Source organism: Neomesorhizobium albiziae, assembly GCF_900114255.1.
GTDB lineage: Bacteria > Pseudomonadota > Alphaproteobacteria > Rhizobiales > Rhizobiaceae > Neomesorhizobium > Neomesorhizobium albiziae.
In genome coordinates, this window is sequence record NZ_FOSL01000009.1 from 1 (window position 1) to 112,581 (window position 112,581).

Consider the following 112,581-nt stretch of genomic DNA (forward strand, 5'->3'; position numbering starts at 1 on the left):
AACTTCACAAATGAGCGTCCGCCAGCGGTCGACGACATCGGCATGGTTCGTTACCGCGCTCGCAAGGCCGACTGCGATGCATGCGCCTTAAAGGCCAGATGCTGCCCGAAGGCGCCGGCCCGCAAAATCCTGCGCTCCATCCACGAAGGCGCCCGCGACATGGCCCGGAATATTGCAACGACCGACGCCTACGTCGTCTCCCGCCGACAACGTAAGAAGGTCGAGATGCTGTTTGCACACCTCAAGCGCATCTTGAGACTGGACCGCTTGCGCTTGCGCGGACCGAATGGCGCAAAAGACGAATTCCATCTCGCCGCCGCAGCCCAGAACCTCCGCAAACTCGCAAAGCTGATCCCGATGCCGGCGCTGAAACCGGCATAAGACCGGTTGCGGCTCGTTGCGCGTAAAGATCGTCAGACCCAACCCGTCACCAGAAGCCGACTTCTTCAACGGTATCCAACCAAAGCGGACATTCGACGGAGCAGCAGCGTTTTGACCGCTCGATACCCCTGGTGCTTTCATACCGCCTGTTCACGAAGCGTCCGGCATATTATCACCTGACGATCTCCAGGAATCGAACGGCAGAGGACGCCTGAATGAAACTCGGCTTCATCGGTACAGGCGCACTCGCATCGGCGATCGTCACCGGACTGAAATCCGCCCCCGGTGATCACACCCCGGTTCTGCTTTCGCCGCGCAATGAAGAGATCGCCGCCGGCCTGGCTGCCCGCTATCCGGATGTGCGCGTTGCGCCCGACAATCAGACGGTCCTCGACAATTGCGACACCGTCATGCTCGCGGTGCGGCCGCAGATCGCGCATGACGTGCTCGCGCAGTTGCGGTTTCGCCGCGACCATCACGTCGTCAGCCTGATCGCCACCCTGTCGCGCGAGGAAGTCGCCGCGCTGATCGCTCCCGTCGAGCGCGTGACGAAAGCCCTTCCGATGCCGATGGTCGCCTCCCGGCAGGGCGCGACCATCATCTGCCCGCCCGACCCTGCTATCGCTGCACTGTTCGGAAAACTCGGAAAAGTCATCGAGGTCGAAGACGCCGCCGAGTTCGACGCGCTCAGCGTCGCCACCGCGACATTCGCCACCTATTTTAAATACCTCGACACGCTCCACGCCTGGCTGAAAAACCATGGCGTCGCCGACGCAAAGGCACGCGACTATGTCGCCGCCCTCTTCAAGGCGCTGGGAAGCGCCCCGGAAACGATGCCGGATGCCGGCTTCACCCTTCTTGCGGAAGACTATGCGACGCGCGGCGGCATCAACGAGCAGGTCCTGCGCGAACTGACCGCGCGCGGCCTCTTCGATGCGTTTGCCGAAAGCCTCGACGGTGTGCATCGGCGGATTTTGGGGCGCTGAGGTCACAGGCTCCCTCGCCGCGCAACACTCGCAGATGTTGGCTCCGCCCCTCATCCGCCTGCTGGCACCTTCTCCCCGTAAACGGGGAGAAGGAAGCTATCCCCTCCAAACGCCCTCCCGCCGCAAATCCTCCATCGTGCGCGAAATGCCTTCACGCAGGATCGCCACCATGTCGTCGATCTGCTCCGTCGAAATGACCAGCGGCGGCGACATCACGCACATGTTGATCAGCGGGCGCACCAGAAGGCCGAGTTCGTGGCAATGGGCGTCGATGCGTTTTCCCACGTCCTTGTCGATCAGCAAGGGGTCGTTGCTTTCGCGGTCGGCCACGCACTCCACGCAGGCCATCAGGCCGGCGCCGCGCACCTCGCCCACCAGCGGCAGTTCCTCCAGCGTTTTCAGCTTCGCCTGGAAATACGGAGCGACCTGGCGCGCATGTTCCAGCACGCCGCCCTCCAGAAGGTCGAGGTTCCTCAGCGCCACCGCGCAGCCGACGGGATGGCTGGTGTAGGTCAGCCCATGGCCGAACATGGCGTCGGGATGGTTGGAGCGCCGCAGTTCCTCCATCAGCCGGGCCGAGATCACCACGCCGCCGAGCGGGAAATAGCCCGAGGTAACGCCCTTGGCGAAAGTGATCATATCGGGTTCGATGCCGAACACGTCGTCCGAGGCGAACACATGGCCGAGGCGGCCGAACGCGGTCACCACCTCGTCGGAGACGTAGAGTATGTCGTTCTGCCGGCAGATCTCGCGGATGCGCCTGAGATAGCCGTCCGGCGCGATCACCACGCCGCCCGAGGCCTGCACCGGTTCGCCGACGAAGGCGCCGATCCGGCCTGCGCCGATGCGGGCGACCGTTTCGGCAAACTCGTCGACCAGGAAATCGGCGAAGTCCCCGACGCTCATGCCGGCCGGGCGCCGGAACGGGTTGGGCGACGACAATTTGACGATCAGCTCGTCGGCGCCGTCCATCCAGTCGCGGTCGCGCGGACGACCGTTCAGCGAGGCCGACAGATAGGTCGAGCCGTGATAGGCGCCGCCGCGGCTGAGGATCAGCTTCTTCTCCGGGCGTCCGCGCACATTGTTGTAGAACTGCATGAAGCGCAGCGCCGTCTCCACCGCCGAGGAGCCGCCGGTGGTGAAGAACACGTGGCTGAGATCGCCCGGCGCGTGGCCGGCGATGCGTTCGGCGAGTTCGGCCGAGGGCGCGTTCATCGTGTACCACGGCGTGTTGTAGGAAAGCGCCATCGCCTGGTCGTACATCACCTCGGCCAGCTCCTTGCGGCGATGCCCGACATTGACGCACCACATGCCGGCCGGGCCGTCGATCAGCCGCTTGCCGTCGCCATCGGTGATGTAGATGCCGTCGCCCTCGCCGATCAGCGCGCGCGCCTCCGCGCCCACCGAGCCGGCGAACGGCCAGGGCTGCACGAGGTGCCGCCTGGCGGTCTCCACGGCATCCTCACTTGCCGCGATCGCCGTCGCCGTCAACGCATTCCTCCTGATTTCCCGCATTGCCGCCATCTCGGTCACCTCACATTTTTCTGATGCCGCCGGGATCGTTGAAGCGGGGCGGAACCGCAAGGGAAACAAAGCTAATACATCTCTATTTTGAATGTCCGTTCAATCAATATTACAGAAATAGCGCTTGATTTCAATCCGCGTATGCGCTCATGATGAAGAAAGTCGGCTGCCAACGGGAACTGGCGGACCGGCGCTGTCGAATGGGATTTCGCATGGCCGAAACAGCCACGCATGACATCGAGCCTGCACCTGGAGCGCTGCAATGACGGTTGCTGCGGAAGGATCGCCTCCATTGCGTGCAAAGCGCGCTGCGGCCGGCTCCCTTCTGCAATCCGAGCAGGCGCAGGGTATGGCGCTGATCAGCCCGACGCTTCTCTACGCGCTCGTCCTGCTTGCGGTTCCCGTCCTGGTGGTCATCGCCCACAGCTTCTGGACGCAGGACTACCTCACCATCGACCGCACCTTCACGCTGGAAAACTACCGCCTGGCGCTGACCGAGCCGATCTACCGCGACCTTCTCATGCGCTCGCTCTACATCTCGCTGACGGTCAGCTTCTTCACGGTGGTGCTGGCCTACCCCATCGCCTATTTCATTTCGTTCCACGGCGGCAGCCGCAAGAGCCTGTGGCTGTTCCTCATCACCATCCCGTTCTGGACGAGCTATCTCCTGCGGGTCATGTCGTGGAAGGTGATCCTCGGCTATGGCGGCGTCCTGAATTCCGGGCTGATGGGCCTCGGCATCATCGACGAGCCGTCGACCGCCTTCCTCTACAACACCACCGCCGTCATCCTCACGCTCACCCATGCCTGGGCGGCGTTCACCATCCTGCCGATCTTCGTCTCGCTGGAGAAAGTCGACCGCACGCTGCTGGAGGCCGCCACCGATCTCGGCGACGGGCCGGTCCGCCGCTTCCTGCGCATCACCCTGCCGCTGTCGATGCCGGGCGTGATCGCGGCGCTGCTGATCGTCATGATCCCCACCGTCGGCGACTACGTGACGCCGCGGCTGGTCGGCGGCAAGGATGGCGTCATGATCGCCAACGCCATCCAGGCGCAGTTCGGCAAGGCCGCCAACTGGCCGCTGGGCGCCGCACTCTCGGTCACCACCATGGCGATCGTCACCGCCATGGCCGGCGTCACCGTCTTCATCCTGCGCTGGGCGGCAAGGCGGGCGCGATGACGGCGGCGCGCAGGCTCTTGACCAACTGGCTGCCGCTCTACGCGGCGCTTTACATCGCCTTCCTCTATCTGCCGATCCTGCTCCTGCCGGTGTTTTCCTTCAACACTTCGGCGGTGCCCAAATTCCCGCTCACCGGCCTGACGCTCAAATGGTACGAGAGCCTGCCGCACACGCCCGCGCTGCTCGACGCGGCCTGGAACAGCCTCGTCGTCGGCTTCGCCGCGGCCGTGGTCAGCACGCTGCTTGGCATCTGCGCGGCGCGCGCGCTCACCCGCTACCGCTTCCCCGGCCAGCGCGCCGCAAGCAGCCTCATCATGGCGCCGCTGGTGTTGCCCGAGATCATCGTGGCGGTGTCGCTGCTGCTGGTGCTCCTGCAGCTCGGTTTGAGCCTGTCGCTGTTCACCGTCGTGCTCGGCCATGTGCTGATCTGCATCCCCTATTCCGTCACCGTGCTGACGTCCGGCTTCGAAGGGTTCGACCGCAGCCTGGAAGAGGCCTCCACCGATCTCGGCGAAACCGCCTTCGGCACCTTCCGGCGGGTGACGCTGCCGATGGTGGCGCCGGCCATCATCTCCAGCCTGCTGGTCTCCTTCACCATCTCGCTCGACGATTTCATCATGGCCTTCTTCCTCAGCGGCACCGACACCACCTTGCCCGTCTACATCTGGGGCCAGCTGCGCTTCGCAGCCAAGCTGCCCAGCGTGCTGGCGCTCGGCTCGCTTCTGCTCGTCGGCTCCTTCGTGCTTCTCACTTTCGCCGAAATCATGCGCCGCCGCGCCGAGCGCCGCACCCGCAACACAGGGGGAGCCTTTGTCTGACAGGCCGATGATCGAGATCAGCAGCGTCTCGCGCAGCTACGGGGCGTTCAAGGCGCTGGACAACGCCTCGCTCAGCATCACCAAGGGCGAGTTCTTCTCGCTGCTCGGCCCCTCCGGCTGCGGCAAGACCACGCTGTTGCGCATGATCGCCGGCTTCGACACGCCGACCAGCGGCACCATTTCCGTCGACGGCCAGCCGATGGACGGCATCCCGGCAAACCGCCGCCCCACCAACATGGTGTTCCAGAGCTACGCCATCTTCCCGCATCTCAACGTCGCACAGAATGTCGCCTACGGGCTGAAGCGGCTGCGGCTTCCTTCGGCCGAGGAAAAGCGCCGCGTCGAGGAGGCGCTGGCGCAGGTGTCGCTGTCTGGCCTCGACGCGCGCGGCGCCACCGAACTCTCCGGCGGCCAGCGCCAGCGCGTGGCGCTGGCCCGCGCGCTGGTCATGCGGCCGAAGGTGCTCTTGCTCGACGAGCCCTTGTCGGCGCTCGACAAGAAGCTGCGCGAACAGATGCAGGTCGAGCTTCGCCGCCTCCAGCAGGCGGTCGGCATAACCTTCGTGCTCGTCACCCACGACCAGTACGAGGCGCTCGGCATGTCCGACCGCATCGCGGTGATGTTCGGCGGCCGCATCGCGCAGGTGGCGGCGCCCAAGGAGATCTACCAGCGTCCGGTCAACCGCCAGGTCGCCGATTTCCTCGGCGGCATGAATTTCGTCAAGGCCGAGATCGTCGAGGAAAACGCCGCCTCCATCACCGTCGACACCACCGGCTTCGGCCGCGTCCGGACCGACAAGCCGCAGGCCTTCGTGCGCAACGGCAAGGCGGCGACGCTGGGCATCCGGCCCGAACGCCTGCGCGTGCTGTGGGACGACGCCACCAGCCCGCATGAAGTGTCGGGAAAAGTCGTCGACCGCCACTATTTCGGCGAGATCACCCACCTCATCGTCGAGGTGCCGGGGCTGGAGAAACCGCTGTCGGTTTCGGAAACCAACAATTTCGGCGCCGACGACATTCCGGTCGGCGCGCCGATCCGCCTCGCCTACGATCCCGACGCGCTGGTCGCCATGGCGGATTGAAGCGGGCGCTCTTCGTCCTTGAGGGGAGGCTGGACAACCGCTGCAAGCGGTTGGACGGGTGGGGTCCGAGCCGACAAACGCCAACCCTCTTTTTGAATCCTCACCCCCACTCCGTCTCGGCTTCGCCTCGCCACCTCTCCCCCTGCCCGGGGTAGAGGAAGAGCGGAAACCTTGGCGCCTTTCCTCTCCCCCTTCGATCGGGGGAGAGGTGGTTTGCAAAGCAAACCGGAGTGGGGGTCGAAGCGCCCCTCAATACCCCGATTTGATCTTCTCGAATTCGGCGATCATCTTCTGCTTCAGCTCGGTCGGCACCGGCGACTGGAACAGCGTCTTGTCGACGAATTTGTCGACGTCGGCATATCCCTGGTCGGCGATCACCTTGGGGTCGATCGTCGCCATCGACTTGGCGTTGGCATGGCCGTAGCCCCAGTCGGAGAGCAGGTAGCTGGCAACCGCCGGCGTATCGATCGCGTTCAGGTAGTCGTAGGCCTTTTCCTCGCTGCCCGGCGCATCCTTCAGCCTGACGTAGCCGCAGACCCAGGTCGACAGGCCTTCCGCCGTATCGCGCTTCATCTTGATCGGCGCTCCGGCGAGCACCGATTGCGCGGCAGCATCATTCCACGCCCAGGCGAGATCGACCTCGCCGCTGGTCATCGCCTGCACGATCTCGGTGTTGTCGGTCCAGTAAAGGCGGACGTTCTTGTGGACCTCGCGCAGGAAGGCGGAGGCTTCCTTGAACTGCTCGTCGGTCATCTGCGTCCAGTCCTTCACGCCGACGACCAGGCTTGCCAGCGCGTAGGCATCGTCGACGCTGTCGCCGATCGACACGCGGTCCTTGAATTTGGGATCGGCAAACGAACGCAGCGACTGGATGTCCTTCTCGTCGACCTTCTCGGCATTGTAGGTCAACAGCGTGTTGCCCCACTCCCACGGCATGAACCACGCCTTGCCGTCGGCGGTGGCCGTTGCCAGGTCCTTCATCGCCATGATCGACGGATTGAGATCCTTCCAGCCGGCGATCCTCGACGTGTCGATTGGCTGCAGCAGGCCGGCGTCGCGCCATTTCACCACGTTCTGCGAACAGGGATGCGCAAGGTCGGACTTGAAGCCAGACCGCAGCTTCTGGAAGGCTTCTTCCTCATCCCCGAAAAACGTGAAGGTCGGCCCGTCGCCATATTTGGCGATATAGTCGGGGTGGAATTCCGGTATCTCATAGCCCGACCAGTCAAAGATGGTCAGGTCGGTGTCCTGGGCCAGGGCCGCGGTGGCGGCCGACGCCGAGAGCGCCGCCGACAGCGCCGCGGCCAGCGTCACGCGCCTGCTGATTGTTCTCATCGTTCCGTCCTCTTTGTTGTTGTCGTTGAGCTCAACCGACGTCCCGCACCCTTTCTCCCTGGCGCGGATAGTGTTGCGGAAACACCGACGAGAGAAATTCCCACGCCGCCTGCAGCGCCGATTCACGGGTCACGTCCTCGGTCCCCATCATCAGCCTCAGCCACAGGCCCTCCAGCATCGCGCTCAGCGCCAACGCTGTAGCCTGTGGTTCAAACGCGTAGCCGGCGTCTTCCTTCAAGGTGCGGCAAAGATCGACGAAGATTTTCTGGTAGGCCGCATCCCTTGCGCCGCACAGCGACTGATAGGTCGGCCGCGATTTCGCCTCGCCCCAGAATGCGCACCATGCGGCGAGTTTGCGCTTGGTGCAGATGGCACGGTCGAAATCTGCGGCGACCAGCGCCCGCAGCTGCTGCGCGGGGTCGTCGCCGGCTTTCAGCAGCGCCGCCCGCCAATGCGCGGAATATTCGTCGTACATATGCTGCAAGGTCGCTATCAGCAGCTTTTCCTTGCTCTCGAAGTGGAAGTTCACGATGCCGCGCGACAGGCCGGCGCCGTCGGCGACATCGGCCATCGTGGTCTCGGCATAGCCGCGCTTGGCGAGCGAATCGATCGTCGCCTCTATCAGCTGCAGCTGCCTGACTTCCTTGGAGGCCTTGCGGCCGCGCTTCTCGTTGTCCTGGGTGGCCTCTTTCGGCGATGCCGATTTCATGAGCGTGTCCATCTTCAGCACCGCCGGTCCAGACTCATCGCCCCGGCTTTCGTCCGCGCAAATGAGTGGGACGGTGCTCGCCGCTGTCAAGAACCTTCTGCATGGCCTCCCAGGTTCTGATGTTCTTGTCGACATAGGCGCTGCCCACGGCTGCGGCCGCCGTGTCGTAAAGCGGGCCTTTCAGCCTGGCGAGCTCGGCGCGCGCGACCTCGCGATACCAGCCGTTGCGGTCGGTGACAGTCACCTCGGCGAAACCCGCCTGCTGCATCGCCCGGCGGTAGCGCTCCGGCGAGGCCATGCTGAACGACAATCCTTCGGCGGCGATGTAGTCGGCCATCTCTTGCGATGGCTCCCCGTCGTGGCCGATCAGCCAGTCGCTGGCGGCAAACACCCCGCCGGGCCTCAGCACCCGGAAAATATCGGCAAACAGCGCCTCCTTGCCGGGCACATGCAGCAGCGCATCCTTGGAGAACACCACGTCGAAGGAAGCATCGGCGAATGGCAATCGGCCGGGCGGCGCCTGCACGAAATCGGCTCGCCCTGACAATCCGCGCGCAGCCGCCCGCCGCCTTGCGCTTTCGATCACCGGGCCTTCGATGTCGAAGCCCGTCGCGTGGGCAGCGCCATGCTTCTCGATCAGATGCAGCGTGATGCCGCCGGCGCCGCAGCCGATATCGAGCACGTGCTTGCCCGCCAGCGAAAACCCGTCGAGCACCCGGTCGACCTCATCCGGGCCGCCTGGCGAGAGATACCCCTCGCCCCACAGCGCTTCCAGGAAACGGATCGCGACATCGTCATATTCCGGCACTGCACTATGGGATTCGAGCATCGGCAATTCCCAGAGCATTTTGCAGCCAGGTGGTTTCACCTGGCGTCGCACAAATGCGGCCAAAACAAGCAGCTAGAGCTGAATGCCCGGTGCGACTTCGAATGCATTCCGCTCTAGCCTGCATTTCTCCAAAACCTACTCCGAACACAGGAAAACGCAACACCATTTGTTGAACATTCATTCAATATGGCTGGACAAATGCCAATCAGCCGTGCCAGATTTGACCGGCGGAGACGCTTGATCCTCCCCTGCGCAGCGGGAAGGGTTATCGCATTAGGGTTCTGTCTTCCCCCACTCCGGAGGGAGAGGAAGGGAGCCCGGCATAGCGGCCGGCGCTTCCTCTCCCCCGTCGATCGGGGGAGAGGTGGTTTGCAAAGCAAACCGGAGTGGGGGTCGACCACTCATATGCGATAGCCCCTCCGAGCGGGAGAAGGACCATGCGAAGCATGGTGGAGGGGGCATACGCGATAGCCCCGCTCACGGGAGAGAGGCCGGGACGAAAAATGAAGACCTGGGATGCGATCGTCATTGGCGGCGGCCACAACGGCCTGGTCAACGCATGCTACCTGCAGCGGGCCGGCCTCGACGTGCTGGTCGTCGAGAAAAACGCCTGGATCGGCGGTGCCGCGACCAGCCGCGAGCTGACGCCCGGCTATCTCTATTCCAACTGCTCCTATGTCTGCTCGCTGTTTCGACCCGAGATCATGCGCGACCTTGAGCTGCCGCGTTTCGGCCTGCAGGTCATCTCCTACGAGGGCGGCGCGGTGTTCACGCGCGACGGCGATTATCTCGCCAACTACCGCGACCACGACGCCCACCGCCGCGAGTTCGCGCGCTTCTCCGCCCGCGACGCCGAAGCCTATGACCGCTATGCCCGCGACGTGACCCGGCAGTGCCGTTTCATCCAGCCGCTGTTGATGCGCACCGCGCCCGATCCGACCAGCTTTCGCCCGCGCGACATCGGCGAGCTGATGTATCTCGGCAGGAAGTTCGCCGGCCTCGGCGCCGAGGACATGGCGCAGACGCTGCGCTTCTGGACCATGTCGATCTCCGACTTCCTCGACGAATATTTCGAAACCGATGTCATCAAGGCGAACTTCGCGCTCTCCGGCATCATCGGCACGGCGCTAGGGCCCATGTCGCCCGGTACCGCCTATGTGCTTCTCCATCACTACATGGGCGAAGTCGACGGCTCGGTCGGCGCATGGGGTTATGCGCGCGGCGGCATGGGCGCGGTCACCAGGGCGCTGTCGGATTCGTTTCGCGCCTGCGGCGGCGTCATCCGCACCGATGCCGAGGTCGACCACGTGCTCGTTCAGGGCGGCAAGGCGAAGGGCGTGGTGCTTTCCGGCGGCGAGGAAATCTACGGCAAGCTCGTCGTTTCCAATGCCGACGTGAAGCGCACCTTCCTCAAGCTGGTCGAGGCGAAGGAGCTGCCGGAAATCTTCCTGCGCCGCGTGAAGAACTTCAAGATCCGCGGCTCGTCCGGCAAGGTCAACATCGCGCTGGATTCGATGCCGGAATTTCCCGCGCTGCCGAAGGATTCGCCCTGCTATCGCGGCGACCTGCACTTCACCGATTCGATGGAGCGCATGGAACGCGGCTACGACGACTGGAAAGCCGGGCGCTGGTCCGCCGACCCGACGCTCGACATGATGATCCCGACCGCGCTCGACCCCACCATGACCTCGCCCGGCACGCATTTCATGAGCTGCTTCGTACAATACGCCCCGCCCAGGATCGAGGGGCGCGACTGGACCGACGCCGACCGCGACGGTTTCGCCGAAACGGTGATCTCCCAGATCGCCGATTATTCGCCGGGCTTCCGCGACCGCATCGTCCACATGGAGGTGCGCACGCCGCGCGAGATCGAGGCCGAGGTCGGCCTCACAGAAGGCAACATTTTCCAGGGCGAACTCACCTTCGACCAGTTGCTGTTCAACCGGCCGGTGCCGGGCTACGCGCAATACCGTTCGCCGGTCGGCGGGCTCTACATGTGCGGCTCGTCCACCCATCCCGGCGGCGGCGTCATGGGCGCGCCCGGCCGCAACGCGGCCTCGGAAATCCTGCGCGACCTGAAGCAAGGCGCCAAGCACATGAGCCCGGCCCATGACGTCATATGATTGCATCGTCATCGGCGGCGGCCACAACGGCCTCGTCGCAGGCACCGTCCTTGCAAAATCGGGACGCAAGGTGCTGGTGCTCGAAGCCGCCGGCGAAATCGGCGGCGCTGCCCGCACCGAAGAATTTTTCCCCGGCTTCCGCGTCTCCTCGGTCGCCCACGTCCTCAACCGCCTGCATCCCGAGGTGGTCAAGGCGCTCGATCTGGAAAGACATGGCCTCGCCCTGGAAGGTGCCGGCATGTCCTCGGTCGTCCTGTCGCCATCCGGCAACCCGCTGGTGCTGCGCGGCGCCTATGGCGAAAGCCTTGTCGGCGCGTCCGCCAGCGAGGCCGTGGCATGGCGTGCGTTGCGCGCCCAGCTTTTCCGCTACGCCGGCATCCTGAAGCCGTTCCTTGCCCGCCGCCCGCCTGACCTTGCCGGCATGTCGCTGTCGGAAACCTCCGCGCTCGCCATGGCCGGCCTGTCGCTCAAGCGTCTCGGCAAGGAAGACATGCGCGACTTCCTGCGCATGCTCCTGATGAACGTCGCCGACGTCGTGGACGAGCAACTCGAGGACGACCGCCTGAAGGGTTTGCTCGCCTTCGACGCGGTCCTCGGCGCGCATCTCGGTCCACGTTCGCCGACCTCGCTGCTCGGTCTCTACTATCGTCTCGCCGGCGAGGTGGCGGGGGTCGACGGCGCCCAGATGCTCCCGAAAGGCGGAATGGGCGCAATCGTTGCTGCAATCGCGTCGTCCGCGGCGAAAGCCGGCGTTTCGGTGCGCTCGCAAGCCGCTGTGAACAAGATCCTCGTCGAGAAAGGCCGCGCTATTGGCGTTGTGCTTGAAAACGCTGAGGAAATTCGAGCGCGCACAATCGTCTCCGCAATCAATCCATCCACCACCTTCGATCTTGTGGGCGCCAGGGAGCTCGACACCGGATTCGTCCGAAAGGTGAGGAATATCCGTATGTTGGGCGATGCGGCCAAGCTTCACCTGGCGCTCGACCGCCCGCCGCAATTCCTTGGCGTCAGCGGCGAAGACCATCGCGGCCGGCTGGTCTTCGCGCCGTCGGCCGACCACGTCGAGCGCGCCTTCAACCCTTGTAAATATGGAGAATTTTCGCCCGAACCGGTCATGGAAATCACCTTGCCGAGCCTCGCCGACCCCTCGCTCGCGCCCGACGGCGCCTGCGTCCTGTCGGCCGTTGTGCAGTACGCGCCATACACATTGAAGGAAGGCTGGGAGAGCGGAAAGCCGAAGTTTTTCAAGGCGATAATGGCAGCGCTCGAAGCCGTGGCCCCGGGCATCGGCGCGACGGTGCGGCATGCCGAACTGCTGACGCCGCCCGACATCGAGCAGCGTTTCCGCATGCCCGGCGGCCATTGGCACCACGGCGAGTTGCAGGCCGACCAGATGCTGGTGTCGCGGCCCGTCTCGGATGCGGCCGGCTACGATACGCCGCTCGAAAACCTGTTCCTCGCCGGCGCCGGCTCGCATCCGGGCGGCGGCGTCTCCGGCGTTCCCGGCCTCAATGCGGCGCGCCGCATCATCGCGATCAAGGGCTAGGCCATGGCAATTACCGCCAGCAAAATCAAAAGCTTGAGCCTGCAGCCCCGGTTCGCCGCGCAGGATCATTTCCGCATGCTGCGCCTGCCCTCGCCCTTCCAGCCGCGCATCGATGCGCTGGCCAGGACCGAGGACTGGTACACATGGGCCGGCTACAAGGCGCCGCTTTCGCTGTGGGATGAAGAGCTCGAATATTTCGCTATCCGCAGCCAGGCCGCCGTCTTCGACATCTCGCCGATGGTGAAATACCACATCGCAGGCCCGGACGCCGAAGCGTTCTGCAACCGCCTCACATTGCGCGACGTGACCAGGCTCAAGCCCGGCCGCGTCCACTACACCGCCTGGTGCGACGATGCCGGCCATGTGCTTGATGACGGTACGCTTTTTCGTTTGTCGCCGGACCGCTTCCGCCTCTGCTGCCAGGAGCGGCATCTGCCGTGGCTGCTCGACAGCGCCATCGGGTTCAACGTGTCGGTGGAGGAAGAGACCGAGGCCGTCGCGGGCCTCGCCTTGCAGGGTCCGACTTCTTTCGCGGTATTGCGCGACGCTGGGTTCAAAGACATTGAAAAGCTTAAGGTTTTCGACATCGCCGAATTCCCGCACGAGGGCGGCAGCGTCACCATTTCACGCACCGGCTTCACTGGCGACCTCGGCTACGAACTGTTCGTGCCGGTCGGGCTGGCGCTCTCGCTGTGGGACCGTCTGTTCGAGGCCGGGCGCCTGCACGGCATCCGCGCCATCGGCTACACCGCGCTCAACCGCGCCCGCATCGAGGCCGGGCTGATCGTCGCCAACGCCGATTTCGTCACCGCCGAACATGCCATCCGCACCGACCGCCTGCGCTTGCCCGACGAGATCGGCCTCGGCTTCATGGTCGACGCGGAAAAAGGCTATTTCAACGGCCGCCGCGCCATTCTTGCCGCCCGCGCCAACCGCAGCATGAAACATGTCCTGGTCGGCCTGGAGATCGAAGGCAACATTCCGGCCGAACATGCCATCGTCTATCACAGGCAGAAGAAGGAAATCGGGCTTGTCAGCGCCGCGATCTGGTCGCCGACCGGCAAGCGCAACATCGCCATCGCCAGCCTGTCGCGGCCCTATGGCGACACGGTGGTCGACGATCTCTGGGTGGAGATCTACGCCATGCGCGAACTGAAATACGAAAGGCTGATGAAGCGCGCCAAGGTGGTGCCGCGCCCGTTCATCAAGCTCGAACGCCGCACCGCCAATCCGCCAGCGGATTTCTGAGATGGACGACGACGAAACCGCCGAACAATGGGCGCTGGTCAACACGCCGCTCGGCGAGGAATGGTCCGGCCGCACCCGTTATGCGGCGGCGATGTTTTTCTACAAGCGCGGCGAAATGAGCGCCGAAACGCTGGAAGTCTACCGCACCTGCTCGCGCCTCGACGCCGAGGATCCGCTGTCGATCATCCGCGACCACGGCGTCGGCAAGGACTGGCTGGCGCGCATGGCGGGGAAAACCCGGCCCTGATCAGGCCAGGAAATCGGCGCGGTGCGGGGTGAATGTGTCGACCAGCCGGCCAGCCTCCAGCGCCTTCACGCCGTGCACCAGGTTCGATGGCACGATGAAGCCGTCGCCGGCCGAGAGTGTTTCCACCTTGCCGTCGATGACCACTTCGAAACGGCCTTCGGCAACGTAGCTCGACTGCACATGCGGGTGCGAATGCAGGGCGCCCACGCCGCCTTTTTCGAAGCCGAACTCGACCATCATCAGTTCGTCGGTGTGCAGCAGCACCCGGCGGCGGTTGCCATCGGGCGTTGTCGTCCATTCGCCTTCGCCGGCGCGCGAGAAGAGTTTGGTTTCGGCCATCGAAGTATCCTTATCTCGCCAGCCAGCCGCCATCGACGGGCACGACTGCGCCGTGCATGTATTTGGAAGCCGGCGCCAAAAGGAACACCGCGGCATCGCCGATATCGGACGCCTCGCCCCAGCGCCCCGCCGGAATGCGCCCGAGGATCGCGGTGCTGCGGTCGGGATCGTTGCGCAGCGCCTCGGTGTTGTTGGTGACGATGTAGCCCGGCGCGATCGCGTTGACATTGATGCCCTTGGCAGCCCACTCGCAGGCCAACAGCCGGGTCACGCCGAGCACGCCATGCTTTGACGCGGTGTAGGAGGCGACGCGGATGCCGCCCTGGAAGGACAGCATCGAAGCGATGTTGACGACGCGCCCTTCCCGTCCCGCGGCGATCGCCTTTCTGGCAAGGGCCTGGGTCAGGAAGAAGAGCGATTTCAGGTTGATGTCCATGACGTCGTCCCAGTCCTCTTCGGTGAAGTCCACCGCATCGGCGCGCCTTATGATGCCGGCATTGTTGACCAGGCCATCGACTGGGCCGTGTTCGCTCCACGCCGCGTCGAGCATCGCGGCTGCCGCTTTGTGATCGCCAAGGTCGCAGGCGATGGGGATAAACGAGCCTCCCACCGCGGCGACGCTTGCCGCCGTCTCGTCCATAGACGAACGCCCGACGCCGATGACGGTCGCACCCGCCTTCGCCACCGACAAGGCGATGCCTTGCCCGATGCCGGTGTTGGCGCCGGTGACGATGATTTTCTTGCCCGAAAGGCTGAATGCGGAAAGGTCGGTCATCGCAGGTCCTCCATCGCCACCATGTCGACATCGGCGTAGTCGACATTGTCACCGGCCATTGCCCAGATGAAGGAATAGTTGGAGGTTCCCGCGCCGGAGTGGATCGACCAGCCGGGCGACAGCACCGCCTCCTCGTTTTTCATCACCACATGCCGCGTTTCGTCGGGTTCGCCCATGAAGTGGAAGACCCGCGCAGTCTCCGCCAGGTCGAAATAGAAGTAGGCCTCCATGCGCCGGTCGTGGATATGACAGGGCATGGTGTTCCAGACGGAGCCGGGAGCCAGTTGTGTCATGCCGACGACGAGCTGGCAGGTCTTTGCGCCCTCCGGATGGATGAACTGGAAGATCGACCGCTCGTTCGAGGTCTGCTGGCTGCCGAGATCGATACGCTTGGCGTCGGAAATGGCGATCCGCCTGGTCGGATGAGCCTGATGCGCCGGTGCGCTGAGCAGATAGAACTTCGCAGGCGCAGCCGCGTCGTCCGACGAGAAGGCGACGCTTTGCGTGCTCATGCCGACATAGATCATGTCGCGCGGCCCAATGGCATGGGTCTCGTCGCCGGCCTTCACGCTGCCAGCGCCGCCGACGTTGACGGCGATCAGTTCGCGCCGGTCGAGGAAATTTTTCGTACCCGTCGGCTTGATCGCTTCGAGCGCAAGCGGTTCGTCCATCGGCATGGCGCCGCCGACGATCATGCGGTCGTAATGGGTATAGGTGAGATTTATCCGTCCGGCCTGGAAAAGGTCGCCAATGTGGAAATGATGGCGCAGTTCGTCCGTGCCCATCGCGGCCGCGGCGTTGGGGTCGATGGCAAAGCGGGACGAATAGCTGGTGCTGTCTGGCATGTCGCGAGTTCTTCTTTTCGGATTTGCGGTTAGGTCGTTCTGACCCGCGGGCTGGCGGCAAGGTATTCGGCCTGCTGGCTGGTCAGACGGTTGCGATAGCGGTCCTGCGCGGCAATCAGATGGGCGCGCATGGCGTCGCGGGCCGCTTGCGCGTCGCCGGCCGAGATCGCCTTGAGGATCAACAGGTGCTCGCGCTGCAGACCAGTCAAATATTCAGTCGACAACACCTCGACCGAATACCAGGGCGAATTGCGGTCGCACGGAATGGTGCGGTCGCCGAGCGCGTCGAGGATTTCGACATAGAAGGGATTGTTGGTCGCAGAGGCGATCTCCCGGTGAAAGGCGAAATCCGCCTTGCCGGTCGGCTCGCCCAGGTTGAGCAGCCGCTCGAATTCGAAAAACGCTTCCTGGATGAGCGCTTCCTGCGCTGCGTTGCGGCGTGTCGCCGCCAGCCCCGCGCTCTCGATCTCGATGCCCATGCGCACTTCCAGCACGTTGATTGCCTGGCTGACCTTCTTGATCTCCTGGCTGAACGAACTGAACGTTGAGGCCGGGTGCTCCAGCACGAACACGCCCGCCCCTTGCCGCGACTCGACCAGTCCGTCGGCCGCCAGCGATGCGATCGCCTCCCGGATGACGGTGCGGCTTACCCCGAAAGTCTCGGTCAGCTGGCTTTCGGTCGGCAGTTTGTGGCCGGGCATGATCTCGCCGCCGATGACCTGCGAACGCAAGGCCGCGACGACATGTTCGGAGAGCTTCGGTTTGCGCTCGATGCGCTGGTCGGTCGCGATGTCGGTCATGTCGAGCCCCTATCTGAACACGCTGGGCAGCCACAGTGAGATCGCCGGGATATACGTCACCAGCCCGAGAACCACGAGCCCGGCGGCATAAAACGGCCAGATCGAGCGCATCGCTTCCCACACGCTGATCTTGCCCACCGCGCAGGCGACGAATTGCACAGCTCCGACCGGCGGCGTGTTCAGCCCGATGCCGAAATTGAGGATCATGATGACACCGAAATGCACGGGATCAATGCCATAGGCTTGCGCCACCGGCAGGAAGATCGGCGTGCAGATGATGATCGTCGGCCCCATGTCCATGAAGGTGCCGAGAAAGAGCATCAGAAGGTTGAGCAGAAGAAGCACGACCAGCGGATTGTCGGAGACGGCGTTCATCGAGGCGATCAGGGCTGCCGGCACCTTGAGGAAGGCCATCAGCCAGGAGAATGCCGCCGCCATGCCGATGATGAGAAGCACCATCGCGGTGGTGCGCACCGCGCCATGGGTGGCGTGCACGAAAGCTTCCCAGCTCATCTGCCGGTAGACGAAGACGGTGACCAGCAAGGCATAGATGACGGCAATGCAGGAGCTCTCGGTGGCGGTGAAGACGCCGGAGCGCACGCCGCCGAAAATGATGGCGATCAGCAGGAGACCGGGCACCGCGACGGCCGCCAGATGCACCACCGTCGCCAGTCCGGGGAACCGCTCCGTGGGATAGCCGCGGGAGCGCGCCACGAAATAGGCGGTCACCATGAGGGACAGGGCAAGCAGCAGGCCGGGGATGATGCCCGCCGTGAAGAGATCGGCGATGGAAATCTTGCCGCCGGCCGAGATCGAATAGATGATCATGTTGTGCGAGGGCGGCAGCAGCAGCGCGATCAGCGCCGCCATCGAGGTGACGTTCACCGCATAGTCGGCGCCGTAGCCGCGCTCCTTCATCTGCGGGATCATCAGGCCGCCGACCGCTGCAGCCTCGGCCACCGCCGAGCCGGAAATGCCGCCGAACAGCGTCGCGGTGACGATGTTCACCTGCCCCAGTCCGCCGCGCAGATGCCCGACCATCGATGCGGCAAAGGCGACGATCTTCTGTGCGATGCCTCCCCGCACCATCAGGTCGCCGGCGTAGATGAAGAAGGGGATCGCCAGCAGCGAAAACACACTCATGCCGGAGTTCAGCCGCTGGAACACGACCAGCGGCGGCAGGCCCATATAGATGACCGTGGCAAAGCTGGCGACGCCGAGGCAGAAGGCGATCGGCGTGCCGATGATCATGAGAAGCGTGAAGACGCCGAACAAGATCCAGAGTTCCATGGCGTCAGACCTTCACGTTTGCTGTATCGAGTTCGGCGGCGACTTCGGCCGGCGGCAGTTCGTCAAGAGCATCGTCGATCGGCACCCCGGCGAGACGCAGCACGATGCGTTCCAGCGTGAACAGCACCACCAGCACGCCGCCGGCGACCAGCGGCACGTAGTCCCAGCCGCCGGAAATGCCGAGCGAGGGCAGGACGGAACCCCAGGTCAGGGCAACCAGCTGGCAGCCGTACCAGATCATGCCGATGCCGAAGGCAAGCGCGACGAGATCGGAGATCATCCTCAGCCACTTCTTGCCACCTTTCGGCAGCGCATAGAGCAGCACGTCGAAGCCGAGATGATAGTTTTCACGCACCCCGACCGCAGCGCCCAGGAAGATGAACCAGCTCATCAGCATCACCGCGCCCGGCTCGGTCCAGCTCGGAGAATCGTTGAGCACGTAACGGCAGAAAACCTGCCAGGCGACGAAGATGGTCATCAGCACGAGGCCGGTGCCCGCCGCCCACAACACGAGGGTGTTGAGGCGGGACAGAACGCGGCCTGTTTTTTCCAGTGTGGCGGACATCTTGTGCTCTCGTGCCTTCGTTTCCTTGCTCGACGCTACCCCTCACCTGCCTGCCGGCACCCTCTCCCCGCAACGACGGGGAGAGGAGAGCAGCTGCAACGTTAGCGCCTCACTGCACCGCCCGCGCCGCGTCGACGAGCGCCTTGATCTTGGCGTCCTTGACGTGCTTCTCGTAGACCGGCGCCATGGCGTCGATGAAAGGCTGCTTGTCCGGCGTGGTGATCTGCGAGCCGGCAGCTTCCACCTTGGCGCGCGATTCCTTCACCTTGGCGGTCCACAGTTCGCGCTGCTTGGCAACGCTGTCCTTGGCGGCCTGCTTGAAGATCGCCTGGTCTTCCGGCGTCAGCTTGTCGAAGCTCGACTTCGCCATGACGAATGCCTCGGGCACCATCGTGTGTTCGTCGAGCAAATAAAACTTCGCCACCTCGGCGTGCTTGGCGGTGTCATAGCTCGGGAAATTGTTCTCTGCGCCGTCGATGACGCCGGTCTCGATCGCCGAATAGACTTCGCCGTAAGGCATCGGCGTCGCGTTGGCGCCGAGAGCGGCCACCATGTCGACGAAGATGTCGGACTGGATGACGCGGAACTTCATGCCCTTCATGTCTTCCAGCGTGTTGATCGGCTTTTTGGAATTGTAGAAGGAACGTGCGCCGCCGTCATAGAAGGCAAGCAGCACCAGGCCGACCTGGTCGAAGGCGGCCGCGATCTGGTTGCCGACATCGCCGTCCATGACCTTGTGCATGTGCTCTTCCGAGCGGAAGAGATAAGGCAGCGACGGCACCGTGGTCTCGGCGATGAGGCCGTTGAACGGCGCCATCGAGACGCGGTTCAAGTCGATGACGCCGGAGCGCACCTGCTCGATCGTGTCCTTTTCCTCGCCGAGCTGCGCGGAGTGATAGACTTCCACCGCATAGCGTCCGGCGGTGCGCTCCTTCACCAGCTCGCCGAAATACTTCACCGCCTCGACGGTCGGATAACCGTCCGGATGGGTGTCGGATGAACGCAGCACGGTCTGCGCCGACGCCGACCCGATCAACAGCGAAGCAGCAAGCCATGTGGCCCCCGCCAGTTTCGAAAAATGCAACATGGTTTCCTCCCGTTTGCATGGATGGCGGGGCGAGCCGCCGTTAGAGCCGGTACGCCTTTTTCGCCAGCGTATAGGCCAGTTCGTGCGCAAGCTCGTGCGCCTCGTCTTCTCTCAGGCGATGTTCCGAGACGAGGCGCGCGAGGAATGCGCAATCGACCCGGCGCGCCACATCGTGGCGGGCCGGAATGGATGGAAAGGCGCGGGTGTCGTCGTTGAAGCCGACCGTGTTGTAGAAGCCCGCGGTTTCGGTGGTCATTTCGCGGAAGCGCCGCATGCCTTCCGGGCTGTCGTGGAACCACCAGGCCGGACCGAGCCGCAGCGCCGGATAGACGCCGGCCAGCGGCGCAAGCTCGCGGGCATAGCTCGTTTCGTCCAGTGTAAAGACGATGACCGAAAGGTCCGGTTCGGTGCCGACCGCATCGAGCAACGGCTTCAGCGCGGTCACGTAGTCGGTGCGGGTCGGGATGTCGAAACCCTTGTCGCGGCCGAACCTCTTCAGCATCGAGGGCGAGTGATTTCGCCAGGAACCGGGGTGGATTTGCAAGACGAGCCCGTCGTCGAGGCTCATTTTCGCCATTTCGGTCAGCATTTGCGCGCGAAAAAGCCGCCGCTCGCGCTCGTCTTCCGAACCGGCCCAGATGCGATTGAACAATTCTTCGGCTGCCGCGGTGGAGAGATTGGCGGTCTCCGCGGTCGGATGGCCGTGGTCGGTGGACGTGGCGCCAAAAGACTTGAAGAACGCCCGGCGTGACCTGTGAGAATCCAGATAGCCCCGCCAGCTTCCGGTGTCGCAGCCGGTCATTTCACCTAGACGGTCGAGGTTCTCGCGAAACCCTTCGAAGTCCGGGTCGACCACCGAATCCGGCCGGTAGGCCGTCACCACGCGGCCCTTCCAGCCGCTGTCGCGGATCATCGCATGCCATTTGAGATCGTCGAGCGCGCCGTCGGTGGTGGCGATCGCCTCGATGTTGAAGCGCTCGAAAAGCGCCCGGGGACGGTAGCCGTCGGTCTGGAGCAGGCTGGCGATGGAGTCGTAATGCGCGTCGGCGGTTTGGACGCTCAGCGGTTCGGCGATGCCGAACAGGTCCGAAAACACATAGTCCAGCCAGATGCGGGTCGGGGTGCCGCGGAACAGGTGGTAGTTCTCGGCAAACAGCCGCCAGATCTTGCGGCCATCGGCTTCGAACGGCGAGCCATCGAGCGTCGGGACGCCGAGATCCTCCAGGCGCACGCCCTGGCTGAACAGCATGCGGAAAATGTAGTGATCGGGAACGATGAGCAGCCGCGCCGGGTCCGGAAACGGCTCGTTCAAGGCATACCACCTCGGATCGGTGTGGCCGTGCGGGCTGATCAGCGGCAGGTTTTTGACGCCGGCATAGAGGTCGCGCGCAATCGAACGGATGCGCGTTTCGGCTGGAAACAACAGATCGGGGTCGATGAGCATGCTCATGCCAGCGCTGCCGCTCCTCCTTCGGCAATCAATGGCTAGGGCCGACGACTGATAATGTCAACATACAAAAAGTGTATAGTTGTATGATGACTTTATTGCAGCCGCCGTATTTTCGATGCTAGGCTTTTAAAGTGCTTGCTTGAGGCGATATGTTGACGCTCTACGTTGCCCCCCTCTGTCCTGCCGGACATCTCCCCCTGTCCCACAGGACAGAGGGGGGCAACGTAGAGCGTCCGCCGGCAGTCGTCCTTGGATCGTGGCGATGACCTGGCGGCTTTCCAAAGCAACGCTAGAATCCCTGCCTGCATCAATTGCAGCGCCTCTTTACGATCGCGCAAAAATTGTACCCGGCATCGTGCATCTCGGCCTCGGCGCGTTCCACCGCGCGCACCAGGCAGCCTATGTCGACGAATGCCTGGCCGCCGGAGAAGCCGGCTGGGGCATCGTCGGCGCTTCGCTGCGCAGCGCCGACACGCGCGATGCGCTGGCGCCGCAGGACGGGCTCTACACGCTTGCCGTTCGCCACGGCCAGCGCGAAGATCTGCGCGTCATCGGGTCGATCGTCTCGACATTGGTCGCCCCGGAGAACCCGGAAGCACTGCTTGATGCGCTGGCCGATCCCGGTATTCGCATCGTGACACTCACTGTGACCGAGAAAGCCTATCTGCGCGACGCCGCCGGCGATCTCGACATCGCCCATCCGGATATCGCCTGGGATCTCTCGAACCCCGGCAAGCCGAAAACCTTGTACGGTTTTCTGGCCAAAGCCCTGCTTCGCCGAACAGCGGCGGGAGCACCGCTCTTCACCGTGCTTTGCTGCGACAACCTTCCGGCCAATGGCGCGACGCTGCGGCGGCTCCTCCTGCAGTTTGCCGCCAAACGCGGCGACGGGCTGGAGGGCATCGCAAGCCAGGTCGCGTTCCCGTCGAGCATGGTCGACCGCATCGTTCCGGCAACGACCGACGAGGATCGGGCACGCATCTGCGAGCAGCTCGGCGTCGATGACGCCTGGCCGGTGATGACCGAACCCTTCTGCCAATGGGTGATCGAGGACAGGTTCACCGCCGGCCGGCCGGACTGGGAACGCTTCGGCGTGACCATGGTGGAGGATGTAAGCCCATTCGAGGACATGAAGCTCAGGCTGCTCAACGGCTCGCATTCGGCGATTGCCTATCTCGGCCTGCTGCTTGGCCACGCGACCGTAGCCGAGGCCTTCGCGGATAAGGCTATCCGGCGCTTCGTCGAAGGCTTGTGGGGCGAAGCTATCCCTACCCTGCCCAAAGATGCCGAGCTCGACCCTGCCGCCTATACGAAAAAACTCACCGACCGTTACGACAACACGGCATTGCAACACCGCACCGCCCAGATAGCCATTGACGGCAGCCAGAAGCTGCCGCAGCGCATCATTGCTTCGGCGCTGCAGCGAGCTGGTGAAAACGCTGATATCAGCCACCTGATGCTGGTGGTTGCGGCCTGGATTGCCGCGTGCGAAGCGCGTGGAACGCAGCTTGACGCAGGCCTTTTCACCGACCCGCTGGACGGGCCGCTCGCGGCGATCGCCGCGGACAAACCTTCAGCGGCCGATACCGTAACCCGGGTGTTCGATGCCGCCGGGTTTGCCAAAGGCCATACACGCCGGGATCGGCTCGCAAAGGCAACGGCTAGCCACCTCCAAGCCATCCGTGGAAAGGGCGTCGCATTTGCCCTTTTAGAACTCGCGAAGAAGAAGGATTCCCCGTCTTGAAACAGACCTGGCGCTGGTTCGGGCCCGACGACCCGGTGAAGCTTTCGCATGTGCGCCAGGCGGGCGCTACAGGCATCGTTACCGCGCTGCACCACCTGAACGACGGCCGCATCTGGCCGGACGACGAAATCGCCAAGCGCAAGGCCGAGGTCGAAGCGGCAGGCCTCACCTGGTCGGTGGTCGAGAGCATTATCGTCCACGAGGACGTCAAGACGCGGACCGGCCGTTTTCGCGAACTGATCGAAAACTACAAGGCGTCGATCCAGGCCGTCGCCTCCGCGGGTATCAAGACCGTCTGCTACAATTTCATGGCGATCACCGACTGGACGCGCACCGACCTCGACTATCCGATGTGGCACGGGGGCACGGCGCTGCGCTTCGACATCGTCGAGTTCTGCGCTTACGACGTGCTGGTGCTGAGGCGCCGCAACGCCGAAAACGATCATCCCGCAGAGCGTATCGCTGCCGCCCACAAGCGCCTCGCCGCAATGAGCGAAAGCGACCTCGCGCGGCTGGAGCAGAACCTGATCGGCTGGGTGCCGGCGCGCGAATTCATCTACGACCGCGACAGCTTCCGCCGCGCGCTCGATGTCTACCGCGACCTGTCGGCCGAAGGCTTGCGGGAAAACCTGTTCGCTTTCCTGCGCGAGATCGTGCCCGCCGCGGAGGAAGCGGGCGTTCGAATGGCGATCCATCCCGACGACCCGCCCTTCCCGATCTTTGGGCTGCCGCGCGTCGTCTCAAGCGCTGCCGACGCGCGCGCGCTGCTTTCCGCGCGCCGCTCGCCATCGAACGGGCTGACACTTTGCACGGGCTCCTACGGAGCGGGAGCCCAGAACAACCTCGTCGCCATGGCAGACGAATTCGCTCCCGACATCCATTTCGCGCATCTGCGCAACGTGACCAAGGAGGAAGACGGTTCGTTCCATGAGGCCGAACACCTGGAAGGCGACACCGACATGGTGCGGGTCGTGGCGCTGCTGATGGCCGAAGAGCGCAAGCGCAAAGCCGAAGGACGCGACGACTGGGAAATCCCGATGCGGCCCGACCATGGCCACGCCATCGTCGACGACATCGGCAAGAAAGTGAATCCCGGCTATTCCTGCATCGGCCGCCTCAAGGGCCTTGCGGAACTGCGCGGCATCATGCGCACCATCGACACGTTCGGGTATTGATGATGGCAAAGACACGGCTTGCCATCATCGGGCTTGGCATGGCGGCAGCGCCGCATGCAAAAAGCCTGCGCGACCTTAGCGACCGCGTCGAGGTGGCGGCGGCGTTCAGCCCGAGTGCAGATCGCCGGCAGGCATTCGCACAAACATATGGCTTTCCCACATGCGATGATGCCGAAACTATTTTCGCTGATGCGTCGATCGGCGCGATGCTGCTGCTGACGCCACCCAACACCCATCTGGAACTCGTGCGGCGAGCCGCCTCTGCAGGCAAGCACATCCTTCTGGAAAAGCCGCTGGAAACCAGTCTCGAGCGCGCCGAAGCTTTGGTTGCGGCTGCGGATCAGGCAGGGGTCAAGCTCGGCATCGTCTTGCAGCACCGCTTCCGGCCGGTCAGCAGGGCACTCGCCGGCATCATGAATGACGGCCGCCTCGGCGCCATGGTCAGCGCCTCCGCGCGGCTCTCCAACTGGCGGCCGCAAAGCTACTACGACCAGTCGGGGCGTGGCACCAAGGCCCGCGACGGCGGTGGCGTGCTTTTGACCCAGGCGATCCACACGCTCGACCTCTTGATCTCGCTGGCCGGCCTGCCGGTCGAGGTCACCGCATATGCGACGACGAGCCCTGTTCACCGCATGGAAACCGAAGACCTGGCGATGGGCGCGATCCGCTTCGGCAATGGCGCAATCGGCACCGTCAGCGCCACCACGACAGCCTATCCCGGCCTGCCTGACGCCATCGACATCATCGGCACCGAAGGCATGGCCCGCTTGCATGGAACCGAGCTTTCGGCGCAGTTCCACGACGGCACCGAACTTTCGGCGACGGACGAGGCGGCCGGCGGCGCCGGCGCCGACCCCATGGCCTTTTCGCATCATCACCACCGCGCGGTGATCGCCGATTTCCTCGATGCCATCGAATCGGATCGCTCGCCGCTGGTGACAGGACGCGAGGCGCTAAAGGTGCACCGCCTGATCGAGGCGATCCTGCGCTCGTCGGAGACGGGCCAGAGGCAGGTGGTTTGAATCAGGCGACGGCGCGCAAATCAAAATCGGCGTGAATCACGTCGAAAGGCACCAACACCTTGCCGTCATCGTCCCGCTCGATGATTCCCCATTCGATAAGGGCTGTCACATCGTCGTGAACGCGCCTTATGTCCCGCTCCAGGGAGCGGGACAGGCCTCGGATGCTTGATGGCCCGATTCTTTGCAAATGCTCGATCAGTTCCCAACGCTTGGGGCTGATCACCGAAAACAGTTGGGTTGGCGAGCTGAACGTAAAGGTGGCGATGGGGTCGGCTGCCTTTGCGCCATTCCACGCGTCGACGAAATCCCTGCCCATGCTTTCCAGCACAGCGGAGGCATCCTGTTCGGCCCGAACCTGAATAATCGCGCGTTTCATGTCGGCATCCTTTTTCGAACTTCAGCAAGGAAATCGGCCATCAGCTCGTTCACGGAGGTGAACCGATAAGGGTATTCCTTGCCATCGAGGTGGCAGTGATCCCCCTTTCCCCGTTCATTGTCGAAACCGACGATCCGTTTTCCGTCCCGCCCGAAAAACAAACGGTACTTGTAAGGATGGCTGCTTCCAGCAACAGGACGGGGCAACCGCCAGACAACCATCTCGACAATTTCGCCACCGGGGAGGATCGATTTCGCCCTGTGGACAAGCTCGGCTTTCATGTTGTCCTTGATGTCATCATACTCGCCGTTGTCAACGATGACAACACCAGACATTCCACATTTGAAGGCGGCTGGCGTCCCTACCCCGACGACCGCCCGGCGAAGATTACATTCGCTTCGGCAAGGCTGGGCATCGACGGCGCCGTACCCGGGCGGGTCACCGAGATGCCCGCCACAGCGCAGCCGAAACGCACCGCTTCCAGCGGCGTGAAGCCACGCGCCAGCCCGACCGCGAAGCCGCCGTTGAAGGCATCGCCGGCACCGGTGGTTTCCACCACCGGGCCGACCCGGTAGACAGGCACAAGCTCGGACTGCGTTTTGGTGTGCAGGAGCGCACCCTTGTCGCCGAGCGTGATGACGGCCGCACCCGCGCCGCGCTCCATCAGCCTGGCCGCCGCCGCCCGCGCCTGATCGACGGTCTCGACCTTCATGCCGGTCAGTTCCTCCGTCTCGGTCTCGTTCGGCGTGACGTAATCGCAAAGCCCGAAAATCTCGTCGGCGAGCGGTGCAGCAGGTGCGGGATTGAGCACCGTGACGACACCCGCCGCCCGCGCCGTGCGAAGCGCCTGGAGTGCGGCCTCGACCGGCTGTTCGAGCTGCGTGACGAACACGCCGGCCGAGCGGATCAGATCGGCGTGGGCGTCGATGTCGGCCGGCGAGATCAGTGACGCCGCACCTGGCGAAACGATGATCGCGTTGTTGCCGGTGGTCTCCTCGACGAAGATGTAGGCCGCGCCCGTATAGCTCTCCGGCGTCTCGATAACGTGGGGGTTTACGCCGGCTTCCGCCCAGGTCCGCATTGCCATCTCCGCGAAGGTGTCCTTGCCGAGCCGGGTAATGAAGGAGACATCGGCTTCCAGCCGCGCCGCCGCGACCGCCTGGTTCGAGCCCTTGCCGCCCGGACCGAGCTTGAAGCCGGTGCCCAGGATCGTTTCGCCCATGCGCGGCGCTCGCGCCGCCCGGTAGGCCGTATCGGCAACGAAGATGCCGAGGATGACGATCGGCTTCGCCATCATGCTCACTTGGCGTCCGGCGGGATGACGCCCTTGCGGAAGGCGAAACAGCCATAGAAACGCCGCTCGCCGGTCTGGATGACGCAATAGGCCTGCTTGGCGCGCTCGTAGAAAGCGTAGCGTTCGACCGAAATCATCGGCCAGGACTTGCCCTCGGCCTTGTCGATCTCCTTCTGCACCTCCTGCTGCACCGCCGGCACCTCTTTTGGCGCGCCGACGATCTCCATGCGGCCCGCGGCATCGTCGACGAACGTATCCAGCGGGTAGACCGACAGGATGGCGGCTACCGCATCCGCGGCGGTGACGTTGTCGATCCTGAGAAGCTTGCCCAGGCGCGTTTGCCGGGCTATGGAATCGGAAGGGAAATTGGTGTCGGCCACGATCAGGTCGTCGCCATGGCCCATTGCCCGCAACGCCTGCAGCACCTCGGCGTTCAGAAGCGGACTGATCCCTTTCAGCATGTCTTTCTCCCCATCGCGAAATCAATAGCCGGCTAAATCCGTTGCGCGGTTTGCGCGTGAAACAGGTGAACGCGGTCCGGCCGCGGCCTGAGATGGATGGTGTCGCCGGGCTTGAAATCATGCCGCTCGCGAAACAGCGCCACCAGCTTGCTTTCGCCGGCGCGCAGGAAAACCATGGTTTCCGAGCCTGTCGGCTCGACCACCGAAATCTGCGCGGGAAACCCGTCGGAGGCCAGTTCGAGATGTTCGGGCCGGATGCCGAACAGCACCGGCTGGCCGTCGGAGACGGCATGCCTGCCGGCGACGGGCAAGGTGACGCCTTCGAGCGAAACAGCAGGCTTGTCGCCACCTGCCACCGTACCGGTCAATATGTTCATCGAAGGCGAGCCAATGAAACCCGCGACGAAGAGATTGGCCGGCCGGTCGAACAGTTCGAGCGGCGCCCCCACCTGTTCGACGCGCCCGTCCTGCATGACGACGATCTTGTCGGCCATGGTCATCGCCTCGACCTGGTCGTGGGTGACGTAGACGGTGGTGGTTTTCAGGCGCTGGTGCAGTTCCTTGATCTCGGTGCGCATCTGGACGCGCAATTTGGCGTCGAGGTTGGAAAGCGGCTCGTCGAACAGGAAGACCTGCGGGTTGCGCACGATGGCGCGGCCCATGGCGACGCGCTGCCGCTGGCCACCGGAAAGCTGGCGGGGGTAGCGCTGTAGATAAGGCTTGAGGCCAAGGATATCGGCGGCCCTGCCAACGCGTTCCTCGATTTCCCTGGGATCGGTGCGCCTGAGTTTGAGGGCGAAAGCCATGTTCTGCGCCACCGTCTTGTGCGGATAGAGCGCGTAATTCTGGAATACCATGGCGATGTCGCGTTCGGCGGGGGCCAGGTTGTTGACGACCTTGTCGCCGATCGCCACCTGCCCGCCGGTGACGCTTTCCAGCCCGGCGATCATGCGCAGCAACGTCGACTTGCCGCAGCCGGACGGCCCCACCAGCACGACGAACTCGCCATCGGCTATGTCGATCGAGACTCCGTGAATGACTTCCACGGCTTCGAACGCCTTGCGGACGTCGCGAATGGTCACCTTCGCCATCATTCCTCCCATGCGGCCGGGCGACTGGCCGTGCGAAACGATTAGCCGACCGATTGGCGAGTGTCCACCGCGCTAACAATCGATTGAAAATTCCCGGCGACTTGATCCATACTGCTTTGGCTTGGACTGGTGTTGTTTCCCGGAAGAGGAAGCATGCAGCGCGGCGGGTTTGGGAAGGAGCCTGCCGAGAGACCGTTGCACAGCGCGACCGGAAGCCACCTGCCGAAGAGTTCCAGCCACAGCGCTGGGCCGATCACTTCAGGGAGGAATGACTATGCGAAAAGAGGTCTACGACCGGCTGATGCAGTTGCAATCCAGCCGTCGAAACGTTTTGAAAGGTGCTGCGGCGGTTGGCGCGCTTGCCGCAGGATCGTCCGGTTTCATAGGTGCGCTAACCCGGCCCGCCAGCGCTCAGGACGATCTGCGCGCGCAGATCCTGCAGATCCCGGGCGTCGGCAAAGGACAGCCGACCGACGCCGATTTCCAGAAAGTCGGCGAACTGTGCCTCGCCGCCACCAAGGCCAACGTCAAGGAAGGCGAGTTCGCCGGCGTCGAACTGACCTTCATGGGTCTCAACAACCAGAACCTGCACAACGTATTGTTCCGCGGCTTCCTGAAACCGTGGGAGGCCTATACCGGCGCCAAGATCAACTGGATCGACCTGGCGCAGGCCGACTACAACGCCCGCCTGCAGCAGTCGATCGCCACCAGCACCGTCGACTTCGACATCCTGCAGATGGGGGCGCCCTTCGAGGGCGATGTCTGCGGCAAAGGCCTGACCTCCGAGATGCCGGATTGGGTCAAGGCGCAGATCGACATGCAGGACGTCGTCAGCTACCTGCAGCCGCCGGTCGGCACCTGGGACGGCAAGCAATACCGCATTACCGTCGACGGCGACGCCCACAACTTCAACTACCGCACCGACGTGTTCTCCGACGCAGCGCTTGCCGAAGCGTGGAAAGCCGATACCGGTGACAAGGCCGGCCTGGCCGAATGGGGCGTGCCAAAGACCTGGCAGCAGGTGCAGGCAACGACGAAGTTTCTCAAGGGCAAGCAGGTCGGCGGCCAGGATGTCTATGGCTATCTCGACGCGCCAAAGGCCTGGGGCGGTTTCGGCTTCTATTTCCTCGGCAGCCGCGCTTCCGCCTACGCCAAGCACCCAGACGACAAGGCCTGGCTGTTCGACCCCGACACGATGAAGCCGCGCATCAACAACCCGGCCTGGGTACGGGCGATCCAGGACGTCATCGACGCGCTGCCTTCGGAGCCGCCGGACCAGATCAACGCCGATCCCAACCAGACGGCGTTCCAGCAGTTCCTCGCCGGCACCGGCTCGATGGTGGTGTGGTGGGGCGATGTCGGCTCCAACGTCAAGACCAACGATTCCTCGGTGGTCGGCGACATCACCGGCTTCTCGATCCTGCCGGGCTCGGACGACGTCTACAACTCCAAGACCGGCCAGTGGGACAAGCTGGCGAGCGGCCCGAACTATGCGCCGAACTGCGCCTATATCGGCTGGGGCGTCTATGTGATGGCGCGCGTCGACAGCGATGAAAAGAAGAAGAAGGCGGCGTGGTCGGCGGCGGCACATCTCGGCGGCAAGGACCTGTCGCTCTGGTGCGCAGCCTATCCCTCAGGCTTCCAGCCTTACCGCAACAGCCATTTCAACATTCCGGAATGGGTGGCGGCGGGCTACGACGAGGCCTTCATCTCGTCCTATCTCAAGTCGGAAGCAGACAGCTACAACCACCCGAACGCGGCGATCGAACCCCGCATTCCCGGCATCTTCCAGTACTATTCGGTCGCGGAAGACGAACTGGCGAAAACCTTCGCCGGCCAGGGAACCGCGCAGGAGGGCGCCGACCGCATCGCGGCGGCGTGGGAGAAGATCACCGACCAGATCGGCCGCGAGAACCAGATCAAGCTCTACAAGGCTTCACTGGGCATGTGACGGCGCAACACAGGGCTGGCGGCGGACAAGGCCGCCAGCCTTTCGTTTCGCATATCGGTGCAACCCAAGGCCATCGGTGACGATGCAATGAACACTACGATCCGGAACGTGCATGGCACTTGAGGTCGTGACGGACGACATACCGGCGGCGCGGCGCAATGCCGGCAAGCTGATCATCGGGCTCGGTTCGCTGCTGCTCGTGGCGGCGTTCGCCATGCAGATTCTGTACAAATCGGGCGCCACACCGCTCGGCTATGACACGTGGCGCGTGGTGCTCTATGCCTATGTGGTTTGGGGCGCAGCGCTCGGCATCGGCCAGGTGCTGATGCGCGGCGAGGCCGGGTGGCGGGCGCTTTTCATCCTGCCGGCGGTGCTGTTCACCGTGGCGATGGTGATCTTCCCGACGCTGTTCGGCTTCTACATCGCCATGACCGACTGGAACTTGTCGAGCTTTTCCGGCCGCAAGTTCAACGGCCTCGACAATTTCTGGCAGATGCTGGCCGACCCGTACTACCGCAACGCGCTCGTCAACATGATCTATTACGTGCTGGCGGTGCTGGTCGAGTATGTCGTCGCCTTCGGGCTTGCGCTGCTGCTCAACGCGCAGATCCGCGCGCGAAAATTCTTCCGCGTCGTCTTCCTGCTGCCGCTGATGCTGTCGCCCGTCGCGGTTTCCTGGATGATCGGCAAATCGCTGATGGAATACCGCTTCGGGCCGGCGGCGAAGCTGGCGCGCTGGCTTGGCTGGGATACGCCGGCCTTCTTCGCCACGCCCGAAATCGCCCGCCTCAGCATCATGTTCCTCGACGCCTGGACGTTCATCCCCTTCATGATGATCATGCTGCTCGCCGGCCTGCAGGCGCTGCCGAAAGATGTGATGGAGGCCGCCCATGTCGACGGCGCAACGCCCTGGCAGGCCTTCTGGGGCGTCACTTTCCCGCTGATGCTGCCGGTGTCGATCACCGCGGTGATCCTGCGCATCATTTTCAAGCTGAAGCTCGCCGACATCGTCATCAACGTCACCTCGGGCGGACCGGGAGGCGCCACCGATACGGTCACCAGCTTCATCTTCCGGGAATACCGCGACCGCTCCAATGTCGGCTACGGCACCATGCTTGCGATGGTCTACCTCATCCTGATCATCATCTTCATCACCCTGCTCCTGAAATTCGTCAGCCGGTGGACCCGCGATGTCAACTGAAGTGATTTCCAGCGGCATGATCGGGGAGAGCGCGGTTACGCCGGGAATGAAGGCCCGGTTTCTCGGCAGCCGCGCGCTGATCTACGGCGCGTTGCTATTGTGGGCGTTCATTTGCCTGTTCCCGCTCTACTGGACGGTGACCACCTCCTTCAAACAGGCAGTGAACGTGACCCAGGGCCACCTTATTCCGTGGGTCGATTTCCAGCCCGACTGGAAGGGCTGGCGGTCGCTCGGCCTGTCGCCAGACACGATCGGCACGACATCGACGGTGCGCGACGAATTCGTCAAGCGTTTCACCAACAGCGTCATCACCAGCGTCTGCGCCTCTCTGCTCGCCATCGTCATCGGCAGCCTCGCGGCCTATGGGCTGACACGCTTCAAGTACCGCTTCGCATGGATGCGCAATGACGACATCTCGTTCTTCTTCCTGTCGCAGCTGATCTTGCCGCCCGTCGTCCTCGCGCTGCCCTTCCTCGTCCTCTACAAGGAACTCAACCTCCTGGATTCGCGCATCGGCCTCATCCTACTCTACGCGCTGATGGTGCTGCCCATCGTCATCTGGATCATGCGCGACCAGTTCAAGTCGATCCCGATCGAACTGGAGGAAGCAGCCCTCGTCGACGGCCTTTCGGTCTGGGGCGCATTCTTTCAAATCGTGCTTCCCATCGCGCTGCCCGGCATGGTCGCCGCCTTCGTGCTGTCGCTGGTGCTGTGCTGGAACGAATATTTCTTCGCAGCACTTCTGACCAGCACCGACGCCAAGACCCTGCCTGTGATGGTGGCCAGCCAGACCGGCTCGCAAGGCATCAACTGGTGGTCGATGGCGGCGCTCTCGACCGCTGCGATCGCGCCGCTGGTCATCATCGGCGTCGTGCTCGAACGCTATATCATCCAAGGCATGACCGCAGGCGCGGTGAAATAGTTCCGGGCTTCGCCGATGTCTTGCGCCCTACCCCTTAAGCAGCGTCCGCATGCGGGCCAGGACAAGATCGCGGCCTTTGCGGCCAAGCTCGGCGGAAGCATCCTTGGCGCTCGCCGTGTACCAGCCCTTGTTTTCGGGAAACCTGTCCATGTCCACCGCTTCCGGACACAGCGCCATCATCAGCGACGTCTCGCCGATGCCGGCATGGTCGAACGGATATTGCGCGATGATGGCCGCATCCATGAGCGGATGGATCTTGATCCAGTTGAAGGGATCGCTGCCGGTGGCATGCTGGGCGTAGTAATCCGCCATCTCGTTGTTGCCCCACCAGCCCTCGCCCCGCTGCTTTTCCAGGAACCGGAAGATCGCCTGCCGCCCGGCAAACTTGAAGGCGAGGTCGGTCGGCATGCCGGCGACAAAATTCTCCGTCTGGTGATGGATGAACCCATGGATGTTGCGGAAGCCGACCCGCAACAGCCCGAGAAACAATTCCTCGGCGAAGAGCGCAAGCTTTCCCGCGTCGGCGTGGACCGAGCCGTTGCGCTCCGGCGGCTCGACCGCATAGCTCGCCGCGCCGTAATAGAAGGGCGGCAGGACGACCATCTGCATCTCCTGCTCCAGCAGGTCCACGAGCTTGATGACCGCAATGGTGTCCATGCCGAACGCCATGTGCTCGCCATGGTATTCGAGCACGCCGAGCGGCAGCACGACCGGCCAGTTTTCGTCGATCGCCCGGCGCAGTTGATGAGGCAACATGAGTTCGTAACGCATGGGGTATATGCCGCCCTGTATCGCCCCGCACGGGGGAAAAATCGCTCGGCGAAGCTAACAACGCGCCTGTCTGCTGTCCAATGCTCAAGCGGGCTTTTGGCGTCATGGCGTTGCGCTGGTTTGCCGGCGCAAAGAGACTGGAAGGAACGTCATCAATGAAGACAAAACACTGGCAACGCGGCGGAAATGCCCGGCTGGCGTTCACCGAACTCGGCTTCGGTTCGGCCCCGCTCGGGAACCTCTACCGCGCGATTTCTGATGACGATGCCGACGCCGTTCTGGCCGAATCGTGGAATTCCGGCTGCCGCTATTTCGACAGCGCGCCGCTCTACGGCCTCGGGCTTTCCGAAACGCGCCTCAACCGGTTCCTGCGTGGCAAACCGCGCGACGAATACCTGCTCTCCACCAAGGTCGGCCGCATCCTCGAAGTGTGCGCTCCCGAAGAGCGCACCGGCATCGGCAAATTCTTCGACACGCCGACCCGGCGCGAGCGCTACGACTACAGCTACGACGGCGTCATGCGCTCCTTCGAAGCATCGCTGGAGCGGCTGGGTGTCGACCACGTCGACATCCTCTACGTTCACGATCTCGACCTTTTCACGCATGGATCGCAGGCAGCACTCGACCCGAAGCGTGAAGAATTCATGCGCTCCGGCTACAGCGCGCTCGTCTCGCTGCGTGACCAGAAGGTGATCAGCGCGTTCGGCGGCGGCCTTAACGAATCCGAGGCCAGCCAATGGCTGGCGGAACGCGGCGATTTCGATCTTTTCCTGCTGGCCGGTCGCTACACGCTGCTGGAGCAGGCGGCGCTCGAAACCTTCCTGCCGCTCTGCCAGCAACGCGGCATCGGCATCGTGCTCGGCGGCCCCTACAATTCGGGCATCCTGGCGGCCGGGCCCAAAGCCGGCGCCTTTTTCAACTATTCGGAAGCGCCGCAAACCGTGATTAAGCGCGTGGCGCGTATCGAGGCGGTGTGCCAGCGCCACGGCGTCAGGCTGATCGAGGCAGCGCTGAAGTTTCCGCTGATGCATCCTTCCGTCGTCTCGGTCATTCCGGGAGGCCAATCGGTCGCCGAAGTGCGCAGCAATCGGTCGATCCTCAACGTCGAAATTCCCACAGCACTTTGGGACGATTTGAAGGGTCAAGGCCTGATGCGGCCGGATGCGCCGACCGTGGCCGGAAAGGCAGCGGCATGACCATCCGTATCGACGCACACCAGCATTTCTGGAATCCGGCCCGCGGCGACTACGACTGGATGCCGAGGGACAATGCCGTGCTGAACCGCGTTTACCTGCCTGAAGACCTGGCGCCACGCCTTGCCGAGGCCGGCATTGCCAAAACCGTGCTGGTGCAGGCGGCGGCGAGTGTCGAAGAAACCGAATACATGCTTGGCATTGCCGACGCGACCGACACCGTCGCCGCTGTGGTCGGCTGGATCGACTTCGAGGACCGCAGCCATCTCAGGCATCTGGAACGCCTGCGCGACCATCCGAAATTCGTTGGCGTGCGACCGATGATCCAGGACATCCCCGATGTCGACTGGATGCTGCGCGACGATGTCCAATGGGCCTATTCGGCACTCGCCGATCTCGACCTGACCTTCGACGCGCTCGGCTTTTCCCGCCACCTCGGCAATTTCCTGACACTGCTGAAGCGCTACCCGAAGCTGCGCGTAGTGGTCGATCATTGTATGAAGCCACAGGTCAGGGATCACGGCACGGCGCGCGAGGAACTTGCGTTCTGGGCGAACGGCATGGCGCGGATTGCCCGCGAGACCGGAGCATACTGCAAACTTTCGGGCCTGGTGACCGAAGCAAACGACGGCTGGAACGTCGAAGACCTCCGCCCCTATGCGGCGCGCCTGCTGGCAAGCTTCGGACCGGACCGGATGATGTGGGGATCGGACTGGCCGGTCTGCCTGCTCAGCGCCAGCTATGCCGACTGGCGCCAGGCCGCGGAAGCGCTCACCGCAGGCTTGGGCGAGGCCGACCGCGATGAGATTTTCGGCGGAACCGCAGCGCGGTTTTACGGGATCAAGAACTGATCTGGCTCAGCACCACGAAACTGCTTCAGAATTCGCCCTGCCAAGTCATATGGCGTGGTTTTTCGAGAACCGGAGCGGAGCGGACATTCAGTCCGTAAGCAACGGAAGCGGAGAAAGCCACGTCAGATGGCCGGCAGGGTAGAATTATCAAGCAGTCTCGCTACATCACCGCGCCGAGCTGCCATGGCACATACTCGTTGTCGCCAAGGCCGAGCGCTTCGCTCTTGCTCTTTTCGCCGGAAGCGACCGCGACGATGCGCTCGACGATCTGCCGGCCCTTTTCCTCGATCGAAATGCCGTCGTCGATGATGTCGCCGCAGTTGAGGTCCATGTCCTCTTCCAACTGGCGGTACATCGCCGAATTGGTGGCGAGCTTGATGGTCGGCGCCGGTTTGGAGCCGAAGGCCGAGCCGCGGCCGGTGGTGAAGACGATGATCTGGGAGCCGGAAGCGATCTGCCCGGTGGCCGAGACCGGGTCGTAGCCCGGCGAATCCATGAACACGAAGCCGGGCTTCTTCACCCGCTCGGCGTAGAGCAGCACGTCGGAGAGCGCCAGGGTGCCGCCCTTGGCGGCAGCACCCAGCGATTTTTCGAGGATCGTCGTCAGCCCGCCCGCCTTGTTTCCCGGCGACGGGTTGTTGTCCATCGAGCCGCCATTCATCGCCGTGTAATTTTCCCACCAGCGGATGCGTTCGATCAGCTTGTCGCCGACCTCCTGCGAGGCGGCGCGGCGCACCAGCAATTGCTCGGCGCCGTAGATTTCCGGCGTTTCGGACAGAAGGGCGGTGCCGCCATGGCGCACCAGCATGTCTGTCGCGGCGCCAAGCGCCGGGTTGGCCGTCACACCGGAAAAGCCGTCCGAGCCGCCGCATTGCAGTCCTATCACCAGCTCGTTGACCGGGATCGGCTCGCGCCTGACCGCGTTGACGGCAGGCAGCAGCGCCTTGATGGCGGCGATGCCGGCTTCGATGGTTTTGCGCGTGCCGCCGGTTTCCTGGATGGTCAGGCCGTGGAAGCGCTCCTCGCCCTTTGAACCGAACATCGAGCGCATGCGGCCGATCTGCATGACCTCGCAGCCGAGCCCGATGAAGATGGCGGCGCCGACATTGGCATGGGTGGCGTGGCCCCAGAGCACGCGCTGCAACGTGTCGTAGCCCTCGCCGGAAGCAGCCATGCCGCAGCCGGTGCCGTGCGCAAGCGCGATGACGCCGTCGATATTGGGATAATCGTCGAGCGCGCCGGTGCGGTTGAAGTGGTCGGCGATGTGGCGCACGACAGTGGCCGAGCAGTTCACCGTGGCGCAGAGCGCAATGTAGTTGCGGGTGGCAGCGCCGCCATCGGCGCGGCGGTAGCCCTGGAAGGTCAGCCGCTCGGCTTCCGGAACATAGTCGACCGGCCGGTAATCCTCGCCGACATGGTAGCTCTGGTCATGCGCACCCATCAGGCAGTTGTGGGTGTGGATGTGCTCGCCGGCGGCGACAGCGCGGCTGGCGTAACCGATGATCTGGCCGAATTTGATGATGGGCCGGCCTTCCGCGATGTCGGTCGTGGCGATCTTGTGGCCCGACGGCACCAGCCGCTCCAGTGCTGCACCGACCCCGGCAGGGCGCTCGCCGGCGCCGAATGCCTTGGTCAGCACGACGACATTGTCCCTGGCATGCAAGCGGATCACGCCATTTAATTCGAGTGTGCTCGACATGCGAGACCTCCAGAAGCTTCCATGCTTCTGATTTGAGCATTATTTATCAGCGAAGCAAGCATTCATTACCGCAATGCGGCAGGAATTGCACGGCGGCAGCCCATCCGGCGTTTCAATCGCAAGGGGAGAGGAATTTGTTGCCGAAAAGGCGCGGCCTGCAATCCTGCTGCTTCATGCGAGGCACTCTCGGCCGCTGCGGTTGCACCAGCGGGCGGTCCTGCTCGCGGAATTGCTGATGCTGGCGCTGGAAATCGCGCATGCCCTGAACACGGTCGATCGACTGCAACGTGCCGGGCTGCCCGTTGAGGATGACGCGGTTGCGCTCCGCCCGGGTCAGCGGATCGGTAGAATAGGTCTGCGCTGACGTGGACACGACCGCAGCCATCATCGTTGCCGCTGCCAGAAAGATCGTCCAGGCAGTCCGAACCGGCAACCGCATCCGCTTCTCCTCGTACACAGGTCAATGCCCACCAACCAATATAGTGCGGAGAGGAAAACCTTTCCATCAAACTTGGGTGATACAAGCCATCGGCCGCGAAAGATGTCTCATGTCGACGTTTCAGCCAGCGGACTCTTTCCACTCTCGGCACTCTGCCGCAACAGCACCAGAGTCACGATCGCGGCCGCCAGGGCGATGGCCGCGCTGATCGCCATTGTCAGTTGCAGCGCTTGCGTGAAAGCGAGCCGGGCGGCCGCCAGCAATTGCATGCCGGGTTCTCCCGAAACCTGCACCGCCACCGCAACCGCGCCACCCAATGTGTCGCGCGCCGCATCCAACGCCTCCGGCGGCAGCCCTGCGCCTATTACAGCGCTCATATCGGCGCGATAGAGCGCGGTGACGATGCTGCCGAGCAGCGCGATGCCCAGCGCTCCGCCAAACTCCGAGCTGGTCTCGGCAATGCCCGCGGCAGCACCGGCCTTTTCCGGCGCGACGGTGCCGACAATCAGATCGGTGGTCATGGTGAAAACCGGCGCCAGGCCAATCGAGAAGACGACATAGCCGGCCACAACCACGGCGAGTTCGTTCGGCCCGCCGATCTGGGTCAGCAGCACAAATCCGATGGCTGCGATCAGCAGTCCTCCCGCTATCACATACGACGGGCGAAAATGCTGCGCGATCGCCGGCGAAAGCGTCGAACCAACGATGAACCCGATCCCCGACGGCGCGCTCCACAGGCCGGCTTCGAGTGCGCCCATGCCAAGCACCAGTTGCAAATACTGGGCGATGAGCAGAAAGGCCGAAAAGGCGATGAAGAAGGAGAGGATATTGATCGACAGCGAGGTCGTGAAGGGCAGCGATCGAAAGATACTGAGGTCGATCAGCGGCGCGGCAAGCTTCTGCTGGCGCCGCACGAAAACATACCCCACCGCCAGGCCCGCAAGGATCGCCGCGGCCGGCAGCCAGCCAGCGCCATGTTCGGCGAAGTTCTTGATGCCGTAGATCACGGCGAGCACGGAACCGATCGAAAGCACGACGCTTTGGATGTCGATCTTGCCGGCGTCCGCATCCCGATATTCCGGCAGCAGGAATGGCCCGACAGCCAGCAGCAGCACCATGACCGGAAGCGCGATCAAAAACACCGAACCCCACCAGAAATATTCGAGCAATGCGCCGCCGATCAGCGGGCCGATGGCGCCGCCGGCCGAAAAGCTGGCGATCCAGATGCCAATGGCGAAGGTCCGTTCCTTGTCATCGTGGAACATGTTGCGAAGCAGCGACAATGTCGATGGCGCGAGTGTGGCTGCGGCAATGCCGAGCAAAGCCCGCGCCGCGATTAGCATTTCGGCACTGGTCGAAAAAGCCGCGAAGATGGAGGCGAGCCCGAACGCTACGGCGCCGATTAGTAGAAGCTTGCGGCGGCCGATGCGGTCGCCCAGCGTGCCCATGGTGATCAACGATCCGGCGACCAGGAACCCGTAGATGTCGACGATCCAAAGCAGTTGCGTGCTGCTGGGCTGCAGGTCGGCCACCAGATGAGGCACCGCAAGGTTAAGCACCGTCAGGTCCATGGAATAGAGCAGGCAAGGAAGCGCGAGCACCGCCAGGCCGACCCATTCACGGCGGCCTGCCTTGGGCGCAACTGCGGGCGCGGTCATCGTAGCGGTCCTTTCTGTCCCTGCGAACTGGAGCGGGCAAACTAGTCTCCGCCTGCTGACAGCCTTCCGTCAGCAGCATCCCGGGCATTCCGGTGGCGTGGCGGACCTATCCGTTCACCACCGCATGGATGTTGCCGTCGGGATCCTTGAACCATGCCGCCTTGATGGCGCCGGTCACGTGCACGTCGCCTTCCATCGTCGTGTCGGGAAAATCGTAGCGTTCGAAGGCAACGCCGTTCGCTTTCAGATCCTTGACGATCCCGGCAATGCCGTCGCCGACGACCCAGGTGGCGGCGGTGGCCTTGTTGGTGCCGGCATGCTGCGATTCATAGATGAACAGCGTCGACCGACCGGTGGCGTAGGTGATGACCCCCGGCTCTTCGCCGTCAAGCGGCTGCAGGCCGAGCTTACCTTCGTAGAACATCCTTGCCGTTTTGAGGTCGCTGACCGCAACCGTGGCGACGGCATCGTTGTTTCGAAGCATAGCGTTCTCCTCTTCAGCTCGGGCGGGTTAGCGGCCTTGCGCAGCTCCGGCGCAACATGAATCCATTGCACCTTCCTGCCGCGCTGACGCCTTGTTCTCGTATTTGTCGTGGTGCTTCACCCAGTCGGTGAGATCGCCGTTCGGTCCGGTCTCGTCGCGCCCCTTGGGCGTCAGGTCGAGATAATTGTAGGCGCCGATGAGCAATTCGTCGCCACGGCCGAACGACGAGAACACATGGAAAATATCGCCGGCTTCGTCCTTGTAGAAGGTGCTGACGCCGGGCAGCTCGGAGCTGGAATTCTCGATCAGGCGGTAATTGTAATAGACCTCGCCCCGCGCCAGCTCTTCCGGCCGGAAAGAGACGTGGAAGTCGAAATTGAAATCGCTGTCGAAGGACGAGACCCAGTTGAAGTGCCAATCCATGCGGCGCTTGTAGGCTTCGATCTTGTCGACGGGCGCGCGCGAGATGGCGACGAACGACACGTCGCGATGCTCGAAATGCTGGCGGGCGGCATCGACATGGTCGGCCTGGAAGGAACAGCCGACGCAGCCCTCCTGCCAGTCGGGGCCGAACATGAAATGCTGCACGATCAGCTGGCTGCGCCCTTCGAACAGGTCGGCGAGCGTCTTCTCGCCATCGATGCTGTCGAAGACATAGCGCTTGTCGACCTTGACCCATGGCAACGCGCGCCGCTCCGCGCTCAACTCGTCGCGAAAGCGGGTCAGCTCCTTTTCACGCACGAGGTGCGCCTTCTGCGCGGCGACCCATTCATCACGGCTTACGACGTTCGGGTGTGTCATTCCTGCCTCCTGTTGGTTCGAATTGCGGTTGCGTGTCATTCGTCCCAGATCACGATCGGCCGCACCTCGACGGTGCCGAGACGCGCCAGCGGGATCTTCGATGCGACGCCGATCGCGTCGTCCTTGTCCCTGGCTTCGATCATGATGAAGCCCAGCAGCTGTTCCTTGGTCTCGGCGAAAGGCCCGTCCAGGATGTCGACCTGCTCGTCCCGCACCCGGACGGTCGTGGCGTTCCGAACCGATTGCAGCGCTTCGGCGACGATGAGATGGCCGCTCTTTTCGAGCTCCTTGTCATAGCCCATCGAATCCGCGTCGAGACGCTTCATCTCGGCTTTGGACATGGCTTCGAGCTTCTGCTCTTCCCCGTAGACAAGGCACAAATATTTCATCGTTTTCTCCAAGGCCGGGTTGCGCACCAGAGCATTTTGCAGCCAAATGGAATCATTTGGCGTCCGCATAAATGCGGCAAAAACAAATAGTTGGAGCGAGTTATCGGTTCTGAGAGAACCGGAACCGCTCCGGGTTCAACCAAGGACGTGCGAGAACCGCCGAATCCGACAGCTTCATCAGATTTTTTTTATTTTTTTCGCGGGCCTGCAGCGCGAGTGCTACATCAAGCGGCCGAGGCCTTGCCCCGCTTCGGCAACTGCTCGATCTGCATCTTGATGTGATCGGCCTCTGCCGCAGTGTTGGCGAGCGCCAGCGCCCTGTCGAAAGCCTCGCGGGCGTCGTCCACCCGGCCAAGCTGCTTCAGCAGCGCACCCTTGACGCCATAAAAATGAAAATAGGTGGTGAGCTGTTCGCCGAGCGGCTCGATCATCGCCAGCGCGGCATCGGGGCCATGGAGCTTCGCCACCGCGACGGCGCGGTTGAGCGAGACCACCGGCGACGGCTGAAGCCCTTGCAGGACGGCGTAGAGCTGGTCGATCTCGGCCCAGTCGGTATCCTCGGCCCGGGCCGCATCGGCATGCACGGCGGCGATCGCCGCCTGCACCTGGTAGGGGCCGGGCTGGCGGGCGGCCAGCGCCTTCTTCACCAGCTCGATCCCCTCGGCGATCATGTCCTTGTTCCAGAGGCTGCGATCCTGGTCCTGAAGCAGCACGATGGCATTGTTGGCGTCGAGCCGCGCCGGCGTCCGCGCATGCTGCAGCAAAACCAGCGCGGTCAATCCCATGATTTCGCGCTCGGCAGGGAAAAGCGCCAGGAGCAGGCGCGCCAGGCGGATCGCTTCCTCGCACAAGGGCACCCGAACGTGCACGGTGCCGCCGCTCGCCGAATAACCTTCGTTGAACAGCAGGTAGATCATGGCGGCAACCGTGGTGAGGCGCTGGGTGCGCTCCCTGGCGTCCGGCGCCTCGTAGGGGACGTTGGCTTCGGCGATGCGCTTCTTGGCCCTGGTGATGCGCTGCTCCATCGCCGTTTCGGTGATAAGGAAGGCGCGGGCGATCTCCTTCACCGAAAGTCCCGAGACGATGCGCAGCGCCAGCGCAATCTGCTGGTTGGCCGGCAGTTCGGGATGGCAGCAGATGAACAGCAGCCGCAGCACGTCGTCGCGGTATTGCCCGCTGTCCATGCCCTCGGCGATCGCCGTCTCGGCATCCTCGAGGTCGGAAATCAGATCGTCGGAGGGCAACGCCTGCTGCTTGCTGCGGCGGCGGGCGTCGTCCAATGCGGCGTTGCGCCCAACAAAAATCAGCCAGGCGGCGGGGTCACGCGGCAGGCCCTTTTCCGGCCAGTTCTTCAAGGCGCGCAGGCAGGCTTCCTGGAAAGCCTCTTCAGCGGTGTCGAGATTGCGGAAATAGCGCAGCAGCGCGCCCACAGCCTGCGGACGCGCGGCAGTCAGCGCGGCGTCGATCCACGCCGCATCCTTCATGTCAGCGCGGCGTTCGGCTTGAACATCATCAACGGTCGGATCTCGTAAGTACCCGTACCGTGCGTTCCGGCCTTGGCGAGTTCGCTCGCCACGCCAACCGCCTCCTCCTGCGTCTCGCAGTCGACGACATAAAAGCCGAGAAGCTGTTCCTTGGTTTCGGCGAACGGTCCGTCCAGAACCAGCGTCTGCGGCCCCTTGCGCAATGTGGAGGCGGTGTTGGTTGGCATGAGCCGCGCAACCGGACCCAGCTTGCCGCGCTTGGCGAGCTTTTCCTGAACGGCCAAAAGCCTGTCCATCAACGCGCCATCTTCTTCGGCGCTCATTGCGGTGGTCACCGCCTCGGAATCGTAACAGAGGATCGCGTAGAGCATTGGACTTTCTCTATTCCTTGGAGACCGCTTGAAAATACGTCAGGGCGTGGCGAAAATGATTATTTCGAGAGCCGGAGCGCAGCGTACATTTGGGTACGTGAGCACCGGAAGCGCAGAAATTGCCATTTGCAGCCCGCCATCACGAATTTTCAAACGGTCTCTTACCATCCAGCTTCGAAGCGGCGGGAGTATGCCCACCAGCACGGCCAACCACAAGCTCCCGTCTTGCTGCGTGATTTCACCTGTTTTCGACACTTTAGCGGCCAGAGCTCGTTCCATTCCGATTGAATCGGAATGGGGCTCTATCTCTTTGTTGGAGCATGATCTTTTCCGAAAACCGGCTTCCACTTTTCGGGATCATGCTCTGGATCCGCGCTATGCGAGCGGTGGTTCGGCCTACTCGCCGCCTGCTGCCTGCCTTGCCCCCTGCACCAGCGACGCATGCGGACGGCAGGAACTGCGCACCATGAGGCGTCCCTGCAGCACGAGGCGCCGCGGCCCGCCTTCGCTGCCGCCACCCAGCCGGTCGAGCATCAGTTGGGCTGCCTGCTCGCCGATGGCGCGCACCGGTTGTGCCACCGTAGTCAGTTGCGGCCGAAACACGTCCGCCCATGGAAAATCGTCGAAACAGGCGACCGAAATATCCTCCGGGCAGGAAAGGCCGATGTCGCGGATCGCCTTCATGACACCGATGACCATCAGATTGTTGGCGGAGAAGATCGCCGTCGGCCGTTCCGACAGCGTCAGAAGCTGCATCGCCGCCTTGTATGCTTCGGCTTCGCGGAAATTGCCGAACCTGACCAACTGGTCCTCGAAGGCGATGCCGGCGGCTTCCAGCGCGCCGCGATAGCCGGCCAGCCGGTCGCGGCCGGTCGACGTGTCGAGCGGGCCGGAAATGTAGCCGACGCGCCTATGTCCGAGATGCAGCAGGTAGGTTGCGGCGTCGAACACCGCACGCTGGTTGTCGAGGGTCACGGCATCGGTCTCGACACCGTCGCAGGCGCGGTCGATCAGCACGACCGGAACGTTGGTGCCCTGAAGAATGCGCTCCAGATTGGCGTCGTCGCCGGCGGGCGCGATGATCAGGCCATCCACCATGCGGTCGAGCAGCAACTGGACCTGTTCGTCCTGTGTCTCGATGTTCTCGTCATTGCAGCACAGCATGACCGCATAGCCGGCGCGATGCAGCACTTCCTGGATGACCGCCACGACATCGGTGAAGAATGGATTGGTGATGTCGGCGACCGTCAGCCCGATGGTGCGCGTCTTGCCAAGCTTCAGGCTGCGGGCGATCGCGTTGCGCTTGTAGCCGATCTCCTTGATCGCGGCCTCGATCCTGGCTGTCAGCGCCGGGCTTACAGCCGCGGTGCCATTGACCACCGCCGAAACAGTCGCCACCGACACGCGCGCTGCCGCGGCCACGTGTAGCATCGTCGGGGCCGTCGATCTGCGCGCCCGTTTACGCTGGCTTTTGCTCATCCATCAGACGCCGGTTAGACATGTGGCGACAATCGCGTACTTTTGCGCCTCGCACAACGGCTGCGGGAAATAGCGGTCTATCAGTTCCGGGCCGGCCGGTTTCTGATCTCCACCAGGAAGAGCGATGCGGCCATGTCGGCGCGCAGCCGGATTTCAGCCGGGCCTTTCAGGATGGCTGTATCCAGCGGGCCAAGTTCCTCAGTCAAACCATCGGCCGACAGGCTCGCCGAGTCGCGATGGCAGAACAGGATCACGATATCCGCCCTGGAGGCAATGTCGGTCTGGCCGGCGACTTCCAGCCGCCGCACCGTATGCGCGTGGCTTGTCCGCCGTGTCATGACGTTGAGGTCGGTCACCGCTGCGCCAAGCAGGGTTGAGCCCGTCTTCTCGTCGGCGGGAAAGGCGAAAGGCTGGGCGTCGCGGTCGAGCGTGACCGCCGGACGGCCGGCGATCTCCAGCCGCAACCCCTCGCCTTCCAGAATGCTCAGCGTGCGGTCGACGCCGGAAAAAGTCGAAAACGGCCCGTCGCCTTCCACCCGCGCCATGGAGATGCGCCAGGCGAAATCGTCGAGGCCCGCCCCTTCGGGCGACACCGCGATTTCGGTAGTCTCGCCGCCGCCGTTTTTCCACGGCATGCGGCGGTAGCTGCTGGCGCGCAGGATGCGCATAGTGCTCAGCCCAGGATGCCGGGCAGGTCGAGACCGTGTTTCTTCGCGCAGTCGACGGCGATGTCGTAGCCGGCATCGGCGTGGCGCATGACGCCGGTGGCCGGATCGTTCCACAACACGCGCTCGAGGCGGCGCGCCGCGTCGTCCGTGCCATCGGCGCAGATGACCATGCCGGAATGCTGCGAGAAGCCCATGCCGACGCCGCCGCCATGGTGCAGCGACACCCAGGTGGCGCCCGACGCGGTGTTGAGCAACGCGTTGAGCAGCGGCCAGTCGGACACGGCGTCCGATCCGTCCATCATGGCTTCCGTCTCGCGGTTGGGCGAAGCGACAGAGCCCGAGTCCAGGTGATCGCGGCCGATGACAACAGGCGCCTTGAGTTCGCCCTTGGCGACCATTTCGTTGAAGGCGAGGCCGAGGCGATGGCGATCGCCGAGGCCGACCCAGCAGATGCGCGCCGGCAGCCCCTGGAAGTGGATGCGCTTGGCCGCCATGTCGAGCCAGTTGTGCAGGTGCTTGTTACCGGGCGTCAGCTCCTTCACCTTGGCGTCGGTCTTAAAAATGTCCTCCGGGTCGCCGGAGAGCGCTGCCCAGCGGAACGGGCCGATGCCGCGGCAGAACAGCGGGCGGATATAGGCCGGCACGAAGCCGGGGAAATCGAAGGCGTTCTCGACACCTTCCTCCAGCGCCATCTGGCGGATGTTGTTGCCGTAGTCGACGGTCGGCACGCCCATCTTGTGGAAATCGAGCATGGCGCGCACATGCACTGCCATAGAGGTACGCGCGGCCTTCTCGACAGCCTTGGGATCGCGCTCACGCTTCTCCTCCCACTGGGCGACCGTCCAGCCCTGCGGCAGGTAGCCGTTGACGGGATCGTGCGCCGAGGTCTGGTCGGTGACGGCATCGGGGCGGACGCCGCGTTTCACCAGTTCGGGGAAGATGTCGGCGGCGTTGCCGAGCAGCGCCACCGAAATCGCTTTTTTGTCCTTGCCGGCCTTGGCGATGATGGCCAGCGCGTCGTCCAGATCCTTGGCCTGCACGTCGACATAGCCGGTCTTCAGCCGCATCTCGATGCGGCTTGCCTGGCATTCGACGGCAAGGCAGGAGGCGCCGGCCATGGTTGCGGCGAGCGGCTGCGCGCCACCCATGCCGCCCAGGCCAGCCGTCAGGATCCAGCGGCCGGAAAGGTCGCCGCCGTAATGCTGGCGGCCCATTTCCACGAAGGTCTCGTAGGTGCCCTGAACGATGCCTTGCGAACCGATGTAAATCCAGGAGCCGGCGGTCATCTGGCCGTACATCATCAGGCCCTTCTTATCGAGGGCGTTGAAATGGTCCCAGTTGGCCCAATGCGGCACCAGATTGGAATTGGCGAGCAAAACGCGCGGCGCGTCGGCATGGGTCCTGAAGACGCCGACCGGCTTGCCCGACTGCACCAGCAGCGTCTGGTCGTTCTCCAGCGTCTTCAGCGCGCCGACGATGCGGTCGAAGCTTTCCCAGTCGCGCGCGGCGCGGCCGATGCCGCCGTAGACGACCAGTTCGCCGGGCCTTTCGGCAACCATCGGGTCGAGGTTGTTCATCAGCATGCGCATCGGCGCTTCCGTCAGCCAGCTCTTGGCGGTGAGTTCGGTGCCGGTGGCGGCGCGGATGACGCGGGCATTGTCGATGCGGGTGTGTTGGGTCATGTGGGTGCTCCCTCTGATCTCAGGCGAGGAGCATTACGTCGCCCCCCTCTGTCCTGCCGGACATCTCCCCCACAAGGGGGGAGATTGGCGGCGTTGATGATGATGCTCGTCTTGCGACGGCGACGATTGACTGTACGTAAGATGACGGCCGATCTCCCCCCTTGTGGGGGAGATGTCCGGCAGGACAGAGGGGGGCGCGAAAGAGCGCAGCCTCTCATTGTCCCCTCGCCCAACTCAATGCGGTTCCCAAAATCTTCGTCAGTGTGGCCCGCATCGGCGCGGCAAATTCGGCGTCGTAGGGAACCGGCCAGTTTTCCGGCCCGACAGGGCCGATCGGCTCGCGCATGTAGCCACGATTGGACAGTTCCATCTGCAGCGCATGCACGCCGTTTGCTGGTTCGCCATAGTGGCGGGTGATCCAGCCGCCCTTGAAGCGGCCGTTGACCACTTGCGGCTGGCCGCTCTCGGCCATGATCTGCGCGACCTTTCCTTGCAAAGCCGGATCGGCGCTCCTGCCGTCATTGGTGCCGAGGTTAAACACCGGCAGCGTCCCGTCGAACAACCGCGGGATGACCGACCGGATCGAATGGCAGTCATAGAGCACAACGTTGGGATGCAGCATGCGCAGACGATCGAGCTCGGTCTTCAGTGCTGCGTGGTAGGGCTCGAAATAGGCTTTGCGCCGCCGGTCGATTTCCTCCGGCCCCGGCTCTTCGCCCGCGCGGTAGAGCGGATCGCCGTCGAAAGTTTCGGTCGGGCACAGGCCGGTGGTTGCCTGGCCGGGATAGAGCGACGCACCCGACGGGTCGCGGTTGACGTCGATGACGGTGCGCGAGATCGCCGTGTGCACGACGGTGGCGCCGAGACCGTCGGCGAAATCATAGAGCTTGTCGATCCACCAGTCGCAATCGCGCTGGCCGAGCCAGCGCGACGCCAACCTCGGCTCGAACTCGGCGAGATCGATGCCGGTGTGCGGCAGGCTCACCAGCAACGGCGCATCGCCGCGAGTGACCGTGAGCCAGGAGGGCGTGCTCATGCCGTGTCCCCCGAAATCGCCGGAAGCCCGATGGCGCCTGCCGCAGCAACAATCGCGCCGCTACGCACCAGTGCGATGGCCTTTTCCATGTCGGGATGGAAATGCCGGTCGTTGTCGAGATGCGGCACTTCGGCCCGTATCTTGCCGCGCACCGCTTCCAGCGCCTCGCTGGATTGCAGCGGCTGGTGGAAGTCGCAGCCCTGGGCGGCGGCCAGCAGTTCGATGCCGATGACGGCCGTCGCGTTCTCGACCATGCCGACCAAGCGGCGTGCGCCGTGCGCGGCCATCGACACATGGTCTTCCTGATTGGCCGAGGTCGGGATGGAATCGACGCTCGCCGGGTAGGCCTTCTGCTTGTTTTCTGAAACGAGCGCTGCGGCCGTGACCTGCGGGATCATGAAGCCCGAATTCAGGCCGGGCTTCGGCGTCAGGAAGGCCGGCAGGCCCGACAGGGCCGGATCAACCAGCATGGCGATGCGCCGTTCGGCGATGCTGCCGATCTCGCAAACCGCCAGCGCGATCATGTCGGCGGCGAACGCCACCGGCTCGGCGTGGAAATTGCCGCCCGAAAGCGCGGTGTCATCCTCGGCAAAGATCAGCGGGTTGTCGGAAACGCCGTTGGCTTCCGTTTCGAGCGTAGCGGCCGCCTGGCGCAGCACGTCGAGGGCCGCCCCCATCACCTGCGGCTGGCAGCGCAGGCAGTACGGGTCCTGCACGCGCTCGTCGCCGATGCGGTGCGACTCTCGGATGGCGCTGCCGGCCATCAGGTTGCGCAGCGCGTCGGCCGTCTCGATCTGGCCGCGATGCTTTCTCAGCGCATGGATGCGCGGGTCGAACGGCGCATCGGAGCCCCTGGCGGCGTCGGTCGACAGCGCGCCGACGACCAGCGCCGAGCGATAGAGCACTTCAGCCTCGAACAGGCCGGCCAATGCATAAGCGGTGGAGAACTGGGTGCCGTTGAGCAACGCCAGCCCTTCCTTCGGCCCGAGCGTCACCGGCTCCAGCCCATGCGACACGAACGCGACCTTGGCCGGGAAGATGCCGTGCGGCGTGTAACAATCGCCTACCCCGATCATCGCCGCCGTCATGTGGGAGAGCGGCGCGAGATCGCCGGAAGCACCGACCGAGCCTTGCGCCGGCACCACCGGGATGACCTCGGCGGCGATCATCGCCTCCAGCAATTCCAGCGTCTTCGGCTGCACGCCGGAAGCGCCCTGCGCCAGGCTCGCGAGCTTCAGCGCCATCATCAGGCGCGCCACCTTTTCCGGCATAGGTTCGCCGACGCCGGCGGCGTGCGACAGCACGATGTTCTTCTGCAAGGTGGCAAGGTCGGCCGCATCTATGCGCACGCTGGCCAGTTTGCCGAAGCCGGTGTTGATGCCGTAGACCGGCTCGCCCTTGGCGACGATGCGGGCGACCGCCTCGGCGCTTGCCTTGACGCGCGGCTTGCAGCTCTCGTCGAGTTTCGGCACCGCGCCGCGATAGATGGCGCGCCAGTCGGCCAGCGTCGCGCTGCCGGGTTTCAATGTCAGCTCTGTCATTTTCCTCTCCACACCCGCCGATGCAGCGGATTGTAACCAATGCGATAGACAAGCTCGGCCGGCCGCTCGATGTCCCAGACCGCGAGGTCGGCCCATTTGCCGGCCTCCAGCGTACCGGTTTCGCCAAGCAATCCGAGCGCACGGGCCGCCTCGCGCGTCGTGCCGGCGATGCATTCGTCGACCGTCATGCCGAACAGGGTCGCCGCCATGTTCATGGTGAGCAGCAGCGACGTCAGCGGCGAGGTGCCGGGATTGTTGTCGGTGGCGACCGCCATCTTCACTCCGTGCTGACGAAACAGCGCCACCGGCGGCTTCTTGGTCTCGCGGATGAAATAATAGGCGCCGGGCAGGATCACCGCGACGGTGCCGGCCCCGGCCATCGCCGCGGCACCCTTGTCGTCGGTGTATTCGAGATGATCGGCCGACAGCGCGTCGAAGCCGGCGGCTAGTTCGGCGCCATGCAGGTTGGAAAGCTGGTCGGCATGCAGCTTCACCGGCAGGCCGAGCGCCTTGGCGGCGGCAAAGACGCGGGCAATCTCGTCGGTCGAGAAAGCAATGCCTTCGCAGAACCCGTCGACGGCGTCGGCAAGGCCGGCTGCCGCGATCGCCGGCAGCATCTCACTGATGACCTTCGCGATATAGGCGGCCTTGTCGCCATTGGCTTCGGGCGGAAGCGCATGCGCGCCGAGGAAGGTGGTGCGCACCGTCACTGGGCGCTCTTTCCCGATCCTGCGCGCCGCACGCAGCGACTTGGCTTCGTTTTCGAGATCGAGCCCGTAGCCGGACTTCACCTCGACCGTGGTGACGCCCTCGGCAATCAGCGCATCGAGGCGCGGCAAGGTCTGCCTGACCAGTTCGTCCTCGCTCGCGGCGCGAAGCGCCTTGACCGACGAGACGATGCCGCCGCCGGCCCTTGCCACCTCTTCATAAGTGGCGCCGGCGAGGCGCATCTCGAATTCGTTGGCGCGATTACCCGCATGCACGAGATGGGTGTGGCAATCGATGAGGCCCGGCGTGATCCAGCGGCCTTCGCAATCGATCTGTTCGGCGGAGGATTTCAAGGCGGCCGGAAGTTCGGCCTCCGGACCGGCATAGACGATGCGGTCGTCGCGGACCGCGACCGCGCCCTTTTCGACGATACCCAGACCCGGCGCGCCTTCGGCAAGCGTCGCCAGTCGCGCATTGCGCCAAATCCGGACCGGACCCTGCATGGCTTCTCCCGACGGCATTATCCTCTCCAATTTCTATATGTATATACATATTAGTCGAAGCTGCCAACCCCTGTGCGAGAAAAAATGCAAAACTTGACAACTGACCAAATTTTGTCGGCTATGCATATTTCGATAACACTTATAGTTGAACATGGCCGGACAGGCGTATCAGAGGAGGTGTCCATGGTTTTTGACTATGTGATCGTCGGTGGCGGTTCCGGCGGCGCGACCCTTGCGGCAAGACTGAGCGAAGACCCCACCGTCAGCGTATGCCTTCTGGAAGCGGGCGGGAGCGGCAAAGATCTGTTGATCCGCGTGCCGGCCGCCGTGGTGGCGATGCTTCCCGGCAGACCGAAAATCAACAACTGGGCATTCGAGACGACGCCGCAAGCCGGCCTCAACGGCCGCAAGGGTTTCCAGCCGCGCGGCAAGACGCTGGGTGGATCCAGCGCCATCAACGCTATGCTTTACATTCGCGGTCATCGCAGCGATTACGATCATTGGGCCGAACTCGGCTGCGAAGGCTGGTCCTTCGACGAGGTTCTGCCCTACTTCAAGCGCTCGGAAAGCAATGAGCGCGGCCCCGACGCTCTGCACGGCGGCGACGGGCCGCTGCAGGTTTCAGAGCAGCAAACGCCACGGCCGGTCAGCCATGCCTTCGTCGACGCATGCGCCGAGAGCCAGGTTCGCCGCAACGACGACTTCAACGGCCCCGAACAGGAGGGCGCCGGCCATTTTCAAGTCACCCAGTTCAGGAACAAGGCGCGCAATGGCGAGCGCTGCTCGGCGGTGGCCGCCTATCTGCATCCGGTCATGGACCGCAAGAATCTGACGGTCATTACCGGCGCTCACGCCACCGCGATCAAATTCGCACGCAAGCGCGCCACCGGTGTTTCCTACCGGCGGAAGGGCGCGGACCACACCATAGCGGCAAGGCGCGAGGTGATCCTGTGCGGCGGCGCCTTCAACTCTCCGCAACTGCTGATGCTGTCCGGCGTCGGCCCGGCCGACGAACTGGCTCGGCACAAGATTCCCCTCGTTCACGACCTGCCGGGGGTCGGCCGCAATCTGCAGGACCATCTCGACTTCATCTTGAACTGGAAGTCGAAAGACCCCGACATGTTCGGCTTAGGGGTGCGTGGCGCCATCAATATCGTGAAGGGCATCCTGCAATGGCGCAAGAACGGCACCGGCCTCATCGCCACGCCCTATGCCGAGAGCGGTGCTTTCCTGAAATCCGACCCGTCGCTCGACAGACCGGACCTGCAATTGCACTTCATCATCGCCGTGGTGGACGATCACGGCCGCAAGCTGCATATGGGCTACGGATACTCATGCCATGTCTGCGTGCTGCGTCCATATTCTCGCGGCGAAGTCGGCCTCTACGACGCCAATCCTTTGTCACCGCCGCGCATCGATCCGAACTATCTCGCTGATGAACGCGACGCCGCACTGATGCTCAAGGGCGTGAAGATGGTGCGGCGGATTCTCGAAGCACCGGCATTGGCAAAGTATAGGGACAAGGAATTCTACATGGCAGGCGTTACCAGCGACGCCGATATCATGCAGCATATCCGCAACCGGGCCGACACGATCTATCATCCGGTCGGCACCTGCAAGATGGGCATCGATGACATGGCGGTGGTCGATCCGCAATTGCGCGTGCGCGGCATCAACGGCCTGCGCGTGGTCGACGCCTCGGTGATGCCCACGCTGGTCGGCGGCAACACCAATGCGCCGACAATTATGATCGCGGAGAAAGCGGCGGACATGATCAAAGCTGCCGTCTAAAGTTCATCGCTCTTTCCCTTTCCAAGCGGCGCATATATGTATATACATATAAGCACCGTTTGATTTTGATTGGGATTCTGCAAATGACCGACATCTTTGCTGTAGCCGCACTTTTGCCTGAAGGCTGGCGATCGAATGTCCGCATTTCTGTCCGTAATGGAGCTATTTCAGCCGTCGAGCCGGACCAATCCGCCCAGGCCGACGACGAGCGCCACGCCATCCTGCTGCCCGGCATGCCCAACCTGCACAGTCACGCATTCCAGCGCGGCATGGCGGGGCTGGCCGAACTGCGCGGAGCGTCGGCCGACAGTTTCTGGTCATGGCGCGAGGTAATGTACCGTTTCGCGCTGGCGATGACGCCGGACCAGGTCGAGGCGGTCGCCGCCCAGCTTTATGTCGAGATGCTCGAGGCCGGTTTTTCGCGCGTCGGCGAATTCCACTATTTGCACCACGACCGCGACGGCAAACCCTATGCCGACATCGCCGAGATGGGCCAGCGCATCGCCGCGGCCGCCACCGAAACTGGCATCGGGCTCACGCTGCTGCCAGTGTTTTACGCGCACTCCACTTTCGGCGGCGCCGCGCCCAATGACGGCCAGCGCCGCTTCATCAACGACGTCGATGGTTTTGCCCGCCTTCTCGAAGGCTGCCGCGCGGCCGCATCGCGGGTCGACGGTTCAGTGGTCGGGGTGGCCCCGCACAGCCTGCGCGCGGCAACGCCGCAAGAGCTGGCCGCGGTGGTAAAAATGGCCGGCGATGCGCCGGTCCATATCCACGTCGCCGAACAAACCAAGGAAGTCGACGATTGCGTCGCCTGGTCCGGGCAGCGCCCGGTCGAATGGCTGCTCTCGCATGCCGAGGTGAATAGCCGCTGGTGCCTGATCCATGCCACCCACATGAATGAAGCCGAGACACGAGAGATGGCGAAAAGCAGCGCCATTGCCGGGCTTTGCCCGATCACCGAGGCCAATCTGGGTGACGGCACGTTTCCGGCCCCCGCCTTCGTCGGGCATGGCGGCCGCTTCGGCGTCGGTTCGGATTCCAATGTGCTGATCGGCCTGCCGGACGAACTGCGCCAGCTCGAATATTCGCAGCGCCTCGCCCACCGCGCCCGCAACGTGCTGGCGGTCGCCGGCGGCTCGACCGGCCGGGCGCTATTCGATGCAGCTCTTGCGGGCGGAGTGCAGGCATTGGGTAGCGGCACGTCGCAACTTGAAGCCGGCGCTTCGGCCGATTTCGTTTCGCTCGACGCCACCAGTCCTTCGCTTGCCGGCAAATTCGGCGACGCCATCCTCGACGCATGGATCTTCGCCAACGGCTGCGGCATCGACTGCGCCTGGGTGCGCGGTCAAAAACTGGTGGAAGGCGGGCGCCATCGCAAGCGCGACGCCATCGCCGCGAAATTCCGCAAGACAATGCTGGAACTCGTGGCATAGGCTAAACCCTGCACCGACTCTTTGCCGGGTTTTGGAAGATCGACAATGAGCGACATGGACACGTTTCGGGAGGAAGGAACGGCTAGCGAACCCGTCTCGCTTTACCAGCGCATTCTGGGCGACATCCGCGACCGCATCCTGTCCGGCGAATGGCCGCCAGGATACCGCATCCCTTTCGAGCACGAACTGACCACCCAGTACGGCTGCTCGCGGATGACGGTGAACAAGGCCCTGTCGCAGCTGGCGCGTGCCGGGCTGATCGAGCGGCGGCGGCGCTCCGGCAGCTTTGTGCGCCAACCGCAACTGCAGTCGGCCATTCTCGAGATCCACGATATCAAGGCCGAGGTCGACGCGCTCGGCCTGCCCTACCGCTACGAGCTTGCCTTGCGGAACCGGCGCAAAGCGACGAAAACCGACCTCATCCGCCTGGATGTCCTGCCGGGGAGCCCGGTTCTGGAACTGTCGTGCCGGCATTTTGCCGGCAGACCGGTGTTCTGCATCGAGGACCGGCTGATCAGCCTGGAGGCGGTGCCGGAAGCGGCGGAAGAAAGTTTTGCCGAGACGGCGCCAGGATCGTGGCTGGTGGACCGGGTGCCATGGAGCGCCGCCGAAAACACGATCCGGGCAACCGGGGCGGATGCCGCCACCGCCGGCGCAATGGGCATCGCGCCGGGCACGGCATGCCTGGTGATCGAGCGCAAGACCTGGAGCGCCGACCAGCCGGTCACGCATGTGCGGCTGACCTATGCAGGCGACAGCCATGCGCTGGTGGCGCGCTTTACGCCGCCACAGGGATAGCGCTCTTCTCCCCGTTCCGGCAGGGCTATTACATATATGAGAGGTCGACCCCCACTCCGGTTTGCTTTGCAAACCACCTCTCCCCCGTTCGACGGGGGAGAGGAAGTTGCCGCTATGCCGGGCTCCCTTCCTCTCCCTCCGGAGGGGGGAGAGGTGGCCCGAAGGGCCGGAGTGGGCGAAGACAGAACCTATGTACGATTACCTTGCCCTTGCTGGGTAGGGTCGACCAGTCACATTCGATTCCCGGGAGAAGGGAAAATCAGATCGCCGCGGTGATGATGATCTCGACCTTGTATTCCGGCGTCGCCAGCTTCGCTTCGCCGGTGGCGCGGGCCGGTGCGTTCGGGCCGTCGACCCACTTGTCCCAGACCGAGTTCATCTCGGCGAAATCGGCCATGTCGGCCAGCCAGATGATCGCCTGCAGGATCTTCGACTTGTCGGAGCCAGCTTCCTTCAGCAGGCGGTCGATCGTCGCCAGGATATCGCTGGTCTGCTCGGCGACGCTCTTGCCGGGAGTTCCGACCTGGCCGGCGAGATAGACCGTGTTGCCATGGATGACGGCCTGGCTCATGCGGGGGCCGGCTTCGATGCGACGGATGCTCATGGATATTTCCTTCTGCTTGGGGTTTTCGGGCCGCGCCTGCGTTCAGCTGCGGAAACGGTCCGGCGACAGCGCCGGAACCAGTGCCTCAAGATCGCCGGGCAGGCTCGCGCGCCTTATCAACTGTCCGGCAAGATGTGACAAGGCCGGCGCGGTCTGGATTCCGTAACCGCCCTGCCCGGCCAGCCAGAAAAAGTTCGCCGCGGCGGCATCGAAACCGGCCACCGGCGTGCGGTCGGGCGCGAAGGTGCGCAGGCCCGCCCAACTGCGTTCGACCCGGGTCACCGGCACGTCGACGGCCTGTTCGAACCGGTAGAGCCCTTCGGCCAGCACCATGTCGTCGACATAGGCGTCATGCGGTTCGACCGGAATTTCCTCGGCCGGCGAAACAAAGAGCTTTCCGGCTTCCGGCTTGAAGTACCAGCCTTCTGCGGCGTCCGCGACCAGTGGCCAGCGGCCGATGTCCAGTCCCGCCGGCGCCGCGATAACAGCCATGGAGCGCCGCATCGGCGTCATTCCGAGCGTTGCCACGCCGCACCGCTCCGCCACTTTATCGGCCCAGGCGCCGGCGGCGTTGACCAGGATCTTTGCCGTAATGCGGCCTGCCGGCGTTTCGATCCGCCAGTTGCCGCCCTCATGCGCGGCGCTGAGCAATGGCGCGGCGGTCAGCACTTCGGCGCCGGCTGCCCGCGCCTTGCGCAGCCAGCCTTCGTGAAGTGCCGCCACATCGATGTCTTGCGCATCCTCCTCATAGGCGGCTGCCGCGATCGCCTCCCGACGCAGCACCGGCACTTTCTCAACCGCCTCGCCGGCGTCGATCTCGCGCAGACCGTCTGCCGACGCCATCAATTCCCGGTGTTTGTCCAGGCCATCCGCGCCGGCGACATAAAGCAGGCCGCGCTGGGTAAGCAGCGGCTGCGGGAATAACGTCCTGTCGGCGCCTTCGAACAAGGGCGCGCTGGCGTTGCTCAGCGCGCGGATCGTGGCGTTGCCGTAGTTGCGGATGAAGATCGCGGCCGAGCGGCCGGTCGAATGATACCCCGCGCGGTCCTCCTGCTCGACCAGCACCACCTTGAAGTCGCCGGCAAGCTCTGCGGCGACGCCGGCGCCTGCAATGCCGGCTCCGATGATCGCGATGTCGGCATCGATGGTGCGCATGTCAAAGCCGCTTCCAGGGAATGCTTCCCCCTTAGGGGTGTCGAGATTCAGGTCAGGCCGAGCCGCCATTTGCAGGCCAGGATCACCTGAGTTTCGACACTCCTAGCGGCTCCGTCGCACTTTTCCCATTGGTCCAGAGCGACGGAAGCTTTCAGGCAGAACAGGTAAGTCTTGTTGGCCGCCGTCATCCTGCGGACGCCAGCCTGGCATTGCGCCGCATCACCTGCGGCGGCTGTCCGAAGGCGCGCAGGAACGCCCGCCGCATCCGCTCGCGGTCGGCAAATCCGGTCTCGTTGGCGACGACATCGATCGGGTGCCGCCCTTGTTCCATCATCAGCCGGGCCGCCTCGACACGTAGGTTCTCGACGGCCTTGGCCGGCGACTGGCCGGTCTCGGCGCGAAAGGCGCGGCTGAACTGGCGGGGGCTGAGATGCGCTGCCTCGGCCAACTGCTCGACGGAGAGCGGCGTGCGGAGATTTTGCTTGGCGTAATCGAGGGCGCTCTGGATGCGGTCCGACTTGGGGTCGAGTTCGAGCAAGGCCGAAAACTGCGACTGGCCGCCGGCGCGCCGGTGGTAGACGACCAACTTCTTTGCCACCAGGCGCGCTATGTCCGCGCCCAGATCCTTTTCCACCATGCCCAGCGCCAGATCGATGCCGGCCGTCATGCCGGCCGATGTCCACACCGTTCCGTCGATGATGAAAATGCGATCGTCCTCCACCTTCACCGCCGGAAACCGTTTCTGAAGCTCGCGCGCGTATGCCCAATGGGTCGTTGCCCGGCGGCCGTCGAGAAGACCGGCTTCGGCCAGAGCGAACGCCCCGGTACAGATACCTGCGACTCGCCGCGCCTCCCGGAACTTCTGTCGAAGGAAAGCGGCAAGAGCCGGCGTGGTCGGCATGGGGCCGACGGCGCCGCCAACCAGGATTGTGTCGTAGCGGCCATCGTTGAATGCTTCGGTCTCGACGCTCATTTTCAACGAACTGCTCACCGACCCGCCCGTCTCGGACAGGATGTGGACCTCATAGAATTTCTCGCCGGCGGTCAGGTTGGCGAATTCAAAAGCCGAGATCGCAGCGAAACCCATCACTTGGAAATCGGGAGCGACAAGATAGCCAAGACGATGCATGGTCACCTCCTGTGATGTCCTAAAAGGTGGTATATACGACATTTAAGTCACGCGCCAGTGGTAGTACAACCCTTTTGAAACCGGCGAACGGCCGGCAGGTAAAGGAGATACCCACATGACACTTTCTTCTGGCCGCGGAACTGCCCTGATTACCGGCGCGTCTTCGGGCATCGGCGCGATTTATGCCGACCGGCTCGCCCGGCGCGGCCACGACCTCATCCTCGTCGCCCGCAACGGCGACCGGCTGCGGGCGCTGGCAAAACGCATCACCGACGACACCGGTCGGTCGGTCCAGACGATCATCGCCGACCTGACGAATGCCGCGGATCTCGCCGGCATCGAAAAGGTGCTGCGCACCGACGCTTCCATCGCCATGCTGGTCAACAACGCGGGCGTGGGCGCGGCCGCGCCTCTGCTTCAGTCGGACATCGGCAAGATGGCTGACATGATCACGCTGAATGTCGGCGTCTTGACCCGGCTCACCTACGCAGCCGTGCCGGGTTTCGTCGCACGTGGAACCGGCACGATCGTCAACATCGCCTCGGTCGTCGCCATCGCCCCCGAACGGCTCAACGGCGTCTATGGCGGCAGCAAGGCCTTCGTGCTCGCGTTCAGCCAGTCGCTCCGGCACGAACTTGCCGACAAGGGCATCCGCGTCCAGGCGGTGCTGCCCGGCGCGACAGCGACTGAATTCTGGGAGATCGCCGGGAATCCGGTCGAGAACCTGCCGCAGGCGATCGTGATGTCGGCGGACGACTTGGTCGACGCCGCTTTGGCCGGGCTCGACCAGGGCGAATTCGTCACCATCCCGTCGCTGCCCGACATCGCCGACTGGAACGCCTTCGAGACAGCCCGCCAGAAGCTGATGCCGAACCTGTCGCGCGCCGCGCCGGCAGCCCGATACGGAATCGGCCGCGAAAAGGCCGCCTGAACACCCACACGGCGCTCATGCCGCGCCTTCGACGCAACAACAGAACCCTTGGAGAATTTCCATGAAACCGCTTCAAATCTTCGCCGCCGCCAGCCTTGCCCTCTTTGCCGCCTATCCGGCAAACGCCGGCGGGCTTGAACCGATCCACGCTCAGAGCATCGTGCTCAGCGGCATATCGGGAACCGCCTATTACACCGTCGAGGAAAACGGCTTCAATGTCGTCAGCACATTCGCCCATCAAGGCAGCGACGCCGCCCCCATCCGGGTCCAGGCCGTGCTTGCCTCGGGTGAGTGCGTATCGTTTTCGACGCCTGGTGCCGTGAACACGGCAGCCGATACCGTCGAGGTCTGCCGGCAAGGCGACGAGGTTTTCTTCCAGAAGGATCAGAGTTTGAATTAAGCCTGCCCGCCAGCGCTGCGGACCCGCACGGTCCGCGGCGCCAGGCGGCTTTCACACGGCAGCAGGTTGTTCGCGGCGATCCCGCCGCTTCTGCCAGCTACGCGCAATTGGCGCAGTTGCCGCGGATCTCGATCGTCGTCTTGGCGGCGCGAAATCCGCTCTTCCCGGCCCAGTCCTTCAAGCGCCCTTCGACGATCTCATCGGAAAACTCCGAAACCTGGCCGCATTTCTCGCAGATCGCGAAGGCGGTCAGCCCATGCGCGTGGTCATGGTCGTGGGCGCAGGCGACGAAGGCGTTGAGGCTTTCCAGCCGGTGGACGAGGCCGCGCTCCAGCAGCTTTTCCAGCGCCCGGTAGACCTGCAGCGGGGCGCGGAACCCCTCGGCGCGCAACTGGTCGAGGATGGTATAGGCGCTGAGCGGGCCGCTTGCGCGCGACAGCGTGTTCAACACCAGCGTCTGGTTCTTGGTCAGGTCAACGGTGATCAATGGCTTGACTCCAAGGGCTCGGCCGCATGCTTAGACCATTTTTGCGGCCAAGTGTAATTACATGGCGTCGCACCAATAGCGGTCAAGCCGACAGCAGCACCTCGTTAACATAATAACATAACGTTTTCGATTGACATATGTAATAACGTTACATATCCATTGCCACCGGGCGCCGCAGTGCCCCAAATTTTCCGGACAGCCCATGACCGAAGCCAGCCTGACCTTCCGCGACCTGACGCTGGGCTATTTCAGCCATCCCGCCGTCCATCATCTCAACGGCAGCGTCGCGCGCGGCTCGCTGACCGCGATCGTCGGCCCCAACGGTTCCGGCAAGTCGACGCTGATGAAGGGCATCGTCGGCGTCCTGGAACCGATGTCTGGCGAAGTCCAGCACAATGACGGCGCCCGCGTCGCCTACCTGCCGCAGCAGTCGGAGATCGACCGCTCCTTCCCCGCCCGCGTCGTCGACCTCGTCTCGCTCGGCCTGTGGCCGAAGCGTGGCCTGCTTGGCCGTTTCACCGCCGAAGACAGGGCCAGCGTGAGCAAAGCGCTGATGGCTGTCGGCATGGAAGGGTTCGAGGGCCGGCCGATAGACACGCTGTCCGGCGGCCAGTTGCAGCGGGCGCTTTTTGCCCGGGTGCTGGTGCAGGACGCCGACCTCATCCTGCTCGACGAGCCCTTCAACGCGGTCGACGCCAAGACCGTCGGCGACCTCATCGCGCTCATCAAGCGCTGGCACGGTGAGAGCCGCACCGTGATGGTTGTCGTGCATGATCTCGACCTGGTGCGCACGCATTTTCCCGAAACGCTGCTCCTGGCGCGCCAGCCCGTCGCCTGGGGCGAGACAAGGGAAACCCTGCGGCCGGAAAACCTCTTGAAGGCCCGTCGATTCAACGAAGCCTGGAGCGACGACGCGCCCTGGTGCGAGGCGCCGGAGACGGCAGCCCACGCCCACCCGCACCGCCATGACGGCCGCGATCACCACGATCATGACCACCACGACCATCATCACCATGACGGGCCTGCCGAGCATCTCCACGCCGGCAGCGGCAAGGCTTGATCCATGTATGATTTCCTGATCGCCCCTTTCGCCGATTTCGCTTTCATGCGCAGCGCCCTCTATGGCTCGCTGGCGCTGGCGCTGAGCTCGTGCCCGGTCGGCGTGTTCCTGATGCTGCGCCGCATGAGCCTGACCGGCGACGCCATGGCGCACGCCATCCTGCCGGGTGCGGCCACCGGCTTCCTCCTGTTCGGCCTGCAGATCGTGCCGATGACCATCGGTGGCCTTATTGCCGGCGTCGTCGTGGCGCTCGGCGCGGGTGCGGTGTCCCGCTTCACCATCCAGAAGGAGGACGCCTCGATGGCGGCGTTCTACCTGATCTCGCTGGCGCTCGGCGTGCTGATGGTGTCGGTGCGCGGCTCCAGCGTCGACCTGATGCATGTTTTGTTCGGCACCGTGCTCGCCCTCAACAACGACGCACTGACGCTGATCGGCGTGATAACGGCCATCACGCTCTTCACGCTGGCCATCTTCTGGCGCGCGCTGGTGGCCGAGTGCCTCGATCCCTTGTTCCTGAGGTCGGTCAGCCGTTTCGGCACGCCGGTGCATTTCATCTTCCTGGCGCTGGTGGTGCTCAACCTCGTCGGCGGTTTCCAGGCACTCGGCACCCTGCTTTCGGTAGGGCTGATGATGCTGCCGGCTGCCGCCGCCCGCTTCTGGACGGTGCGGCTTGAGCCGATGATCGCGCTGGCCATCCTTATTGGCGCCGTCTCATGTGTCGCCGGCCTGCTCATCTCCTACCATTTCTCGCTGCCGTCCGGCCCGGCGATCATTCTCTCGGCTGGCGTCATCTACCTCGCCTCGATCGTCGCTGGCACGCGCGGCATCCTGAATTCCCGCGTCCGCCACCACCGGCACCGCACCGCCTGATTTTTCCAGCCAGGAGATTTTTTTATGCGCAAGACACTCCGGACCATGATGCTGTTCGGCGCGGCAACGCTTCTATCCGCGCCCGCTCTTCCGGCTGCGGCCGCCGACCTCAAAGTCGTCGCCAGCTTCTCCATCATCGGCGACTTCGCCAAGAATGTCGGCGGCGATCGCATCGAACTCACCACGCTGGTCGGCCCCGATGGCGACGCGCATGTCTATGAGCCGAAACCCACCGACGCGGTCGCCATGGCCGGCGCCGATGTCGTGCTGGTCAACGGCCTGCAATTCGAAGGTTTCCTGCAGCGCCTTGTCGAAGCCAGCGCCACCAAGGCCGCGATCGTCGAGCTGACCAAAGGGGTAGAGACCATCAAGATGGCGGAAGGCGAACACCATGATGGCGAGGAGCCGGCTTCGGTTGAAGACCACCATAACCATGGCGACATCGACCCGCACGCCTTCCAGTCGGTGCCCAATGCCGAGATCTATGTGAAGAATATCGCCGACGCCTTCTGCGCCGCCGATGCAAGCGGCTGCCAGACCTACCAGGCCAACGCCATGGCCTACACTGTCAAGCTGAAGGCCCTCGATGACGAGGTGAAGGCGGCGATTGCGTCGATCCCCGACGACAAGCGCACGATCATCACCTCGCACGACGCTTTCGGCTATTTCGACCACCAGTACGGCATCACCTTCCTGGCGCCCGAAGGTATCTCGACCGCAGCGGAAGCCTCGGCCGCCGACGTGGCTGCTCTGATCACGCAGGTTCGGGAAGACAAGGCGTCGGCGATCTTTCTCGAAAACATCACCAATCCGCGCCTGATCGAACAGATCGCAGCCGAGACCGGCCTCAAGGTGGGTGGCGTGCTGTTCTCGGACGCCCTGTCTTCCGAAGGCAAGGCGGCCACGTACATCGACATGATGCGCAGCAACGTCGCTACGATCCGCGGCGCCATACTTGGCAGCTGAGCGGCCATTCCATGAAGGGCGGGGTCGGACTCCGCCTTTTCTTTGATCATTGATTGTTATGTCATAACATTACAAACGGAGAGAAAAATGCACGATTTCCGCAAGACACTGTCCGCGCTCACCATCATCATGGCATGCGTACCCGTGCCATCGTTAGCCGACGAAAAATCGGCATGGCGGCTGTTCGTGTCGGATCATGGCGCGCCGGTCGTCCACGTCCTCGACGCGGCCGGCGGCAAAAAGATCGGCACGTTCAGCCTGAAGAGCCCTGCCAGTCTCTATGCCAGCGACAGCGGCCGCACCGTCTTTGCCGTGCAGCGCGACGGCAATCTCGTCTCGGCCATCGCCACCGGCATCTCCGTCGATGACCATGGCGACCACGGCGACATCGAGATCGAGGCGCCGCAACGGTTGGATGCCGATATCGCCGGCAAGAAGCCGGTGCACTTCGTCGACCATCACGGCGACATCGCGCTGTTCTTCGACGATGAGGGCGTGGCGCGCATCGCGTCGGAAAAGACAGTGCTCGACGGCCTGCCGCATATCCGCGAGGTCAGGACCGCTTCGCCGCACCACGGCGTCGCCATCGCCTTTGGCGAGCATATGCTGGTGACCGAACCGCATCCCGAAAAGCCTGTCGAGGAACTGCCGGTCGGCATTCGCGTGCTAGACCGCTCCGGCGCGCGCGTTGGCAATCTGCATGAATGCCCGGACCTGCATGGGGAAGCCACTTCCGGCCGACTCACTGCGATTGCCTGTGCCAAGGGGCTGCTGGTAGCGAAATCCGGCAAGGACAGCCCGCAGACCGACTTCCTCGCCTATCCCGACAACCTGCCCAATGGCAAATCGACGACGCTGGCCGGCGGCCGTGGCCTGCAATATTTCCTTGGCAATTACGGGTCGAGCGCCGTCGTGCTGATCGATCCGGAAACGGAAGACGCCTTCCGCCTGATCGAACTGCCGGCACGCCGCGTGCATTTCGCTGTCGACCCGGTGCGGCCGAAATTCGCTTACGTCTTCACCGAGGACGGCAGGCTGCACCAGATCGACGTACTGGCCGGTTCCATCACCAAGTCGCTCGCCCTCACGGAGCCTTACAGCATGGACGGCCACTGGAGCGATCCGCGGCCGCGCATCGCGGTTGCCGGAGACAACATTTTGGTCACCGATCCGCTGAAAAGCACTATCCGCGTGGTCGAGGCGGCGAGCTTTGCCAAGACCGGGGATATCCCGCTCGATGGCAAGCCGTTCAACATCGTCGCCGTCGGGGGCTCCGGCGAAACGCATTGAGGCGGAAGGCGACACGGCGCAGGCGCCGTGTCGCCTTCTCGCAAGCAGGTCATACAGCCGCCAGCGCCTGCACGGCCTCCGGATTGTCGGATTGCAGGCGACCGGCCCAGCCAGCATTTTCCAGCGGATATTCGTTGACGAAGATCATGATCTCGTCGGTGTTGGCCAAGCCTCGAAAGGCATCGGCAATCGCCGCGTCGAGCCTTTCTATCATCCTGCGCTTGCTGCCGATGTTGCGCAGTTGCGGCGCCTCGAGAAAACATACCGGACGCACTTCCGTGGCGAGTTTGCCGTCCTGGCCGACGTTCTCCAGCGGATATTCGCGAATGAATACGCGGAAATCGTCGAGCGGATAGGCTTCCTGCAGGGCAACGTGACTATCCCTGATGAGTTTCTTCTTGCCATCGATATTGAGACCTTGCGGGGCCTCGATGAAACACATGGGCATGCTCGTCTCCTGGTTTTTCCATTCTGGCCTGGCGAATGCCGGCCATGACGGGAAGACGCTCGAAGGCCATCGAAGGATTCGAACAAAATTCTGGAACCCACCGAATCCTTCGCCGTGCGGCGGTCGTCTTAGCCAAAGACAGGCAGCGCGCGCGGTCCCACGCAGGATGGCTTCGCAAACGCCGCAGAGGAGAAAGAACATGAAAAAGACGCTGGTACGCTACAAGACCAGACCCGAAGATGCCGGCGACAACCAGCGCCTCATCGAAGGCGTGTTCGGCGAGCTGCATGCCGGCCCGCCAAGAGATTATCGCTATCTCGTCTTGCGGCTCGAAGATGGTACATTCGTCCATATCAAGATGGATGATGCGCAAGACGCCGATCCCATCCACGAACTGGACGCCTTCAGGAAATTCCAGGACGGACTGAGGCACCGCTGCGTGGAGTTGCCCAAGGCCAGCGCGGCGACGGTCGTCGGCAACTACCGGATGTTCGAAGAATGAGGCGCACCGGCGCCGCGGAGGTTTTGATGAATGCGACGCTGGCGGGCCTTGCCGCCACGCCTCAGCCGCTCGACGCGCTGCTGAAATCCCTGCGCCCGCGCCTGCACCGCTATTGCGCTCGCATGACGGGTTCGGCCGTCGACGGCGAGGATGTGCTGCAGGATGCGCTGCTCAAGGCGGTGTCGGCGTTTCCGGACGCCGGCCCCGTCGCCAATGTCGAGGCCTGGCTGTTTCGCATCGCCCACAATGCCGCGCTCGATTTCCTGCGCCGCCGGGCACGCCAGGAAAACAACCGATCGGATGAGGACATGGGGCTGATCGCGGACGCTTCCGCCTCTGCGGACAGCCGCCACGTCGCGGCGGCGAGCTTGCGCACCTTCATGCGCCTGCCGGTGACCCAACGCAGCTGCGTCATCCTGATGGACGTGCTCGGCCATTCGCTCGAAGAAGTCGTTGCGGTGACGGGCATGACCCTGCCCGCGGTCAAGGCAGCGCTGCATCGCGGCCGGGCCCGGTTGCGCGAGATAGCCGACGAACCCGACGACCGCCCGTTACCGGTTCTTGCCGAGCCCGAACGCTCGTTGCTTGCCGCATATATCGACCGCTTCAACGCCCGCGATTTCGACGCCTTGCGCAACATGCTTGGCGAGAATGTGCGGCTGGAACTGGTCAGCCATCTCCGCTTGAACGGCCGCAAGGAGGTTTCCAGCTATTTCGGCAACTACGCGAGCATCAGCGACTGGCGCCTGGTCGCTGGACTGGCAGACGGGCGACCGGCGATCCTGGTATGCGACCCAGGCAACCTTTCCGCGCCGCCGGCCTATTTCATACTGCTACGTTGGGCGGACGGTACCGTTACCGGCATCCGCGATTTCCGTTATGCCCGCTATATCATCGAATCCGCGGACATCGTGGTTGACCACGATACCGCCTGACGCAGCACGAAAAGCCGCCGCCTCCGATTGACCCCGCCTGCCATTTTCAACATACTCGGTAGTATGTTCCTGGGAGGAGGTTCAGCGTGGCGTTCCTGCGCGTGAATGGCGTTGTCCTGCATCACGAATTCCGCGGCGCGGCCGGCAAGCCCATGCTGGTTTTCGCCAATTCGCTCGGGACCGATTTCCGCATCTGGAACGATGTCGCGGCGCGTCTTGGCGGGCGCTACCGCGTGCTTCTCTACGACAAGCGTGGCCACGGCCTTTCCGAAGCGACGCCGGCGCCTTACGCGATGTCGGATCATGTCAAGGATCTTGCCGCGCTGCTCGACCACCACCGCATCGAAAAGGCGGCGGTTGTGGGCCTTTCCGTCGGCGGGCTGATCGCGCAGGGACTGGCGGCACTTCGCCCCGATCTCGTTGCCGGCCTGGTGCTCTGCGACACCGCGCACAAGATCGGCACGGAGGAATCCTGGAACACGCGCATCGATACCGTGCTCGAAAAGGGCATCGCTTCGATCGCCGACGGCATCATGAAGCTCTGGTTCACGCCGGCATACCGGTCGCCCGACAACGCCGATTTCGTCGGCTATCTCACGATGCTCACGCGATCCCCTGTCCAGGGCTATGTCGGCACATGTGCTGCAATTCGCGACGCCGACCTTACCGAATCCACGCGTGCGCTGAAAATGCCGGTGCTCTGCATGGTCGGCGACCAGGACGGCTCGACCCCTCCCGACCTGGTCCGCTCGACGGCACAGCTGATCCGCGGATCCGAATTCCGCATCGTCGCGGGCGCCGGCCATATACCTTGCGTCGAGCAGCCCGAAGCCGTCGCCAGCCTGATCGACACATTCCTGCGGGACGCTGGATACGTTAAATCAAGCCAGGCAGCGCAATCCGTCTGAAGGAGTTTCCATGAGCCAATCCGTTGCAGTTTCCCGTGACGGCGCCGTCGCCATCATCACCATCGACAACCCGCCGGTGAACGCGCTCTCCTTCCATGTGCGCGAGCCGCTGATGAAGGCGTTCGAGACCCTGCGCGACGATGCCACGGTGGAGGCTATCGTGCTGGCCTGTGCCGGCCGCACCTTCGTGGCCGGCGCCGATATCACCGAGTTCGGCAAGCCGATGCAGCGGCCCGACCTGCGCGACCTGATCGCGACCCTGGAAAAGATCGAAAAGCCGACGGTCGCCGCGATCCATGGCACAGCACTTGGCGGCGGCCTCGAACTGGCGCTCGGCTGTCATTCCCGCGTCGCCGACAAGGCGGCGAAACTCGGTCTGCCCGAGGTCAAGCTCGGCCTGTTGCCCGGAGCCGGCGGCACCATCCGCCTGCCCTACCTGATCGGTCCGCAGAAGGCGCTGAAGATCATCGTTTCCGGCACCCCGATCACGGCTGGCGAAGCATTGGAGGGCGGGCTTGTCGATGCGATCGCCGAGAACGATCTGGTCGCCGTCGCCGTTGAATTCGCGCGCGCCAGAGCCGCGGAGGGTAAAAAATTCAGCGCCGTGCGCGACCGCCGCGAAAAAATCGAAAAGGCCGACCTCGAAGCCTTCGACAGGCAAGCCGCCGAACTCGCAAAAAAGGCGCGCGGTCTCGAAGCGCCGGTCGCCTGCGCCCAGTCTGTGCGCAACGCCATCACTTTGCCGTTCGACGAGGCGCTCGCCAGCGAGCGCGACTTTTTCGTCAAACTCGTCTCCGGCGACCAGTCGCGGGCGCAGCGCCACCTGTTCTTCGCCGAGCGCGAAGCGGCCAAGGTTGCCGGCGTCGGCAAGGATATCGCGCCGCGTGAAATCCGCCGCGCCGGCGTCATCGGCGCCGGCACCATGGGCGGCGGCATCGCCATGTCCTTCGCCAATGGCGGCATTCCGGTCACCCTTCTGGAAATGAACCGCGAAGCGCTCGACCGCGGGATCGCCACTATTGAGAAAAACTATGCCATTTCGGTCTCGCGTGGCTCCATGACCGAGGAGGCGAAAGCCAGGCGCATGGCGCTGTTTTCCACCACCACCGACTATGCCGACCTCGCCGATTGCGACATCGTCGTGGAGGCCGTGTTCGAGGACATGTCCGTCAAGCAGGATGTCTTCGGCAAACTCGACGCCGCAGCCAAACCGGGCACCATCCTCGCCTCCAACACCTCCTATCTCGACGTCGACCAGATCGCGGCCTTCACCGGCCGCCCGCAGGATGTCGTCGGCACGCATTTCTTCTCGCCGGCCAATGTGATGAAGCTGCTTGAGATCGTGCGCGGCAGGAAGACGGCGCCGGATGTGCTCGCCACGCTGCTTTCCCTCTCCAAGAGGATCGGCAAGGTGCCGGTGGTGGTCGGCGTCTGTCCCGGCTTCGTCGGCAACCGCATGCTTGGCGCACGCTCCGACGAGACGGAAAACCTCCTGCTTGAAGGCGCGGCGCCAAACCAGGTCGACAAGGCATTCACCGATTTCGGCTGGCCGATGGGGCCGTTCCAGATGTACGACCTGGCCGGCCTCGACATCGGTTGGCGCAACCGCAAGGCGACCGGCAAGGCGGCCGTCATCTCCGACCCGCTGTGCGAGCAGGGCCGCTTCGGCCAGAAGACCGGCAGGGGCTTCTATCTCTACGAAAACGGCTCGCGCACGCCGACCCCCGACCCGGACGTCGAAAGACTGATCGCCGACAAGGCGCGCGAACGCGGCATCGAGCGGCGCGACATTTCAGCGGAAGAAATCACCGAACGCACGCTTTATCCCATGATCAACGAGGGCGCGAAAATCCTCGAGGAAGGCATCGCGGCGCGCGCCTCCGACATCGATATCGTCTGGGTGAACGGCTACGGCTTCCCCATCGGCAAGGGCGGGCCGATGTTTTTCGCCGAGCTCGAAGGCATCAAGAAGATCGTCGAGCGGCTGGAATACTGGCATGGCCGCACCGGTAAGGACGCATTCAAGCCGGCGGCCCTCTTGAAGAAACTCGCCGCATCCGGCGGTTCCTTCTCGGAAAAGACCGCCCAGGCCGCCTGACACAAACCAAGGGGAGACAACAATGGTCGATGCCGTCATCGTATCCACAGCCCGCACGCCGATCGGCAAGGCCTATCGCGGCGCTCTCAACGACACCACCGGCGCGACGCTCGGCGCGCACGCCATCCGCGCCGCACTTGAGCGCGCCGGCGTGGACGGCGAAGAGATCGAGGACGTGATCATGGGCTGCGCCATGCAGGAGGGCACCACCGGCCTCAATGTGGCGCGCCGCGCCCTGCTGGCCGCCGGGTTGCCCGTCACCACCGCCGGCACGACGATCGACCGCCAGTGTTCATCCGGTCTGCAGTCGATGGCGGTTCTGGCCAACGCGATCCGCAACGACGGCGTTCCCGTCGGCATCGCCGGCGGGCTGGAATCCATCAGCCTGGTGCAGAACGACCACCGCAACCTGTTCCGCATGAAGGACGACCTCCTGATGCAGATCAAGCCGGACGTCTATATGCCGATGATCGATACGGCGGAAGTGGTCGCCAAGCGCTACAACATCGCCCGCGAGCGCCAGGACGAATATGCGCTGGAGAGCCAGCGCCGGGTCGCCGCCGCACGCGAGGCTGGCCGCTTCGCTGCCGAGATCGTGCCGGTCAGGACCAGCATGGCCGTGGTCGACAAGGAGACCAAGGAGGTCAGCCACCAGCCGGTGGAACTTGAGCACGACGAGGGACCCCGCGCCGACACCACGCTTGGGGGGCTGGCTGGGTTGAAGCCGGTGCGCGGCGAAGGTTTCACGATCACCGCCGGTAACGCCAGCCAGCTTTCCGACGGCGCCTGCGCCTGCGTGATGATGAGTGACACGGAAGCCTCGCGTCGTGGCCTGACACCGCTCGGCGTTTTTCGCGGCTTCGCCGTTGCCGGCTGCGAGCCCGACGAAATGGGCATCGGCCCGGTCTTCGCGGTGCCGCGCCTGCTCGAACGCCACGGCCTCGGTGTCGACGACATCGGCCTCTGGGAACTCAATGAGGCTTTCGCCGTTCAGGTGATCTATTGCCGGGACCGGCTTGGCATCGACCCGGCGAAACTCAATGTCGATGGCGGCGCGATCGCTGTCGGACACCCCTATGGCATGAGCGGCGCGCGCCTTGCCGGACACGCGCTTATCGAAGGCAAACGGCGTGGCGTCCGATATGCGGTCGTCACCATGTGCGTAGGCGGCGGCATGGGTGCGGCCGGATTGCTGGAAATCAATTGAGATGAAGCACCCCCAACTCCGCCTCGCTTTGCTCGGCACCTCTCCCCCTGCCCGGGGGAGAGGAAGTGCGCCTCATGTAGCAGGTGTTTCCTCTCCCCCGTCGATCGGGGGAGAGGTGCCGAGCAAAACGAGGCGGAGTGGGGGTCGAAGCGGTATGGAGAAATAACCATGGACCTTCGTTTCACGCCCGAGGAAACCGCCTTCCGCGAGGAGGTGCGCGCTTTTTTTCGCGATCACCTGCCTGCCGAGACGCGGCGCAAGCTGGTCGACGGCGACCACATGGACCGCGACGACCTCGTGCAGTGGACGCGCACGCTCAATGACAAGGGCTGGGCGGTGGCTCACTGGCCGAAGGAATATGGCGGCACCGGGTGGGACCCGATGCGTCAGTATATCTTCCTTGAGGAGTTGCAGAAATTCCCGGCGCCGCAGCCATTGCCGTTTGGCGTCAACATGGTCGGCCCGGTCATCTACACCTTCGGCAGCGACGCGCAGAAGCAGCACTATCTGCCGCGCATCGCCAATCTCGACGACTGGTGGTGCCAGGGTTTCTCCGAGCCCGGCGCCGGCTCCGACCTTGCCTCGCTGAAGACCCGCGCCATCCGCGACGGCGACCACTATATCGTCAACGGCCAGAAGACGTGGACGACCCTCGCGCAATATGCCGACTGGATTTTCTGCCTCGTCCGCACCGATCCGAAAGCCAAGAAACAGGAAGGCATTTCGTTCCTTCTGATCGACATGAAGACGCCCGGCATCGAGGTTCGCCCGATCGTCACCATGGATGGCGGCCGCGAGATCAATGAAGTGTTCCTGACCGATGTGAAGGTGCCGGTCGAAAACCTGGTCGGCGAGGAGAACAAGGGCTGGGACTACGCCAAATTCCTGCTCGGCAACGAGCGCGTCAACATTGCGCGCGTCGGCATGTCAAAGCAGCGCATCGCGCGCATCCGCGAACTCGCGGCAAAGGAGCTTTCGGGTGGACGGCCACTGCTCGACGACCCGCGTTTCCGCGAAAAGCTCGCTTCGGTGGAGATCGACTTGAAGGCGCTGGAACTGACCCAGCTTCGGGTCGTGGCCGCCGACGCCAGGCGCGGCAACACCGGCAAGCCCGATCCCGCCTCGTCCTACCTCAAGATCAAGGGATCGGAGATCCAGCAGGCGACCACGCATCTCTTGATGGACGTGATGGGCCCGCATGCAATGCCCTACCAGGGCGAGCCAGACGAAGGCTCCAACGAGCCGCCGATCGAGCCGGCCTATGCCGGCTCCGCCGCGCCCACCTATTTCAACTTCCGCAAGGTCTCGATCTACGGCGGGTCGAACGAAATCCAGAAGAACATCATCGCCAAGGCGGTGCTGGGGCTGTGAGGGCTCCCTTCTCCCCGCCTGCGGGGAGAAGGCGCGGCGCCGGAGCCGCTCTCCTCTCCCCGTCCTTACGGGGAGAGGATGCCGGCAGGCAGGTGAGGGGCGGCGTGATTTTCGAAATGCGAGGAGCGTAAATGGACTTTGATCTCTCCGAAGAACAGTCGATCCTGAAGGATGCTGTCGAACGCCTGCTCGCCGACAGATACGGCTTCGAGGAGCGCAAGCGGCATATGGCTTCGCCGGAGGGCTGGAGCGCCGATATGTGGGACCGTTATGCCGAAATGGGCCTGATGGCGCTGCCATTCGCCGAGGACGATGGCGGCATCGGCGGCGGCCCGGTCGAAACGATGATCGTCATGGAAGCGCTGGGCAAGGCGCTGGCGCTTGAGCCCTATTTCGCCACGGTAGTGCTCGGCGGCGGCTTTCTCCGCCTCGGCGGCAGCGCCGAGCAGAAAGCGGAACTGATCCCGCAGGTTGCCGACGGTTCGCTGAAACTCGCGTTCGCGCAGGTGGAACGCAACTCCCGCTTCGATCTCCATCATGTCGAGACAGCGGCAAGGAAGGATGGCGGCGACTATCTCATCACCGGCGCAAAAAGCGTCGTGCTGCATGGCGACAGCGCCGGCAAGATTTTCGTCACGGCCCGCACAGCCGGCGATATGAGGGACAAAACGGGCATCGGCGTCTTCCTTGTCGATGTCAATGCGCCTGGCGTCAGCCGGCGCGGTTATGTCATGCAGGACGGCCAGCGCGCCGCCGAGATTTCGTTCGACAATGTCCGGGTCCCGGCAAGCGCTGCATTCGGTGACCCGGCAAACAGCTTGCCGCTGGTGCGCCGTGTCGTCGACCAGGCGATCGCTGCCTTGTCGGCGGAAGCGGTGGGCGTCATGTCGGCAATGCATGGGCTGACGCTCGACTATCTGAAAGTGCGAAAGCAGTTCGGCGTGCCGATCGGCGCCTTTCAGGTGCTGCAGCACAAGGCGGTCGACATGTATGTCGCGCTGGAGCAGGCGCGTTCGATCACGCTCTACGCCACCATGATGGCCGACAGCGACGAAGACACCGAGAGGGCTCGGGCCGTGCATGCAGCCAAGACCGAGATCGGCCGCGGCGGCCGGCTGGTCGGCGAAAACGCCATCCAGCTGCATGGCGGCGTGGGCATGACCATGGAATATGCCGTCGGCCACTATTTCAAGCGCATGACGATGATCGACCTTACCTTCGGCGACCATGATTTCCACCTCCGTGCACTGGCGGACGCCGGCGGGCTGATGGCCGTGTAGCGACTGTTGCCCCTTGGCGGTTGGCGGCGATCGTGGCGCCGGCGCTATCTTCCCCCCTTGATGATGAAAAGCCCCCTCTCCGTCTCGGCTTCGCCTCGACACCTCTCCCCCGCTTCGCAGGGGCGAGGAACCCAAGCTGGAGAAGCGCTGGCATCGCGGCAGCGGTTCCTCGCCCCTGCGAAGCGGGGGGAGAGGTGGTTTGCGCAGCAAACCGGAGAGGGGGAATTTCAAACCAAGGCAGCGCATCTCCCGCGAACGAATGAACCCCTTCCCCTTTGCCGTGGTGGCCGGCGGGATTATCATGCCCCATATGATCAGGGAGGTTCCCAACCGGAGCACGCCATGACGCATCCCATCCCCTTCACGCCCGATCTTTCGGTCAAGCCGGAGGTGACAGGCTTCTTCGACACGCAGACCAACACGATCTCGTATGTCGTCAAGGACCCGCTTTCCGACGCCTGCGCGGTGATCGATTCGGTCATGGATATCGACTATGCCGCCGGCCGCATCACGCATGACGGCGCAGACAAGATCATCGCCCATATCCGCGAACATGGCCTCGATCTCGAATGGATCATCGAGACCCATGTGCATGCCGACCATCTGTCTGCCGCGCCCTTCATCCAGGAACAGCTCGGCGGCAAACTCGGCATCGGCGAGAACATCACCGTCGTGCAGGACACTTTCGGGAAAATCTTCAATGAAGGCACCGAGTTCCAGCGCGACGGCTCGCAATTCGACCGGCTGTTCGGCGACGGCGATTTCTACCAGATCGGCTTCATGACCGCGCATGTCATGCATACGCCCGGCCATACCCCCGCCTGCATGACGCATGTCATCGGCGACGCCGCCTTCATCGGCGACACGCTGTTCATGCCGGATGGCGGGTCGGCGCGCGCCGATTTCCCGGGCGGCGATGCGCGCGCGCTGTTCCGCTCGATCCAGCGGGTGCTGTCGCTTCCTGCCGACACCAGGCTGTTCATTTGCCACGACTATGGGCCGAATGGCCGCGACATCAAATGGGAAACCACCGTCGCCGACGAGCGCGCCCACAACATCCATGTGAAGGACGGCGCCACCGAAGACGAGTTCGTCGCCATGCGCGAGGCGCGCGACAAGACGCTCGCCATGCCGCGTCTCATCATTCCCTCGCTGCAGTGCAATATGCGCGCCGGGCAGTTGCCGCCGAAGGACGAGGATGGCAAGACGTTCCTCAAGGTGCCGGTCAACACGCTCTGACCCGCACGCCCCCCGACAAAAGGACGACAGAATGGAATTCCGCCAGATCGACAAGGACTACGCCGTTTCGAAGCAGATCACCGTCGACCAGGTGTCCGAAATCAAGGCCGCCGGGTTCAAAAGCGTCATCTGCAACCGGCCGGATGGCGAGGATCCGGGCCAGCCGACGGTCGCCGAGATCAAGGCGGCGGTAGAGGCTGCCGGCATGAAGTTTCGCCATGTCCCGGTCAACAGCGGCCAGCCGATCACCCCGGCCGACGCCGAACGCATGCACCAGGCGCTGAGCGATGTCGAAGGACCGGTCTTTGCCTATTGCCGCTCCGGAACCCGTTCGGCCAACATCTACGGCCCGGCACAGGCGCTGGGGAAGAGCTGATCAGTACACCCAGCGCAGCAGGGTCAAGGTGATCGCCGGAAAGGCGACGAGGATCGCCGTGCGGATGACATCGGAGATGATGAAAGGGATGACGCCGCGAAACACCGCACGCGTCGGCACGTCCTTGGCCATCGACTGGATGACGAAGAGGTTCATGCCGACAGGCGGCGATATCAGCCCGACCTCGACCGAGATCAGCACCAGGATGCCGAACCAGATCGCCAGCTCTTCCGGCGGCAGACCGTAATCAAGTCCCATGATGATCGGGAAGAAGATCGGGATCGTCAAAAGGATCATTGATAGCGAGTCCATCGGCCCGCCCAGGATGAGGTAAAGCACCAGGATGACCGACATCACGACCCATGGGTTGAGGCCGAGTTCGACGACATAGGCGGCGGCTTCCTGCGGCAGTTGCGTGAGAGCCAGGAAGCTGTTGTAGAGCATGGCGCCGAGCACTATGAAAAACATCATCGCCGACGCGGACGCCGTATAGAAGATCGCGTCCCTGAGCTGGTGAACCGTCATGCCGCGGCGGGCCCAGGCGATGAGCGCGGCGCCGAAGGCGCCGACCGCCGAAGCCTCGGTCGGCGTAAAATAGCCGCCATAGATGCCGCCGAGCACCGCCAGGAACAGGAGCAGGATATCCCAGACGCGCAGCAGGGCAGCAAAGCGGTCGCGGTAGGGCATGCGCGGTTTGAGCTCGCCTGCCTCGTCGGGATTTTTCCAGACGAATATGCGAATGGCGATCATGTAGCCGATCGCGGCCAGAATGCCGGGCACGAACGCGGCGATGAAGAGCTTGGCGATGTTCTGCTCGGTCAAGGTCGCGTAGATGACCAGGATGATCGACGGCGGGATCAGGATGCCCAGGGTGCCGCCGGCGGCCAGCGTGCCGGTGGAAAGGGCGCCGGAATAGCCATTGCGCCTCAGTTCCGGCAGCGCGACCTGCGCCATCGTCGCCGCCGTCGCCATCGACGAACCGCAAATCGCGCCAAAGCCGGCGCATGCGCCGATCGTCGCCATGGCGAGCCCACCGCGACGGTGGCCAAGCCAGTTTTCGGCGGTCCGGAACAGCTTGCCGGAAATGCCGCCATAGGCGGCGAACTGCCCCATCAATAGAAACAGCGGCACAACGGAAAGGTTGTAGTCGGAAAAGGTGGAATAGGCGATCTGCTTCAATTGCCCGAGGATCGGGGCCGTAGACCCGGTGATGATCCACGAGCCGACGGCGCCGCAGAGAAACATCGACAGGCCAATCGGGATCCGTAGGAACACCATCGCCAGGAGCACGCCAAACGACACCATGCCGAGCGTAAGGTTGCTCATCATTCCATCCCATGATGTTCAGGCAGCAGGTCGCGCCCCGACAAAGCCGCTTTCACACCCCTGGCGGAGGTGAGTATGGCCGTGGCAACCGAGACATAGGCGGGCAGCAGGCAGGCGGCATATGCCCACCACATCGGAAACTGCACGATAAAGCTGGTCTCGCCGTTGCGAAACTTGTCCACGAAGCCATGGGTCAGGCGCCATGCAATCAGCGCCAGCACGATTGCAGCGACGATTTCGGCGAAAGCGTCGATGGCGCGAACCACCGTCGGTCCCATCATGTTGGTGAAGACATCGAGGATCGCGTGGCCGCGCATCAGTTGGCAGTATGGGAGGAAGCAGAATACGGCAAAGCCGGTCAATGCCTCGACGATCTCGAAGTCACCCAGTATCGGGCCGAACCCTGCCCAGATCAACGCGCGCCCGGTAACGCTGACAACCGTCAGGACGATGATGACGCCAAGCACAATGCCGCCGACGATGGCCAACGCCCGCGCAAGCCACTCGACGATCCGCGGCAGAATCATGCCCGTCCTCCCCGATAAAGCGAAACTCGGACTTTCCAGCTAGCGGCCGCAGCGCTGCGCTGCAGCCCAGGCGGACCGGGGCGGATGAACACCGCCCCGGCCAGCGCCTGGCGAGCCGGAAGGCTCACTTCTGCGTATATTTGTCGATGAGGGTGCGCGCTTCATCGAGCAATGCCTGCCCGTCGACGCCCTTGCCCTGCATCTCGACCACCCAGTTGTCCATCACCGGCTGCGCGGCGGTCTTCCACGGTTCGACATCGGTTGCGCTCAACTCGATGATGTTGTTGCCTGCATCGACGGCAACCTTGCGGCCCGCCGCATCGGTTCCCGCCTGCGTCTTGCCGAACAGAGCCGAGACATCCGCGCCTGAATTGTCGTCGATCACCTTCTTCAGGTCATCCGGCAACGCATCGTAACGCGCCTTGTTCATGGCGAGCACGAAAGTCGTGGTGTAAAGGGCGTGGTCGCCGCCGAATTCGGTGTGGTTCTGGACCAGTTCGGCAACCTTCAGCGCGGTGGTGACTTCCCAGGGAATGACAGCGCCGTCGATGACCCCCTTGGACAGGTTCTCGGTGATCGCCGGCACCGGCATGCCGACAGGCGTCGCACCAAGCTGGCCGAGCAACGCGTTGACGATGCGGGTCGGCGCGCGCAGCTTCTTGCCCTTCATGTCGTCGAGCTTGGCGATCGGCTCGCGCGAATGAATGAGGCCGGGACCGTGCACCCAGGCAGCGATGATGTGCACGTCCTTGAATTCGGTGTCCTTCATCTTGGAATTGAAAATGTCCCAATAGGCGCGCGAGGTGGCCTCTGCATTCGTCATCATGAACGGCAGTTCGAAGACTTCCGTGGAAGGGAAGCGGCCGGGCGTGGAGCCTGGCAAGGTCCAGACGATGTCGACCGTGCCATCTATCGCCTGGTCCATCAGTTCCGGCGGCTTGCCGCCAAGCTGCATGGCCGGATAGCGCTCGATCTTGATACGGCCGCCGGAATCCTTCTCGACCTTGTCGGCCCAGGGATCGAGCACGAATTTCGGTACATTGGCCTGCGCCGGCAGGAACTGATGCAGCCGCAGCGTCACTTCCTGCGCAAAGGTCATGCCGGCTCCGGCCATCAACCCGACCGCCGTCAAAGCGCCGGCAAGCGCCAGCGATTTCATCGAGAAACGCTTCATGAATTTCCTCCCGTTCTTCTCCCTCGACCGATGCTCGACCCTCATCGAACACGGCCTGCAATTGGCGCATAATGTCAGCAGCTTATGAAACTATAAATCCCCGCTCTCATCATTTGTAGCGCTCAATCACAACGGCAGCGAACCTGTCTCCTTCAGCGTTTCCAGCACGATCGCGGTTTTCACGTGCTGCACCGATTCATGTGGCAGGAGAACACCGTTGACGAATTCGGACAGCGACTTCAGGTCCGGCGTGACGACTTTCAGGATATAGTCCATCTCGCCGGTCAGGGCATGCGCCTCCTGCACCTCGGGGAGCCGCGACAACAGATCGGCGAAACGCTGCGCGTTGTCGCGGTTGTGGGTGGCAAGCGTCACCGAGATGACGTTGACCAGCGAAAAACCCAGCCGGTCGCGATCGAGCACGGCGCGGTAGCCGCGTATGAAACCCTCCTCCTCCAGTCGCTGGCGACGGCGCGAGCATTGGGACGGCGACAGGTTCACCCGGTCCGAAAGATCGTTGTTGGTCAACCGCCCATCGTTCTGCAAAAGCGCCATTATCTTGCGATCGAACTGATCAACCTGTGCGACAGTCATGAATTTCTCCGAAATTGCGCACGATACATGCACCTTTTGAGCATTGCGAGCTTCGCATTGCAAGCACATTGCATGCCGGCAGGCGTATGATCCGAGGCACGGTAAAGATTCAGGAGAATGCCATGGGACCCTTTCCACACGATGCTCCGCCGGCAACGGTGAGCGAGGCCAACCCGGCAGGCACCGACGGATTCGAGTTCGTGGAATTCGCTCATTCGGAGCCGGAGAAACTCGCCGAACTGTTCACCCGCATGGGTTACCAGGCAGTCGCAAAGCACCGGACCAAAGCAATCACGGTCTGGCGGCAGGGCGACATCAACTATGTCGTCAACGCCGAACCCGGCTCACATGCCATGCGCTTCGTCGAAGAGCATGGCCCATGCGCGGCCTCGATGGCGTGGCGGGTGGTAGACGCCAAGCACGCGTTCGACCATGCGGTTTCGAAGGGGGCGACGCCCTATGAAGGAAACGACAAGGCCCTCGACGTGCCGGCGATCGTCGGCATTGGCGGTTCGCTGCTCTATTTCGTCGAGACCTATGGCAAAAAGGGCTCGGCCTACGACGCCGAGTTCGACTGGATCGGGGAGCGCGACCCAAAGCCCATCGGCGTCGGCTTCTATTATCTCGATCACCTGACCCACAATGTCTATCGCGGCAACATGGACAAGTGGTGGGCGTTCTACCGCGACCTGTTCGGCTTCAAGCAGATCCACTATTTCGACATCGACGGCCGCATCACCGGGCTGGTCAGCCGCGCCATCACCTCGTCCTGCGGCAAGATCCGCATCCCACTGAACGAATCCAAGGACGAAACCAGCCAGATCGTCGAATACCTGAAAAAGTACAAGGGCGAAGGCATCCAGCACATCGCGGTCGGCACCGATGGCATCTACGACGCCACCGACAAGCTTGCCGCCAATGGGCTGAAATTCATGCCGGGGCCACCGCATACCTACTACGAGAAGAGCCACGCCCGCGTGAACGGCCATGACGAGCCGATCGAGCGCATGAAGCAGCATGGCATCCTGATCGACGGCGAAGGCGTGGTCGATGGCGGCATGACCAAGATCCTGCTGCAGATTTTTTCCAAGACGGTGATCGGACCGATCTTCTTCGAGTTCATCCAGCGCAAGGGCGACGAAGGTTTCGGCGAGGGCAATTTCCGCGCGCTGTTCGAATCCATCGAGGAAGATCAGATCCGCCGCGGCGTGCTCAAGGTCGAGGCGGCAGAGTAGGTAGCGGCGAGGCGGCGGCTATTTCTTCGCCACCACCAACGCCTGCTTGAGTGTCCTCAGGTCGCCGACAAGGTTGGCGAGGATCAGAACGAGGCGCGCGTTCAGGCGCGCGCTTTCCCCCGGTGTCAGCCCGTCATGTGCTTCCATCAGGGCGGCATAAAAATCGTCACCATGCGCGCCGAAACGGTCGCATCCGATATCGTCAGCCATCAGCGCCTCCCGGTTGCGCGCTCGAACGCTGCGGTGATCCTATGCCCCTCCGCCGATGCAAAACGCGCGGCCACGTGCTGATCGGGGCGGATCAGATAAATCATACCTTCGCCGTAGCGGTCCGCAACAATTCCATCGCAATCGATCAGCGTGACTGCACCATTGATCCTGCGCGAAAGATCGCGGGTCACAAACAGCTTTGCCAAGGCATCAGGAACGGCGTCGGGCAGGTCGGCCTCGACCGCCATGACGGTGAAACCAGCGCCGACATGATTGAGAAGCCAGCCAGTCTTGCCATTCTGTACCGGCGCATCGACCATCGCCGAACCTACCGCCAGCCCTTGTTTCCCAGCCGCTCGCGTCTGCAGCGAAAAACCCGCCAGCGAGCAAGGCCGCGACAGCCGCCCGGAGTTGACCAGCTTGCGGGCAAAATCCTGCTCGTCCGCAAGCTCCAGCACGCTATCGCGAAAGATCTTCTCCATTTCAGTCTTTGGCGTCATGAAGGCGGTGGCACGGGAGGAATTACGGATGTTTTCGTCGGCGCCGAAAATACGCTCCTCGTCATAGCTGACAATCAGGCTTTCCGGCGCCTCTCCCTTGACCACCATGGCCAGTTTCCAAATCAGGTTGTCTGCGTCCTGGATGCCGCCATTGCCGCCGCGTGCACCGAATGGCGAGACGATATGGGCGCTGTCACCGGCAAAGATCACCCGGTCGTGCACAAACCTTTGCAGCCGGCGGCACTGGAAGGTGTAGACCGAAACCCAGTCCAGCGAGAAATCGCGATGGCCGATGACCCTTTCGATGCGGGGAATGACGTTTTCAGGTTTTTTCTCCTCGTCGGGATCGGCATCCCAGCCAAGTTGAAGGTCGATGCGGTAAATGTTGTCCGGCTGCTTGTGCAGCAGCGCAGACTGGCCGGCGTGAAATGGCGGCTCGAACCAGAACCAGCGTTCCGACGGGAAATCCGCCTGCATCTCGACATCTGCGATCAGGAACCGTTCCTCGAATACCTTGCCTTCGAAGTCGAGCCCAAGCATGCCGCGAACGGACGAGCGCGCACCGTCGCAAGCGATCAGCCATTCCGCTTCGATGGTGTATTCGCCGTCCGGCGTCTCGACGCTTGCACGTACGCCGTGGCCTAACTGCTCAACTGCGGTGACGCGGTTTTTCCAGCGCAGGTCAATCAGATCAGGAAAGTCGCGGGCGCGTTCCACCAGATACTGCTCGACATAATATTGCTGCAGGTTGACGAAGGCCGGCATCTTGTGGCCGGGCTCCGGCTGCAGGTCGAAATTCCAGACCTCGCGTTCGCGATGAAACAGCCGGCCGACCTTCCAGGTGACGCCCTTATCGACCATGCGATCACCGATACCGAGGCGATCCATGATTTCCAGCGTCCGCTTCGACCAGCAGATGGCGCGGCTGCCCAGCGAGACGACATTGTTGTCGTCAAGAACCACACATTTTACGCCGCGCAGCGCGCAGTCGATCGCTGCCGCGAGCCCGACCGGGCCGGCGCCGACGATTAGCACGGGGTAACGCTCTCGCTCCGCACCGCGCAGTTCCGGCGGCGTTGCATAGGCAAACGGTTTGTAGTCGTAACGCGGCATCAGGAAATTCCGCCCAGGCCGAGCCGTTCGACCTCCGCATCCCTGAGCTTGAGATCGTAGTCGAGAAAGAACTCGTCCAGTTGCGGCGGCTTGACCGATGTTCCCGACAGCATCGCATGCACCTGGCCGCGATGGTGGATCTGGTGGATGAACAGATGCGCCAGGAGATCGCCGATGCGCTCTGGGATCATGCCATCCTCGCGGCGGTCGGTGACGACGCGGCGCTCGAGAGCCGCCGCCGTCAGGCGATCGCAAAAACCGATGAGGCGGCGATCGAAATCCGCTTGCGCCTCGGCGAGCAAGGCGGGGTCATCGAACGGAACGAAATCGTCATGGGCGCTGGCGCCGAGGCCGCCCTCTTCCACGAAATCCAGATAGAGATGGTCGACCGCCAGGATATGGTTGAGCGTTTCCTTGATCGACGGAAAAAAGCTGGTGCGCGGCGCCTCGAACTCGCCTGGCTTCAGCGCCAGCACGGCACGATAGATGCGGTCGTTCGACCAGAGACTGTTCTGCGCCATCCGGCGATTGTGCGTGAGAAGATCCATCCTCCCTCCTCCCGTTTTGGTTAGCCCTGCAGCGCCTCCCACATCTGGAGGTCGCGTTCCGCCGTCCAGATACGTGGCGTATCGATGCCCAGTGACTCGTCGTAGGCCCGCGCTACATTGAACGGCAGGCAGTGTTCATAGATGGCGTAGTTGGAAAACTTCGGGTCGCACACGGTCCGACAGGCGTCCCACGCTTCTTTCAGCGAGCCGCCACCCTGCGCGACCCGAGCCACCGGCCGGTACGTCGAGCGGACGAAGTCGGCGGTGTTGTCCAGCGCTTCGTTGACCAGCTTTTCGCCAACCAGCGCGTCGCCGCGGCCTGGCGCGATCGCCGCAAGATCGAAGCAACGGATAGCCTCAAGTGTGGCCGGCCAGTCGGTGAAATGACCATCGCCGCAATAGCAGGCCGAATGGTATTCGACGATATCGCCGGTGAACATGACATTCTCGTCGGGCACATGTGCGACGATGTCGCCAGCCGTATGCGCGCGGCCAAGGAACATCAGGTCGACGCGGCGCTTGCCCAGATAGAGCGTCAGCCGGTCGTTGAAGGTGAGCGTAGGCCAGGTCAATCCGGGGATCGACTCGTGGCCCTGGAACAGCCGGGGAAAACGGCCGAATTCCGAATCCCAGTCCTCCTGCCCGCGCTCGGCCACCATCGAACGCGCCTTCTCAGACATCACGATTTCGGAAGCGCCATAGGCCGATGCGCCGAGTACGCGCACAGCATGGTAATGCGAAAGCACGACATGTTTGATCGGCTTGTCGGTGACAGTACGGATATTCTCGATCACCTTGCCGGCAAGCCGTGGCGTCGCCTGCGCGTCGACGACCATCACGCTGTCGTCGCCGATGATGACCCCGGTGTTGGGATCGCCTTCGGCGGTAAAGGCCCACAGGTCGCGTCCGACTTCGGTGAAGGAAACCTTCTTTTCCGCCAGGTCGCCCTGTGAGGCGAAAGCCTTGGCCATCATTTATCCTTTGTATTTCTCGACTGTTTGCTCGATGGCGCCGAAGACCGAATGACCGGCCTTGTCCTTCATCTCGATGCGCACGAGGTCGCCAAAGCGCATGAACGGGGTTTTCGGCGCGCCCTGCTCGATGGTTTCGATGGTGCGCAGTTCGGCGATGCAGGAGTAGCCGGAACCGCCGGCGGGGACAGGCTTGCCCGGCCCGCCGTCGAGCTTGTTGGACACAGTGCCCGATCCGATGATGGCGCCGGCCGCAAGAGGGCGTGTCTTCGCAGCATGTGCAATCAGCGCCGGGAAATCGAACGTCATGTCGATGCCGGCGTTGGCGCGACCGAAAGGCTGCCCGTTAAGATCGACGCAGAGCGGCAGATGCAGCTTGCCGCCGTCCCAGGCTTCACCGAGTTCGTCCGGAGTGACCGCGACCGGCGAAAAGGCCGACGACGGTTTCGACTGGAAGAACCCGAAACCCTTGGCGAGTTCGGGGGCGGTCAGCCCGCGCAACGTAACGTCGTTGACCAGCATGACAAGTCGGATCGCACCGCGCGCTTCGTCGCTTGTGGCGCCAGCAGGCACGTCGCCGGTAACCACGGCCACTTCGCCCTCCATGTCGATGCCCCAGGCCTCGTCAGCCATCACGATCGGATCGCGTGGCCCGAGGAAGGAATCGGAGCCGCCCTGATACATCAACGGATCGGTCCAGAAACTTTCCGGCATCTCGGCGCCGCGCGCCTTGCGCACCAGTTCGACATGGTTGACGTAGGCAGAGCCGTCCGCCCACTGATAGGCGCGCGGCAGCGGCGAATGCGCGTCATGCTCATGGAAACGCGCCGAAGGCACCGATCCATGCTCCAGGCTTTCGGCAAGGGCGGCGAGATGCGGTGAAATGCGCTGCCAGTCATCAAGTGCCGCTTGCAAGGTCGGCACCAGGAAGGATGCGTCGGCGTAGCGGGTCAGGTCGCGCGACACGACAACCAGTTTTCCGTCGCGCGTTCCGTTCTTCAGCGTTGCAAGTTTCATGCGCTCTCCGTTATGCTTCCACGAACACCTGGAAGCCGCCATAGATCAAGCGTTTCATGTAAGCCGGCATCTTGTCCATGCCCGCCTTCATGCGCGGATCCTCCATCACCTTCTTCATCACCTCGTCACGGTGTTCACGTGACGCGTAGGTAACATAGGAGAAGACGACCGTCTCATTCTCTTCCCTTTTCACCGCAAGGGGGAACGACGTGACCTCGCCATCCGGCACATCGTCGGCGGCGGCCTCCACATAGGACAGAGCTCCGTGTTCCATCCAGACGGTTTTGCCAAGTTCGGCGTTCTTCCTGTATTCTTCCCATTCCCCCTTCGGCACGGGCAGAACGAAGCCATCAACATAAGTCATGGTTTTCTCCTTTTGTGGTCACAACGACCTAAGGACGAACCGCGAGGGATGGTTCCGACAACCGGCCGGAAAGATTCGGTGCTAACTCCAATCGCCTTCGACGGTGCCGTTGAAGCGCTTCTTCAGGTCCTTCCAGCAGTCGATATAGTCCTGCTGCAAAGTCGGGAGTTCCGCCCCATAGCGGGTCAACATCTGCGGGAAGCGGGTCTCGAACATGAAGGCCATCGTGTTGTCGAGCTTCACCGGCTTCAGGTCGGCCTTCGAGGCCTTTTCGAAGCCCGGCGCGTCCGGTCCATGCGCCAGCATCATGTTGTGCAGGCTGATGCCGCCGGGGACAAACCCTTCTTCCTTGGCGTCGTACTGACCGTGGATGAGGCCCATGAACTCGCTCATGATGTTACGGTGATACCAGGGCGGCCGGAAGGTGTTTTCCGCCACCAGCCAGCGCGGCGGGAAAATGACGAAGTCGACATTGGCCGTGCCTTCCTCGCCGCTCGGCGCGGTAAGCACGGTGAAGATGGACGGATCGGGATGGTCGAAAAGGATCGCACCGACCGGCGAAAACGTAGCCAGATCATATTTGTAGGGCGCGTAGTTGCCATGCCACGCGACGACGTCGAGAGGCGAATGGCCAAGTTCGGTGACATGGAAGGAGCCGCACCATTTGACGATCAGCCGGCACGGCGTCTCCTTCTCCTCGAACCAGGCGCAAGGGGTCTTGAAGTCGCGCGGATTGGCAAGGCAGTTGGCGCCGATCGGTCCGCGGTCGGGCATGGTGAACTTGGCGCCGTAATTCTCGCAGACATAGCCCCGCACCGTCTCGTCGATCAGTTCGACCTTGAACACCAGGCCGCGCGGAAGCACCGCGATTTCGCCGGGAGCGAGTTCGATCACGCCCATCTCGGTGACGAAATTCAGCCGCCCGACCTGCGGCACGATCAGCAGCTCGCCGTCCGCGTTGAAGAAATGGTCGTCGATCATCGAACGGTTTGCGACATAGACATGGGCCGCCATGCCGCTCTGCCCCAGTGCATCGCCGGCCGTGGTGATAGTGCGCATGCCGGCGATGAAGTCGGTGGGTTCCGTCGGCATCGGCACCGGGTTCCAGCGATATTGCCCGAGCGCCAGCTCGTGATCGTGAATGTTTGGGGCGGTCTTCCACTGCTGATAGCTCGCCGGCTTGAAACGGCCCGTGTGCTTGACGCTCGGCCGGATGCGGTAAAGCCAGGAGCGCTCGTTGGTGCCGCGCGGCGCTGTAAAGGGTGAGCCGGAAAGTTGCTCGGCATAAAGACCGTAAGCCGGGCGCTGTGGCGAATTGCGGCCCTGCGGCAGCGAGCCCGGAAGGGTTTCCGTCTCGAAGTCGTTTCCGAAGCCCGGCATATACTGGAAGGTCATGGCTTTCTCCTCCCGATTGACCAAATTCGTTTCATCTGTAACCATTGAAAATGTAACTATCAACAGCCGAGGGCCGCCGTACGGCCTCAAATCCGGGAGCCAGATCATGGACACCGAAATCCTCGAACTCGAGATGTTCCTGCCTTACCGGCTCAATCGGCTGGCCGACGCCGTCAGCCGGGAATTCTCGAAAATCTACCGTGACCGCCATGGTTTGACACGCCCGGAATGGCGCGCGCTGGCCGGGCTCGGCCAGCACGGCACCATGACGGCGACAGCCATCGGCGAACAATCCGCTATGCACAAGACCAAGGTTTCGCGGGCGGTTGCCGAGCTCGAAAGGCGCAAATGGCTGGTCCGCACACAGGATCCGGCCGACCGCCGAGTTGAAAACCTGACGCTGACGAAAAAGGGAGAATCGGTCTATCGGGAACTGGTGCCGATGGCGAAGGCTTACGAGCAGACCCTGCTCGCCCGAATGTCAGCGCGGGAACGAAACGATGTCGCGAGCGGTATCCGGGCCATTGAAGCAGCACTGCTCAAATAGGACCAACCGCCCTACTCCACCGGCCGAGGATATTGAACCCGCGGCGGTATCCAGTGATGGATCAGGGCAAGCACGACGAGGCTGGCGCTGCCAATCAACACCACCACAAAAAGCGTCGCCCCCTGAAACGGCGACGCCGTCGCCACCAGCGGCAATGCTCCCGCGGGTGGATGTGTCACGCGCAACATCAGCATCAGCGCGATAGCGATGCCGACCGCGATAGCGGCGGCCCACCATGCGCCGGGAAAGGCGAGCGCGGCAGCGACGCCGACGATCGCGGCTATGAGATAACCGGCAAAGATGTTCATTGGCTGGGCAAGCGGACTGGCCGGCTGGCCAAAGAGAAGAACGGCCGTCGCGCCGAGCGGCGCGATCAGCAGCGGCAACCCTGTCAGCGACGACAGACCGCCTACCAGCGACATGCCGAGGATAGCGCCCGAGCCCGATTTCAGATGGGACAGGAATTGCCCCCGCGGTTCGTGTCTGGCTGTCAGGGAGCGGATATGGCGGCGCATCGGCAGGTCCGGATCAGGAAGCCCGCCTCGATAGCAAACGCCGTGAACCGCCTGCAACGATCAAAATTCGAATTTTCAGCCCGAAAGCGGAAAAATCGTGATGCCAGGCGATGGCCGCAGCAAGCTAGCCAAATTGACAACTACCAATGGCTGGCTTATCTGTTTGTTTAAATTAACTGGTTAAATTGACCGGTCAATAAAGGCCGCAATTCATGAAGACCATTCAGGCATCCGAGGCCAAAGCGAAATTCTCCGCTCTGCTCAGCGAGGTCGAGCGTGGCGAGGTGATCGAAATCACGCGTCATGGCAAGACGATCGCGCGGATCGTGCCCGAAGCAGACGAAGCGGAGCGCCGAAAACGTGCGGTACAGGCTATCCTTGACCTTAAGAGATCTGGGCGAAAGACCGGAATCACCGTCGAGGACATTCTGTCGGCGCGCGATGAAGGCCGGAAGCCGCTGTGACGCTTGTCATCGATAGTTCTGTCGCCGCAAGCTGGAGCATTCCCGATGAGGATTCACCCGCGGCTCTAAGGGCGCTCACAATCGCATCGTCCGATGGCGCCTCCGTGCCCAGTCTTTTCTGGCACGAACTGCGCAATGTTCTTCTCGTCAGCGAGCGGCGCGGCAGGCTTACGTCCGATGAGGTCCACACGGGGCTCGCCGCGGTTGCCGACCTCTCTCCCAATGTCGATGAACTCGATGGGCATTCGGCAATTCTGGCCTTGGCCAGGCGGCATACGCTTTCAGCCTATGATGCCGCGTATCTGGAACTGGCGATCAGGCGCGGGGGAACAATAGCCACGCTGGACAACAAGCTGGCCAAAGCCGCCCTGGCCGAAAACTTGACCGTCATTTCCGATCAGGCCTGACATCTCACCAGTCCATCACAACCTTGCCGGAATTGCCGCTGCGCATCGCCTCGAAGCCTGCCTTGTAGTCGTCGATGCCGATGCGGTGCGTGATCAGCCCGGAAACGTCGAGCGGCCCCTGTACCAGTGCGATCATCTTGTACCAGGTCTCGAACATCTCGCGGCCGTAGATGCCCTTGAGATGCAGCATCTTGAAGATGACTTTGTTCCAGTCGATCTCGAAACCGGTCGGCGCGATACCCAGAATGGCGATCTTGCCGCCATTGTTCATGGTATCGATCATGTCGCGGAAGGCGGGGGCTGCTCCCGACATCTCGAGGCCGACATCGAAACCTTCGTTCATGCCGATTTCGCGCATCACGTCCCTCAGCTTCGACTTCGAGGCATCGACGACATGCTGGACGCCCATCTTGCGCGCCAGTTCGAGGCGAACCGGATTGATGTCGGTGATGACGACTTTGCGGGCTCCAACGCACTGCGCCACCATGGCCCCCATGATGCCGATCGGGCCGGCGCCGGTGACCAGCACATCCTCGCCGACGAGATCGAAGGACAGCGCCGTGTGCACGGCGTTGCCGAGCGGGTCGAAGATCGCCGCGATCTCATCCGGCACATCATCGGGGATCGGCACGACGTTGTGTTGCGGGATCGCCAGATATTCGCCGAAGGCGCCCGGCCGGTTGACGCCGACGCCCAGCGTATTGCGGCAGAGGTGACCGCGGCCGGCGCGGCAGTTGCGGCAATGGCCGCAGACGATGTGTCCTTCGCCCGAAACGCGCTGCCCAATCTTGTATTCGGTTACCGCCGACCCGAAATCGGCGACGGTGCCGACGAATTCGTGGCCGGTGACCATCGGCACCGGCACCGTCTTCTGTGCCCATTCGTCCCAGTTCCAGATGTGCACGTCTGTGCCGCAGATCGCGGACTTCCTGACCTTGATCAGCACGTCGTTGGGGCCGATCTCCGGCACCGGCACTTCTTCCATCCAGATGCCTGGCTCGGCCTTGGCCTTCACCAGCGCACGCATCATGTTCGACATGTTTTCGTTCCTAACCAATCACGCCAAGTTCGCGGCCGACCTCGCCAAACGCATGCACAGCACGGTCGATATCTTCCGTCGAATGTGCAGCCGACATCTGCGTCCTGATCCGCGCCTGTCCCTTGGGCACGACCGGGAACGAAAAACCAATCACATAGATGCCGCGCTCCAGCATCCTTGCCGCCATCTCCTGGGCAATCGTGGCCTCGCCCAGCATGACCGGGATAATCGGATGGCCGGCGCCGGCCAGCTTGAAGCCTAGTTTCGACATCTTTTCACGAAAACGTTCGGCGTTTGTATAAAGCCGCTCCCGCAAGGCGGCGCCATTCTCGATCATGTCGAAGACCTTGATCGAGGCGCCGGCTATCGCCGGCATCAGCGTGTTCGAGAACAGATAGGGCCGCGAGCGCTGACGCAGCCAGTCGACCACGTCACGCTTGCCGGACGTGTAGCCGCCGGACGCGCCGCCGAGTGCCTTGCCCAGCGTGCCGGTGATGATGTCCACCCGGCCCTCGACGCCGCAATATTCGGGTGAGCCACGGCCATTCTTGCCGACGAAGCCGACGGCGTGGCTGTCATCGACCATGACCATCGCGCCGTATTTATCGGCAAGATCGCAGACACCCTGGAGATTGGCGATAATGCCGTCCATGGAAAACACGCCGTCGGTGGCGATAAGCTTGAAACGGCTGCCTTCCGCCTTCTTCAACTCTTCCTCGAGCGCTGCCATGTCGTTGTTGGCATAGCGGAAGCGCCTGGCCTTGGAGAGCCGCACGCCGTCGATGATCGACGCATGGTTGAGCGCGTCGGAAATCACTGCGTCCTCTTCGCCGAGCAGCGTCTCGAACAGCCCGCCATTGGCGTCGAAGCACGAGCCGTAGAGGATAGTGTCTTCCATGCCCAGAAAGTTCGATATGGTCGCCTCGAGCTGCTTGTGTTCTTCCTGGGTGCCGCAGATGAAGCGCACCGAGGCCATGCCATAGCCGTAGCGGTCGAGGGCGTCCTTAGCGGCGGCGCGCAACTCTTCATTGTCGGCAAGGCCAAGATAATTGTTGGCGCAGAAATTCAGCACCTTGTCGCCGCTTGCCACTTCGATTCGGCTCGACTGGGTCGAGGTGATGACGCGCTCGGACTTATAGAGGCCGGCGGATTTCAGCCCTTCAAGCTCGGCTGCGATGTGGGACAGAAAATTACTGCTCATTCAGCACCTGTTCCTGGGCATTTGCCCCTCGTACCGCCCCGCAGCAGCGGAGATCTATCACAAATACGACTTGGCGACTCGCCGCTTCCCTGGCGTCGAACGCGGGCGCACGAGGCTAGAGTGGACCGGTTTTGTCAACAGACATCGGCAAGGAAATCCATGTCAGCCGCGACCATATCGAGCATTCGTATCTACAGGCAATGGCAGCCGTTTCGCGACGGTACCTATCGCTGCTCCGGCGGGCGCAGCGCCGAAGGATTCGATTCCTCGATCGTCGAGATTACCTCGCGCGATGGCTTGCTCGGCTATGGGGAGATGGCGCCGCTCGGCAGCTTCTACGACCCGGCCTTCGCCGAGGGCGCGCGAGCGGCGATGCGCGAGCTTGCGCCGCACCTGTTGGGAGCCGATGCCACCGGCATCGAGGCGCTGAACCGCCGCATGGATTTGCTGCTGAACGGCCACCCTTACGCGAAGGCGGCGATCGACATGGCGCTCTGGGACCTTCGTGGCAAGCACTGCGGGTTGTCGCTGGCGACGATGAGCGGCGGCGCGGAAGGTGCCACGCTGGCACTCTACAGGTCGATTGCCCAACAGGCGCCCGACGCAATGGCGGCGCGTGCGCAGAAATACATCGTCGAAGGCTATCGCCGCCTGCAGGTGAAGGTCGGGCTCGACGTCAACGACGATATCGCACGGCTTCAGGCGGTGCGTGCTGCCGTTCCGGCCGACACGGTGCTGTTTTGCGATGCCAATGCGAGCTGGGGCACAGCCGATACGCGGCGCTTCCTGATGGCGACGCGCGACCTCGACTATACGCTGGAACAGCCCTGCGCGAGCTACGATGAGAATCTGGCGATCCGCCGCGTCTGCGACCGGCCGCTGGTGCTCGACGAAACAATCGACAGCGTCGACGTGTTGCTGCGCGCCATGGCCGACGGACTGGTCGACGGCATCACCATCAAGCTCGCCCGCGTCGGCGGACTGACCAAGGCCAAGCTGGTGCGCGACATCGCCATTGCCCGCAATCTCAAGGTGACAATCGAAGACACTGGCGGCGCCGAGATCGACACGGCAGCCTATTGCGGGCTCATGCTGTCGACACCTGAGGCCCTCCGCCAACACACCGTCGACTTCCACAACTGGGTGACGGTCTCCAACGCGAAGGCCGACTTCCGCATCGCGGACGGCGCGATGACGATTCCGGTTGGCCCCGGTCTTGGCATCGAGGTCGACGTGAACACATTTGGCGATCCGGTTTTCGCCTGCCAGCTCTGATCTGCGAAACCCGCCTCGACGCATTGCCGAGACGGGAGAGCCGTTGCCGGCTCAGAAAAACGCCTGCAGACCCGTCTGCGCCCGGCCGAGGATCAGGGCATGCACGTCGTGCGCACCCTCATAGGTGTTGACCGTCTCCAGATTCTGCGCATGGCGCATCACATGGTAGCCGATCTGGATGCCGTTGCCGCCATGCATGTCGCGGGCCTGGCGGGCGATGTCGAGCGCCTTGCCGCAATTGTTGCGCTTGACGATCGAAATCATCTCCGGCGCCATCTTGCCCTCGTCCATCAGCCGTCCGACCCGCAGTGAGCCCTGCAGCCCCAGAGCGATGTCGGTCTGCATGTCGGCAAGCTTCTTCTGGTAGAGCTGCATGCCGGCCAGCGGCTTGCCGAACTGCTTGCGGTCGAGCCCGTACTGGCGGGCGCGGAACCAGCAATCCTCGGCAGCACCCAAAGCGCCCCATGAAATGCCATAGCGGGCGCGGTTGAGGCAGCCGAACGGGCCTTTGAGGCCGGAGACGTTGGGCAATAGCGCATCCTCGCCGACCTCGACGCCTTCCATGACGATCTCGCCGGTGATCGAGGCGCGCAGCGACAGCTTGCCGTCGATCTTCGGCGCCGAAAGACCCTTCATGCCCTTTTCCAAAACGAAGCCGCGGATCTGGTTGTCGTGTGCAGCCGACTTGGCCCACACCACGAAAACGTCGGCGATCGGGGCGTTGGAAATCCACATCTTCGAGCCGGAGATGCGATAGCCGTTGGCGGTCTTTTCCGCCCGCGTCTTCATGCCGCCCGGATCGGAGCCCGCATCTGGCTCGGTCAAGCCAAAACAGCCGATCCATTCGCCGGAAGCAAGCTTCGGCAAAAACTTCCTGCGCTGGCTCTCGTCGCCATAGGCATAGATCGGATACATGACCAGCGACGACTGGACGCTCATCATCGAGCGATAGCCGGAATCAACCCGCTCCACTTCACGGGCGACCAGCCCATAGGTGACGTAATTGGCGCCGATACCGCCATATTCCTCAGGAATAGTGACGCCAAGCAGACCCGCCTCGCCCATTTCGCGGAAAATCGCCGGATCGGTCTTTTCGTCGAGATAGGCCTCCTCGATGCGCGGCGCCAGTTTGTCGGCGGCAAACGCGGCTGCGCCGTCTCGAACCATGCGCTCGTCTTCGGTCAGTTGGTCTTCAAGCAGGAACGGGTCGGCCCAGACAAAGCTGCCGCCTGCCGATTTGGATGCGCTCATGGTTCCTCCGAAAATGGGTGATTTCGTCCATCCTAGACTGCTTCGGCACTTTTCGCTAACAAGTAATATCTCAGAGTTTATGCGCAAATTCGATCAACTTGACAGTAGGCCAGCCGATGCGCCGCAGCTATGTCCCAACGATTGCTGAACTTGAGGCCTTTCGCGCCTGCGCGAGCCTCGGCACGACAATTCGCGCCGCCGATCAGCTCGGCTTGACACAGAGTTCGGTCAGCCGCTCGATCGGCCAACTCGAGGACCGGCTGGGCGTGGCGCTGTTCCACCGCGTCCGGCAGCGGCTTGTGCTTTCCGATGCGGGACGGCGCTTCGCCCGCGACGCCGAGGCGATCCTCGACAGCCTGCATGAGGCGGCAGTGCGCACCATGGCATTCGGCGGCCAGTCCGATGTGCTCAGCATCGCCGTGCTGCCTACGCTGGCAGATCGCTGGCTGATCCCGCGGCTTGCAGGCTTCCACGCGGCCCATCCGCATGTCGCCATCGACCTTGCGGTTCGGCTGGAGACAGTCGACCTTGAGACGGAAGCCTTCGACGCTGCTATCCAGCGCGGCCCGGCGGAGCCGAGGCAGCCGGGCATCGTTCGCCTGTTCGACGAGGAGCTTGTCGTCGTTGCATCCCCCGCCCTGCTCGACGGCCGCGCTGCTCTCGACGATGCCGCGCTTGCCGCACTGCCGCTGCTGCAGCAGTCGACCCGACCGACGCTCTGGCTGCAATGGTTCCAGGTCGCCGGTATCGACCCGCGCACCACCTTGCGCGGCCATCGCTTCGAGCAGTTCTCGATGGTCGTCGAAGCCGCAATCGCCGGCCTCGGCGTCGCGCTGGTGCCGGAGGTGCTGGCCGAGCGCGAGCTCACCGCTGGCAGGCTGGTGATGGCTTCGCCCAACCGCATCGCCGGCGAAGTACCCTACCGGCTGGCCTTCCGACCCGGCAGCGAGGACCGGCCGGGCCTGCGCGAATTCGTCCGCTGGCTGACAGCCGAAGCCTCGGCACAATCGCTCAGATCCTGAGACCGACCCGGAGGAGATCACCGGGTCGCAGCAACGCGAAGCCGGTCTCCGGACTTTCTTGCGGAAAAGACCAAAAGCCGGCCTTTCCGGAAAGGCGACGCTAACCATTCGGCCAAAATCAACGATCGAAGAGACACCAAAAACGAAACCTTTCCAGCCTGTTAACGTCTGCCGGTCAAGATCGCCACCAACAACAAGAAACTGAACATGCAAGGGCTTCGGGGGCGATGTCGCAGCAAACGGTACCGACTGGGTCGGGTAGGCTCATCCTGCTGTTCAAGGGAGCCTACTGGGTCGCTCTTTCGATCATCGCCGCGATGGCGCTGGCCTCCTATGTGCTTCTCCAACAGATGATGGCCGCGCAGCAGCGCGACGAAGCGCTGCTTGCGCTTGCCAATGCGCAGAGGGCGCTCTCGCAACGCGTCGTCTTCCTTGTCGCCGTCACCGACAGAGCGCCGTTTGTCGAAAAACCGGGCCTGATCGCAGAACTCAACGACGGAACGGCCGAATTCGAAGCAAACTACGACCTTTTGCTGGAGCGAATGGCGGCCGACACGCCTTCGCCCGACCGGAATGATGATCCAACGCTCGAAAACATTCTGTTTTCGAAGCCGTTCTATCTCGATTACTTCTCAACCAGTCTCGCCGCCAACGGCAAGCGCTTCGCTGCGGCAGTCCGCTCCGAGCTGGGTATCGGCAACAGCACCGTTACCGGCTATCTGGCGAGCAGGGACAAAGCCCGGCTCGACGCGACGGTCGCCAAGGCCACGCTTGCCGGCTACACGGCGCTCGCCGACCGCATCCGGGCAACGTCGGATGCGCGACTGAAGAACATGCTCAGCACCCATCGCATGCTGTTCCTTTCCACTCTCGCAGTCATCGTGCTCGTCGCGCTGTTCATTTTCCGGCCGATGTCCAACGTGATCATGCGGCGCACACATGAACTGGTCGACGCCCGCAACTCGATGGCCTTCATCGCCGTTCACGACGGGCTGACCGGCCTGCACAACCGCACTTTCCTCACCGATCATTTCGACACGCTGATCAAGGGCGCGCACCGCCGGCGCGAACGGCTTGCCGTGGTGCAACTCGATCTCGACCGCTTTAAGCAGATCAACGACACGCTGGGCCATGCCGCCGGCGACTATGTGCTGGTGATGACGGCGCAACGCATGCGCGAATCCTGCCGCGCCTCCGACCTCTGCGTTCGTCTCGGCGGCGACGAGTTCGTGATGATCCTCAACGGCGCCGGAACCAGCGAGGACATTCACGCGCTGGCCAAACGCATCCTCGACCGCATCAACGAACCGATCAGCTTCCAGGGCGCCACGGTGCACCCCGGCGCCAGCGCCGGCATCGCCGTCTATCCAGTCGATGCCGACAATGCCGCCGATCTCCTGGTGCACGCCGATCTTGCGCTCTATTCGGCGAAGAAACTCGGCGGCGGCAATTTTTCGTTCTTTTCCGACGAATTGCGGCAGGAACTCGAACACCGCAAGCAACTGGAGCGCGATCTCAAGATCGCCATCGCGGAAGAAACCTTCAGCGTCTATTTCCAGCCGCAGGTATCGCTGGCCAATGGCGCCATCACAGGTGTTGAGGCCCTGGTCCGCTGGAAGCATCCGGAGCGCGGTATGATATCGCCCGGCGAATTCATCCCGGTCGCTGAAAAATCCGGCCTGATGGCAGAGATCGGGCGCATCATTGCGCGCAAGGCCGTGCACGAAGCGGCCGCCTGGTACAATGCCGACATTCAGTTTGGCCGCCTTGCGATCAATGTTTCCGGTTCGGAGTTGCGCGAGCACGACTTCGACAGCTTCCTCTTCAGAACGCTGGAAGAGGCCGGGCTGCCGCCGCAAAAACTGTCGCTGGAAATTGTCGAGTCCGTCATTCTCGACGACGAGAAGACGGGCATCGCGGCGAAGCTGCGCCAGATCCGTGCGGCCGGCGTGCACCTGGAGCTCGACGATTTCGGCACCGGCTACGCCTCGCTCAGCCACGTCAATCCAAACGAGATCGACCGTCTGAAGATCGACCGCCGCTTCGTGCAGAATATCAACTCCAACGGCGACAACACAAAAATCGTCCGTGCCATCACCGAGTTGGCGCGCGGCCTCGGCATCTCCATCATCGCGGAAGGCGCCGAAACAGAGGCCGAACTGAATTCGCTGATGTCGATCGGCTGCGACCAGGTGCAGGGCTATTCGATCGCATTTCCAATGCCCGACGACCAGGCGCGCGCCTGGCTGATGGCGCGCGCGCCGAAGAAGCCAGCGCTGACGGTGTTGCAGGGGAGCAGGGCCTGATCCGACCGATTCTTGAACCGCCCCAATCGCTTGCCTAATCGTGGCCGGGCGCGGTCCAGGAGCATTCGAACGCGGGCACGAGATGGGAAAATCCCTTCAGCCGCTTGTCTTTTGTTTGCACGAAGAGGTCACGGCCCCCGTGCTGCCGCCTTATGTTTTTAGACACGAGGATCTGATCGCTTGAAGCGGCTGAACACAGCCGCGCGGCAAGTTGAACCGTGGAGCCGAACAGGTCGTTGCTGTCCTCGACGGGTTCGCCGCAATCCAGGCCAATCCTTATATGGATCGGTTCCGCGTTCCCGCGATTGTAGCGCTGGAATCCCTGCTGGATGGAAACAGCGCAATCGACGGCCTCTGCCGGCGAGGTGAATGACGCCATTATCCCGTCGCCGGTGTGCTTCACCTCACGCCCACCTGTTTCATTCAAGCATCGGCGGACAATAGAATCATGCGCCCGGATCAACTCGGTGGCCAGGCGGTCACCGAGGCGCGTCGTCATCCTGGTCGAACCGACGATGTCGGTGAACATGATCGCCCGGTATCCCGAATCCACATTGTGATGCGTGTGGCCGGAAGGCGGCTCAGGATCCTGAATCCGGCCCAGAAAGGCCTCCACCGCGGAAAGCGCGACTTCGACGACCTCGCCCGCAATATGGCCGTGCGCCTCGCGATGCACGCACTGGGCGGTATCCTTGTCGGGCGCGTCCACGAGGCAGAAGGTGGTGCCCCGCTGTTGGTCAAACCAGTAGGTGAGGAATTTTACCCCATACTGATCCTGGATTTCGAGATCCTTGCGATGCGCATCAGCGATGTCGGCGGCTGTCACCCCCTTCATATCGTGACGGTCCATAAAGATAGGCACAGTGCGCTCCTATCCATCACCCGCTCGGGTTATAAACGGCCATCATAGCGCACCGACGCTACATCCGCATCCCGAACCTGATGCCGTCGTAGATCGCAGCGTGGATGTTGCGCGAGGCGACCGCGTCGCCGATGCGCAGCAGCACAAAGCCGGCTTCCGGCCTCGTTTGCGGAAAGATATCGCCGCCGTCGACCAGTCTGCCGTAGTCGATGGCGCCGCCGTTCTTCGACAGCGGTTTCAACGCGAAATAGAGATCTTCGAGTGGCAGCGTGCCATGTTCGACAACGACCTGATCGACCCGCCGTTCGTCGCGCCAGCCATCGGCGAAGTCGGAGGAAAGCGTCGTCACAAGCTGGTTTCCCTCGCGGCGAACCGCGCTGAGTCGGGTGTTGATGGTGATCCTCACACCCTTCTCATGGAAGGCCCGCATATAGGGAACGTGGTTCATGCCGCCCATTTCGGGGGCGAAGAAACGTTCCGGTGAAACCAGTTCCAGCCTAGCGCCGCTGTTGGCGATCAACTCGGCCGCCGTCATACCCGGGTGGCCGCCATTGTCATCGTAAAGCAGCACATTCTCCGCCGGTTTCACGGCGCCGGCCACGATATCCCAGCTCGAGGTAACGAGATCGTCTCCGGCTTCCAGCGGGGGATTCTGCGGCACGCCGCCGGTTGCCACAACCACGACATCGGGAGACAGCGCCAGGACATCGTCCGGCTCCGCCCATGTGTCGTAGCGCATATCGACGCCGAGCCGCTGGAGTTCGGCAAGCCGCCAGTCGACGATGCCGATGAGCTCCTTGCGGCGCTGGTTCTGTGCCGCAAGACGGATCTGGCCGCCGGCCTGGCCCGACGCTTCCAGTACCGTTACCTTATGCCCGCGCTCGGCGGCGACACGCGCCGCCTCAAGCCCGGCGGCTCCGGCGCCGACCACCACGACTTTCTTCCCCTGCCCTCCGGCCTTGCCGACGATATGCGGGATGGTCGCCTCGCGCCCGGTCGCCGCATTATGGATGCAGAGAGCCTCGCCGCCTTCATAGATGCGGTCCAGGCAATAGGTGGCGCCGACGCAGGGCCGTATCTCGTGCTCGCGGCCTTCCATGACTTTTCGCACGATGTGCGGGTCGGCCAGATGCGCCCGGGTCATGCCGACCATGTCGAGCTTGCCCGTCGCAATGGCGTGGCGCGCCGTGGCGACGTCCGAAATTCGCGCCGCATGGAACACCGGGAACTTCGTCGCCGCCCTCACCTCGCCGGCAAAGTCGAGATGCGGCGAGGAACGCATGCCGGTGATCGGGATCACCTTGGTCAGCGCTGCATCGGTCTCGATCGAACCGCGAATGATGTTCAGGAAATCGAACTTTCCCGACGCCGCCAGCCGCTTCGCGATCTCGATGCCTTCGTCCTTCGACAGGCCCGCCGCAAAATCCTCGTCGGCGACCATGCGGATGCCGACGATGAATTCCGCGCCGACCGCCGCGCGCACCGCATCGATGACCCGCCAGGTGAAACGCAGCCGGTTGTCAAGCGAGCCGCCGTAATCGTCGGTGCGCCGGTTGGTCGCCGGCGACCAGAACCCGTCCATCAGGTGGCCGTAGGCTTCGAATTCGATGCCGTCGAGGCCCGCCGCCTGCATGCGCTGCGCAGCACTTGCGTAGTCGGCGACGATACGCTCGATGTCCCAATCCTCCGCCTCCTTCGGGAAGGAGCGGTGGGCCGGCTCGCGCACCGGCGAAGCGGACAGAACCGGCAACCAGTCGGCCCTGTTCCAGCCGGTGCGGCGACCTAGATGGGTGAGCTGGATCATCACCTTGCAGTCGTGTTCATGGCACGCCTCGGTGAGTTCCCTCATCCACGGCACGATTTCGTCGCGGTAGGCCTGCAGGTTGCCGAAAGCGGCCGGGCTGTCGCGTGCGACGATCGCAGAGCCGGCGGTCATGGTCAGCGCCATGCCGCCCTTTGCCTTCTCTGCGTGGTAGAGCCGGTAGCGCTCCTTCGGCAGGCCATCGTCGGAATAGGCCGGCTCATGGCTGGTCGACATGACGCGATTTTTCAGCCGCAGATGTTTGAGCTGGTAGGGTTGAAGGATCGGATCGTTGCTTTGCATGGTCTTTATTGTCATGCCCAAAGAGGATTAGAAGCTCCGGCAAAGGAGCAACCTATGACCACTACCGGAAATCTCACCCAACTGGGCACGAAGGTCGAAACGCCGGCCTCGCCCGAACTTGCCATTCTCGAGACCGTGCCGTTTGCGCGCACCGACGGCCCGCCGGCCATCGTGCGCTTCACCTGCCCGGAATTCACGTCGCTTTGCCCGGTCACCGGACAGCCGGACTTCGCACATATCGTCATTGACTATGCGCCCGACGAACTGCTGGTGGAATCGAAGTCGTTGAAACTCTTCATGACGTCGTTTCGCAATCACGGCGCGTTTCACGAGGACTGTACGGTCGCTATCGGCAAGCGCGTTGTTGAGGCAACGAAGCCCTTGTGGCTGCGCATCGCCGGCTATTGGTATCCGCGCGGCGGCATTCCAATCGACGTCTTCTGGCAGACTGGAACACCGCCGGAGGGCGCCTGGCTGCCGGAAACTGGCGTCGCGCCCTATCGCGGGCGCGGCTGAGGGCGATTTCGACGGCGCGGTTTCCACGGCCTACTCGCAGTTGAACTGGCTCAAGGCCCAGTCCTTCGACATGGAAACGATGTCGGCAACCTTCCAGGCGCCGTCGACCCTCTTCAGCTTCCATTCGAGCCGGGATACCTCGCCGTCTGCCTTGAAAGCAGCCACCACTTTCGCCAGATCGCCTTCTATCGATTCCGAGAGCTTCAATGTCCTGGCGATCTGGTTGGGATCTTCATCGGCGTCGTCGAAGGCAAGTGCGGGGTCGAGGCAGCCATCCTCGCCGCCCTTCTTGATCGCGTCGTTGAGGTCAAGAATCCTGCGTGCGGGATCGACGAAGCGGTCACGCGCCGAAGCTTCCAGTTCAAGGCCGGGATGGTCATAGAAAGGCTGAACGGCGTCGATCGCCTCGCCGGCCTGCGCGATGGAGGCCGTCGCCACCAGGAGAAGCGGAACAAAGGCAGCGTGGCCGGTCATGACGCCATCCGGATTCTGCGTGGACAAAATCAATACCACGCATCTTCCATAGACGTCTTCCGGCGCGCCATAAAATCCTGCAGTGCCTCGTCGATGCCTTCGTCGAGCGGCGGCGGCTGATATTCGGCGAGAGCCTTCTTCCAGCGGCGGTTGGCGCGGATGGCGGCGTCTTCCGAACCGGCGGCCTCCCATTTCTCGAACGGCTCATTGTCGGCAATCTCGGAATCCCAGAAGGCCGTCTCGTAGTTCGCCATTGTGTGCGCACAGCCGAAGAAATGGCTACCGGGACCGACTTCCCGAAAGGCGTCGAGCGCCAGCTGGTTGTCGTCGATCTTCACGCCGTCGAGATAGGTGTGCAGCGCGCCGCAGAAATCGGTGTCCATTACGAATTTTTCGTAGGACATCGACAGCAGTCCATCCAGGAAACCCGCCGAATGCAGGATGAAGTTGGCGCCGCAATGCACGGCGGCCAGCATCGACATCGTGCCTTCGTTCATCGCGTGCGCGTCCGGCAGCTTCGATGTGGTGAAGTTGCCGGAGCATCTGAGCGGCAGGTTCAGCCGCCGCGCAAGCTGACCGACCACCATCGAGCCGATCGCCGGCTCCGGCGTGCCGAAGGTCGGCGATCCTGAACGGAGAGACATCGAGGACAGGAAGTTGCCGAAGATCACCGGCGCGCCAGGCCGCTCCAGTTGGGTCAGCGCACAGCCCGCCATGGTCTCGGCCAGCGATTGGGCGATCGCACCGGCATTGGTGACCGGTCCCATGGCGCCGCCGAGGATGAACGGCACCACGACCGCAGCCTGGTTGGCGCGGGCGTAGGCGCGCAGCGCCGTCGTCATGGTGGCGTCCCAGACCAGCGGCGAATTGACGTTGACATTGCCGAGGATGACGCAGTTCTCGTCGACGAACTTCTCGCCGAAAACGATACGCGTCATGTCGATCGAATCCTCGGCGCGGCTTTCCGCCGTTACCGAGCCCATGAACCCTCGGTCGGAATATCTGATGTGGCTGTAGACCATGTCGAGATGGCGCTTGTTGACCGGCACGTCGACCGGCTCGCAGATGGTGCCGCCCGAATGGTGCAGCCAGGGGGAAGCCTGCGCCAGCTTCACGAAATTGCGGAAGTCCTCGATGGTTCCATAGCGGCGGCCCTTGTCGATATCCATGACGAAAGGCGAGCCGTAGGCCGGGGAAAAGACGACGCTTTTGCCGCCGATCTCCACCGAATTGGCGGGATTGCGCGCATGCTGGGTAAAAGCAGCCGGCGCGGTCTTCAGGATTTCGCGCAGCATGCCCGGCTCGAATTTGACCAGCGCGCCCTCGACTTTGGCCCCTGCCCGTTTCCAGTGGTCCAGAGCTGCCGCGTCGTCGCGGAATTCGATGCCTATCTCGGCGAGGATACGGTCGGCCGTTTCCTCGATCCTAATCAGATTGTCTTCCGAAAGGATGTCGTAGGTCGGGATGTTGCGCACGATATAGGGCCGACCCAGGCCTTCCGAGCCATGCGAGCGCATTTCGCGCCGCGCCACGCGGCCGCCGCGCTCGCGGCGTCTGGCGGGATGGTCGGCGATTTCGGCTGTGGCTGCGGTCATTGATGGCTCCAGCGGTGCGCAACCATGAAACTACCGTCTGCCACCGCAGCTGTGACGCTTGAAAATCCTGATGGCTTGCATAAGCTTGATTTATGCAAAGTCTACGCCACCTGCTGCCCTCGGCCGGCAGCCTGATCGTCTTCGAGGCGGCCGGGCGGCTCTCCAGCTTCACCGCCGCCGGACGCGAGCTCGGCATGACCCAGGCCGCGGTATCCTATGCCGTGCGCGGGCTCGAGGATCAGCTCGGCGTCAAGCTGTTCCAGCGCCGCCATCGCCAGGTGCGGCTTACCGAGGCCGGCGGCCGCTTCTTTGCCGACGTCACACTCGGCCTGTCCCACATCCGAAAGTCGGCGGAAGAGCTGCGCGCGCTCGCCGGCGGCATGCATGTGACGCTATCGGCCTCGACTGCCTTCGCCTCGTTCTGGATGATGCCGCGCCTGCAGAAATTCCGTGACGACCTGCCGGGCATCGATCTGCGCATCCAGACCGCCGACCGCGACCTCGATCTGATCGCCGAAGGCATTCCGCTCGGCATCCGCGGCGGCTCGGCGCAGGATTGGCCGGATTACGAATTGCTGCCGATCGCCAAGGAGGAAATCTATGCGGTCGCCGGCCCGGCCTATGTCGCCCGCTCCGGCATGCCGGCAAGCCCGGCCGAGATGGTCTCGCACCAACTGATCCATCTTGAGGAGCCATTCCGGCCGGCGGCGACCTGGAATGAGTGGTTCCGCTCGGCCGGCGTCAATGGCGCCGTCGCCAATCGCGGCCTGCAGATCAACGATTATGTCCTGGTCATCCAGGCGGTGATGGAAGGCCAGGGCATTGCGCTCGGCTGGCGGCACTTGACCGACCGGCTGATTGCCAGCGGACTGCTGGTGCGGCTGACCGACCATGCCATGACCACGGGCGATGGGTTCCATGTCGCCTGGCCGAAAAACCGGCCGCTGTCGGAAAGTGCCGAAAAAGTGCGCGACTGGCTGGCCGCGCAGGCGTGATCTCCTTTCGCGCCCACGGCGAATCCGGGTAAGATCACGAAATGCCCATCCGCCAACTTTCCGAGACCATGGTCAACCAGATCGCCGCCGGCGAGGTGATCGAGCGGCCGGCGAGCGTCGTCAAGGAACTCGTTGAGAACGCGCTCGACGCGGGCGCCAGCCGCATTGAGGTGGTGACCGCCGGCGGCGGGCTGGCGCTGATCCGCGTGAGCGACGACGGCGCCGGCATTCCGGTCGGCGAACTCGAACTGGCGATCGCCAGGCACTGCACCTCGAAACTGTCGGACGACATTCACGACATCCGTTCGCTGGGTTTTCGCGGCGAAGCATTGCCGTCGATCGGCTCGGTGTCGCGGCTGACGGTGCGTTCGCGCACCGCATCGGCCGACAGCGGCGCGGAAATCCGCGTCGAAGGCGGTAGGCTGACGCCAGTCAGGCCGGCGGGCGCCAACCGCGGCACGCTGGTCGAAGTGCGCGACCTGTTCTTCGCCACGCCGGCGCGGCTGAAATTCATGAAGGGCGAGCGCGCTGAGGCGACCGCAGCAGCCGATGTCGTCAAACGCATCGCCATCGCCTTCCCCGCAGTTCGGTTCACGCTGTCGGGCACGGATCGTTCGACGCTGGACCTGCTGGCTGTCGGCGACACTGCCGACGCCCGCCTCGAACGCATCGCTCAGGTGATGGGCAAGGACTTCCCGGAAAACGCCATCGGCATCGATGCGACGCGGGAGGGGGTTCATCTCGGCGGCTACGTCTCGGTGCCTTCCTTCACCCGCGCCAACGCGCTGCAGCAATATGCCTATGTCAACGGCCGGCCGGTGCGCGACAAGCTTATCACCAGCGCCATCCGCGGCGCCTTCGCCGACGTTCTGCCGCGTGACCGCCACGCGGTGACGGCGCTGTTCCTGACGCTCGATCCCGGGCATGTCGACGTCAATGTCCACCCAGCCAAGGCCGACGTGCGTTTCCGCGATCCCGGGCTGGTGCGCGGATTGATCGTCGGCGCGATCAGGCAGGCGCTGGCGGAGGCCGGCATCCGCCCGGCGACGACGGGAGCCGCCGCCATGATGGGCGCCTTCCGGCCGGGACCGACCAGCTACGGACATGCCGGACCCGCCAACGGGCACCGCTCCTTCCATGCCGGGTTCCGCGCTTCCGCATCGGCCGGGGCTTTCGACTTTGCCGCTTCGCCGAGCCGGCCGCTGCAGGGTTTCGGCGAGGGTGGGCAGGCAAGCTTCGATGCTGGACCGCTCGCCAGCGCCGATACCCGTGCCGGAAACGTCGAGGCCGCACCGGAACTGCTGACGTCGCAGCTGGGTGCGGCGCGGGCGCAGGTGCATGAAAACTACATCGTCGCGCAGACGGCCGATTCGCTGATCATCGTCGACCAGCATGCTGCACACGAGCGCCTGGTCTACGAAGCGCTGAAGACGGCGCTGCATTCGCGGCCGGTGCCGGCCCAGATGCTGCTTATTCCCGAAATCGTCGACCTGCCGGAAGAGGACGCCGAGCGCGTCGCCTCGCATGCCGAAATACTGCGCCGCTTCGGCCTGTCGGTCGAGCGTTTCGGTCCGGGCGCCATCGCTGTGCGCGAAACGCCCGCGATGCTCGGCGAGACCAACGCTGCCCAACTCATCCGCGACCTCGCCGACGAGATCGCCGATACCGATACGGCCGAGACGCTGAAGGAGCGGCTCGACGCCATTGCTGCAACCATGGCCTGCCACGGTTCGGTGCGCTCCGGGCGGCAGTTACGGGCGGAAGAAATGAACGCCCTGCTGCGCCAAATGGAAGCGACACCTGGCTCCGGAACCTGCAACCACGGACGGCCGACCTATATCGAGCTGAAACTCGCCGACATCGAACGGCTGTTCGGACGACGCTGAGCGCGGCCGCTTGACCTCGCCGTCATTTTATGGCCGAAGAAATCCGTTGAAAGGCTCATATGATGAACCGCTTTGAGGGTCCCGGCGCCAGGGAGGCCCGCATCCGCTATCTCGACGGGGATTTCCAGGTCACCAGCCCTGGCGCCTTCGTGCGCTGCGCTGTCACCGGCGAAACGATCCCGCTCGACGAACTGAAATACTGGAGCGTGGCGCGACAGGAACCGTACATCAACGCGGCCGTCTCCCTGCAGCGCGAACTGGACGTCAATCCTGAACTGCGCAAGCGGCGCTGAGGCCCTTCCGGTTCGGCGGATCTTCTTGTTTAGGATATCTGTCGGAAACTGGACCCTGCATCGCCGGGGTCATACTCCATTGCGAAGCTTGCGGTCGCGCCAGTTTTTCAGAGTCTCTTCGATCAACCGTTCGGGAACACTATCCGGCTCGAACTTCGTGTCGATCTCCAGCACATGCGCCTGTTCCAGCAGCGCCTGCGCGGCAGCTGAGCCATGACGCAACCGGGCGGCGTCCTTCGCGGTGGTGACGATCTCCAGTCCGTCCGAGCGGGCAGCCGCCGCAAGGTCGATCAGTTCGTCGTCCGAATAAAAATGATGGTCACCGAAGGAGCGCGTCAGCGCCACCGTGCCGCCGGCCTCGGCGATGGTGGCGTAAAATTTGTCGGGGTTGCCGATACCAGCAAACGCAAGCAGGCGCTTTCCGGCGATCACGCCAGGGTCGCGCGGCCTCGCCACGGCTTCGAAAATCGGCTTGCCAGCACGCGCGGCACGACGGATCACCAGATCGGCGGCACTTCCCTCGCCCATTTTCAGCACCGCGTCGGCCAACCGCAGCTGATCGAGCAGCGGCGCCCGCATCGGCCCGCCAGGGATGATATGGCCATTTCCGAGACCGCGCCGCGCATCTATCACCAGCAGGGCGAAGTCGATGTGGATGCGCGCGCTTTGGAAGCCGTCGTCCATGATCAGGAAATCACAGCCGCTTTCAGTCAGCAGACGCGCCCCGTGAGCGCGGTTCGGCGTCACCGCCACCGGCGCGTGTTCGGCAAGCAGCAGAGGCTCGTCACCGACATGCCTGGCGCTGTCATGATGCGCATCGACCAGATGCGGCTCGGAAAAGCTGCCGCCATGGCCGCGCGACAGAAACCCCGGCTTGCGGCCAAGCTGGGTTGCGGCTGCGGCGAGCGCAATCGCCACGGGCGTCTTGCCGGCCCCGCCCACCGTCAGATTGCCGACACAGAGCACCGGACAATCGATCTTTTCGCGTTTTGCCGCATTCATGCGGCGGCGCGCCACGGCCCCGTAGATCGCCGAGAGCGGATAAAGCGCGTAAGCGCGCCAGTCCGGCCTTTCCCACCAGAACGGAGGCGCTTCGCTCGCCATTCCTAGGGGTATCCCCCGTTGCCTTCCTTGAGTCGCGATTTCACGATCAGCGGATGGATGTATGGCTCCAGCGCCTTCAGGGTCGCCGCGAGGGCGCCCCGCATGTCGTCGACAGTCGCCGCGCCCGCCGCGATCATGTCTTCGCGGGCCTGCTCGTTCTTGAGCAGGAAGTTCACCGCACCGGCGAGCATGTCGCGGTCGCGCACCAGCTTGGCGCCGCCACCGTCGATCAGCCGCTGATAGGTTTCGCGAAAATTCTGCACGTTACGGCCGGCCAGCACCGCTGTATCGAGCATCGCCGGCTCAAGCGGGTTCTGGCCGCCTTCGGACGTCAGCGAGCGGCCGACGAAGGCGATCTCGGTCAGGCGGAGGTAAAGCCCCATCTCGCCGATCGTATCGCCAAGCAGGATGTCGGTGTCAGGGGTGATCGGCTCGTCGAGACTGCGGCGAGCGACTTTCAGACCCGCCGCCGCGAATTCCGCCACCAGCGCCTCGGCCCGGTTGGGATGCCGCGGCACGATGATTGTCAGCAGATCCTTGTGGCGCGGGCGCAGCATCTGGTGCACTTCCGCGGCAACTGCTTCTTCGCCGTCATGCGTGGATACCGCAGCCCAGGTCTGCCGGGAGCCGATCTGATACTTCAGGTCGGCAAGCGACCTCTCGTCGGCGGGCGGCGGATCGGTATCGACCTTGAGATTGCCGGATACGGTGACAGGCCGGGCTCCGAGTGCGCGAAACCGCTCTCCGTCGACCTCGGACTGCGCCACCACATGCGCAAGGTTCTCGAACAGCGCCTCGGCGAGGAAGGCGCGTTTCTGCCATGAAGCGAACGAACGGTCGGACAGCCGGCCATTGACCAGAACCTGCGGGACGCGGCGGGCGCCGAGCTCCAGGATCGTCATCGGCCAAATCTCGGATTCGGCAATGATCGCCAGATCCGGCTCCCAATGATCGAGGAAGCGGCTGACCGCAGGCTTCAAATCGAGCGGCACATATTGGTGGATGATGCGCTCGCCGAGCCGCTCGTCGGCGACCCGCGCCGAGGTCACCGTACCTGTCGTCAGGACCACATTGATACCGAAGCCAAGGATGCGTTCGATCAAAGGAATGACGGCAATCGTCTCGCCGACGCTTGCCGCATGGACCCAGACCAACGGCCCGCTCGGCCGTGGCCGGCTTGCAATACCGTAGCGCTCGCGCCTGCGGCTGCGCTCTTCCTTGCCCTGGTTGGCTCGCCAGCCGACATAGCCGCCGACCAGCGGATAGGCGGCGGCCCCCGCGAAGCGGTAGACCGAAAGCATGGCGCGCGCCCAACGCTCGCTCATCAGGCGCGATCCACCAGACGATACGCCTTTTCGGTAGCGGCGTTGAGGGAGGCAGTCACTTCCTGGCGTTTCCGTTCCATTTCGGCGTCATCCGCGTCGGACCGCACATAGATGGGCTCGCCGATGACGACCGTGCCGCGCCCGAAAGGCAGGTTGATGGTCGTCTTGTCCCAACTCCTCTCCAGCACCTTGCGGCGGCTGGTGGCGACCGCGAAGGCGACGATCGGGCGGCCGGAGAGCTTTGCCAACGTCACGATACCCAATCCTGCCTGGCGCGGCGTGCCCTTTGGAATATCCGCGATCATGGCGACGTTGCGGCCTGCGGCGAGTACCCTTTTGAGTGCGATCAGCGCACGGGCGCCGCCCTTCTCGGAATGATTTGAGTTGTCACGGCCGCCGGAGCCGCGCACCGCCTCGAGGCCGAACTTTTCCAGCACGAGAGCATTGATCTCGGCATCGGCGCTGCGCGACACCATGGCGGCGATCCCGCGGGCGCCCGACTTGTAGATGGTCGGGGTAAGCAGATGCTGGCCGTGCCAGAGCGCGATGATGCCCGGCGTCATTTCCTTGAACGCCTTTTCCAGGTTCGACGAACCTTCGACGAACGGGTTCGTCAGCCTGATCAGGCGCAACACCGAAGCGAGAACGCTGGCCAACGCGTTCTTCGCGAAACGCGACTGCGCCAGTGGCCTGCGGACCGACTTCCAGAAGGCCTTCATCGCACCGGGGCGGCGCGGCTCTGCTGCGGCTCCCACCGCCTGCGTTGCAGTTTTTTCGTCCATCACGTCAGTTCTGACCGGCCTTCTTGTTTTCCGGTTCGAGCAGCCGGTGCAGGTGAACGATGAAGTAGCGCATATGCGCATTGTCCACCGTTGCCTGCGCTTTAGCCTTCCACGCGAATTCGGCGGATTTGTAGTCGGGATAGATTCCGACAATATCAAGTCCGTCGAGATCGCGGAACTCGGTGCCGCCAAGCTTGGTCAGTTCGCCGCCGAAAACCAGGTGCAAAAGCTGCTTTTTACCGTCTTCACCGGTCATGTCCGTTCAAATCCCAAATCACGAAGATGGTGCTGCTTAGATCAAAAAGCCGCAGTTTGAAACCGCTTTGAGCTTCTATCCGTGCTCAAACGCCGCGATCACGGCCGTCATTTGCTCAAGCAAAGCGCCGCTGCCCGCCGCAAGCGCGCCGCGACGCGGGTTCGGACCGGCATAGTGCAGAGCCTTTCCATCGCAGTCCAGCAGTCGCCCGCCGGCCTCCCGCAACATCACGTCGGCTGCGGCCAGATCCCAGTCATGGGCGTTAGGCTTCACATAGGTCGCGTCGAGTTCGCCACTGGCCACCATCGCCACCCGATAGGCGAGCGAGGGAATATAGGAAACGGTCGTGAAGCGGCTACGCAGATTTTCGGGCGTAGCGTCGATCAAGTGGTTGGGGCCGGCGACGACAAACGTCTCGCCGGGTGGGCTTACATGCAGTGCCGCCCCGTCCTTGAACGCACCGCTTCCAGCTTGCGCCCAGAATGTCTCACTCTTGGCCGGGCATTCCAGTACGCCGGCAAGGGGAACGCCATTTTCCACCACGGCGATCGAGACGCACCACGTGCTGCGCCCTTCCAGGAAGGCGCGCGTGCCATCGATCGGATCGACCACGAAAGTGCGCCGGGAAGCCAGCCGCGCCGGCGAGTCGACGGTTTCTTCCGACAGCCAGCCATAATCAGGACGTGCCGCGAGCAGCGTCTCGCGCAAATAGGTATCGACGGCGTAGTCCGCCTCGCTCACCGGCGACTGGCCGCCCTTCATCCAGACTTCGGGATTGGCCTTGAAGAAGCGCATGGCGATCCGGCCGGCCTCCATGGCCGCGGCGCGGATCAGTTGCAGGTCGATCGCCACCTGCGATGAATGAAGCGCCTCAGCTGCCGGCAAGGGTCATCCCTTCGATTAGAAGGGTTGGCGAAGCAGTGCCGAAATTGCGGTCGAGGTCGCTGGCGGGAATCATGTTCAGGAACATGTCCTTGAGATTTGACGCAATCGTGACCTCGGAGACGGGGTAGACGAGTTCACCGTTGTCGATCCAGAACCCGCTTGCGCCACGGCTGTATTCGCCGGTCACCATGTTGACGCCTTGGCCGAAGACTTCGGTCACATAGAAGCCCGTCTTCACCGCCTTGATAAGCTCTTCCGGGGTTTCGCTGCCGGGCTCGATGGCGAGATTCGTCGACGACGGAGAGACCGACGAGGCTGCCCGCGAACCCCGGCCATTGGTCTCAAGGCCGAGTTCGCGCGCCGCCGAGGTGGACAAAAACCAGTGCTTGAGCACGCCGTCCTCGACCATGTTGAGCGGCATGCCCTCGACGCCCTCGCCGTCAAACGGCCTCGACGACTGGCCCCGCACGCGCAGCGGATCGTCGGTGACGGTGATGCCCGCACGGGCCACCCGCTTGCCCATCATGTCGCGCAGGAAACTTGTCTTGCGCGCCACCGAAGCGCCGTTGATTGCACCGGCCAGATGGCCGGCGATGCCGCGCGCGACCCGCGGGTCGAAGACCACGTTGACCGGTCCGGTCTTGGCTTTGCGGGCGTTGAGCCGCTTGACCGCGCGCTCGCCGGCCTTGCGGCCGATCGTCTCGGGCGAATCGAGGTCTGAAAAATGCTGGCGCGATGAAAAATCGTAATCGCGCTCCATGCCCGTGCCCTCGCCGGCGATGACGCTCGCCGAGCGGGAAAACCGCGTCGCCACATACTGGCCCAGAAAACCTTCCGACGTCGCCAGTACCAGGCCGCCAAGACCGGCGCTGGCGCCGCTACCGCCCGAATTCGTGACGCCGGCAACACCAAGTGCCGCTTCTTCCGCCGCAAGCGCGTCTTCCCGGAGCCGTTCGGCCGAAACGACAGTTCCGTCGAAGAGATCAAGATCGCGCAGTTTCTTCACCAGTCGTGACGCATCAGCCAGGCCCTGGAAGGGATCTTCCGGCGAGACACGCGCCATGGCAACCGCACGTTCGGCAAGTTCGGCCGGGTTCGAAGAGGCGGTCGCCGAGACGCTCGCCACCTGCTTGCCGATGAAAACGCGAAGCGAAATGTCATCGCTTTCGGAAGCCTCGGTGCTCTCGACCTTGCCCAGCCGCACCGACACGCCGGTCGACCGGCCACGCACCGCCACCGCGTCGGCGGCATCCGCTCCGGCCTTTTTCGCGGCTTCGACAAGGGCTGCTACCCGGTCGACGAGCTTGCTGGCATCGATGGCGTCGGTCATCTCGTCGATCCTGGTTATTCGCATTTCTGCTGCGCTTGCACAGCGCATCCTCGGCACCATCTATTGTTCCGGCGATCCATGTGCAATGGGTGGTCATTACGGCAAATTGCAGCGAAAATGCCGCACGCGGCGCAATTTCAGGAAATTGTCTTGGCAGTCGAAGGAACGATCTATTCCGAAATGCTGCTGCTGCTCGGCGGCGCCGTGGTGTCGGCGCCGCTGTTCAAACGCATCGGCCTCGGCACCATTCTCGGTTATCTGGCCGCTGGCGTCGCCATCGGCCCCGCGGCGCGGCTGATAACCGGCGGCGAAGAAATCCTGCATGTCGCGGAGTTGGGCATCGTCTTCCTGCTCTTCCTGATCGGTCTCGAGCTGAAGGCGTCGCGGCTTTGGGCGATGCGGCGAGAGATATTCGGTCTCGGCCTCGCGCAAGTGGTCGTTACTGGGGCGGTGTTGGCGCTGCTGGCCAACACCCTTGCTGGACTGGCATGGCCTGCCTCGTTCGTCATCGGCTTCGGGCTTGCCCTTTCATCCACCGCATTCGCCATGCAGCTTCTGCAACAGGAAGGCACGACCAACGCGCGCTACGGGCAGACGACCTTCTCAATCCTGCTCTTCCAGGATCTGGCGATCGTTCCGCTTCTGGCTCTGATCCCCATGCTGTCTCCAGGCGGAGAGACCGGGGAAGCACCCGCATTGCCGCAATTCGGCATCACGCTGGTGGCAATTGTCGTGCTTGTCGTCGCCGGCCGCTATGTGATCAACCCGCTGTTTCGCGTCATCGCCAACACCGGCGCCAAGGAGGCGATGATCGCGGCGGCGCTGTTCGTGGTGCTCGGAGCTGCTACCTTGATGCAAATCGCCGGCCTTTCGATGGCGATGGGCGCATTCATCGCCGGTGTGATGCTGGCCGAATCCTCCTACCGGCACGAACTGGAAGCCGATATCGAACCGTTTCGCGGCATCCTGCTCGGGCTCTTCTTCATGGCGGTCGGCCTGTCGCTCGATCTCAACGTCATCGTCAGCAACTGGACGACGATTCTTTTGGCGGTGCCGGTGCTGATGGCGGTCAAGGTGGTCACCACTTACGCGGTCTGCCGGGTTTTCGGCTGTACCCACGACAATGCTGTGCGCGTTGCGTTCCTGCTGCCGCAAGGTGGCGAATTCGCATTTGTGCTTTTTTCGGTGGCGGCCTCTGCGGCGATCTTTCCGCTTGAGACCGCGTCGATCCTGGTTGCCATCGTCACCCTCTCGATGGCGCTGATGCCGCTCTTCGCGCCCGCGTCGAAAGCCTTCCTGACGCCCGATCAGCCGGAAGAGATGGAGGAGGACTTCGACGGTGCGGGCGCTGACGTACTGATGATCGGTTTCTCCCGTTTCGGCCAGATCGCCGCGCAGATCCTGCTTACCGGCGGCTCTGCCGTCACCATCATCGATCATTCGGCCGAACGGGTGCGCAGCGCCGGCAAGTTCGGTTTTCGCATCTATTTCGGCGACGGCACCCGCAAGGACGTGCTGGAGGCATCGGGCATTCGCCGCGCCAAGGTAGTCGCGGTCACCACCAACAAGAAGGAAATCACCGACAAGATCGTCGAGCTGATCCAGAGCGAATACCCCGATACCAAGCTCTATGTGCGTTCCTACGATCGCACCCACACCTTGCAGCTGCGAGCCAGGGGCGTCGACTACGAGCTGCGTGAAACCTTTGAGTCCGGCCTGCTGTTCGGCCAAAGGACACTGGAGGCGCTGGGTATGGATGAGGACACGGCTTCAGCGATCCGCGAGGACGTGCGCCGCCGTGACGAGGAGCGGCTGGCGCTGCAGGCGGTCGAGGGCATTCAGGCCGGACGCGACCGCTGGCACACCAAGCCGGTTACACCCGAACCGCTCATCAAGCCGACGCGCGAATCCAAGCGGCTTGACAAGGAAGCCCTGGACGACAAAACCCCGGAAACGGTCGACACCTGAACTCAATCCCTGCAGGAATTTCCATGACGCCCTTCCATCTCGCCTTCCCGGTCCGCGATCTCGAGGAGACCCGCCGCTTCTATCAGGACGTGCTTGGCTGCACGATCGGCCGCTCATCCGACACCTGGGTCGATTTCGACCTCTTCGGCCACCAGATGTCGGCGCATCTGCGCCCGCAGGCCACCGCGGCGGCACGCGACGGACAGGTCGACGGCGTCGCGGTGCCGATCCCGCATTTCGGCGTGGTGCTTCTGATGGATCAATGGCGCGAACTGGCCGAACGGCTCGAAGCCAACAGCGCCACCGACTGGCTGGAAAGGCCGATGGTGCGCTTCAAGGATGAGCCTGGCGAACAGGCCACGCTGTTCATCCGCGACCCTTCCGGCAACGCGCTGGAATTCAAGGGCTTCCGCTCGATGGAACAGGTTTTCGCGCACTAGGACGCTGCGGGCGGCGGTTGCCCGCGTACTGGCTGGCCGGCCAGGTCAGCATGGTAATCCCTGTCCGTCTCTCTAGATTGCGGGGTGGGCGGCTGCCGTCCGATTCGGACGAGCCGGGAGTTACCATGGACACCAAGCCGCAGCCCGCGCCAGATGCCCGGTTCGTCACCGGTTCGACGATGCGCCATGTCATCGTCATGACGGCGACGGGTTCCGTTGGACTGATCGCCGTGTTCATCGTCGATGCGCTGAACCTCTTCTACATCTCGCTGCTCGGCATCCAGGAACTCGCAGCAGCGATCGGCTTTGCCTCCACCCTGCTTTTCTTCACCATCTCGGTGACGATTGGTTTCACGATCGCCTGTTCCGCGCTCGTCGCACGCTGCCTTGGCCGGGGCAGTCGCGACGAAGCGGCCCGCATGGGTGGCGCTTCGATGGTGTTCATGGGGTTGACCACTGCCGCCATGACACTCGCCACATGGCCTTTCCTGCGCGAGCTTTCGGCGCTGCTCGGTGCGCAAGGCGAAACCCTCGACCTGACCACGCGCTTTCTGCAGATGGTGCTGCCATCGACGCCGCTGGTCGCGCTCGGCATATGCACGACCGGTATATTGCGCGGCGTCGGCGACGCGCGGCGGGCAATGTATGTGACGCTTGGCGCGGCAATCGCCGCTGCCATCCTCGACCCAATCCTCATTTTCGGGCTCGATCTCGGTATCGACGGCGCAGCCATCTCCACCGTGCTTTCCCGTGCGGTGATGCTGGCCATCGGCATCCATGGCGCGCATGTTGTTCACCACCTGATCAAGCTGCCTGATTGGGAAAGGCTGGTAGCCGCCTTCCGGCCGTTTTTCTCGATCGGCCTTCCCGCCGTGCTTACTCAAGTCGCCACGCCGGTCGGCAACGCCTACGTAACCACGCAGATCGCACAATTCGGCGACGACGCAGTCGCCGGCTGGGCGATTATCGGCCGCATCGTACCTGTCGCCTTCGGGGTCATTTTCGCGCTTTCCGGCGCGGTCGGTCCGATTCTCGGCCAGAATTACGGCGCCCGCAAATACGACCGCCTGATGTCGACCATGCGCGACAGTCTGCTTTTCACCATCGTTTATGTGCTGGGGGTATGGGCCTTGCTGGCGCTTTTTTCCGAGCCCATTTCCTCGCTGTTCGGCGCCAAGCAGCAAACGCACGACCTCATCGTGTTCTTCTGCATGTTCGCCGCCGGCAGTTTCCTTTTCAACGGCGCCATCTTCGTATCAAGCGCGGCATTCAACAATCTCGGCTTCCCGACATATTCGACCGTGTTCAACTGGGGGCGCTCGACGCTTGGCG

Annotated in this window: 111 protein-coding genes (1 of these 111 only partly in view); 49 read left to right on the forward strand and 62 right to left on the reverse strand. The window is 63.4% G+C overall.

The genetic code is table 11. The features are described from left to right. Together F3H98_RS15465 and F3H98_RS15470 are read left to right on the forward strand one after the other, a co-directional pair. The coding region (locus tag F3H98_RS15465; protein WP_149761052.1) for a transposase at positions 1-381 on the forward strand (381 nt) is incomplete at its 5' end. A gap of 215 nt (positions 382-596) precedes the next feature. Next, positions 597-1,367 (forward strand): pyrroline-5-carboxylate reductase, encoded by a 771-nt coding sequence (locus tag F3H98_RS15470; protein WP_149761053.1) that lies wholly within the window; start codon positions 597-599, stop codon positions 1,365-1,367. Between the two features lie 96 nt (positions 1,368-1,463). Here the strand turns inward: F3H98_RS15470 and F3H98_RS15475 are convergent, their stop codons facing one another. Continuing rightward, a complete protein-coding gene (locus F3H98_RS15475; protein WP_425294851.1) occupies positions 1,464-2,882 on the reverse strand; it encodes an aminotransferase in 1,419 nt (472 codons plus the stop codon). 271 nt (positions 2,883-3,153) lie between these two features. Between F3H98_RS15475 and F3H98_RS15480 the strand changes: the two genes are divergently transcribed. Genes F3H98_RS15480 through F3H98_RS15490 form a run of 3 tightly spaced genes read left to right on the forward strand, consistent with a single transcriptional unit; the run spans position 3,154 to position 5,970 of the window. Continuing rightward, positions 3,154-4,071: an ABC transporter permease gene (locus tag F3H98_RS15480; RefSeq protein WP_149761054.1), complete on the forward strand. Its 918-nt coding sequence runs from the start codon at positions 3,154-3,156 to the stop codon at positions 4,069-4,071. After that, a complete protein-coding gene (locus F3H98_RS15485) occupies positions 4,068-4,889 on the forward strand; it encodes an ABC transporter permease (protein ID WP_149761055.1) in 822 nt (273 codons plus the stop codon). The genes F3H98_RS15480 and F3H98_RS15485 overlap by 4 nt, the downstream gene beginning before the upstream one ends. Positions 4,890-4,896: 7 nt before the next feature. After that, complete coding sequence (locus F3H98_RS15490; protein WP_149761242.1) at positions 4,897-5,970, forward strand: ABC transporter ATP-binding protein; 1,074 nt, start codon at positions 4,897-4,899, stop codon at positions 5,968-5,970. 249 nt (positions 5,971-6,219) lie between these two features. Here the strand turns inward: F3H98_RS15490 and F3H98_RS15495 are convergent, their stop codons facing one another. From F3H98_RS15495 to F3H98_RS15505, 3 genes are read right to left on the reverse strand one after another with little or no spacing between them, the layout of a single operon-like run. After that, positions 6,220-7,305, reverse strand: coding sequence for an extracellular solute-binding protein (locus F3H98_RS15495; RefSeq protein ID WP_149761056.1), 1,086 nt, complete (start codon positions 7,303-7,305; stop codon positions 6,220-6,222). Positions 7,306-7,336: 31 nt separating this feature from the next. After that, positions 7,337-8,014 (reverse strand): transcriptional regulator BetI, encoded by a 678-nt coding sequence (gene betI / locus F3H98_RS15500; RefSeq protein ID WP_149761057.1) that lies wholly within the window; start codon positions 8,012-8,014, stop codon positions 7,337-7,339. Between the two features lie 34 nt (positions 8,015-8,048). Beyond that, positions 8,049-8,843, reverse strand: a complete 795-nt coding sequence (locus F3H98_RS15505) for a methyltransferase domain-containing protein (RefSeq protein WP_149761058.1) — start codon at positions 8,841-8,843, stop codon at positions 8,049-8,051. Positions 8,844-9,346: 503 nt separating this feature from the next. Between F3H98_RS15505 and F3H98_RS15510 the strand changes: the two genes are divergently transcribed. From F3H98_RS15510 to F3H98_RS15525, 4 genes are all read left to right on the forward strand, one after another. Beyond that, on the forward strand, positions 9,347-10,966 hold the full coding sequence (locus tag F3H98_RS15510) for a phytoene desaturase family protein (RefSeq protein ID WP_149761059.1): 1,620 nt from the start codon (positions 9,347-9,349) through the stop codon (positions 10,964-10,966). Further along, positions 10,953-12,512: a phytoene desaturase family protein gene (locus F3H98_RS15515; RefSeq protein WP_149761060.1), complete on the forward strand. Its 1,560-nt coding sequence runs from the start codon at positions 10,953-10,955 to the stop codon at positions 12,510-12,512. The genes F3H98_RS15510 and F3H98_RS15515 overlap by 14 nt, the downstream gene beginning before the upstream one ends. 75 nt (positions 12,513-12,587) lie before the next feature. Continuing rightward, complete coding sequence (locus F3H98_RS15520; RefSeq protein WP_244621744.1) at positions 12,588-13,760, forward strand: aminomethyl transferase family protein; 1,173 nt, start codon at positions 12,588-12,590, stop codon at positions 13,758-13,760. A gap of 1 nt (position 13,761) precedes the next feature. Beyond that, a complete protein-coding gene (locus F3H98_RS15525; protein ID WP_149761062.1) occupies positions 13,762-14,007 on the forward strand; it encodes a hypothetical protein in 246 nt (81 codons plus the stop codon). Here the strand turns inward: F3H98_RS15525 and F3H98_RS15530 are convergent, their stop codons facing one another. The 8 genes from F3H98_RS15530 to uxaC form a co-directional block, all read right to left on the reverse strand. Next, entirely contained in the window at positions 14,008-14,346 is a 339-nt protein-coding gene (locus F3H98_RS15530; RefSeq protein ID WP_149761063.1) for a cupin domain-containing protein, read from the reverse strand. A gap of 10 nt (positions 14,347-14,356) precedes the next feature. Continuing rightward, positions 14,357-15,121: a 2-dehydro-3-deoxy-D-gluconate 5-dehydrogenase KduD gene (gene kduD / locus F3H98_RS15535; RefSeq protein ID WP_149761064.1), complete on the reverse strand. Its 765-nt coding sequence runs from the start codon at positions 15,119-15,121 to the stop codon at positions 14,357-14,359. Beyond that, positions 15,118-15,966, reverse strand: coding sequence for a 5-dehydro-4-deoxy-D-glucuronate isomerase (kduI, locus tag F3H98_RS15540; RefSeq protein WP_149761065.1), 849 nt, complete (start codon positions 15,964-15,966; stop codon positions 15,118-15,120). The genes kduD and kduI overlap by 4 nt, the downstream gene beginning before the upstream one ends. A 29-nt stretch (positions 15,967-15,995) precedes the next feature. Further along, complete coding sequence (locus F3H98_RS15545; protein WP_149761066.1) at positions 15,996-16,766, reverse strand: FadR/GntR family transcriptional regulator; 771 nt, start codon at positions 16,764-16,766, stop codon at positions 15,996-15,998. A 9-nt stretch (positions 16,767-16,775) separates the two neighbouring features. Further along, a complete protein-coding gene (locus F3H98_RS15550; RefSeq protein ID WP_149761067.1) occupies positions 16,776-18,056 on the reverse strand; it encodes a TRAP transporter large permease in 1,281 nt (426 codons plus the stop codon). A 4-nt stretch (positions 18,057-18,060) separates the two neighbouring features. After that, the gene (locus F3H98_RS15555) at positions 18,061-18,621 is read right to left on the reverse strand and encodes a TRAP transporter small permease (protein ID WP_149761068.1); all 561 of its coding nucleotides are present in this window, start codon (positions 18,619-18,621) and stop codon (positions 18,061-18,063) included. Between the two features lie 109 nt (positions 18,622-18,730). After that, positions 18,731-19,708: a TRAP transporter substrate-binding protein gene (locus F3H98_RS15560; RefSeq protein WP_149761069.1), complete on the reverse strand. Its 978-nt coding sequence runs from the start codon at positions 19,706-19,708 to the stop codon at positions 18,731-18,733. Positions 19,709-19,748: 40 nt separating this feature from the next. Next, a complete protein-coding gene (gene uxaC, locus F3H98_RS15565; protein WP_149761070.1) occupies positions 19,749-21,158 on the reverse strand; it encodes a glucuronate isomerase in 1,410 nt (469 codons plus the stop codon). A gap of 262 nt (positions 21,159-21,420) precedes the next feature. Between uxaC and F3H98_RS15570 the strand changes: the two genes are divergently transcribed. From F3H98_RS15570 to F3H98_RS15580, 3 genes are read left to right on the forward strand one after another with little or no spacing between them, the layout of a single operon-like run. After that, complete coding sequence (locus tag F3H98_RS15570; RefSeq protein ID WP_149761071.1) at positions 21,421-22,902, forward strand: mannitol dehydrogenase family protein; 1,482 nt, start codon at positions 21,421-21,423, stop codon at positions 22,900-22,902. Beyond that, the gene (gene uxuA / locus F3H98_RS15575) at positions 22,899-24,077 is read left to right on the forward strand and encodes a mannonate dehydratase (RefSeq protein ID WP_149761072.1); all 1,179 of its coding nucleotides are present in this window, start codon (positions 22,899-22,901) and stop codon (positions 24,075-24,077) included. The genes F3H98_RS15570 and uxuA overlap by 4 nt, the downstream gene beginning before the upstream one ends. 2 nt (positions 24,078-24,079) lie before the next feature. Next, complete coding sequence (locus tag F3H98_RS15580; protein WP_149761243.1) at positions 24,080-25,099, forward strand: Gfo/Idh/MocA family protein; 1,020 nt, start codon at positions 24,080-24,082, stop codon at positions 25,097-25,099. 1 nt (position 25,100) lies between these two features. Here the strand turns inward: F3H98_RS15580 and F3H98_RS15585 are convergent, their stop codons facing one another. From F3H98_RS15585 to F3H98_RS15605, 5 genes are read right to left on the reverse strand one after another with little or no spacing between them, the layout of a single operon-like run. Continuing rightward, a complete protein-coding gene (locus tag F3H98_RS15585; RefSeq protein ID WP_149761073.1) occupies positions 25,101-25,475 on the reverse strand; it encodes an HVO_A0114 family putative DNA-binding protein in 375 nt (124 codons plus the stop codon). Further along, positions 25,472-25,810: a toxin-antitoxin system TumE family protein gene (locus tag F3H98_RS15590; protein ID WP_342211615.1), complete on the reverse strand. Its 339-nt coding sequence runs from the start codon at positions 25,808-25,810 to the stop codon at positions 25,472-25,474. Before F3H98_RS15590 ends, F3H98_RS15585 begins: the two co-directional genes overlap by 4 nt. A gap of 26 nt (positions 25,811-25,836) precedes the next feature. Next, positions 25,837-26,772: a ribokinase gene (rbsK, locus tag F3H98_RS15595; RefSeq protein WP_149761245.1), complete on the reverse strand. Its 936-nt coding sequence runs from the start codon at positions 26,770-26,772 to the stop codon at positions 25,837-25,839. A 2-nt stretch (positions 26,773-26,774) separates the two neighbouring features. Next, positions 26,775-27,230: an RbsD/FucU family protein gene (locus tag F3H98_RS15600; RefSeq protein WP_149761074.1), complete on the reverse strand. Its 456-nt coding sequence runs from the start codon at positions 27,228-27,230 to the stop codon at positions 26,775-26,777. A gap of 32 nt (positions 27,231-27,262) precedes the next feature. Continuing rightward, complete coding sequence (locus F3H98_RS15605; RefSeq protein WP_149761246.1) at positions 27,263-28,321, reverse strand: ABC transporter ATP-binding protein; 1,059 nt, start codon at positions 28,319-28,321, stop codon at positions 27,263-27,265. Between the two features lie 274 nt (positions 28,322-28,595). Between F3H98_RS15605 and F3H98_RS15610 the strand changes: the two genes are divergently transcribed. The 3 genes from F3H98_RS15610 (at position 28,596) to F3H98_RS15620 (ending at position 32,395) form a co-directional block, all read left to right on the forward strand. Continuing rightward, entirely contained in the window at positions 28,596-30,272 is a 1,677-nt protein-coding gene (locus F3H98_RS15610) for an ABC transporter substrate-binding protein (RefSeq protein ID WP_149761247.1), read from the forward strand. Between the two features lie 112 nt (positions 30,273-30,384). After that, positions 30,385-31,473 (forward strand): carbohydrate ABC transporter permease, encoded by a 1,089-nt coding sequence (locus F3H98_RS15615; protein ID WP_149761075.1) that lies wholly within the window; start codon positions 30,385-30,387, stop codon positions 31,471-31,473. A gap of 16 nt (positions 31,474-31,489) precedes the next feature. Continuing rightward, entirely contained in the window at positions 31,490-32,395 is a 906-nt protein-coding gene (locus tag F3H98_RS15620) for a carbohydrate ABC transporter permease (protein WP_149761248.1), read from the forward strand. A 27-nt stretch (positions 32,396-32,422) separates the two neighbouring features. Here F3H98_RS15620 and F3H98_RS15625 read toward each other — a convergent pair whose 3' ends face one another. Further along, on the reverse strand, positions 32,423-33,166 hold the full coding sequence (locus F3H98_RS15625) for a creatininase family protein (protein ID WP_149761076.1): 744 nt from the start codon (positions 33,164-33,166) through the stop codon (positions 32,423-32,425). 155 nt (positions 33,167-33,321) lie between these two features. Here F3H98_RS15625 and F3H98_RS15630 point away from each other — a divergent pair, with 155 nt between their 5' ends. Further along, entirely contained in the window at positions 33,322-34,362 is a 1,041-nt protein-coding gene (locus tag F3H98_RS15630; RefSeq protein WP_149761077.1) for an aldo/keto reductase, read from the forward strand. After that, entirely contained in the window at positions 34,359-35,210 is an 852-nt protein-coding gene (locus F3H98_RS15635; protein WP_149761078.1) for an amidohydrolase family protein, read from the forward strand. Before F3H98_RS15630 ends, F3H98_RS15635 begins: the two co-directional genes overlap by 4 nt. 160 nt (positions 35,211-35,370) lie before the next feature. On the opposite strand, the gene F3H98_RS15640 is transcribed toward F3H98_RS15635, so the two are convergent. The 14 genes from F3H98_RS15640 to hutI form a co-directional block, all read right to left on the reverse strand. After that, positions 35,371-36,909 (reverse strand): UxaA family hydrolase, encoded by a 1,539-nt coding sequence (locus F3H98_RS15640; RefSeq protein ID WP_149761079.1) that lies wholly within the window; start codon positions 36,907-36,909, stop codon positions 35,371-35,373. A gap of 112 nt (positions 36,910-37,021) precedes the next feature. After that, positions 37,022-37,348, reverse strand: a complete 327-nt coding sequence (locus F3H98_RS15645) for a hypothetical protein (protein ID WP_149761080.1) — start codon at positions 37,346-37,348, stop codon at positions 37,022-37,024. A 107-nt stretch (positions 37,349-37,455) separates the two neighbouring features. Continuing rightward, positions 37,456-39,006 carry an MFS transporter gene (locus F3H98_RS15650; protein ID WP_149761081.1) on the reverse strand — a complete coding sequence of 517 codons (1,551 nt, stop codon included), beginning with the start codon at positions 39,004-39,006 and terminating at the stop codon, positions 37,456-37,458. Positions 39,007-39,112: 106 nt separating this feature from the next. Beyond that, entirely contained in the window at positions 39,113-39,490 is a 378-nt protein-coding gene (locus F3H98_RS15655; protein WP_149761082.1) for a VOC family protein, read from the reverse strand. Between the two features lie 27 nt (positions 39,491-39,517). Beyond that, a complete protein-coding gene (locus F3H98_RS15660; RefSeq protein ID WP_149761083.1) occupies positions 39,518-40,291 on the reverse strand; it encodes a DUF899 domain-containing protein in 774 nt (257 codons plus the stop codon). Between the two features lie 35 nt (positions 40,292-40,326). Continuing rightward, positions 40,327-40,680 carry a YciI family protein gene (locus F3H98_RS15665; protein WP_149761084.1) on the reverse strand — a complete coding sequence of 118 codons (354 nt, stop codon included), beginning with the start codon at positions 40,678-40,680 and terminating at the stop codon, positions 40,327-40,329. A 224-nt stretch (positions 40,681-40,904) separates the two neighbouring features. After that, on the reverse strand, positions 40,905-42,164 hold the full coding sequence (locus tag F3H98_RS15670) for an RNA polymerase sigma factor (RefSeq protein WP_149761085.1): 1,260 nt from the start codon (positions 42,162-42,164) through the stop codon (positions 40,905-40,907). Beyond that, complete coding sequence (locus F3H98_RS15675) at positions 42,161-42,535, reverse strand: YciI family protein (protein ID WP_149761086.1); 375 nt, start codon at positions 42,533-42,535, stop codon at positions 42,161-42,163. Before F3H98_RS15675 ends, F3H98_RS15670 begins: the two co-directional genes overlap by 4 nt. A gap of 396 nt (positions 42,536-42,931) precedes the next feature. Further along, entirely contained in the window at positions 42,932-43,966 is a 1,035-nt protein-coding gene (locus F3H98_RS15680; RefSeq protein WP_149761087.1) for a LacI family DNA-binding transcriptional regulator, read from the reverse strand. 128 nt (positions 43,967-44,094) lie between these two features. After that, the gene (locus F3H98_RS15685; protein ID WP_149761088.1) at positions 44,095-44,682 is read right to left on the reverse strand and encodes a HutD/Ves family protein; all 588 of its coding nucleotides are present in this window, start codon (positions 44,680-44,682) and stop codon (positions 44,095-44,097) included. A 5-nt stretch (positions 44,683-44,687) separates the two neighbouring features. Then, positions 44,688-46,364, reverse strand: a complete 1,677-nt coding sequence (gene hutU, locus F3H98_RS15690) for a urocanate hydratase (RefSeq protein ID WP_149761089.1) — start codon at positions 46,362-46,364, stop codon at positions 44,688-44,690. Between the two features lie 214 nt (positions 46,365-46,578). Next, complete coding sequence (gene hutG / locus F3H98_RS15695; RefSeq protein ID WP_149761090.1) at positions 46,579-47,400, reverse strand: N-formylglutamate deformylase; 822 nt, start codon at positions 47,398-47,400, stop codon at positions 46,579-46,581. Next, positions 47,397-48,941 carry a histidine ammonia-lyase gene (hutH, locus tag F3H98_RS15700; protein WP_149761091.1) on the reverse strand — a complete coding sequence of 515 codons (1,545 nt, stop codon included), beginning with the start codon at positions 48,939-48,941 and terminating at the stop codon, positions 47,397-47,399. The genes hutG and hutH overlap by 4 nt, the downstream gene beginning before the upstream one ends. After that, a complete protein-coding gene (hutI, locus tag F3H98_RS15705; RefSeq protein ID WP_149761092.1) occupies positions 48,938-50,170 on the reverse strand; it encodes an imidazolonepropionase in 1,233 nt (410 codons plus the stop codon). Before hutI ends, hutH begins: the two co-directional genes overlap by 4 nt. Before the next feature lie 165 nt (positions 50,171-50,335). On the opposite strand from hutI, the gene F3H98_RS15710 reads away from it, so the two are divergent. From F3H98_RS15710 to hutC, 3 genes are all read left to right on the forward strand, one after another. Next, positions 50,336-51,943, forward strand: a complete 1,608-nt coding sequence (locus tag F3H98_RS15710) for a GMC family oxidoreductase (RefSeq protein ID WP_149761093.1) — start codon at positions 50,336-50,338, stop codon at positions 51,941-51,943. 83 nt (positions 51,944-52,026) lie between these two features. Continuing rightward, positions 52,027-53,379: a formimidoylglutamate deiminase gene (locus F3H98_RS15715; RefSeq protein ID WP_149761094.1), complete on the forward strand. Its 1,353-nt coding sequence runs from the start codon at positions 52,027-52,029 to the stop codon at positions 53,377-53,379. 54 nt (positions 53,380-53,433) lie between these two features. Then, the gene (gene hutC / locus F3H98_RS15720) at positions 53,434-54,177 is read left to right on the forward strand and encodes a histidine utilization transcriptional repressor HutC (RefSeq protein ID WP_425294852.1); all 744 of its coding nucleotides are present in this window, start codon (positions 53,434-53,436) and stop codon (positions 54,175-54,177) included. Between the two features lie 259 nt (positions 54,178-54,436). On the opposite strand, the gene F3H98_RS15725 is transcribed toward hutC, so the two are convergent. The 3 genes from F3H98_RS15725 to F3H98_RS15735 all read right to left on the reverse strand — a co-directional run bounded on the left by F3H98_RS15725 (position 54,437) and on the right by F3H98_RS15735 (position 57,065). Next, positions 54,437-54,781 carry a RidA family protein gene (locus tag F3H98_RS15725; RefSeq protein WP_149761096.1) on the reverse strand — a complete coding sequence of 115 codons (345 nt, stop codon included), beginning with the start codon at positions 54,779-54,781 and terminating at the stop codon, positions 54,437-54,439. Positions 54,782-54,823: 42 nt separating this feature from the next. After that, positions 54,824-55,936 carry an NAD(P)/FAD-dependent oxidoreductase gene (locus F3H98_RS15730; protein ID WP_149761097.1) on the reverse strand — a complete coding sequence of 371 codons (1,113 nt, stop codon included), beginning with the start codon at positions 55,934-55,936 and terminating at the stop codon, positions 54,824-54,826. A 184-nt stretch (positions 55,937-56,120) separates the two neighbouring features. Continuing rightward, a complete protein-coding gene (locus tag F3H98_RS15735; RefSeq protein ID WP_149761098.1) occupies positions 56,121-57,065 on the reverse strand; it encodes a GlxA family transcriptional regulator in 945 nt (314 codons plus the stop codon). 115 nt (positions 57,066-57,180) lie between these two features. Between F3H98_RS15735 and F3H98_RS15740 the strand changes: the two genes are divergently transcribed. Together F3H98_RS15740 and F3H98_RS15745 are read left to right on the forward strand one after the other, a co-directional pair. Next, the gene (locus F3H98_RS15740) at positions 57,181-57,996 is read left to right on the forward strand and encodes an SDR family NAD(P)-dependent oxidoreductase (RefSeq protein ID WP_149761099.1); all 816 of its coding nucleotides are present in this window, start codon (positions 57,181-57,183) and stop codon (positions 57,994-57,996) included. A 61-nt stretch (positions 57,997-58,057) separates the two neighbouring features. Next, positions 58,058-58,396: a hypothetical protein gene (locus F3H98_RS15745; protein WP_149761100.1), complete on the forward strand. Its 339-nt coding sequence runs from the start codon at positions 58,058-58,060 to the stop codon at positions 58,394-58,396. A gap of 97 nt (positions 58,397-58,493) precedes the next feature. Here F3H98_RS15745 and F3H98_RS15750 read toward each other — a convergent pair whose 3' ends face one another. Beyond that, positions 58,494-58,880, reverse strand: a complete 387-nt coding sequence (locus F3H98_RS15750; protein ID WP_149761249.1) for a Fur family transcriptional regulator — start codon at positions 58,878-58,880, stop codon at positions 58,494-58,496. Positions 58,881-59,085: 205 nt separating this feature from the next. On the opposite strand from F3H98_RS15750, the gene aztA reads away from it, so the two are divergent. The 4 genes from aztA to aztD all read left to right on the forward strand — a co-directional run bounded on the left by aztA (position 59,086) and on the right by aztD (position 63,069). Further along, a complete protein-coding gene (aztA, locus tag F3H98_RS15755) occupies positions 59,086-59,943 on the forward strand; it encodes a zinc ABC transporter ATP-binding protein AztA (RefSeq protein ID WP_149761101.1) in 858 nt (285 codons plus the stop codon). Positions 59,944-59,946: 3 nt separating this feature from the next. Further along, a complete protein-coding gene (aztB, locus tag F3H98_RS15760; protein WP_149761102.1) occupies positions 59,947-60,813 on the forward strand; it encodes a zinc ABC transporter permease AztB in 867 nt (288 codons plus the stop codon). 24 nt (positions 60,814-60,837) lie between these two features. Further along, positions 60,838-61,779 (forward strand): zinc ABC transporter substrate-binding protein AztC, encoded by a 942-nt coding sequence (gene aztC / locus F3H98_RS15765; protein WP_149761103.1) that lies wholly within the window; start codon positions 60,838-60,840, stop codon positions 61,777-61,779. An 87-nt stretch (positions 61,780-61,866) separates the two neighbouring features. After that, positions 61,867-63,069 (forward strand): zinc metallochaperone AztD, encoded by a 1,203-nt coding sequence (gene aztD / locus F3H98_RS15770; protein ID WP_149761104.1) that lies wholly within the window; start codon positions 61,867-61,869, stop codon positions 63,067-63,069. Between the two features lie 49 nt (positions 63,070-63,118). On the opposite strand, the gene F3H98_RS15775 is transcribed toward aztD, so the two are convergent. Further along, positions 63,119-63,517 (reverse strand): tautomerase family protein, encoded by a 399-nt coding sequence (locus F3H98_RS15775; RefSeq protein ID WP_149761105.1) that lies wholly within the window; start codon positions 63,515-63,517, stop codon positions 63,119-63,121. A gap of 199 nt (positions 63,518-63,716) precedes the next feature. Between F3H98_RS15775 and F3H98_RS15780 the strand changes: the two genes are divergently transcribed. The 9 genes from F3H98_RS15780 (at position 63,717) to F3H98_RS15820 (ending at position 73,433) form a co-directional block, all read left to right on the forward strand. Continuing rightward, positions 63,717-64,019, forward strand: a complete 303-nt coding sequence (locus tag F3H98_RS15780) for a hypothetical protein (protein ID WP_149761106.1) — start codon at positions 63,717-63,719, stop codon at positions 64,017-64,019. A 26-nt stretch (positions 64,020-64,045) separates the two neighbouring features. Next, a complete protein-coding gene (locus tag F3H98_RS15785) occupies positions 64,046-64,954 on the forward strand; it encodes an RNA polymerase sigma factor (RefSeq protein WP_149761250.1) in 909 nt (302 codons plus the stop codon). Between the two features lie 86 nt (positions 64,955-65,040). Beyond that, positions 65,041-65,862, forward strand: coding sequence for a 3-oxoadipate enol-lactonase (gene pcaD, locus F3H98_RS15790; RefSeq protein ID WP_149761107.1), 822 nt, complete (start codon positions 65,041-65,043; stop codon positions 65,860-65,862). Positions 65,863-65,872: 10 nt separating this feature from the next. Beyond that, entirely contained in the window at positions 65,873-67,960 is a 2,088-nt protein-coding gene (locus F3H98_RS15795) for a 3-hydroxyacyl-CoA dehydrogenase NAD-binding domain-containing protein (RefSeq protein WP_149761108.1), read from the forward strand. 22 nt (positions 67,961-67,982) lie between these two features. Next, positions 67,983-69,167 (forward strand): acetyl-CoA C-acyltransferase, encoded by a 1,185-nt coding sequence (locus tag F3H98_RS15800; RefSeq protein ID WP_149761109.1) that lies wholly within the window; start codon positions 67,983-67,985, stop codon positions 69,165-69,167. Between the two features lie 168 nt (positions 69,168-69,335). After that, the gene (pimC, locus tag F3H98_RS15805) at positions 69,336-70,538 is read left to right on the forward strand and encodes a pimeloyl-CoA dehydrogenase large subunit (RefSeq protein WP_149761110.1); all 1,203 of its coding nucleotides are present in this window, start codon (positions 69,336-69,338) and stop codon (positions 70,536-70,538) included. Between the two features lie 131 nt (positions 70,539-70,669). Further along, positions 70,670-71,818, forward strand: a complete 1,149-nt coding sequence (locus F3H98_RS15810; protein ID WP_149761111.1) for an acyl-CoA dehydrogenase family protein — start codon at positions 70,670-70,672, stop codon at positions 71,816-71,818. 342 nt (positions 71,819-72,160) lie between these two features. Beyond that, complete coding sequence (locus F3H98_RS15815) at positions 72,161-73,057, forward strand: MBL fold metallo-hydrolase (RefSeq protein WP_149761112.1); 897 nt, start codon at positions 72,161-72,163, stop codon at positions 73,055-73,057. Between the two features lie 31 nt (positions 73,058-73,088). Then, positions 73,089-73,433 carry a protein tyrosine phosphatase family protein gene (locus tag F3H98_RS15820; protein ID WP_149761113.1) on the forward strand — a complete coding sequence of 115 codons (345 nt, stop codon included), beginning with the start codon at positions 73,089-73,091 and terminating at the stop codon, positions 73,431-73,433. On the opposite strand, the gene F3H98_RS15825 is transcribed toward F3H98_RS15820, so the two are convergent. From F3H98_RS15825 to F3H98_RS15840, 4 genes are all read right to left on the reverse strand, one after another. Then, positions 73,434-74,759, reverse strand: coding sequence for a TRAP transporter large permease (locus F3H98_RS15825; protein ID WP_149761251.1), 1,326 nt, complete (start codon positions 74,757-74,759; stop codon positions 73,434-73,436). It abuts the gene before it with no gap. Then, positions 74,759-75,286 carry a TRAP transporter small permease gene (locus F3H98_RS15830; RefSeq protein ID WP_149761114.1) on the reverse strand — a complete coding sequence of 176 codons (528 nt, stop codon included), beginning with the start codon at positions 75,284-75,286 and terminating at the stop codon, positions 74,759-74,761. The genes F3H98_RS15825 and F3H98_RS15830 overlap by 1 nt, the downstream gene beginning before the upstream one ends. Positions 75,287-75,410: 124 nt before the next feature. Continuing rightward, positions 75,411-76,460 carry a TRAP transporter substrate-binding protein gene (locus tag F3H98_RS15835; RefSeq protein WP_149761115.1) on the reverse strand — a complete coding sequence of 350 codons (1,050 nt, stop codon included), beginning with the start codon at positions 76,458-76,460 and terminating at the stop codon, positions 75,411-75,413. A 126-nt stretch (positions 76,461-76,586) separates the two neighbouring features. Beyond that, positions 76,587-77,054, reverse strand: coding sequence for an Lrp/AsnC family transcriptional regulator (locus tag F3H98_RS15840; RefSeq protein ID WP_149761116.1), 468 nt, complete (start codon positions 77,052-77,054; stop codon positions 76,587-76,589). A 122-nt stretch (positions 77,055-77,176) separates the two neighbouring features. Between F3H98_RS15840 and hppD the strand changes: the two genes are divergently transcribed. Further along, positions 77,177-78,289: a 4-hydroxyphenylpyruvate dioxygenase gene (hppD, locus tag F3H98_RS15845; protein ID WP_149761117.1), complete on the forward strand. Its 1,113-nt coding sequence runs from the start codon at positions 77,177-77,179 to the stop codon at positions 78,287-78,289. An 18-nt stretch (positions 78,290-78,307) separates the two neighbouring features. Here hppD and F3H98_RS15850 read toward each other — a convergent pair whose 3' ends face one another. The 7 genes from F3H98_RS15850 to hmgA form a co-directional block, all read right to left on the reverse strand. Then, positions 78,308-78,499: a DUF2783 domain-containing protein gene (locus F3H98_RS15850; RefSeq protein ID WP_149761118.1), complete on the reverse strand. Its 192-nt coding sequence runs from the start codon at positions 78,497-78,499 to the stop codon at positions 78,308-78,310. Continuing rightward, positions 78,499-80,112 (reverse strand): FAD-dependent oxidoreductase, encoded by a 1,614-nt coding sequence (locus tag F3H98_RS15855; RefSeq protein WP_149761119.1) that lies wholly within the window; start codon positions 80,110-80,112, stop codon positions 78,499-78,501. Before F3H98_RS15855 ends, F3H98_RS15850 begins: the two co-directional genes overlap by 1 nt. Beyond that, positions 80,112-80,660 carry a DinB family protein gene (locus F3H98_RS15860; protein ID WP_149761120.1) on the reverse strand — a complete coding sequence of 183 codons (549 nt, stop codon included), beginning with the start codon at positions 80,658-80,660 and terminating at the stop codon, positions 80,112-80,114. Before F3H98_RS15860 ends, F3H98_RS15855 begins: the two co-directional genes overlap by 1 nt. Before the next feature lie 20 nt (positions 80,661-80,680). Then, on the reverse strand, positions 80,681-81,631 hold the full coding sequence (locus F3H98_RS15865; protein ID WP_149761252.1) for an MBL fold metallo-hydrolase: 951 nt from the start codon (positions 81,629-81,631) through the stop codon (positions 80,681-80,683). Positions 81,632-81,634: 3 nt separating this feature from the next. Then, complete coding sequence (locus F3H98_RS15870) at positions 81,635-82,648, reverse strand: fumarylacetoacetate hydrolase family protein (protein WP_149761121.1); 1,014 nt, start codon at positions 82,646-82,648, stop codon at positions 81,635-81,637. A gap of 10 nt (positions 82,649-82,658) precedes the next feature. Next, positions 82,659-83,012 carry a DUF1428 domain-containing protein gene (locus tag F3H98_RS15875; protein ID WP_149761122.1) on the reverse strand — a complete coding sequence of 118 codons (354 nt, stop codon included), beginning with the start codon at positions 83,010-83,012 and terminating at the stop codon, positions 82,659-82,661. An 81-nt stretch (positions 83,013-83,093) separates the two neighbouring features. Further along, a complete protein-coding gene (gene hmgA / locus F3H98_RS15880; RefSeq protein WP_149761123.1) occupies positions 83,094-84,407 on the reverse strand; it encodes a homogentisate 1,2-dioxygenase in 1,314 nt (437 codons plus the stop codon). A 106-nt stretch (positions 84,408-84,513) separates the two neighbouring features. On the opposite strand from hmgA, the gene F3H98_RS15885 reads away from it, so the two are divergent. After that, positions 84,514-84,954, forward strand: coding sequence for a MarR family winged helix-turn-helix transcriptional regulator (locus F3H98_RS15885; protein ID WP_149761124.1), 441 nt, complete (start codon positions 84,514-84,516; stop codon positions 84,952-84,954). 11 nt (positions 84,955-84,965) lie between these two features. Here the strand turns inward: F3H98_RS15885 and F3H98_RS15890 are convergent, their stop codons facing one another. Next, positions 84,966-85,469, reverse strand: a complete 504-nt coding sequence (locus F3H98_RS15890; RefSeq protein WP_149761125.1) for an HPP family protein — start codon at positions 85,467-85,469, stop codon at positions 84,966-84,968. 212 nt (positions 85,470-85,681) lie between these two features. On the opposite strand from F3H98_RS15890, the gene F3H98_RS15895 reads away from it, so the two are divergent. Both F3H98_RS15895 and F3H98_RS15900 read left to right on the forward strand, forming a co-directional pair. Further along, positions 85,682-85,933 carry a type II toxin-antitoxin system Phd/YefM family antitoxin gene (locus F3H98_RS15895; protein WP_149761126.1) on the forward strand — a complete coding sequence of 84 codons (252 nt, stop codon included), beginning with the start codon at positions 85,682-85,684 and terminating at the stop codon, positions 85,931-85,933. Further along, positions 85,930-86,340: a type II toxin-antitoxin system VapC family toxin gene (locus F3H98_RS15900; protein WP_149761127.1), complete on the forward strand. Its 411-nt coding sequence runs from the start codon at positions 85,930-85,932 to the stop codon at positions 86,338-86,340. The genes F3H98_RS15895 and F3H98_RS15900 overlap by 4 nt, the downstream gene beginning before the upstream one ends. A gap of 4 nt (positions 86,341-86,344) precedes the next feature. On the opposite strand, the gene tdh is transcribed toward F3H98_RS15900, so the two are convergent. Together tdh and F3H98_RS15910 are read right to left on the reverse strand one after the other, a co-directional pair. Further along, positions 86,345-87,379: an L-threonine 3-dehydrogenase gene (gene tdh, locus F3H98_RS15905; protein WP_149761128.1), complete on the reverse strand. Its 1,035-nt coding sequence runs from the start codon at positions 87,377-87,379 to the stop codon at positions 86,345-86,347. A gap of 10 nt (positions 87,380-87,389) precedes the next feature. After that, positions 87,390-88,580: a glycine C-acetyltransferase gene (locus F3H98_RS15910; protein ID WP_149761129.1), complete on the reverse strand. Its 1,191-nt coding sequence runs from the start codon at positions 88,578-88,580 to the stop codon at positions 87,390-87,392. A gap of 159 nt (positions 88,581-88,739) precedes the next feature. Between F3H98_RS15910 and F3H98_RS15915 the strand changes: the two genes are divergently transcribed. Continuing rightward, positions 88,740-89,855 carry a mandelate racemase/muconate lactonizing enzyme family protein gene (locus tag F3H98_RS15915; RefSeq protein ID WP_149761130.1) on the forward strand — a complete coding sequence of 372 codons (1,116 nt, stop codon included), beginning with the start codon at positions 88,740-88,742 and terminating at the stop codon, positions 89,853-89,855. A gap of 51 nt (positions 89,856-89,906) precedes the next feature. On the opposite strand, the gene F3H98_RS15920 is transcribed toward F3H98_RS15915, so the two are convergent. Further along, complete coding sequence (locus F3H98_RS15920) at positions 89,907-91,106, reverse strand: acyl-CoA dehydrogenase (protein ID WP_149761131.1); 1,200 nt, start codon at positions 91,104-91,106, stop codon at positions 89,907-89,909. A gap of 116 nt (positions 91,107-91,222) precedes the next feature. Here F3H98_RS15920 and F3H98_RS15925 point away from each other — a divergent pair, with 116 nt between their 5' ends. Continuing rightward, a complete protein-coding gene (locus tag F3H98_RS15925) occupies positions 91,223-92,128 on the forward strand; it encodes a LysR family transcriptional regulator (protein WP_149761132.1) in 906 nt (301 codons plus the stop codon). 227 nt (positions 92,129-92,355) lie between these two features. Continuing rightward, positions 92,356-94,434: a putative bifunctional diguanylate cyclase/phosphodiesterase gene (locus F3H98_RS15930; protein ID WP_149761133.1), complete on the forward strand. Its 2,079-nt coding sequence runs from the start codon at positions 92,356-92,358 to the stop codon at positions 94,432-94,434. A gap of 34 nt (positions 94,435-94,468) precedes the next feature. On the opposite strand, the gene F3H98_RS15935 is transcribed toward F3H98_RS15930, so the two are convergent. Together F3H98_RS15935 and F3H98_RS15940 are read right to left on the reverse strand one after the other, a co-directional pair. After that, a complete protein-coding gene (locus tag F3H98_RS15935) occupies positions 94,469-95,296 on the reverse strand; it encodes a nickel-binding protein (RefSeq protein ID WP_149761134.1) in 828 nt (275 codons plus the stop codon). 58 nt (positions 95,297-95,354) lie between these two features. Beyond that, the gene (locus tag F3H98_RS15940) at positions 95,355-97,400 is read right to left on the reverse strand and encodes an oxidoreductase (protein ID WP_149761135.1); all 2,046 of its coding nucleotides are present in this window, start codon (positions 97,398-97,400) and stop codon (positions 95,355-95,357) included. Between the two features lie 54 nt (positions 97,401-97,454). On the opposite strand from F3H98_RS15940, the gene queF reads away from it, so the two are divergent. Continuing rightward, positions 97,455-97,916 (forward strand): preQ(1) synthase, encoded by a 462-nt coding sequence (gene queF / locus F3H98_RS15945; RefSeq protein ID WP_149761136.1) that lies wholly within the window; start codon positions 97,455-97,457, stop codon positions 97,914-97,916. Between the two features lie 30 nt (positions 97,917-97,946). Here queF and F3H98_RS15950 read toward each other — a convergent pair whose 3' ends face one another. Continuing rightward, a complete protein-coding gene (locus F3H98_RS15950) occupies positions 97,947-98,390 on the reverse strand; it encodes a hypothetical protein (RefSeq protein WP_149761137.1) in 444 nt (147 codons plus the stop codon). A gap of 29 nt (positions 98,391-98,419) precedes the next feature. Further along, complete coding sequence (locus F3H98_RS15955) at positions 98,420-99,985, reverse strand: trimethylamine methyltransferase family protein (RefSeq protein ID WP_149761138.1); 1,566 nt, start codon at positions 99,983-99,985, stop codon at positions 98,420-98,422. A 92-nt stretch (positions 99,986-100,077) separates the two neighbouring features. Here F3H98_RS15955 and F3H98_RS15960 point away from each other — a divergent pair, with 92 nt between their 5' ends. The 3 genes from F3H98_RS15960 to F3H98_RS15970 are packed head-to-tail and all read left to right on the forward strand — an operon-like array spanning position 100,078 to position 103,159. Then, complete coding sequence (locus F3H98_RS15960) at positions 100,078-100,980, forward strand: LysR substrate-binding domain-containing protein (protein ID WP_149761139.1); 903 nt, start codon at positions 100,078-100,080, stop codon at positions 100,978-100,980. Between the two features lie 41 nt (positions 100,981-101,021). Further along, positions 101,022-102,866, forward strand: a complete 1,845-nt coding sequence (mutL, locus tag F3H98_RS15965; RefSeq protein ID WP_149761140.1) for a DNA mismatch repair endonuclease MutL — start codon at positions 101,022-101,024, stop codon at positions 102,864-102,866. A gap of 59 nt (positions 102,867-102,925) precedes the next feature. Further along, positions 102,926-103,159 (forward strand): DUF2093 domain-containing protein, encoded by a 234-nt coding sequence (locus tag F3H98_RS15970; protein WP_149761141.1) that lies wholly within the window; start codon positions 102,926-102,928, stop codon positions 103,157-103,159. A gap of 69 nt (positions 103,160-103,228) precedes the next feature. Here F3H98_RS15970 and lpxK read toward each other — a convergent pair whose 3' ends face one another. From lpxK to F3H98_RS16000, 6 genes are all read right to left on the reverse strand, one after another. Next, a complete protein-coding gene (lpxK, locus tag F3H98_RS15975; RefSeq protein WP_149761142.1) occupies positions 103,229-104,263 on the reverse strand; it encodes a tetraacyldisaccharide 4'-kinase in 1,035 nt (344 codons plus the stop codon). A 2-nt stretch (positions 104,264-104,265) separates the two neighbouring features. Further along, a complete protein-coding gene (gene waaA / locus F3H98_RS15980; protein ID WP_149761143.1) occupies positions 104,266-105,588 on the reverse strand; it encodes a lipid IV(A) 3-deoxy-D-manno-octulosonic acid transferase in 1,323 nt (440 codons plus the stop codon). Continuing rightward, positions 105,588-106,370, reverse strand: coding sequence for a lysophospholipid acyltransferase family protein (locus F3H98_RS15985; protein WP_149761144.1), 783 nt, complete (start codon positions 106,368-106,370; stop codon positions 105,588-105,590). The genes waaA and F3H98_RS15985 overlap by 1 nt, the downstream gene beginning before the upstream one ends. A 4-nt stretch (positions 106,371-106,374) precedes the next feature. Next, positions 106,375-106,626: a DUF4170 domain-containing protein gene (locus F3H98_RS15990; RefSeq protein WP_149761145.1), complete on the reverse strand. Its 252-nt coding sequence runs from the start codon at positions 106,624-106,626 to the stop codon at positions 106,375-106,377. Positions 106,627-106,701: 75 nt separating this feature from the next. Further along, positions 106,702-107,511 (reverse strand): 3'(2'),5'-bisphosphate nucleotidase CysQ, encoded by an 810-nt coding sequence (locus F3H98_RS15995; RefSeq protein ID WP_244621741.1) that lies wholly within the window; start codon positions 107,509-107,511, stop codon positions 106,702-106,704. Then, positions 107,498-108,841 (reverse strand): TldD/PmbA family protein, encoded by a 1,344-nt coding sequence (locus F3H98_RS16000; RefSeq protein WP_149761146.1) that lies wholly within the window; start codon positions 108,839-108,841, stop codon positions 107,498-107,500. Before F3H98_RS16000 ends, F3H98_RS15995 begins: the two co-directional genes overlap by 14 nt. 117 nt (positions 108,842-108,958) lie before the next feature. Between F3H98_RS16000 and F3H98_RS16005 the strand changes: the two genes are divergently transcribed. From F3H98_RS16005 to F3H98_RS16015, 3 genes are all read left to right on the forward strand, one after another. Then, positions 108,959-110,809, forward strand: coding sequence for a monovalent cation:proton antiporter-2 (CPA2) family protein (locus tag F3H98_RS16005; protein ID WP_149761147.1), 1,851 nt, complete (start codon positions 108,959-108,961; stop codon positions 110,807-110,809). Positions 110,810-110,832: 23 nt separating this feature from the next. After that, positions 110,833-111,249 (forward strand): VOC family protein, encoded by a 417-nt coding sequence (locus F3H98_RS16010; protein WP_149761148.1) that lies wholly within the window; start codon positions 110,833-110,835, stop codon positions 111,247-111,249. A 125-nt stretch (positions 111,250-111,374) separates the two neighbouring features. Continuing rightward, positions 111,375-112,581, forward strand: the 5' portion of a protein-coding gene (locus F3H98_RS16015; protein WP_149761149.1) for an MATE family efflux transporter. 221 nt of this gene lie beyond the right edge of the window; 1,207 of the gene's 1,428 nt are visible here — the first part of the coding sequence; the start codon lies at positions 111,375-111,377; the stop codon falls past the right edge of the window.

Bases quoted from the DNA above. Each gene is read 5' to 3' on its own strand.
- F3H98_RS15470 (WP_149761053.1), top strand. From the start codon at position 597: ATGAAACTCGGCTTCATCGGTACAGGCGCACTCGCATCGGCGATCGTC.
- F3H98_RS15475 (WP_425294851.1), bottom strand. From the start codon at position 2,882: ATGCGGGAAATCAGGAGGAATGCGTTGACGGCGACGGCGATCGCGGCA.
- F3H98_RS15480 (WP_149761054.1), top strand. From the start codon at position 3,154: ATGACGGTTGCTGCGGAAGGATCGCCTCCATTGCGTGCAAAGCGCGCT.
- F3H98_RS15485 (WP_149761055.1), top strand. From the start codon at position 4,068: ATGACGGCGGCGCGCAGGCTCTTGACCAACTGGCTGCCGCTCTACGCG.
- F3H98_RS15490 (WP_149761242.1), top strand. From the start codon at position 4,897: ATGATCGAGATCAGCAGCGTCTCGCGCAGCTACGGGGCGTTCAAGGCG.
- F3H98_RS15495 (WP_149761056.1), bottom strand. From the start codon at position 7,305: ATGAGAACAATCAGCAGGCGCGTGACGCTGGCCGCGGCGCTGTCGGCG.
- betI (WP_149761057.1), bottom strand. From the start codon at position 8,014: ATGAAATCGGCATCGCCGAAAGAGGCCACCCAGGACAACGAGAAGCGC.
- F3H98_RS15505 (WP_149761058.1), bottom strand. From the start codon at position 8,843: ATGCTCGAATCCCATAGTGCAGTGCCGGAATATGACGATGTCGCGATC.
- F3H98_RS15510 (WP_149761059.1), top strand. From the start codon at position 9,347: ATGAAGACCTGGGATGCGATCGTCATTGGCGGCGGCCACAACGGCCTG.
- F3H98_RS15515 (WP_149761060.1), top strand. From the start codon at position 10,953: ATGACGTCATATGATTGCATCGTCATCGGCGGCGGCCACAACGGCCTC.
- F3H98_RS15520 (WP_244621744.1), top strand. From the start codon at position 12,588: ATGCTGCGCCTGCCCTCGCCCTTCCAGCCGCGCATCGATGCGCTGGCC.
- F3H98_RS15525 (WP_149761062.1), top strand. From the start codon at position 13,762: ATGGACGACGACGAAACCGCCGAACAATGGGCGCTGGTCAACACGCCG.
- F3H98_RS15530 (WP_149761063.1), bottom strand. From the start codon at position 14,346: ATGGCCGAAACCAAACTCTTCTCGCGCGCCGGCGAAGGCGAATGGACG.
- kduD (WP_149761064.1), bottom strand. From the start codon at position 15,121: ATGACCGACCTTTCCGCATTCAGCCTTTCGGGCAAGAAAATCATCGTC.
- kduI (WP_149761065.1), bottom strand. From the start codon at position 15,966: ATGCCAGACAGCACCAGCTATTCGTCCCGCTTTGCCATCGACCCCAAC.
- F3H98_RS15545 (WP_149761066.1), bottom strand. From the start codon at position 16,766: ATGACCGACATCGCGACCGACCAGCGCATCGAGCGCAAACCGAAGCTC.
- F3H98_RS15550 (WP_149761067.1), bottom strand. From the start codon at position 18,056: ATGGAACTCTGGATCTTGTTCGGCGTCTTCACGCTTCTCATGATCATC.
- F3H98_RS15555 (WP_149761068.1), bottom strand. From the start codon at position 18,621: ATGTCCGCCACACTGGAAAAAACAGGCCGCGTTCTGTCCCGCCTCAAC.
- F3H98_RS15560 (WP_149761069.1), bottom strand. From the start codon at position 19,708: ATGTTGCATTTTTCGAAACTGGCGGGGGCCACATGGCTTGCTGCTTCG.
- uxaC (WP_149761070.1), bottom strand. From the start codon at position 21,158: ATGAGCATGCTCATCGACCCCGATCTGTTGTTTCCAGCCGAAACGCGC.
- F3H98_RS15570 (WP_149761071.1), top strand. From the start codon at position 21,421: ATGACCTGGCGGCTTTCCAAAGCAACGCTAGAATCCCTGCCTGCATCA.
- F3H98_RS15580 (WP_149761243.1), top strand. From the start codon at position 24,080: ATGGCAAAGACACGGCTTGCCATCATCGGGCTTGGCATGGCGGCAGCG.
- F3H98_RS15585 (WP_149761073.1), bottom strand. From the start codon at position 25,475: ATGAAACGCGCGATTATTCAGGTTCGGGCCGAACAGGATGCCTCCGCT.
- F3H98_RS15590 (WP_342211615.1), bottom strand. From the start codon at position 25,810: ATGTCTGGTGTTGTCATCGTTGACAACGGCGAGTATGATGACATCAAG.
- rbsK (WP_149761245.1), bottom strand. From the start codon at position 26,772: ATGATGGCGAAGCCGATCGTCATCCTCGGCATCTTCGTTGCCGATACG.
- F3H98_RS15600 (WP_149761074.1), bottom strand. From the start codon at position 27,230: ATGCTGAAAGGGATCAGTCCGCTTCTGAACGCCGAGGTGCTGCAGGCG.
- F3H98_RS15605 (WP_149761246.1), bottom strand. From the start codon at position 28,321: ATGGCGAAGGTGACCATTCGCGACGTCCGCAAGGCGTTCGAAGCCGTG.
- F3H98_RS15610 (WP_149761247.1), top strand. From the start codon at position 28,596: ATGCGAAAAGAGGTCTACGACCGGCTGATGCAGTTGCAATCCAGCCGT.
- F3H98_RS15615 (WP_149761075.1), top strand. From the start codon at position 30,385: ATGGCACTTGAGGTCGTGACGGACGACATACCGGCGGCGCGGCGCAAT.
- F3H98_RS15620 (WP_149761248.1), top strand. From the start codon at position 31,490: ATGATCGGGGAGAGCGCGGTTACGCCGGGAATGAAGGCCCGGTTTCTC.
- F3H98_RS15625 (WP_149761076.1), bottom strand. From the start codon at position 33,166: ATGCGTTACGAACTCATGTTGCCTCATCAACTGCGCCGGGCGATCGAC.
- F3H98_RS15630 (WP_149761077.1), top strand. From the start codon at position 33,322: ATGAAGACAAAACACTGGCAACGCGGCGGAAATGCCCGGCTGGCGTTC.
- F3H98_RS15635 (WP_149761078.1), top strand. From the start codon at position 34,359: ATGACCATCCGTATCGACGCACACCAGCATTTCTGGAATCCGGCCCGC.
- F3H98_RS15640 (WP_149761079.1), bottom strand. From the start codon at position 36,909: ATGTCGAGCACACTCGAATTAAATGGCGTGATCCGCTTGCATGCCAGG.
- F3H98_RS15645 (WP_149761080.1), bottom strand. From the start codon at position 37,348: ATGCGGTTGCCGGTTCGGACTGCCTGGACGATCTTTCTGGCAGCGGCA.
- F3H98_RS15650 (WP_149761081.1), bottom strand. From the start codon at position 39,006: ATGACCGCGCCCGCAGTTGCGCCCAAGGCAGGCCGCCGTGAATGGGTC.
- F3H98_RS15655 (WP_149761082.1), bottom strand. From the start codon at position 39,490: ATGCTTCGAAACAACGATGCCGTCGCCACGGTTGCGGTCAGCGACCTC.
- F3H98_RS15660 (WP_149761083.1), bottom strand. From the start codon at position 40,291: ATGACACACCCGAACGTCGTAAGCCGTGATGAATGGGTCGCCGCGCAG.
- F3H98_RS15665 (WP_149761084.1), bottom strand. From the start codon at position 40,680: ATGAAATATTTGTGCCTTGTCTACGGGGAAGAGCAGAAGCTCGAAGCC.
- F3H98_RS15670 (WP_149761085.1), bottom strand. From the start codon at position 42,164: ATGAAGGATGCGGCGTGGATCGACGCCGCGCTGACTGCCGCGCGTCCG.
- F3H98_RS15675 (WP_149761086.1), bottom strand. From the start codon at position 42,535: ATGCTCTACGCGATCCTCTGTTACGATTCCGAGGCGGTGACCACCGCA.
- F3H98_RS15680 (WP_149761087.1), bottom strand. From the start codon at position 43,966: ATGCTACACGTGGCCGCGGCAGCGCGCGTGTCGGTGGCGACTGTTTCG.
- F3H98_RS15685 (WP_149761088.1), bottom strand. From the start codon at position 44,682: ATGCGCATCCTGCGCGCCAGCAGCTACCGCCGCATGCCGTGGAAAAAC.
- hutU (WP_149761089.1), bottom strand. From the start codon at position 46,364: ATGACCCAACACACCCGCATCGACAATGCCCGCGTCATCCGCGCCGCC.
- hutG (WP_149761090.1), bottom strand. From the start codon at position 47,400: ATGAGCACGCCCTCCTGGCTCACGGTCACTCGCGGCGATGCGCCGTTG.
- hutH (WP_149761091.1), bottom strand. From the start codon at position 48,941: ATGACAGAGCTGACATTGAAACCCGGCAGCGCGACGCTGGCCGACTGG.
- hutI (WP_149761092.1), bottom strand. From the start codon at position 50,170: ATGCCGTCGGGAGAAGCCATGCAGGGTCCGGTCCGGATTTGGCGCAAT.
- F3H98_RS15710 (WP_149761093.1), top strand. From the start codon at position 50,336: ATGGTTTTTGACTATGTGATCGTCGGTGGCGGTTCCGGCGGCGCGACC.
- F3H98_RS15715 (WP_149761094.1), top strand. From the start codon at position 52,027: ATGACCGACATCTTTGCTGTAGCCGCACTTTTGCCTGAAGGCTGGCGA.
- hutC (WP_425294852.1), top strand. From the start codon at position 53,434: ATGGACACGTTTCGGGAGGAAGGAACGGCTAGCGAACCCGTCTCGCTT.
- F3H98_RS15725 (WP_149761096.1), bottom strand. From the start codon at position 54,781: ATGAGCATCCGTCGCATCGAAGCCGGCCCCCGCATGAGCCAGGCCGTC.
- F3H98_RS15730 (WP_149761097.1), bottom strand. From the start codon at position 55,936: ATGCGCACCATCGATGCCGACATCGCGATCATCGGAGCCGGCATTGCA.
- F3H98_RS15735 (WP_149761098.1), bottom strand. From the start codon at position 57,065: ATGCATCGTCTTGGCTATCTTGTCGCTCCCGATTTCCAAGTGATGGGT.
- F3H98_RS15740 (WP_149761099.1), top strand. From the start codon at position 57,181: ATGACACTTTCTTCTGGCCGCGGAACTGCCCTGATTACCGGCGCGTCT.
- F3H98_RS15745 (WP_149761100.1), top strand. From the start codon at position 58,058: ATGAAACCGCTTCAAATCTTCGCCGCCGCCAGCCTTGCCCTCTTTGCC.
- aztA (WP_149761101.1), top strand. From the start codon at position 59,086: ATGACCGAAGCCAGCCTGACCTTCCGCGACCTGACGCTGGGCTATTTC.
- aztB (WP_149761102.1), top strand. From the start codon at position 59,947: ATGTATGATTTCCTGATCGCCCCTTTCGCCGATTTCGCTTTCATGCGC.
- aztC (WP_149761103.1), top strand. From the start codon at position 60,838: ATGCGCAAGACACTCCGGACCATGATGCTGTTCGGCGCGGCAACGCTT.
- aztD (WP_149761104.1), top strand. From the start codon at position 61,867: ATGCACGATTTCCGCAAGACACTGTCCGCGCTCACCATCATCATGGCA.
- F3H98_RS15775 (WP_149761105.1), bottom strand. From the start codon at position 63,517: ATGCCCATGTGTTTCATCGAGGCCCCGCAAGGTCTCAATATCGATGGC.
- F3H98_RS15780 (WP_149761106.1), top strand. From the start codon at position 63,717: ATGAAAAAGACGCTGGTACGCTACAAGACCAGACCCGAAGATGCCGGC.
- F3H98_RS15785 (WP_149761250.1), top strand. From the start codon at position 64,046: ATGAATGCGACGCTGGCGGGCCTTGCCGCCACGCCTCAGCCGCTCGAC.
- F3H98_RS15795 (WP_149761108.1), top strand. From the start codon at position 65,873: ATGAGCCAATCCGTTGCAGTTTCCCGTGACGGCGCCGTCGCCATCATC.
- F3H98_RS15800 (WP_149761109.1), top strand. From the start codon at position 67,983: ATGGTCGATGCCGTCATCGTATCCACAGCCCGCACGCCGATCGGCAAG.
- pimC (WP_149761110.1), top strand. From the start codon at position 69,336: ATGGACCTTCGTTTCACGCCCGAGGAAACCGCCTTCCGCGAGGAGGTG.
- F3H98_RS15810 (WP_149761111.1), top strand. From the start codon at position 70,670: ATGGACTTTGATCTCTCCGAAGAACAGTCGATCCTGAAGGATGCTGTC.
- F3H98_RS15815 (WP_149761112.1), top strand. From the start codon at position 72,161: ATGACGCATCCCATCCCCTTCACGCCCGATCTTTCGGTCAAGCCGGAG.
- F3H98_RS15820 (WP_149761113.1), top strand. From the start codon at position 73,089: ATGGAATTCCGCCAGATCGACAAGGACTACGCCGTTTCGAAGCAGATC.
- F3H98_RS15825 (WP_149761251.1), bottom strand. From the start codon at position 74,759: ATGAGCAACCTTACGCTCGGCATGGTGTCGTTTGGCGTGCTCCTGGCG.
- F3H98_RS15830 (WP_149761114.1), bottom strand. From the start codon at position 75,286: ATGATTCTGCCGCGGATCGTCGAGTGGCTTGCGCGGGCGTTGGCCATC.
- F3H98_RS15835 (WP_149761115.1), bottom strand. From the start codon at position 76,460: ATGAAGCGTTTCTCGATGAAATCGCTGGCGCTTGCCGGCGCTTTGACG.
- F3H98_RS15840 (WP_149761116.1), bottom strand. From the start codon at position 77,054: ATGACTGTCGCACAGGTTGATCAGTTCGATCGCAAGATAATGGCGCTT.
- hppD (WP_149761117.1), top strand. From the start codon at position 77,177: ATGGGACCCTTTCCACACGATGCTCCGCCGGCAACGGTGAGCGAGGCC.
- F3H98_RS15850 (WP_149761118.1), bottom strand. From the start codon at position 78,499: ATGGCTGACGATATCGGATGCGACCGTTTCGGCGCGCATGGTGACGAT.
- F3H98_RS15855 (WP_149761119.1), bottom strand. From the start codon at position 80,112: ATGCCGCGTTACGACTACAAACCGTTTGCCTATGCAACGCCGCCGGAA.
- F3H98_RS15860 (WP_149761120.1), bottom strand. From the start codon at position 80,660: ATGGATCTTCTCACGCACAATCGCCGGATGGCGCAGAACAGTCTCTGG.
- F3H98_RS15865 (WP_149761252.1), bottom strand. From the start codon at position 81,631: ATGGCCAAGGCTTTCGCCTCACAGGGCGACCTGGCGGAAAAGAAGGTT.
- F3H98_RS15870 (WP_149761121.1), bottom strand. From the start codon at position 82,648: ATGAAACTTGCAACGCTGAAGAACGGAACGCGCGACGGAAAACTGGTT.
- F3H98_RS15875 (WP_149761122.1), bottom strand. From the start codon at position 83,012: ATGACTTATGTTGATGGCTTCGTTCTGCCCGTGCCGAAGGGGGAATGG.
- hmgA (WP_149761123.1), bottom strand. From the start codon at position 84,407: ATGACCTTCCAGTATATGCCGGGCTTCGGAAACGACTTCGAGACGGAA.
- F3H98_RS15885 (WP_149761124.1), top strand. From the start codon at position 84,514: ATGGACACCGAAATCCTCGAACTCGAGATGTTCCTGCCTTACCGGCTC.
- F3H98_RS15890 (WP_149761125.1), bottom strand. From the start codon at position 85,469: ATGCGCCGCCATATCCGCTCCCTGACAGCCAGACACGAACCGCGGGGG.
- F3H98_RS15895 (WP_149761126.1), top strand. From the start codon at position 85,682: ATGAAGACCATTCAGGCATCCGAGGCCAAAGCGAAATTCTCCGCTCTG.
- tdh (WP_149761128.1), bottom strand. From the start codon at position 87,379: ATGTCGAACATGATGCGTGCGCTGGTGAAGGCCAAGGCCGAGCCAGGC.
- F3H98_RS15910 (WP_149761129.1), bottom strand. From the start codon at position 88,580: ATGAGCAGTAATTTTCTGTCCCACATCGCAGCCGAGCTTGAAGGGCTG.
- F3H98_RS15915 (WP_149761130.1), top strand. From the start codon at position 88,740: ATGTCAGCCGCGACCATATCGAGCATTCGTATCTACAGGCAATGGCAG.
- F3H98_RS15920 (WP_149761131.1), bottom strand. From the start codon at position 91,106: ATGAGCGCATCCAAATCGGCAGGCGGCAGCTTTGTCTGGGCCGACCCG.
- F3H98_RS15925 (WP_149761132.1), top strand. From the start codon at position 91,223: ATGCGCCGCAGCTATGTCCCAACGATTGCTGAACTTGAGGCCTTTCGC.
- F3H98_RS15930 (WP_149761133.1), top strand. From the start codon at position 92,356: ATGTCGCAGCAAACGGTACCGACTGGGTCGGGTAGGCTCATCCTGCTG.
- F3H98_RS15940 (WP_149761135.1), bottom strand. From the start codon at position 97,400: ATGCAAAGCAACGATCCGATCCTTCAACCCTACCAGCTCAAACATCTG.
- queF (WP_149761136.1), top strand. From the start codon at position 97,455: ATGACCACTACCGGAAATCTCACCCAACTGGGCACGAAGGTCGAAACG.
- F3H98_RS15950 (WP_149761137.1), bottom strand. From the start codon at position 98,390: ATGACCGGCCACGCTGCCTTTGTTCCGCTTCTCCTGGTGGCGACGGCC.
- F3H98_RS15955 (WP_149761138.1), bottom strand. From the start codon at position 99,985: ATGACCGCAGCCACAGCCGAAATCGCCGACCATCCCGCCAGACGCCGC.
- F3H98_RS15960 (WP_149761139.1), top strand. From the start codon at position 100,078: ATGCAAAGTCTACGCCACCTGCTGCCCTCGGCCGGCAGCCTGATCGTC.
- mutL (WP_149761140.1), top strand. From the start codon at position 101,022: ATGCCCATCCGCCAACTTTCCGAGACCATGGTCAACCAGATCGCCGCC.
- F3H98_RS15970 (WP_149761141.1), top strand. From the start codon at position 102,926: ATGATGAACCGCTTTGAGGGTCCCGGCGCCAGGGAGGCCCGCATCCGC.
- lpxK (WP_149761142.1), bottom strand. From the start codon at position 104,263: ATGGCGAGCGAAGCGCCTCCGTTCTGGTGGGAAAGGCCGGACTGGCGC.
- waaA (WP_149761143.1), bottom strand. From the start codon at position 105,588: ATGAGCGAGCGTTGGGCGCGCGCCATGCTTTCGGTCTACCGCTTCGCG.
- F3H98_RS15985 (WP_149761144.1), bottom strand. From the start codon at position 106,370: ATGGACGAAAAAACTGCAACGCAGGCGGTGGGAGCCGCAGCAGAGCCG.
- F3H98_RS15990 (WP_149761145.1), bottom strand. From the start codon at position 106,626: ATGACCGGTGAAGACGGTAAAAAGCAGCTTTTGCACCTGGTTTTCGGC.
- F3H98_RS16000 (WP_149761146.1), bottom strand. From the start codon at position 108,841: ATGACCGACGCCATCGATGCCAGCAAGCTCGTCGACCGGGTAGCAGCC.
- F3H98_RS16005 (WP_149761147.1), top strand. From the start codon at position 108,959: ATGCCGCACGCGGCGCAATTTCAGGAAATTGTCTTGGCAGTCGAAGGA.
- F3H98_RS16010 (WP_149761148.1), top strand. From the start codon at position 110,833: ATGACGCCCTTCCATCTCGCCTTCCCGGTCCGCGATCTCGAGGAGACC.